Source organism: Nibrella saemangeumensis (assembly GCF_039541915.1).
In the GTDB taxonomy this organism is placed as follows: Bacteria; Bacteroidota; Bacteroidia; order Cytophagales; family Spirosomataceae; genus Nibrella; species Nibrella saemangeumensis.
In genome coordinates this window covers 1-115,343 of sequence record NZ_BAABHD010000032.1, presented here as the reverse complement: position 1 = coordinate 115,343, position 115,343 = coordinate 1, and the positions used below count along the sequence as shown (strand labels likewise).

Sequence of the window (115,343 nt, the reverse complement as noted above, 5' to 3'; positions counted from 1 at the left end):
GCCGGTTTTTCACTTCTTCGTAGATATTTTCCTGAACAATTAACCGGCGCGTGGTGGTACAGCGCTGACCGGCCGTACCCACAGCCCCAAAAACAATAGCCGGGATGGCCAGGTCCAGGTCGGCATGTTCGGTCACGATGATGGCGTTGTTGCCGCCCAGTTCGAGCAGCGAACGTCCCAGCCGTTCGGCCACATTAGCGGCAACGACCCGGCCCATGCGGGTAGAACCCGTAGCCGATACCAGCGCCACGCGGGGGTCACGGCTTAGCCATTCGCCTACGTCGCGGCCGCCGGTTACCAGGCACGATACCCCTTCCGGCACATCGTTGTTGCGCAGCACTTCGGAAATGATCTGCTGGCAGGCCAGGGCCGTCAACGGTGTTTTTTCGGAGGGCTTCCAGACGCAGACGTTGCCGCAAACCCAGGCAATCATGGCGTTCCAGGACCATACCGCCACCGGAAAGTTAAAGGCCGAGATTACCCCAACAACGCCCAGCGGATGCCACTGCTCGTACATACGGTGGCCCGGCCGCTCGGAGTGCATGGTCAGTCCGTATAGTTGCCGCGACAGGCCCAGGGCAAAATCGCAGATATCGATCATCTCCTGCACTTCGCCGAGGCCTTCCTGCAGCGATTTACCCATCTCGTAGCTGACCAGCGTACCCAGCTCCCGCTTGTACTGCCGGAACTGGTCGCCCATCTGACGGATGATGTCGCCCCGCTTCGGTGCGGGCAGCAATCGCCACTGATGAAAGGCCTCCTGCGCCGTATCAATTACCTTGTCGTAATCGGCGCGGGTGGAGAGGTATACCCTGGCAATAAGCTGACCGTCGACGGGTGAGTACGAATCCAGCGTTCGCTCGGTCGAATGCCAGAAGTGCTGCCCGGTACTGGTGCCGGGCTTTACGGGTTGTACGGGTAACGGAAGGATAGAGTGCATAGCTTGTTGAATTAACTCAATCGATCTTTATAACTGTCGTAGCCATAGCTGCGTACCAGCCGGAAGGTATCATTGGCCTGCCAGATGCCGATCGACGGCAGGTTCACGCCGTTAAACGTTGTCGTTTTCACCATGGTGTAATGAATCATGTCATCAAACACTACCCGATCACCCACCTGCAGCGGTTCATCGAAGGAATAGTCGCCGATGAAGTCGCCGGCCAGACAGGTCATGCCCCCCAGCCGGTAGGTATGCTTACCGGCAACCGGCTCCTGGTAAGCATTCAGGACCCGGGGTTTGTAAGGCATTTCCAGCGTATCAGGCATGTGGGCGGCAAAGGAGGTATCGAGAATAACCACATCGATACCCTGACTGTCGATGACGTCCAGCACGGTAGACACCAGCACACCCGTTTGCCACGCAATAGCCGAGCCAGGTTCCAGAATAACCTCAACATTGTACTTTTCCCGGAACGCCTTCAGCAAACCGACCAGGTGATCAGTGTTATAGCCCTGCCGGGTCATCAGGTGGCCGCCCCCCATATTCACCCATTTAGCCTGGTGCAGCAGATCGCCAAAGTGCTTTTCCAGCGCTTCCAGCGTCCGCTCCAGCGTGTAGGAATCATTCTCGCAAAGGGTATGAAAATGGATACCTTCCAGCCCCTCCGGCAACTGGTCGGGCAACTGATCCCGCGTCACGCCCAGCCTCGACCCCGGCACGCACGGATTATACATATCCGTAGCCACCTCCGAGTACTGGGGATTTACGCGGATACCGCAGGAAATGGTCGTGGAGTTTAGCGCATGGGGCGTGGGGCCAGGGGCATGGGGTGAAGGGGTATCGGCATCGTTTTCCCCCTGCCCCCTGGCCCCATGCGCCTTTACCCGATCCCTGAACCGCTCCCACTGGCTGAAGGAGTTGAAGGTAATGTGGCTGCTTCGGAGCAAAACCTCGTCGAACTCATCATCGCGGTAAGCCGGTATGTAGGTGTGAGCTTTGACGCCCATATAATCATTGACCAGCTTGATTTCGTTGAGGGAACTGGCCGTGGCACCCGACAGGTATTCTTTGACCAGCGGAAACACGCTGAACATCGAAAACGCTTTCAGGGCCAGGATAATCTGCACGCCGGCCTGCTCCTGTACCGAGCGTATAAGTTCTAAATTCCGGCGAAGTTTGGTTTCCTCCAGCACGTAACATGGTGAAGGAATCTGTGTATAATTCATCAATGGTTTTCGTCAAATACGGGGCAAAGGTACGTTACAAACTATCGTAATACTGCACCACCTGCGCCAGGTCATACTCGGATTTGAAATCCAGTTTCTTTTCGTCGATGAAGCGGGCCACGTCGGCCTTTTTGTCGCTTAACGCGTCCAGCACGGCTTTTTTGCTTTTTTTGAGTTTCACCAGGCTCTTGTCGGGCCGGAGCAGGTAGAAGGACACATCATCGGTGTAGGAATCGTAGCGGATGTCGGCCGAATAACCACCTTTGAAATCGGCTTTCTTGAAGAGTTTATTAACCCGCTTCAGCATCGCATTTTTCCCCTCATACAGCACCATGAAATAGCCTTCGCTGAGTTGTTTGTCGCCGGTGAGACCCGTGTAGCGCTTAAACAGGTAACCGTTCCCGTCGGCATCCATGATGGTAAACGCCTTGATCTGGTTCGGGTTTACGATGATGGAGTCGCGCATTTTTTCCCGCAGGATCAGCAGGCTTTGCCGGTGCGCATCAAACTTGAGCGGCACGTTGGTCTGGTGGGTCCCGTTGGTTAGATCCACCTGCCCCCTCGACCAGTTTGGTATAAAATAAGGCGTGCCCTGTAGCCCTTCGTACCGGGTGTCTACGGTCGGCATAATGTTGTTATCCGTAGAAAGCAGCATCATGTTCCGCACCCGAAAGGCTTCGGCGCTCTCTACCGGCTCCGGGTTTGTTTCTTTCTGTTTGTCGTCTTTGCCTTTCGGCGTAGTCTGGGCCCATACCGTCAGCACCATGAGCAGCAGCGATGCCGTAGTGATTACCTGTTTCATTGTCTATCCATGTTACCTTCAGCAAATAACGCCATTTTGTACTAAATCGGTAAAGCCCATCCTAAAAAGCTGACGTATAGCCTCCGACTTTCAACAGACGCTTTTTACACTTCACCCAACGAAGTTGCCGCTTGAACCTCATCAGCATTTGCCGCGGGCTGCCCATCGATCATCTTTGTAACCGAAACCACTGCCCGACAGTGACAACAAAACTAAGAACAGGAAGAGCCCGGCCATGTGCCGGCGAGCCAAATCAGGCCCCGGCCTACCAAGAGAAAAAACGCAGTTACGCCTACATTGAAAACCTTACACAACATATGGCCCCGCATCATTGGAATACCCGTTTCGGTATTGCTGCTGAACCTGTTATGGCTCGAAACCTACCAGCACCATTGGGGTATTTATGCCGCTACCAGTCTGGCAGCCATAGTAGTTCTCGTCCTGGTCAGTGAATTTGCATTACGTTCCCTGAAGGCTTACGGGGAACGCATCCGGGAAGATGAAGCCCTGAAGAAGGTCAGCCTCCAAAGCCAGTTCGACTGTCTGAAAACGCATATCAATCCGCATTTTCTGTTCAACAGCCTCAACTCGCTGTCGGTGCTGATTGCCGAGGATAAAACGAAGGCGGAGAATTTTCTGGACGAACTATCGACGGTATACCGGTATATGCTCCAGTCGCATGCCTGTGACCTGATGACGCTGCGCACCGAACTGACCTTTATCCGGGCTTATTTTTCGCTGATGAAAACCCGCTACGGCAACGCCATCGATTTTAGCATTGACGTAGACGACCGTCACCTGGATACCCTGCTGCCCCCGCTGACGCTGCATATCCTGGTGGAGAACGCCATCCGGCACAACATTATCCTGGCCGAACAGCCCCTGCTTATTACCATCAACGCCACCGCAGATGGTCAGTTGGTGGTTTGCAACAACATCCAGCGAAAACCGCTGAAAGCCAACACGCTTCAGGTAGGGCTCGACAATATTTCTTCCCGCTTCCGACTGCTTCACCTGCCCCAACCGGCCATCTCCGACAACGGGCAATCGTTTACCGTTCAGCTGCCTCTGTTGCAAAAATCCGGTACTATTTAGTATTTTTAAGGAACGGCAGCCAATCGGCAGGTATGAGCGTTTCAGCGGATGTAAAACTACGGACAATCGGACCGCTGGTCCTTTTTTTGTTCGGTACGATCTTCTTCAGAATAAATATTTACTTTGAACTGGAGTTACCCGACATCATCCTGTTCGATGTCATTGCCTTGCTGGCTGGTTTCATCTGCTGGCAGGTAGGCCGCTGGGCGGTCATGACCGTTCAAAAAAAGGTACCGGGGCTGCAGCGCACCCAAACCAGGCTGCTGATGCTGCTGCTGATCCTCCCCCTGCTGGTCAACTTCTCGGTATTTCTGCGCATTGGCCTACAGGCGGTTCTGCGTGACCAGCCCCTCTGGCCCGGCCTGCTGGATTACACGTACACTGCCGGCGTTATGCTTTTTTATAATTGTGTATACATCACCGTTTACGAGGGTATCTACCTCTTTCGGCAATGGCAGCAGACCTACGAGGAAAAGGAACAACTGTTGAAAACCCAGTGGCGGGCCCGCTTCGATACGCTGAAAAGCCAGGTGAACCCCCACTTTCTATTCAACAGCCTGAACACGCTGTCGGCGCTGATTGCGGAAAACCCCAGCCGCGCCGAAGAGTTTGTCGAAGAAATGAGCACGGTGTACCGCTACCTGCTGCAAACCAATGAGCGGGAGCTAACCACGCTGCGTACCGAGCTGGCGTTCACCCATTCCTACTTCAACCTGCTCAAAACCCGCTACGGCACCGGACTGGCCCTGGAAGTGGCCGTTCTGGAAGAGCACCAGGATACGATGCTCCCGCCCCTTACCCTGCAGATGCTGATCGAAAATGCCGTAAAACACAATGTTATTCTGACCGAACAACCGCTGCACATCTCGATCCGTTCCACAGCCGACGGGCGTCTGGTCATTAGCAACAACCTGCAGCGACGGTCGCTGCGTGTGGAGTCAAACCAGGTGGGGCTGTCGAATATCGCATCGAAATACCGGCTGCTGGCCCAGCCAAACCCGACCATTGAAGAAGTCGACGCTTATTTTTCGGTGACATTGCCCCTGATCCTTCCGCACAACGGATCGGTTCACCCGTGAGTTTTACCGGTTCAACGGCAGATTATCCGTTTCATGGCGGGTTTATGTCGGTTCACCGGCGAAATTGTTTGGCGGATCCCCCATCCGTCGCGATATTGTAACAACATTTAATAGTATCCGTTGTCATGAATGTATTGTTGATAGAAGATGAAGAACTGGCCGTCCGTAAACTGAGCAAGCTCCTGCAGGAGGTGGACGACAGTATCCATATTGTGGGAACGGCTGCCAGTGTCCGGGCTTCGGTATCGTGGCTGCAGTCCAATCCGGCACCCGACCTGATCCTGATGGATATTGAACTGGCTGATGGCCAAAGCTTTGAAATCTTCGAACAGACGACCGTTGAGTCTCCGGTTATCTTCACGACTTCCTACGACGAATATGCCCTGCGGGCTTTTAAGGTCAACAGCATCGATTACCTGCTGAAGCCTATCAAGCGAAACGAACTGGAGGCTAGTCTGGCCAAGCACCGCCGGCTGCAGAGCCAGCCCGACAGCGGCCCGGCCGAACCGGCTGAGCCAGGCCTGGACCGAATGGCCATCGATGCCCTGGTGCAGCAGCTCCGCCAGCAGGTACAGCCCACCGAATACCGCAAGCGGTTCCTGGTAAAGCACGTGCAGCAGTGGGTACCCGTTGAGGTGTCAGACATTGCCTACTTTTATTCAGAAGAGGGCGTCAGCCTGTTCAAGACCCGCAGTAACCAGAAGTTTCCGGTCGACTACACCCTCGACGAACTGGAGAAGATGCTCGACCCGGCGCAGTTCTTCCGCGCCAACCGGCAGTTCATCCTCGACATCCATTCCGTACAACAGATACACCCGTATTTTAATAACAAACTGAAGATCAGCGTCAAGCCATCTTCCGAAGAAGAAGTTATCGTCAGCCGCGAACGCGCCAGCGACTTCAAGCGGTGGATGGGAAAGTAATAAAGTTTGAAACAAAAAAGAAGGCTCTCTAACCGGGAGCCTTCTTTTTTTTGGTGAAAAGGTAAAAAGGCTGCAACGCTCATGTAACTGGTCGTGTCTTTACCCGGCATCCTTGTATGCGATGCGTAGTATGATTCAATTCCACTACAGTATGTCCTAACTTTTTACTAAACACCATTTTTTCATGAACGTCTTTTTACGAATGACGATGGGGGTTTGGCTGCTTACGCTCTCGTGGGTAGCCCAGGCTCAGGAAAGAACAGTGACCGGTCGGGTGACCAGTGCCGACGATGGCCAGGCCATCCCAGGCGCAAACGTTTCCATCAAAGGTACCACGCGGGGAACCTCCACCGACGCCGAGGGAACATACCGACTCGTGGTGCCGGAGGGTACCACGCTCGTTTTCAGTTTTGTGGGCATGTCGCCCCGCGAGGTTGCTGTAGGCAACCAGTCTTCCATCAATGTAGCCTTAAATAGTGACGCCAAACAGTTGGGCGAAGTGGTCGTCACTGCAGTGGGTATCGAACGGAGCAACCGGTCGCTGGGATACGCCGTTGAGCGGGTATCTTCCGACAAACTGGTTCAAAAGTCGGAACCCGATGTATTGCGAGCCATGCAGGGCAAAGTACCAGGCGTTCAGATTTCCGGTTCCGGCGGTATTGCCGGCAGTTCATCCCGCATTACCATTCGGGGAGCCAACTCGTTTCTGGGAGCTAACCAGCCTCTTTTCGTAGTCGACGGTATTCCATTCAGTAATGATCTGAACGAGACAGGTTCATTTAGGAACGCCAGCGGGGCGGTGGGTAGCCGGATAGCTGACCTGGACCCCAATAATATTGCCTCGATGACCGTCCTGAAGGGAGCCGCTGCTGCTGCACTGTATGGAACGCGGGCTGCCAACGGGGTAATCGTGATCACCACCAAATCAGGCAGCAGCCGCATGTCGAAGAAAGGCCTGGAGATAACGTACAACATGGGATATGCAACCGAGAATATCGCCAGCTATCCCGATTTCCAGAATAAATACGGGGCTGGTTCACAGCAGGTATACGCCAGTGCCAACGGTACGTGGGGTCCGGCGTTTGGGCAGGGCCGGACCTATGCCGCCAACGGAGGCTGGACGGCTAATACATCCGGCACAGATTCCATTCCCGTATGGCCGGGGCCGTTTGCCACATTCGCCAACCAGTACCCGACGGTGGCCGCTCAGTACGGCCTTCGTCCCGGCGGTAATGTAGCCTACCAGCCGTACCCCGACAATGTAAAGAACTTCTTCCGGCAGGGAAATGTGTGGGAGCACTCGCTTACCGTCAGCGGTGGCGGTCCCAAAGCCAGCATGACGGCGGTGTTGTCGCGTACCGACCAGAAAAGCTTCTTTCCCGGCTCCACCTTTGAGCGCACCAACATCAGTGTGGGTGGCAACAGCACGCTGGAAAACGGCCTGACTGTTGGGGCTAACGTAGCCTATACCCGCAGTGAGCAGGACAGCCCCCTGTTTGGTGCCGACGGTACATCGCCCCTGTCGCGGATGTTCCAGATGCCCCGCAACTGGCCCATTGGAGACCTGCCTTACGAAGATCCGGCCGGTAACCAGTTGTTTTTCTTCGGTTTCGGCCAGGCGGATAACCCGTACTGGTCGGTAGCCAACAGCACCGCCAACAGCAAGGTCAACCGCATTGCGGCCAGTGGAAATTTGTCGTACGACATTACGAACTGGCTGAACCTGACCTATAAGGGCGGTGTCAACACCTACAATGACAACCGGTTCCAGCGCATTTCAAGGGGATCGCTGATCGGCGCCCAGGGCATTGGCAGCCTCGACTTCGATGCCATTTCCTATTTGGAACACGATCATAACCTGCTGGCTAATATTACCCGCAATATCACCCCGGATCTGAATCTGCGGGCTATTGTAGGTGGGAACTTCAACCAGCGCGGCACGGAGCAAACAGCGGTTGATGGACTGGGCATCGTAACAAGAGGTATTGACCAGGTCAGCAATGTGGCCACCGTTACGCCCGACCTGGGTAATACGTCCATCGACAAACGGCGGCTATTTGGGGTATTTACCGACCTTACGCTGGGTTACAAGGATTATCTGTTCCTGAACCTGACCGGGCGGAATGACCGTTCGTCGACCCTGCCGGCCAACAACCGAAGCTATTTTTATTACTCCGGTAGTTTGTCGTTTCTGTTCCTGGATGCCCTCCAGGCTAAAACATCGGTGCTGACCAACGGTAAAATACGGATCGGCTACGCTCGTGTTGGACGCGATGCCGCGCCTTATTCGACCATCAACACCTTCCGCGTCAACCTTGGCGAGAGCTCTAACCAACAGGGCTCCACCCGGTACAACGATTATCCATTCAACGGACAACCGGGAGCTTCGGTAGCAGCAACGGCATTCGACCCCAACCTGAAGCCGGAGTTCACCAATGAATTTGAGGTCGGCACGAATCTGGAGTTTTTCAACGGCCGGGCCTCGCTCGACCTGACGTATTACAACCGATTAAGTACCGACATCATCGCCCGCCGGTCGCTGCCCCGCTCATCGGGCTACAGTTCGCTGCTGACCAACTTCGGCGAAATCAGCAACAAAGGCTTTGAGATCGGTTTAGCGCTAACGCCGGTTCAGCTGTCGAGTGGTTTTAAGTGGGATATCTATGCAGCCTTTACGCAGAACCGGAATATTGTGGAGAAACTGACAGAAGGCGTTGAAGAAGTAGTGCTGCGAGCCCTGTTTACGGGTGCTGGCCGCCCAACACCGGTTGCCCGGCCCGGCGAGTGGTTTGGCGCCCTGCGGGGTGGTGTAGCTGCCCGCGACGAAAACGGTAATCTGCTGATTGACCGTAATACGGGTTTGACTATTCCAGACCTGACGCAGCGGATAATCGGGAATCCGAACCCCCTCTTTAGCCTGGGCGTTACCAATACCTTCAGCTACAAAGGCATTCAACTCTCGGCCGTAGTTGACTACCGGCATGGCGGTCAGATCTTTTCAGAAACCAACCAGTTCCTGCTGGGCCGCGGGGTAACCAAAGCCACCGAAGACCGTGAAATTCCGAAGGTAGTACCGGGTGTACTTGGCGATCCGAATACGCTCAAGCCCCTCCTCGACGGCGAAGGCAAGGTAATTCCCAATACCGTTCAGGTGATGGAAAACAACCTGTGGTTCCAGGCGCAGGGCGGTGGCGCACTGGCCATTAATGCCCCGGCCGAATTTTCGATGTTCGACGCTACGGTTGTTCGGCTGCGGGAGGTGTCGCTGGGCTATTCCCTGCCGCGCAACTGGATCTCCAGAACACCGTTTGGAGGAATCGACGTCAGCATCACCGGCCGAAACCTGTGGTTTAAGGCTCCCTATTTCCCCAAATCGCACAACTTCGACCCGGAAGTCAACACCTTTGGTGCTGGCAACACACAGGGTATCGATTTTTTTGCGGCCCCATCCGTTCGTCGTCTCGGCGTTAACCTAAAACTGAGTTTCTAATTTCCCCTAAAGCAGATTCCACGCATGAAAAAGATAAAAGCTATCCAATTAGCGGCTTTGACAGTCTTTACCCTGATTGTCAGCAGTTGCTCACTGGACATCAACCGGGACCCGAATAACCCCACCCAGGTTAGCAGCGCCCAACTCCTTACCGCAGCCCAACTGGATATCGCTAACTCGCTCGGCTCCGGCCCTCCTGGTCTTTCCAATCCGGCGGGAGTATTTGTCCACCAGGTAACGCAGCGGAGCGAAAACGACGGGTATGGGATTACCGGCTCGGGCAATTTCGCCGTCACGCAGGCCTGGACAAACCTCTACCGGGCCATCCAGAACCTGAACATTATTGAAGAGCAGGGTACGGCTAACAACCAATTCTCGTACGTGGGCATCGCACAGATTCTGAGAGCATTAGCGTTCAGCTACATGGTTGACGTTTGGGGTGATATCCCGTTCTCCGAAGCCAGTACATCCACCAAAGTGCAGTTTCCGAAGTTTGACAAGGGACAGGACATCTACCCGCAGTTGTTCACGATGATCGACGAAGGCATTGCCAACTTGGCCAAAACCTCATCGGCCAATCCTACCACCGATGATCTGTTTTATGGCGGTAACGTGGTAACCTGGCGGAAGTTTGCCAAAACGCTGAAGCTGAAATTATACAATCAGGTTCGGCTGGTACAGAATGTCTCCGCTCCGGTCAACGCGCTGATTGCCGAAAACGATTTTATTGGTCCGACGCAGAGTTTCTCCCTTCGGTATGGCAGTACGGCCTCTCCGGATAACCGCCATCCGGCATTCCGGGAAGACTATAACATCACGACCAGCGGCCGGGATAATTACATAAGCCCGTACTTCCACGAGATCCTTTCCGGCACGAACACGTTCTTTAGCACGAATCCGTTATCCGGCATTCAGGACCCGCGCATTCCGTACTATTATTTCAATCAGCTCTCCAACGCCCGCCCGAACGCTCAGAATCCGGTTGAGTACCGGAACGGTAACTTCCTGTCGATCTACTTTTCTTCGCAGGGACCCAACCAGGGCTTCGACCAGTCGTTTTCATCAACAATTGTCGGCCTGTATTATGCCGGGGGTCGTTATGATGACGGTAACGGTGTAGGGACCACTGGCGTAAATGGCGCTTCTGCATCAGGCAACGGCTTACAGCGTATTCTGCCTTACTATAACCTGCTGTTCATCCGGGCTGAGCTGGCACAAGCCGGTATTACGCAGGAGGATCCCAAAAAGTTGTTTCAGGATGCTGTGACAGCCGCCTTCAACGAGGTCAATGCCGCAGCCGCTATTGGCGGTGCACCGGCTATCCCGGCCGCTGCGATTACCACCTACGTCAATGCAGTGACGGGCAAGTATGAGGCCGCCGATGCGACTGGTAAGCTGGAATTAATTATGACCGAAAAGTGGATCGCCAATTTCGGTTTTGCGCTGGAATCATACAACGATGTTCGCCGGACCGGCTTCCCCAGGCTATACGATCCGAACGCAGATACCATTCCGTTCACGTCCGTTAGCCGGGCGTTCCCTGTGTCCTTCCCGTATCCGCTGGCCGAGGAACTGAACCTGAATTCCAATGCGCCCGCCCAACGGGTGATCGCTACGGCCAAGGTATTCTGGCAGCCATAAAGAAGGACTATCTGATTTACAAACTATTGACGAAACAAAAAGCATGAGCCAATTTATAAAATCAATAGCAGCATCGGCTGTCATTATCCTTTCCGTGTGGGTAATGGCCTGTGGCAACTACGAAGACAAATTACCGACGCCCACCATTCAGAACGGCGCACACTTTGTAGCCCGTCCGGACCCGATGCCCACCGCCGTTACGGCGGCTAATATCACCACGCTCCCCATCGCCCTGACAACGGCACAGGGCGCAACGATGAGCTTTACGACGGAAAGCCTGAACGCAAACGAGATCGAAAAGGTGGATGCTTACGTCAGCCACGTACGCAGCACAACTGAAACACCGGCCGCAACCGCCCCCATTACGGGACGGACCCTGGTGAAGACGATAACCACGTTTGGCGGCAAAGAGCAGATTCCGGTTTCGGAGCTGATCGCCAAAAGCGGACGGACCACGGCTACTCTCCAGGCCAATGACCGGTTGCGTGTGCGATTTGTGGCGACGATGAAGGACGGGCGGGTCTTCTCCTGGCTGAACTCCGGTCCGGCTATCATCAATAATCCATTAGGCACGACGTTTACTCCTTTACTAGATGTAGTGCTGCAATAAACAAAAAAGAAGGGCCGCTCAGCGGCCCCTTCTTTTTTGTTAATACTCGTGTGGCAGCGGCACACCTACCTGCTCCTGCACGGGCAGGCCCTGTTTATTCATTTGCTCGATGAATGGGTCGGGGTCCATTTCTTCGCAGTTCCAGACGCCGGGTTTCATCCAGATACCTTTCAGCATCAGCATCGCGCCAATCATAGCCGGTACGCCGGTGGTGTAGCTGACTGCCTGACCGCGAACTTCTTTGTAGGTTTCAGCATGGTCGCAGTTGTTCCAGATGTAGTACGTCTGGTCCTGGCCGTCTTTGATACCCTTGATCTGGCAGCCGATGGAGGTCTGACCGGTGTAGTTCTCGCCCAGCGTGTCGGGGGCGGGTAGTACGGCCTTCAGAAACTCCAGCGGGACGATATCCATACCGTTGAACTTCACCGGGTCGATGCGGGTCATGCCCACGTTTTCCAGCACCCGCAGGTGGGTCAGGTACTCCTGCCCGAACGTCATCCAGAACCGCGCCCGCTTCAGGGTCGGGAAGTTCTTCACCAGCGATTCCAACTCTTCGTGGTACAGCACGTATGACTCCTTGGGGCCAATCTCCGGGTAATCGATGGGCTTGTGAATCGACATAGCCGGTATTTCAACCCACTCCCCATTCTCCCAATAGCGGCCGGGCTGGGTTATTTCGCGGATGTTGATTTCGGGATTGAAGTTAGTGGCAAATGCCTTGCCGTGGTTACCGGCGTTGCAGTCGATGATATCCAGGTAATGCATCTCATCGAAATGATGCTTGGCGGCATACGCGGTAAATACCTGCGTGGCACCGGGGTCGAAGCCGCAGCCCAGCAGGGCCATAATGCCGGCTTTTTCAAACCGCTCTTTGTAAGCCCACTGCCAGCTATACTCAAATTTTGCCACGTCTTTCGGCTCGTAATTGGCTGTGTCCAGGTAGTGAACACCCGTTTCCAGACAGGCATCCATAATAGGCAGGTCCTGGTATGGCAGGGCCACGTTGATGACCAGTTCCGGCCCGAACTGCTTGATGAGCATCACCATCTCGGCCACGACATCGGCATCGACCTGCGCCGTCCGGATAGAGACACCATGCATTTCCTGAATCTCAGCCGCTATTTTATCGCATTTGGCTTTGGTCCGGCTGGCCAGCATAATGTCCGTAAAGACGTCGCTGTTCATGGCGCACTTATGCGCGACAACACTGCCGACTCCCCCGGCCCCGATGATAAGCACTTTTGCCATAGGTTGTTTCGTTTGGTTGAGGTGTTAGTCAATAATGGCCGCAAAGATAGCCCTTCGGCCTGATTCTGCTTTATAAAATGTCCTCATTTCAAAACCTATAGCGGGGCTCTTAAGTTTGAAATAGGAAATAGAGCGCAGCCGAATGTCAGCCAAAGCGATACATTTGTGAGGCTCTATCCGTCATAATCTCCTTTACCAACATGCGTCTGGCCGGTTCACGTAGCTTTTTTGAGTTGAATGTGCTCGATTATGAATACCCGGCCAGCACGGCATATCGTACCGACCGCAATCTGCTGCTGATCGGTTTCCGGGCCGGCTGGCATAAAAACCAGACCGCCAAAACGGCTCCCCTGCTGCTGACCTGGGAGCTTGATGCACTCATCAACTGGCTCCGGCAACTCCGGGATACCGGCCGGATGGCACCGCGGCTGGCTTTCAGCGAACCCTGCCTCGCCTTCGAATGCCTCTCGGCCAGTGCCAACGAATTTCTGCTTCAGATCAAGATGGCGCAGGAAGCGACTCCCGACTGGCATCAAAATCCGCAACAGCCCTTCTGGCTACCCATAGTCGTGACAGCAGCCCAAATTTCCGATGCGATTCACCAACTAAAATCGCAGGCGGAAATATTTCCGGTCAGGCCTTGAAGTTACCGTTTGGTAACATGACAGTTTTTACCATATTTGTATCGTAAGGGCTTTTGGGCAATCCAGAAGCCCTGGTATATGCCGTCCTATTCTCCTAACCAATTATAATCTAACCTAATGAGACAAATTAAGCGTCGAAATCGAAACATGACCATGGAGCGCATTTTGCGGGCTATGGGGGAAGTAATGGCTGAGCGGGGCACCCAGAAAGCCGGCATTAATGCCGTAGCCGAACGGGCCGGCGTTAACAAAGTTCTGATATACCGATACTTCGGCGGATGGGAAGGGCTGCTGGAAGCCTATGTGCAGCGTGGCTTTTTCCTGTCGATGTTCAACGAAAAGTTCATGGAGTCTGTGCCCGATACCCTTAACCCCGATGTACGGGGGAAAGTCTGGTCGGAGTATGTAATTCAGCTGATGCGGGAATTTAAAAGCCGGAAACCCTCACAGGAGCTGATTCGCTGGGAGATGGCGCATGCCGATAGCGACCTGGCGCAACGGTTGGCGGCTTTTCGGGAAGAATCGTACCGGAAACTGATTAATAAACTGGCTCCCTATCCGGAGTACGACCCGGTAGCGATTGCCACCCTGATGATTTCGGGCATTACGCTGCTGGTCCTGATGAGCGAGCAGCGCGACCAGATTATGGACATTAACCTGAAATCGGAAGAAGGCTGGCAACGCATGGAAAAAGCCATCAAACGGATTTATTCCGGCCTGAACCTCGCCATGGAGGTTGAGAACCAAAAAAAGCACGAGGAACAACCCCAATCCTGATAACCAGGATCAGCGGGCGAAGTAAAACCCGCCCGCTGATTATTCTTTACCGGCTGTTCATTAACTCCTCAATCTCCTCCGCTTCGAGCGGAATTTTCGCCATCAGGTCTACATTGCCGGATTCGGTGATCAGAATATTATTCTCCAGCCGGATACCGAGCCCTTCCTCTCGTATATAAATACCCGGTTCGCAGGTAAAGACCATGCCAGGCTCAAACTTCCGGTACTTATTCCCAACATCGTGTACGTCCAGTCCCAGAAAGTGCGATGTCCCGTGCATGAAGTATTTCTTGTATAATGGCGCATCAGGGTCCTGCTTCGCTACCTCGCTGCGGTCCAGCAACCCCAGCCCGATCAGCTCCGACTCCATAACCTTGCCCACCTCTTTGTGATAGTCGTCCCACAGGTTACCGGGTACCAGCATCTTTTGGGCTTCTCTCATCACGCGCAGCACCGCATCGTACACCGCCCGCTGCCGCTGCGTAAAGCGGCCATTGACCGGCACACTCCGGGTCATATCGGCATTGTAGTTGGCGTACTCGGCCCCAATGTCCAGCAGCAGCACATCGCCGTCTTTGCATTGCTTGCTGTTTTCGATATAATGCAGCACACAGGCGCTGGCCCCCGATGCAATGATAGGCGTATAGGCCGGCCCTTTTGAGCGGTTGCGGATAAATTCGTGGTACATCTCTGCTTCGATCTCGTACTCCCACATGCCTGGTTTAATGAAACCCAACAGCCGCCGGAACATTTTGTCGGTAATGTCGATGGCGGTACGGATGAGCTCAACTTCCTGGGGTAGTTTGGTAGCCCGCAGGTAGTGCATGACCGGAGACAGCCGCTCCAGCCGGTGCAGCGGATAACGCTCCTTAAACTGGCGGATGAAGCGGGCATCGCGGGTCTCGACCTCTACCGTAGCGCGGGTATGCTCGTTGGTGTTCAGGTATACCTGCTCGGCTTCAAACACCATTTGGGTAAACACAAAGTCGAACTCGTGGGTCCAGTAGATTTGCTTCTGCGAAATACCCGACACCTGCTCGGCCTCCGCCTTGGTAAGTTTGTGGCCTTCCCATATTTCGATGAGTTCGCTGGTTTCGCGCAGAAACAGCACTTCGCGAAACTTCTCGTCGGGATGATCGGGAAACAGCACCAGAATAGTTTCCTCCTGATCGATGCCGGAGAGGTAAAAGAGATCGTTGTTTTGCCGGAAGCCCATGGTGCCGTCGGCGTTGGTGGGCATAATGTCGTTGGCGTTCAGGACCACCATCGATTTTGGCTTCAGCCGCTGGGCCAGTCGCTGGCGGTTCTGCACGAAAAGTTGGTTATCAATGGGCGAATAGCGCATAGAGCAAACAAGCGATTGTAGTCAGAAAATATCGGGTGCAAAGAAAGGCAAAGCAATCGGCATTTAGCAAAAACCTTTTGATTGGCCGGGGGTGTAATGGAACGTATTCCGTAAAAAATTGTAATTTTAACAACCGGCTTCTTAACCCCGGCCCAAAACTGCACCTATTGCGAATGAGAATTCTCCACATCCTGGCGTTCTGCCTTGTTACCCTGCTGGCTCAGGCCCAGCCCAAGTACTGGATCGTGCTGAAAGATAAAGATTTATCCCAACGACCATCCCTCTCTCCCATCACCCTCGAACGCCGGTCGGTGCAAGGCCTGCCCGTCGATGAAACCGACATCCCCCTTGCCGATGCGTACCTGCAGCAACTACAGCAGTCGGGTATTGCTCCCATCTGCAAATCCCGCTGGCTGAACGCCGTATCGGCCGCGCTGACACCGGAGCAGCAGCAGCAGGTGGCTGCCCTGCCGTTTGTGAAGGAAATTGTCCCCATTGACCGCAACATTATCATTCAGAGCACCCGCTTCGACATCGCAAAGCCCATGCTGGCCCCGGTGATGACGCAGATCCAGGCACCGGAGTTTGCGCGGGCAGGCCTGACCGGCCGGTTTGTACAGATCGGGGTTATTGATGCCGGCTTTTTCGGGGCAGACTCAGCCTCGGCGCTCAAACATATTTTTGAACGGAATGGTGTTCGCGCCGTTCGCGATTACGTGAATCCGCAGCGGACCCAGAACAACCTGTTCCGTACCCTCGAAACCATGTCGGATTTTCACGGCACCGAGGTATTGGCCGCCATTGCCGGTCACGATCCCGGCGAGAACGTTCAGTACGGCCTGGCCACTGATGCGGCCTTTTACCTGGCCCGCACCGACCAAGGCAACCGGGAGTACCGGGGCGAAGAAGATAACTGGGTGGCCGCAATGGAGTGGATGGACAGCCTCGGCGTGCGGTTGATCAACACCTCGCTGGGCTACGCCAAGGGATTCAGCGACCCGAAAGAAAATTACGAACCGAAGCAGATGGATGGGCGCACCAGCCTCATCAGCCGGGCCGCCCAGATGGCCGCTGATAAAAAAGGTATTCTGATCATCGTTTCCGCCGGTAATGAGGGCGACGATAAAACCTGGCGGATCATCTCCACGCCCGCCGATGCCGAGGGGGTACTGGCAGTGGGCGCTACCAACGCCCGGCTCTGGAACCGCATCGGCTACAGCAGCATCGGACCGGATTTTCTGCCTTACCTGAAACCCAATGTCTCGTGTTTCTCCCTGTATGGCACGTCCTTATCCGCTCCGGTCATTACCGGCTTTGCGGCCTGTCTGATGCAGGCGAATCCGAAACTGACCAACAAACAATTGATTGATATTATCCAGAAGTCGTCGCACCTCTACCCCTACGGCAACACGTTTGTGGGCTACGGCGTGCCGCAGGCTTCCCGGGCGCTGGCCCTGGCGAAGGGACAACCGCTGCCGGAGACGACCCGCACCGTTAAAGCTCAGGGAAAAACATGGTCACTGCCGGTTCAGCATACGGAAGCGGTTATTTCGGTTTACCACAAGAAAGACGCCTTACGGGTTATTAACCAGGAAGCCATAAAACCCTCCAACGGTAAAATCACCCTGAAGCGCTCCGGCGACGAGAAGTTCACGACAGTGGATCTGAAGAAGGAAGTGATTGAGGTAGTGTGGGAGTAATGAGTAGTGGGCAGTTTGCAGTAGGCAGATCAAGAGTAGTGTACGGGCGTCTTTCTGCCTACTGCAAACTGTGCCTATTACACCAAATCCCACTTCGGCCGGTACTCCCGGCCCAGGTATTCGTTAGCCTCGCGGTCTTTTCTGAACTTCTCTTTTTTGCTGTTCCAGGCCAGTTTGCGGCCGAGCCGGTAGGAGATCAGGCCCAGGTGCATCGGCATGGTCATCAGACGGGCATACTCCAGGTTTGATTCCGGCTGCGTCCGGCTCTTGACCGCGTCCACAAAATTCTGCTGGTGGCCCGGTGAGCGGGGTAGGGTCTTCGGCACTTCGGCCAGGTCCGAGACGGTTTCGCCGTTGATGGTGATTTCGCGGCTGCCGTAGTCGCAGAGCAGCGTACCTTTATCGCCTTCGAAGAAAGCGCCAATGCCGCGTTTGGCGGCTCCCAGTACGTTTGGTGGTTCGGAGGTCCAGTAGAGTTTCAGGTTCTCAAACTCGTAGTGGATGTCAATTCGTCTGGGAGCATCGGCAATTCCATCACCTGCTTCGCCCCTGGCGCTTACGCTCTTCAGGTTTTTGGGCTCGACAGACCACCAGACAATATCCGCGATATGACTCCAGAAGTCCTGGAATACGCCACCTGAATAATCCAGGAAATAACGGTAGCTAAAGTGACACCGCTGCGGAGTGTACAGCGACTGCGGTGCGGGGCCCTGCCACATATCCCAATCCAGCGTTGGCGGGGGAGTCTGGTACTGTGCCGGACCCAGATCGGGCGGCAAACCGGTTTTCCACAGCCGGACCGTATGCACATTCCCGATGGCACCCGAGCGGATAAGCTCCACTACCCGGTGGTAATTGTCGCCGGCATGAATCTGGGTACCTAACTGAAACACCCGTTTGTGCCGGTTCAGCGCCTTCAGCATCTGCTGGCCCTCCCGCACGTCGAACGACAGCGGCTTTTCCCCGTACACATCTTTGCCGGCCTGAAACGCCATGATGGCAATCTGGGCGTGCCAGTGGTCGGGGGTAGCACAGGTAATAGCATCGATGTCTTTGCGGTCCAGCACGCGCCGAAAATCCTTGTAGAGCGCAGCATTAGAGCCGGGCTGCAACTCTTTCAGTTTCGCCTGCGTGCTGTTCAGGTGGTTGTCATCGACATCGCATAAGGCAACAATTTCGACATCGGGCAGGGCAGCAAACCATTTCATATGGTTGTTGCCCATGCCGCCAAGACCAATGTGGGCAATGCGCAGCCGGTCGCTGGGAGCTACTTTCCGGATCAGGCCGGGAAAAAGGGCCAAACCGAGCGCGCCCGCACTGCTTTTCTGGAGAAAATCTCTTCGGGTTAGGGGGGAATTCATGGTATTGACAGTAAGGTTCAGGAAAATACAGCGTAAAATAAGCCAGCTTACCCGTAGAAGCAAGCTCACAAAAATTTCTCACTATCAAAGCCTTATCTTGTCAATAAACGAGTGCGGCTGCTTACAGGTACCTCCCCGGCAGCAGGTAATTCTGTACGTAGTCGGTGATGCCTTCTTCCAGGGTGCAGAAATGTTTGGTGTAGCCGATGGATCGCAGTTTTCCCATGTTGGCCTGGGTGTAGTACTGGTACTTGTCGCGAATGTCGGCGGGGGTATCCACAAAGGTAATGTGCGACTCCCGGTCCATAGCCCGGAAGGTATTGTTGGCCAGGTCTAAAAAGGTACGGGCCTTGCCGCTGCCCAGGTTGTAAATCCCGGAGTTGCGCCGGTGGTGCATCAGGAAGGTGCAGACATCGATCACGTCTTTCACGTATACAAAATCGCGCATCTGCTCGCCATCCTGAAAGTCAGGGTGGTGTGAGCGGAAGAGCCGCATCTGACCCGTCTGGCAAATCTGATTGTAGGCGTGAAAAATCACCGATGCCATGCGGGCTTTGTGGTATTCGTTCGGGCCGTATACGTTGAAGAACTTCAGGCCGGCCCAGAAGAACGGCTTCCGCTCCTGCTCCAGCGCCCAGATATCAAACTCATTCTTGGATTCACCGTAGGGGTTCAGCGGCTTCAGTTGCGGGATGATTGACTCATTATCGTCGTATCCCAGTTCGCCCAGCCCATAAGTGGCTGCCGACGATGCATACACCAGCGGTATCTGGTAATCGATGCACTTCTGCCAGATTCTCTTGGAATAATTCAGATTCAGGTGCTCAAACACCTGCCAGTCGAACTCGGTGGTATCGGTACGGGCTCCTATGTGGAAGAGAAATTCTACCTCGTGGTAATTCTGGTCCAGCCACCCAAAAAAGTCTTCCCGGTGTACCCGCTCCTGAATACGCTTGCCGGCCAGATTACGTTCTTTTTCGGGGGACGAGAAGTCATCAACGGCAATGATAAAATTGAAATTTTCCTGATTCAATTTGCTGATTAAACAGCTTCCGATAAAACCCGCAGCCCCCGTAACGATGATCATAGACGTAATTCGTAAACGTATTTATGGCAAATGGTATGAGAGAAAGGTAAGCCAGACACTAAAATTGGATGTAAAGGTAAATTTTTTATCTATTGCTATTTGTTGCCGATTTTAGGAATAAATATAACTTTTCCCATATTAGAATAATTTAATCCATTTATCCTCTCAAATTGCTGCCAGATACTGGTAAATCCGGCTCGTTTTCAGGCTGTATTTTTTCAAGAACGAAACGAACCGTAATTTTGTAGTTTGATTGGCTGGCCGTTACCGGAACAGCCTTACCCGTTATGGTGTACATTAGCAGAACCGAACATTTCAATGCGGCCCACCGGCTTTACAACCCGGCCTGGTCGGATGAGAAGAACAAAGAGGTATTTGGCCCCTGCGCCAATGTGAATTGGCACGGGCATAATTTTGAATTGATCGTTACCGTAAAAGGCGAACCCGACCCGGATACCGGTTTTGTTATTGACCTGAAAGTGCTTGGCGATATTATCAAAAAAGAGATTATCGAGAAGGTCGATCATAAAAACCTGAATCTCGATGTCGACTTCATGCATGGCAAAATGGCCAGTTGCGAGATTTTTATCATGGAAATCTGGAAAATCCTCGACCGCGCCCTCGAACCCATCACCGAAGCCCGTCTCCACCAGATTCGCCTGTACGAAACCCCGAAGAACTACGTAGATTATTACGGGGAATAGCCTACTGATGAACTACTACCTAATTGCCGGTGAGCGCTCCGGCGACCTGCACGGGGCTAATCTGATTCGGGCCATTCGCCGGCACGATCCGGAGGCCTGCTGCCGGGGCTATGGCGGAGAGCAGATGGAAGAAGCCGGCGCTACGCTGGTCCGCCATTACCGCGATATGGCGTTTATGGGTTTCTGGGAAGTGCTGCAAAACCTGCGCATCATTCGCCGGTATCTCCGCGAATGCCAGGAGGACTTACTGACCCACCGCCCCGATGTTCTGATCCTTATCGATTACGCGGGCTTTAACCTCCGTATGGCCCGCTTCGCCAAACAGCACGGTATTCGGGTATTCTATTACATTTCGCCGAAAGTCTGGGCCTGGAACCAGCGCCGGGCGCTGAAGATCAAAGCGACCGTCGACCGGCTCTTTGTGATCTTTCCCTTTGAAGTCGATTTCTTCGGCAAATACGACTATTCCGTCGATTACGTCGGTAATCCCCTGCTCGACGCTATTGCCGATTTCCGGCCCAATCAATCCTTTCGTCAGGAGCATCGATTAGGTGATATGCCAGTTATCGCCTTGCTGCCCGGCAGCCGGAAGCAGGAAGTCAGCGCCATGCTGGCGGTCATGCTGACCACGGTGCCGCAATTTTCGCAGTATCAGTTTGTTGTCGGCCGGGTCAGCAATTTACCGGAGTCACTGTACGCCGAAGCCCTCCGCACCTATCCCAACGTGCGTGTGGTAACGGATGCCGCTTATGATCTGCTTCACGTGGCCGACGCTGCGCTGGTTACATCCGGCACTGCCACCCTCGAAACCGCGCTCCTGAATATCCCGCAGGTCGTTTGTTACCAGACGACCTGGCTGTCGTACCAGATCGCCAGACGCGTCATTGCCGTGCCGTATATTTCACTGGTAAACCTGATTATGGAAAAGGAAGTAGTGAAAGAGCTGATTCAGGACGATCTGAACCATGCAAACCTGACGGGTGAACTGCGACGGTTACTGACGGGGGGAGATAAACGCGCCAGTCAACTGGCCGATTACGAAGCCCTGCGTCAGAAGATGGGATCACCCGGAGCCTCGGAGCGGGCCGGCTCGCTAATGGTCCGATACCTCCGCGAACCAGTCAACCAATCAACCAATTAACCAATCACCCCCGTCTCCTCATACTGCCGCAACCAGGTTTTATGCTTACCCTGAATCTGGCTGAAGAACTCGTAAATGTAGGTCATGTCTTTCTGGTAATCGCCCGTTACATAGAAGGGGGCACTCAGCACTGCTTGCTTACGGGGATAATCAAAGCCCACTAATATTAACGGAGCACCGGATTTCAACGCAATGTAGTAGAAGCCTGTTTTCAGTTTAACTACGTCACCGCGTGTCCCTTCGGGCGCAATGCAGATATGCAGCCGATCGTGGCTCTTGAGGATGTCGGCCATGGCGTCGACGAGATTATTAGCACGGCTACGATCCACGGGCATACCACCCAGCGCCTTAAAAAGCCAACCGGCATACCAGGTAAACAACTCCTTTTTAGCCAGGTAATGAATCCAGATCCGGGTAGCCGCCCGCGTACCCAGCCCAACCAGAAAATCCCAGTTTGAGTTGTGGGGAACCGCCACCCAAATACCTCTGGGGGCCTGAGCCAGACTCGGTCTCCAGCCCGTCAGCCGCCAGCCAGCCAGTTTAAAGCACCATCGCGCTAAAAGGGAATACATCTTTAGTGGGCCGTTCTGAGTTGGCAGCAGGCAGTGAGCAGAAGAGAGATCAGCAAGTTGTTTAACCCACGTCTGCCTACTGCACAGTGCCTACTGCCGGCTTTTAATAATTCCGCTCTTTGCGTTCCAGCCAGCGTCCGGCGACAAAAGCGGAGGCTAATAAAACTACGTAAAAAAGCAGCGTACCTATCGTTGAAAAATCCATGCTGATTCCGGTTTGTGTTTCAAGGTGCAAAATACGGCATTCGAGTCCGAAGTTTCAAGTTTCCTGTTCCAAGTTTCAGCCGGGCCGCCCGGCTGAAACATTACAAAACTCCCTTCGTACTCGGCAGCGTATCGAGTTCGTTGATGTCGCGTTGGACGGCCATCTTAATGGCTTTGGCAAAAGCTTTGAAGATCGCTTCGATCTTATGGTGTTCGTTGTAGCCTTCTACCTTGATGTTCAGATTACACAGGGCGGTATCGGAAAACGACTTGAAGAAGTGATAAAACATCTCCGTGGGCATCTCCCCGATCTTCTCCCGCTTGAACTCGGCATCCCACACCAACCACGGCCGCCCCGAGAAATCAATCGCGACCTGCGCCAGCGCTTCATCCATTGGCAGCAGAAAGCCGTAGCGGCTGATGCCACGCTTGTCGCCCAGCGCCCGCCGGTAAGCCTCACCCAATGCGAGGGCGGTATCTTCAATCGTGTGGTGCTCGTCGATGTGCAGGTCACCGTTGACGCGGATGGTCAGGTCGGCGCCTGAATGGCGGGCTACCTGATCGAGCATATGGTCGAAGAAGCCAAGGCCGGTGTGGATGTCGGAACGTCCGCGTCCGTCGAGGTTCAGTTCTATGCTGATTTGTGTTTCTTTGGTGTTGCGCTCCACGGTAGCGGTTCGGGCGGGCAGGCGGAGGAATTCATAAATTTCATCCCAGTTGCCGGTCGTAAGCACAATGGCTAAGCGCATGGTATCGGTCAGGCCCGACACATCGGCTGATTGAACGGATGCCAGTCCGCCCGGTGGCAGAAACAGAATGGCTTTGGCACCGAGGTTGACCGCCAGTTGCACATCAGTCAGGCGGTCGCCGATGACGTAGCTGTTCGCCAGGTCATAACTACCGTCGAGGTACCGGGTTAACATACCGGTGCCCGGCTTGCGGGTGGGCGCATTGTCACGCGGAAAGTGGCGATCGATATGCACGGCCGAAAAGGTAATACGCTCTGCCTCAAAGGCCTTCATCATTTTGTTATGCGCCGGCCAGAAAGTAGGCTCCGGAAAAGAATCGGTGCCGAGCCCGTCCTGGTTCGTCACCATCACCAAGTCATACTCCGTTTCTTCGGCAATCTTGCGAAGGCTTGAAAACACGTTTGGGATATATTCCAGCTTTTCGAGGGAGTCGACCTGCTGGTCGGGCTGGGGTTCAACAATTAACGTACCGTCGCGGTCGATAAACAAAACTTTTCGCATGTCAGCGTGGTTAATCCGTAAAGAGAGCAAAGATACCGTACGTCTTTTAATTACGGGGAAAATGATGCTAATTTTGCGGCCACTTTTACGTCAACTTCACGTTTAAATTGTCTCTAAAAAGAAGGAAATAGATTCGTTAGAAGCTCCCTCGCGCATTAAGACAGCTGCTTAGTATAAGCCATTTAGTGAAAGAACGTTACTTACAAAATACACTACTTCAATTTGTTTAAATGATGCCTAACCAAACAGGATTAACTCGTATCGGAGTTTTTTATGACGGAAACTACTTTTTACACGTAAGCAACTATTATAACTACTCCCATGAACGTCGCAGTCGTATCAGTATATCGGGGCTGCACGAATTTATTCGTCAACAGGTAGCCGCCGAAGAGAATACAGATGTACGGCTTTGCCAGATTGTAGATGCCCACTATTTCCGGGGCCGTTTAAGCGCTCACGAAGCGAACCAGCGGGGTAATCAGCTTTTTTACGACCGGCTGTTTGATGATATTCTGATGTCGGAAGGGGTGGTTACCCATTATCTACCGGTGAAAACATACCAGGGGTATCGCCAGGAAAAAGGCATTGATGTGTGGATGGCGCTGGAAGCCTATGAACTGGCCCTTTATAAGAAATTCAGCGTGCTGGTCCTGATCACCTCCGACGGTGACTATGTACCGCTCGTCCGCAAACTAAACACCCTCGGTACCCGCGTGATGGTGCTGAGCTGGGACTTTGAATACTACAACGACGAAGGCGAGAAGGTAGTAACGCGTACCTCGCAGGATCTGATCGGCGAAGTGTCGTATCCGGTTCCCATGCACGATGTGATCGAAAACCGGCTCCGCAAAAATGATGCGCTTATTCAGAACCTGTTTGTGAAGCAGCAGACCCGCGTACTCGTCCCCACGCCCGTAAACGGAAACGGTTATGACTACGAGCCCGGCAACAGTCTCGGGAACGGCCTTACGTACGACAGTGACATCGTCTACGACCCGAACGAGCGGAAGATCAGCACCATCCGGAGCCTGAAGACGGGGTACGGGTTTATTAATTTTCCGCCCAACAACCTGTTCTTCCACCATACCAGTCTGCTGGACGTAGATTTCAATGAGCTGCAGATTGATGATCAGGTTGAGTTCCGGATTGACAAAAACGCCGAAGGGAAAGACATTGCCATCGATGTACGGCTGATTGAAGAGTAATATGCAGGCCGTTCAGGCACAAACGTTTCGTATACAAGCTTCCGATGCGTGGCGGTGGCAGGCAGTAGCCTGGGCCGCCACGCATTTTGATTATGTGACGCTGTTCAACAACAACCATATCCCCTACCCGCACGGACCTTTCCCCAACCGGCTGGCGTTCGGTGCCCGGCGTATGGTGGCCTTCACAGGCACCGACGATCTCCAGACTCTGTACCGGGCTCACCAGGAGCAACCGTCCTGGCTGGTTGGCTATTTGGGATATGATCTCAAGAATCAACTGGAAGACCTGACCAGCCATCATAACGACCCGCTGGGCTTCCCGGAAATTTTCTTCTATGAACCCGAGTATCTGCTGGATTTTTCGGATGACGACGTAACGGTTTATGGCGATGATGCCGAAACCCTATACCAGCAGATAAGTCGTTTTGATATGCTATCGACCAATAAGCCGGCGAAGGCAATCACCATCCGCAGCCGGGTAGATCCGGAAAAGTATCTGGCTACGGTCAGGCAGATTCAGCAGCATATCATAGCCGGCGATGTGTACGAACTAAACTATTGCCAGGAATTCTTCGCAGAAGCAGCAACGCTTGACCCACTCACTACCTACCAGGCCCTGGACAAGCGCTCGCCCATGCCGTTTTCGGTATTTATGAAGCGGCACGATCAATACCTGATGTGCGCTTCGCCGGAACGATTCCTGAAGAAAACGGGCGACCAGTTGCTGTCGCAACCCATCAAAGGCACGATCCGGCGCGGGCACTCGCCCGAAGAAGATGAGCAGTTACGACAGGCTTTACTGCACAACGAAAAGGAACGGGCCGAAAACCTGATGATCGTCGATCTGGTCCGCAATGACCTTGCCCGCAGTGCCCGCACCGGCTCGGTACGGGTCGATGAGCTGTTTGGTATTTACACGTTCCGGCAGGTGCATCAGATGATTTCGACGGTATCGGCCACGCTGCACCCGGACATCAGCTTTACCGATGCCATCCGCCACGCGTTTCCGATGGGCAGCATGACGGGAGCGCCTAAAATCCGGGCGATGGAGCTGATCGACCACTACGAAGCCAGCCGTCGGGGCCTGTACTCCGGCGCAGTGGGCTATATTACGCCAGAGGGTGATTTCGATTTCAACGTGGTAATCCGTAGTTTGCTGTACAATGCCACCAGCGCGTATGCCTCCTTTTCGGTTGGCAGTGCCATTACTTACGATGCCGACCCGGAACAGGAATACCAGGAATGCCTGCTGAAAGCCAGGGCGCTTCGTGAGGTACTTACCGGTATTGTCTAACCGAAAACCGACTGGATATGCCATATTCTGATTCTTTACTCAGGAAAGTACAATTACTTTAATCAGCCCCTTGGTAATCTGGAATTATTTCCCTATTTTTGCATCAGTTTTCAAGCGACATCCGTTTCGTCTCTGGATAAAGGGTTTCTTCTCTTTTCACTTCTGTAACTAGTCTGACAGAGCCAGCACGGATGTACCAACGGTATCTGTGCGAGGGCTATCCCACTGGAACTTCCAGTCAGGGACATTGTGAGGGCTAATCGTTTCCTATCTGTTTGTCATCTTTCCCGCCGGGGTGCGGGCGCGAGTCAGGGGTTAATGTGCTCTTTCGAAGTCTGCTTTTTCAGGCAAATTCTCTAACAGTCATCGTCTTCGCTTGGTTAATCAACCATATATATTATTACTATGAATTCTGAAGTAACACCAATCGAAAGCCACGAGCAACCGACTGACACCACGCAGGCACAGGCAGTGGCCGCTCCGGTTTCCAACCAACTCACCTTCGCTAACCTTAACATCTCGGAAGACATCCTGCGGGCGGTGACCGATATGGGTTTTGAAAAGCCCTCTCCTATTCAGGCTGAAGCGATTCCGCCCATTCTGGAAGGTCGTGACGTAATCGGTCAGGCCCAGACAGGGACGGGTAAAACAGCCGCTTTCGGTATTCCGGCGCTCGAACTGATCGACCCGGCCGACAAACACGTACAGGTGCTGGTACTCTGCCCGACGCGCGAACTGGCGCTGCAGGTGTCCGACGAGGTAAAGAAACTGGCAAAATACAAGCGGGGCATTAAGGTAGAAGCTATTTACGGCGGTGATTCCATCGAGCGCCAGATTCGCGCCCTTAAAGGTGGCGTTCATATCGTGATCGGTACGCCCGGTCGCGTGATGGACCATATGGAGCGCAATACCCTGAAGCTCGACAACGTCAAGATGATGATCCTCGACGAAGCCGACGAAATGCTCGATATGGGCTTCCGCGAAGACATCGAAAGCATTCTGGAAGATATGCCCGAAGAGCGGCAGACCATTCTGTTCTCGGCCACCATGTCGAAGCCGATTATGACCATTACGCAGCGGTTCCAGAACGATCCGGTGCTGGTAAAGGTGGTTAAGAAAGAGCTGACTGCACAGAACATCGAGCAGGTTTATTTTGAAGTAAAACCAAAAGCGAAGGTTGAGGTAATGTCGCGTTTGATCGACATGTACGACCTGAAACTGCTGCTGGTGTTCTGTAACACAAAAAAGAAAGTAGACGAGATTGTCGAAGACCTGCAACTGCGCGGCTACCAGGCCGAGGGTCTGCACGGCGATCTGCGGCAGGCGCAGCGGAACAACGTGATGTCTAAGTTCCGCTCGGGCGTGACCAGCATTCTGGTGGCCACCGACGTAGCCGCCCGCGGTATCGACGTTGAAGACGTTGATGCGGTAATTAACTTCGATATTCCGCTCGACGAAGAATATTACGTACACAGGATTGGCCGGACGGGACGGGCTGGTAAGTCGGGCCGGGCGTTCTCGCTGGTGAGCCGCGACGAAAAGTACCGTTTCCGAGAAATCCAGAACTACACGAAGGTTAAGGTCGAAAAAGGCGTTATTCCGTCGTTCGAAGACATCGTTGGTCTGCGCAAAGCCCGGTTTATTGAGCAACTGCGCGAGATGATCGCCGGCAGCGAAGACCTGAACCTGTACGAAGACATGCTGACCACACTGCACCATGCCGGCTTTACCACCGAGCAGATTGTAGCGGCCCTGGTGAAACGCAGCATGGGTATCGAAAAGAACGAATTCTCGGATATGTCGCTGGGTCTGGAAGATGACCGCCGGAATGACCGCCGGGGTGATCGTTTTGATGACCGCAGAGGGGGCCGTAACGACGGACCGCGTTTCGGTGACCGTGACGGCGGACCCCGTGGTGGAGAGCGCCGGGGTGCCGGGCGTTTTGGCGAGCGCGACGATCGCCGGGGAGATCGCTTTGACGATCGTCGGGGTGGTCGTACGGACGGGCCGCGCTTTGGCGACCGCGATGCCAATCGGGCGCCCCGTGAGCGTGACGCCAACATGACCCGCCTGTACGTGAGCATCGGACGCCGGGATTACGTCCGGCCGGGTGACATTGTAGGGGCTATCGCCGGCGAAGCCGATATTCCGGGCGGCAGCATCGGCCACATCGATATCTACGACAAGTTTACCTACGTTGACGTTCCCCGCGAACATGTTAACCGCGTACTGGATGCCATGGAAGGCAACACCATCAAGGGCCGTCGGGTCAGTATTGAGATTGCGCGGTAAGTAGTCTTTAATGTGCAGTGGGCAGTTTGCAGCCTACGTCGAAAGCCCCTTCTATTGTGGAAGGGGCTTTTTGGTTAATGCAGTCTCAGGTGGTGGCAAAGAACAAACAGGTTAAACCAGCGGTTGACGTTTGCACCAGGGATAGTAAAACCATATCTGTCCCGGACGAACGTTATGAATTCAATTACAGAGAACACAGATAATACAGCTAAAAACGCGATTAACGCGGAAAATAAACTGATTATTCTGGCCGGTGGCACCGGCCAGCTTGGGCAGCATATTGCCGGTCATTTGTTGCAACGCGGAGCCCAGGTGCGAGCCCTCGTGCGTAAAGGCAGCGCAAGTCAGGCCGTTCCCTCGTTGCGTAAGCAAGGTGCTTCCATTGTCGAGGTTGATTATACCAATGTGGCGGAACTGACAGCTGCCTGTGCGGGTGGAGCCTGTGTGGTTTCCGCTTTATCCGGGTTACGGGACGTAATTGTCGATGCACAGACAAACCTGCTCACGGCCGCCGTCGAAGCCGGTGTTCCCCGCTTTATACCGTCGGATTACTGCATCGACTTCACCAAACTACCGGCGGGCTCCAACCGGAATCTCGACCTCCGCCGGGAGTTTTCTGAACGGCTTGACAAAGCTCCCATAAAGGCTACATCCATCCTCAACGGTATGTTTACGGACCTGCTGACCGATGAAGCGCCGGTCGTTCTGTTCAAAATCAAACGGGTTCTTTACTGGGGGAACGCTGATCAGCCTATGGATTTTACCACGCTCGACAATACGGCCGCGTTCACGGCCGCGGCCGCCCTGGACCCGGATACGCCCAGGTTCTTACGCGTTGCGGGCGAAGTAGCCAGCGTTCGGGAGTTAAGAAAAGCCGCGAGCGCAGCTACGGGAAAGCTATTCCATCTGTTCAGAGCGGGTGGTTTGGGGCTGCTTAAGGCCATGATAACGATTACCCGAAAGGTATTCCCCCAGAAAAAAGAAGTGTTTCCACCCTGGCAGGGCATGCAGTATCTGCATAATATGCTCAGCGGACTGCCAAAGCTGGAACCGCTCGACAACAACCGCTATCCGGATATCCGGTGGACGCCCGTGCGGGAGGTGCTGGCAACCCGATGATCCTAGGTATGGACGGTTGCCGCTCCGGCTGGATTGCCGCCTGTATAGATACTACCAATACACTGACGTTTGCGCTTTTTGCCACCCTGGAGCAGTGTGTACTGCTCCAAACGGCTACCCTTGCGCTGATCGACATGCCCATCGGCTTTGCCGGGCAGCAGCACCGCCTGTGCGATAGCCTGGCCCGCGACCTCCTGAAACCGTTCCGACAGTCCTCCATCTTTTTTACGCCCCACCGCGATGCCGTATTTGCCTCAACGTACGCCGAGGCCTGTCGGATCAATACTCTCAGAACCGGAAAAGCCATTTCCGTGCAAACCTGGAACATCTGCCGGAAAATCAGGGAAGTGGCGCAGTACACAGAAGCCAATCCCGATGTCCGGCTGCTGGAGTCTCATCCGGAGCTCTGTTTCTACGGCTTAGCGGGTCAGGTTTGCCGGTATCCCAAACGAACCCAGTCCGGCCTTTCCGAGCGGATCAGGATTATTGAGGAGAAAGCACCGGAGTACATCGACGCGATCGATCAGGCCATGCACTCCATCAGCCGATCAGACGCGAAGCCGGACGACATCCTGGACGCAGCCATACTGGCCATTATCGCCAAACGGGGTAACCTGATCACCCTACCCACCCCCGACAGCCCCGAATCAGCCACAAGCCGGATTACCTTTGGCAGGTAACGTAACGCCGACCGGCTTCGCAGCTACTTTCTGTGTTGCGTCAATACCCTGAAACTCTCTGCGGACACGCTTCTTCATGAATTGCCCAGCCACAACGACCGTAACGACGGACCGCATAAGAACTACCTTACGCTATACTCCTGCAAGTAGTCAAACCCTCGAATAAATTAAGCGACCATTTGGCTTGTTGAACCTGAAAAAAGAATAACTTACCCACAAGCAAAACGGCCTATAGCGGAAGGGGCTCTGCAAATAAGTACGACACACAAAGTACCAAACATTCTTTGAAAAGATCAAATAAATACAAAAAGTACGACAAAACTTTCGCATATTTATAAGTTAGGCGCAATATTTCTTAATGTTCTATCAGTATCAAACTATAAAGTTAACAAGAGACTTATATTCCGTGGTTACAACAGGAATGAAAGGAGTTATACTTGAAGTTTGGGACGCTGAAACATTTGAAGTTGAATTTTTAGATAAGAAAGGTTATAATTATGAATTTGATGGGCAGTTCACCTTTACAGTAAAATCAAGTTACATAACAGAATGCTTAATGACTTGACAACACAGCAGAGAAAACTTGCGGACTTTATGAGTGACTTGTCCGAGAAATGCTATTCCGCAGGTTGGTTAGAAAATTTAGAATATGTATTATGGGACGCATCAATTACAGGAGAACGAAAGTTTGGACAAGACATAGTATCTCAACAAGACATTGACCAATTAATGCAACTTTCTAACGACTGTAATTGCTGGATTTACTTTGACGACATAACAGAAGAAACTGCTATTGACCTTGCAGTATGGCGACAAAAGTTTGAGACAGCTATTTCTTTAAATCCTGACATTCTCAAAAGTTGACAATAAAGCGCCTAACATGGGGTTTTGTGCAAGCGGGGCACGACGCTGTAACTTCACCTATGTACATGCATCGACCACAGTTCCAGCACGACAAACAACATTCAGCAATAGAATAAACAATGAACTTTAATTTATAAATTAGGCAGTGGTTATGGGCAGACGGAATGCTATTTCCCCACCTGCACAAAGCCTTGTTCGTTGTGGTCATTTAAAGCCGAGCAAGATTTGGTGAATAGCTATATACAATATATAGGCTTACTTTCCGTAACTTTCCCTTGACAACTGAACTTTACTTATGAAGATTTCCGCAACCATCAAGAACGGATTTCAGGTGAATGACATTTCCGTGGCTAACGAAGGACGTCAAAAGAAAATTGTTGTGCCAGCGAAGGACGTCGGTTTCTGTTCATCGGTGAACGGCGGAGAACTCTTGTTCCTCTCACTTGCCACCTGCTTTTGTAATGACGTGTACAGAGAAGCCGACAAAAGGAATGTGAACATCACTTCAGTGGAAGTATCTGTATCGGGTGAATTCGGCAAAGAAGGAGAGCCGGCTTCAAATATAATTTACACAGTTCGTGTTCAGTCACCTACTCTTTCAGACAAAGAAATTACTGAACTAATTTCTCATGTAGATAAGATAGCAGAAGTGCACAATACGTTGAGAAAAGGCGTTTCTGTCACTTTACATACAGAGACCGCATAAGAATTGTTCTCAGTATTTGGCTTATTTTTAAAAAATCAACCCATTAAGGCATGATAAAGAATAATCTAAAAATCGCTGTCCGGATACTCTGGAAAAATAAACTTTTTTCATTGATCAATATACTGAGCTTGTCATTGAGTATGGCGGTTGGTATTATTCTGTTTACAGGCCTGAAAGCCACTTTTGATACAGACCATTTTCATCCAAAATTAAATCAACTCGTGCGGATTCTCACGCAGGAAACAAATGAGGGGGAACAAACCAAATGGGCAACAGCCCCTTTGCCCTTGGCGACTCAACTGGAAAGCGTGTCCTTTGTTGAAAAAACGGTAAGAGTGCGTCTGGCAGGAAAACATAACCTGCAAACCGACAAAGGTGATGTCCCCATTGATATAAAATTTTCAGAGCCTTCTTTTTTCGATGTTTTTGGCTTTAAACTGTTGTCAGGTAATGCACAAAGTCTTACCCATAATCCGAACAGCCTTTTTTTAACTGAAAAAACAGCAGAAAAAATATTTGGAAACGCTAATGCATTAGGACAAACGGTTGAATTTGAAAGTTTAGGTTCGTATACCGTTGAGGGGATTATCCAGGATCCGCCTTTAGAAACACACCTCCCCATTGAGGCAATGTTATCGCTTAATACGGCGGAAATACTTGAAAAAAAAGAGGCAATCAGTAGTATTTCACAAGATTGGGGAGGCTTCAAGAGTTCAGCAATTTATGCCCGTTTACAATCAGAAGGTAATTTAGAGCAACTTAATGCAACGCTCCAGAACTATAATCGAAAATTGGATAAGAGCAGTTTTCAATTTTTGGCACAACCCATAGAAGATATTACCCCTGGAAAAATTGCTATTAAAAATAACCCCAACGCGGGCGTTAGTTGGGAAGACGTAAAAACGCAGCTATTCATAATTCTATCGTTAACCCTTTTGGCTGCTTTCAATTATATCAGTTTGGCCTTGGCGCGTGCTTTCTCCCGGGCGCAGGAAGTAGGCGTTCGCAAAACCATAGGCGCAACAAGAGGACAAGTGATCGGTCAGTTTTTAATGGAATCGACCCTGGTTGCCCTGTTGGCTTTATTGTTTACAGTGCCGTGTGTTACTATGTTAGCCCACTATATACCCGATATGGATGATGTGACATTCTCCTGGGATATAGCGTTGGTATCAGGCTTGATAACCTACGCAGTTATCACAGGCTTAGTCGCAGGGGCATTTCCGTCATGGCTGTTGTCAGCGTTTCAGCCTATACAGGTTTTGCGTAAAATGAAGAATATAAAGCTGTTTCGGGGTGTTGCTGTTTACAAAGCGTTGATTGTGGTTCAATTTTCTGTGACCATCCTATTTATGATATTGGTGGTTATAGTAGCCGATTATGATCGAAAAAACAATGCAATCATCCGCTCAATCGTGCCATCCAATGTGCTGACACTGGATTTAAAAGGTGAAAAATATCAAAACCTGCAAAACGAAATAAGTCAGTTAAGTCAGGTAGAAACGACTTTGGCCACTAACTGGTACTATGAGCCCATTAAAATGGGTAAAGATTCTGTAACGCTAAACGATAAAACGCTGGCAATAAATTACGTAAGTATTGACCCACGAACAATTGAAACAGAAGGTATCAGCTTACTAGCCGGGCAAAATTTTCCTTCAACTATGCCCCAAAGTACGGAGCAATATGTGTTGGTGAATGAAGCTGCCGCAAAATTATTGGCATCTAAATCGGAGACCCTGGTGGGGCAAAATCTCTTGCTGGACTCTGGCTCTGTACAAGTCATTGGCATCATACCCAATGAGATTATTGGCCAACAACTCCCTTTAATCTATCGGTATTTGCCAAATGAAATAACCACCTTAACCATAAAAATAAAGCCAAATACAGCCTTGGAAGCGACCAGGGCCATTCAATCGGTATGGAAAGACCATTTTCCTGAGAAAACAGCAAATCTTTATAACTTAAAAGAGTATCGTTATTCAGGAGAAATCAGTGGAGGAATTAGTGGAGAAATGGAAATTTTTGGAGGCTCTGCCTTAATTGTCATGATAATCGCTGCTTTGGGCATTTTAGGCATAGCCAGTTACTCCGTAGAAACGCGCACTAAAGAACTGGGTATAAGAAAAATATTAGGAGCAAACAATATAAAATTGGTGTGGATAGTCACCAGGAATTTTGGCATTCTTATGCTAATTGCCGGGCTTATTGGGGTTCCGGCCGGCTTGTTTTGTGGTGATTTACTAAGAAAAGAAATGGGCAGTTATCTTGATTTGGGTCTTATAAATATAAGCATAGCCTTTGGTTCGGTTGCTATAGTCGGGCTACTGGTTGTCCTGTCCCAAACCATTCGAGCGGGGCAAATTGAACCGGTGAACGTTTTAAAAGCAGAGTAAAAGGGCATATGTTCCTAACAGAACGATACCCTCTTACTCCTTATGCCGACGCGATCGTCCCAGGAAAAAACCGCCCAGTAAGGCAAATGCCATACCCGCTCCTGCGTAGGGTAGAACAGCACGATGTGCCAGCATATTTTTGACGGTTTTTTCCCATAAGGTCTCGTTGCGCCAGCCGGGCGGCCTCAGGTTGTTTACATTCGGCCCGGCATAGACGAGCCTCAGCCCCCAATCCCGTTCATCCGGAAGCTCAGGCAATTTAATGATCCCTATTTTGCTGGAAGGTAAGACACCCTCGCCCACCGGCTGCCAGGTGCCCGTGCGTGGGTTAAACCACTGCGCCCGGTAGACGCTATTCAGCCGGGCACCACGCACTTCGGCCGGCGGGCATTTACGCTCGAAATAAAGCAGAAAATGGTTCTTATCCGGCGTACGGGCGCAGTAGGCCCAGCCTTCGTAACTGAGTGCATCCGGGGTTTTGTTGGGATACACCAGGTCCGTCAGCGGTTCAAGCGCCTGGTAGTGCCGGCCAATGGAAAAGGCAAACGTCCGGAGATGATTCATCTGGCCCCCCGATGGCCATAGAAAGGCATCCCACATATGGGTTGGGGCGGAAGGCTCGATATCGGCTCCCCAAATGCCCTCAGCTCCGTATACATGGCCGGCCAGCGCCCCGGAGAGAAAGCTGCCGTAGGCACAGGAGCGCACCAAGGCATTGTCGCGGTCGGTTCCGCCTTCGGCCCCCCGGCTGTAGTTGACGCCAATGGCCTCTCCCCGCGCATCTTTATAGCCGGCGTAATACGGTTCACCGTTCAGGGCGGGCCGGGGATGTCTGGCATTGTAGATTTCGGTCAGGTACCAGTAGTAGGCATGCTCTCGCTTGTTGCCGATCTGGTGCAGCGTCACCCACGAACTGTCGCCCCAGTTAACCAGGGTGGAGGGGTTGGCATTGGACGACAGCAGGTTTCCGAACGGCAGCGGTCCGTACTCTTTTTCCATTTCCTGAATGGCATGGGTATAATCGGCCGGACTGATGGTGCCATCGTAATAATCGAAGTGTACCGGGCTCAGCACCGTGTTGTAGGCCTGGTACCGGGCGTAGAAATACTGAAGATACCGGACATACGAACCCGGCCATTCGTAATACTGCGCCCAAAGTACACTGGCGTCCCGGCGGGAAGCCTCCATAAAAGGGATAAACCCGTGGGCGTTCAGGTAAGCGATCTTGCGGTCGAGGTACCGGAAATACGCGGGATTGATCCGGTCCATATCGGGAAAATAATTCTCGTAGCCGGGCACTTTGCCGGGAAAGAGAAAGGGTTTACCGCCTTCATTGTCCATATTTTTGGCGCTGCCCGTACCAAATTCCATCCAGGCCGAGCGCAGGGTGGTCCGCGCCGAATCGGGCAGACGCATATGGTACGAGCTATCGTCGGTTTTCCAGTTTGGAAAGGCCGCAATCACACTCACCCAGTTATAGCCCTGGGCCTTCCGCAGGCGAACGTAGTCCTTAAAACCGGCGTTTGGTCCAATGGGTCTTTTCAGGGTATCGTCGTACCACCGGAACCGGTTGGCACCGAGTGCATACCAGGTGTCGCCAACGGCAAAAAAAGGAGTGCCATCGGCGTATGTTAGGGCATGTTGGTTGGCGGTCGCTTTCAGGAAACCCCGCCGTACCGGATTGGCAACTTTCTCCGCGTCGGTCCAGGCTACGACCGTGACCGAACCAGCCTGACCACTCAGCCCGGCATCATTCGGGTTGGAGCCGCTTTTCCAGCGCCAGACACCCGGTTGCGTCGCTACCCACCGCACCCGAAAGGTACTGCCGCCATCCCAGAAACCGTACACGCGCTTGCTAAAGCCCGGTCCGGTCAGGTCGATCCAGCTATTGGCTTCCAGGTAGGGGTTCCGGTACGAATTTTTTGCGGTAAAAGTAAGCTCCTGCACCTCCCAGACGTGAATGGCCGGTGCGGCAGAGGCTGCCAAACGGAAAAGGATACCTATTAACGTACTTAACAACAGGCGGGAGAACTTCATGGACGTTTAAGGGAGGTTCGGGCGGGGAAATATAATCAATTCGAAAAAAGAATCCAGAGTCAGCATCAAACTGCCGTATCAAGCGAAATGGCCAGGTAGGCAGCGTGGCCTTTTCCACCCGTTACCCCTTATAATCTGCTAAGCCAGCCCGCTATATAATCAAACACCTGCTGTTTGTCTGGCTCGTTGTGCAGTTCATGGTAAAATCCCTCCCACAGCTTTAGCTCAATCAGCTGCGGATTGTTCCGGGCGAATGCGATGGTGCCTTCCGAAGAGGTCAGGCGGTCGGCCGTTCCGTGCATGGCCAGGGTCTTCACCTGTAATTCGCCGGCATGCTCAATCGGATACAGGCCGGCCGGGTGTACATTCACAAAAAATGCCGACGTGATCTTATCGTGTACCAGCCTATCCTGTTTATACGCATCAACAACAGCCGGGTCTCTGGAAATAGCGGCCTGTTCAAGACCCGTTGGCTGACTCAAGGCCGGCATCATGCCAGCAAATAGCTTTGCCACGGCGACCTTCCACGCTGGTGGCTCAAAAGCCAGCTTAAAATATGGATCGGTCAGGATGAGGCCTTTCAACGGAGGATTTCTTCTCAATACATAATTGGCGGCCAGGTTTCCCCCCATACTATGGCCGTATAAAACAACGGGCAGGCCAGGAAATACGTCATGAGTCTTTTTTAGCAGCCGGTCCATGTCATCCATAAGGTGATCAAACGAAGGCGTATGGCCCCGCTGCCCCTGCGATTTTCCGTGGCCGCGGTGATCCATGCCGACAGTAGCGTAGCCGATCGTCCTGAAAAATTCGGCTACATGGGTGTACCGGCCAAAATGCTCGCCCATGCCGTGGACCAGCGCAATTACGCCTTTGGGTTCTCCCACTGGTTCAACATAGGCTCCGGCTAATTGCAGACTGTCTGAGGTGGTTAGGGTGAATGTGTTTGACACAGCGATCAGGTTCATTGCTCAGGACCGGTAAACTATTAAAAATAATTCATTCTTTTCAATAATAGACACCTCTACCATACCAGCATGACTAAAAAGAGCACGGTAAATTCAGGGTTGAGCCGTAAAAGCCCATCACGATCTGACACCACCTTTTAAATTTCATGTCATTTCTATTGACATGAATAATTTAATGCCTATATTAGTGACATGAAAAAGGAGAAGCGCCCTTATTCCATGTCAACGCGGGCGGAATCGGCGACCCAAACCGAGCAGAGCATTATGCATGCCATGGTGGCACTGTGGATGGAAATACCATTAAGCCAGATAACCCTGGAAAAAATTGCCGAACGCGCTGGGGTGACCGTTCGCACCATCCTCCGAAAGTTTGGGTCAAAGGAGGATTTGCTGGAGGCCAGCCTTCAGCATGACGCCAGTACCATTGAACAGACCCGCAATAAGGTTCCGGTCGGCGATGTGGCCGAAGCCCTCAATGTCTTACTCACCGAATATGAGCAAATGGGCGAAGCTGTTGTGCGGACGATTGTGCTGGAGAATGAATTGCCCGGTGCCAGAAAGATCCTGGACCGTGGGCGGGCCTATCATCGCCAATGGTGCGCACTGGTTTTCGAACCGTACCTGCCGGATAGTGGATCAGACGCTTATGAGATAAAACTGGCTGCTTTTATTGCGGCTACGGAAATATACCTCTGGAAGCTACTACGAAAAGATTTACAGAAGAGCCATGACGAAACCCGTCAGGTATTTCGCCTGCTTGTGGAAGGACTTATCCGATCACCACATCCTTAAACGCTATTAACCCTATTGTCATGAAAACCTCATTGAACATCCTGATGGTGACCATTGACGGAGGTGGAAATGTTCCGCCTATGTTCGGTCTGGCAAAGCAACTGGCAAAGCGCGGACATACCATCCGGGTTTTGACCGAACCTTGTCTGGAATCTGCTGTGCGGACCAGCGGATTTGCGTTCATTGGGTTTCAGGACCATTTCACCCGAACCAACCGGAAAGAGGATATTATAAAAGACTGGAATACGTCGCCCTTCACAAATCCGGTCTTTGAAAACGTGATTCTGGGGCCGGCCAAAACACTGGTCCATCAAACGGTAGAAGCCATCCGTAAGTATCCAACAGACCTTGTGCTGGTGGATCTACTGCTAGTCCCAGCGCTGATTGCCGCTCAGGCTTTACAAATGCCGGGCGTCCTGGTGTTTCACATGCCGGAATACCTGCCCGGTACCAACCGCCCACCGGGTGGCATGGGCTTATTACCTGGTAAAGGATGGATAGGTAGAGCCAGGGATCGGTTTTTAGCCACTGTTTTTAACCGGGTGTTGAACAAATACCGCCCGTTGCTCAACGAAGTCCGGGCTCAGTATTCACTGGAAAAACTAGAGAATGTTTCCGACTTGATGCACCAGGCAGATTTACGATTAATCCAAACCATACGCAGCTTTGATATTCCGCTTGAGCCAGGTCCGGCCAATGTCCGGTATACCGGTCCCAATCTCACGGAACCGGACTGGGCAGCCCCCTGGTCTGATCCCTGGCCCGAAAATGACTCCCGGCCGCTGCTTGTCAGTTCGTTCTCCACCACATTCCAGAACCAGCATAGCGTTATTCAGAACGTCATTCATGCGTTAGGGGAACTCGATGTAAGAGGTCTGGCAACCCTTGGCCTGGCCATGGAACACGAAACCTTCGATGTTCCCGACAATGTAGTTGTTGTCGGATCGGCTCCGCACGCTCAGGTTTTTCCGGTTGCTGACCTGGTGATCACCCATGCAGGGCACGGAACCATCATGCGGGCCCTGGCCAACGGCTTACCCCTGATCTGCCTGCCGATGGGCCGCGACCAGAATGACAATGCCGCACTTGTCGTCCATCACGGTTGTGGTATAAAGCTAAGCCCGAAAGCCAGTCGCCGGCAAATCAGGCAGGCGATCGACCGCATATTGACAGACGAAAGTTTCCGACAGAATGCCGCCCGCTTCCAGAGCGAACTTTACAATCAAAAAGACGAAGAAGCCAGCCTGATTGAACTGGAGAAGTTAGCTGAGTCCGGCCTTAAAAAACGTAGCGAAATAGCATAAATGTTACCCACTTACTCCTCGTAGTAGTACCCGAAGATTATACCCATCTCATCCTCACTGGTGAGGCCGAAGCGGACCGCCTGACTGGTAGTATTGTTGTAAGTAATCTCGGAAGTAAGCCCTTCGCCTTTGTTCAGCGAAATAGGGGTTTTGTAGGTGATGGTCTCCGGGTGCTCCCAATCGGTCGATTCGTAGACGATTTCGTTGTTTCGGGCCCCACCCTTAATGCGGATGATGAACTTCTCCCCTAATTTATGCGTGTGCGAGGTCAGTACCAGGACCTTTACCGGCTTATCCACGGTAAAGGTTTTACTCAAGGTAACCTTACTCTTAGCGGGTATATTCAGGCTTGTATTGCCCCAGTCCAGCGTCTGCACCACCCGCTGTACTTTTGCCTTGTCAACGGTAAATAGGTTAAAGTACACCTCGCCTTTTATGGGTGCCGCTGTTTTATTAACGTAGTGGGAGTTCAGGTCGATAGTGGCATTGGCCGGAATACGCAGGGCCGTTCCTTCAGGAAAGGTATAGTCGGCGGTTGGTGTCTGGCTGCCCGCAAAGTATACGTGGTTTTGCATGGAAAGTACCGTAGCCAGATTCACGGAGTTATCCGGATTGCGCAGGTCACGAATTTCGTTCAGCGTTGGCAACAGCTGATTATTCCGGAAGTTATACGCCACAAAATGATGGCTGCTGTTGCGCATTTTCACCTGGAAACGATTTACAAATATTTCCTCGGTGTTACCCACCGGCTTCCGCACAAAGAGTTCCCGCTCAAAATTTGGCGCTACGTCAAACGGCGCTAAAGTCATTTGAAAACCCTGACCGGCCGTTGGAACCGGCAGCGGTTCAAAACTGGCCGATACGCTCGGCGTTTTGTCGTCGAGCAGCTTTTCGTCCACTACATTTCCCTCTCTCGGCGCACCGGCCTCAATCCAGCGCCGGACAAATTCAATCTGCCCGACCGATAGCGGATCGCGGCCCAGCGGCATTGGGCTCCCGTATGACTTACCACCGTGGTGGCTGTTGTCGAAATTCAGTTTATGGTAGAGCAGACTCTGCAGCGAATTAAAAGGCTTCACCCGCAGCAGGCCGTCTTCTTTTGCGCTGGTATTCCTGGGAGCTACCTCTATCAGGTTCTTATACGCCACACCCTCAGCTAATACCAGACCGTGCTGGCTGAACATATTGTCCTGTTCGGAAGCATGACAGCCGGTGGTGGCGCAGGATGGCGTCAGTACCCGTTTCTGAAGCAATTGGAAACTTGACAGTTCTGTCGGATCGGTAGCGTCGTCAACGGCCGGTTTCTGACAGGCCGTAAAAGCTACCGCCAGAAAGACTCCGCTGAGTATGCATTTTTGTATAATTGCGTTCATCCGTATCGTTGGTCAACATTCTGTATTATAACGAAAAAGCCGCTCAGGCGGTATGCTTTTCCGCCGGCCATCTACCATAAAATTACAGGAATTTCAGCGTGAAATGCTGCTTCGGCTGCTCCTGCCGGAAGAAAACCAGCCCCACGTAAAACAGATCGATGGTGACCGTTACGGCCGGATGTGCTTTGATCTCCGCCCAGGCCTGCTCCATCTCTGCCGACCAGTGAATATCATCAAAAACAAAGACAGAATTGTTATGGGCTTTGGGCAGACAAGCCGCAAAATACCGCAGGGTAGGCTCATAGCGGTGATTGGCGTCAAAGAAAACCAGGTCGAGCTGCTCCACAGCCGCAACCTGCCGGGTTAAGGTTTCGTCCAGATTGCCGACAACGAGATCGACGTTCCGGACACCCAGTTGCGCAAAATTATTGCTGGCTACAGCCGCCGTCTGCGGACAGCCTTCAAACGTAACAACCCGCCCGCCATGACCGGCAGCGGCCTTTGCCAGGTAAGCGGTAGTCAGCCCGAACGAAGTACCCAGATCAAAAACGGTCCGGGCCCCAAAGCGACGCACCAGCCGGTACAGTAGCCGCCCAAAGCGGGCTGGTTTCTCCGAATGGCGCACAATATCGCCAACGGCCCGGCGACGCGAGGCATTAACCCGAGACCCCGCCCCAAAATCGGTAATCTCAATGGTCTGGCGGCTCCGGCGCAGCTCCCGCCGGAGCCGTTGAACATCGGCAAAAACCGACGCGTCAGACTCTCCGGCACGGATTATCTGTGTGTATAATTCGAAAACGAACGGGGAATGCAGCGAGTGCTCATCACGAGCCCCGGCCATATACCGAAGAATTGCGCGAACCAATGGAATAGAAGAACAGGCGACGGATGTAAACCGCCTGCAAAATGCGAAATTAATGGGTAAGTCGTAAACTCAGCAGTGCAAACACCCTAGGCTTAATTCAGCTTGTACGGCACCACCATCATAAATTCCGGAATGGCAACCCGCACCCGCTTGCCGTCCATAACCCGCTCGATCAGGTAGGTACCGACCATTTTACCCATGCTGGAACGCAGGTTACAGCCGGATACATACTCGTGCACCTCGCCCGGCTCCAGCACCGGCTGCTGCCCTACTACGCCTTCGCCCTCTACCTCGCGCACAGAGCCATTGGAGTCATAGATAAGCCAATGCCGCCGAAGCAGCTGAATGGTATTTTCACTGGCATTTTCAATAGTAATCCGGTACGTAAACACATAATGTGCCTGCAACGGACTCGAGTACTCCGACTGGTACTCGGTTTTGACGCTCACTTTTATGCCTTCCGTAACTGCGGTAACCATAAATTTCTGCCGTTGTTAACAACCTTAGAACGAAAATTAGGTTGATTAGTTTACTTTCACAAATCTTGTTTACAAAAAAATTTGATGCACCGGCACCACCCGTTTACGTAATCGGGTGTCCGTTACTTTCTCCCTATACGTTCCATGAAAGTTGTTATCGCCGAATCCTGGCAGCAGCGGCTGCAACCTGAGTTTGAAAAACCGTATTTTCAGCAACTGGCCGAATTTGTCCGCCAGGAATACTCCACCCAGCGCGTGTATCCACCCGGTAAACTTATCTTCAACGCCTTCAATAAATGCAGTTTCGACGACACCAGAGTAGTCATCCTGGGCCAGGACCCCTACCACGGCGAAGGGCAGGCCAACGGACTGGCATTCTCGGTGAGCGATGGCATCGCCAAGCCACCTTCGCTGGTTAATATCTTTAAGGAAATTCAGGATGACCTTGGCAAGCCCATGCCCAAATCTGGCAATCTGGAACGCTGGGCTGAACAAGGCGTACTGCTGCTTAACGCGACACTGACCGTTCGGGCGGGGCAGCCCGGTTCGCACCAGGGGAAAGGCTGGGAAACCTTCACCGATACCGTTATCAGGCTGATCTCCGACGAAAAAGAGCAGCTGGTCTTTCTGCTCTGGGGCGCTTACGCCCAAAAAAAAGGGGCCGTGATCGACCCCCATAAACACTTGATTCTGAAAGCCAAACACCCCTCTCCCATGGCAGCCTCCTACGGCGGCTGGTTTGGCAACAAGCACTTCAGCCAGACCAACGCATATTTGGAGAGCAAAGGGTTAGCCCCGATTGACTGGTAGTTCTCAGTAGGCAGATTAACAAACCGGCATTTTCTGCTAACTGCCTACTGAGAACGGCAGACTACTCAATGATGCGGAACAGCCGGTTCCAGCGGATCTTGTTGAAGAAGCCATCAGGATTGGGGTCGATAGACATCCAGATGAAGACGGCCTTGCCGACAATATGATCTTCAGGTACGAAACCCCAGTAGCGGGAGTCGGCAGAGTTATGCCGGTTGTCACCCATCATGAAGTAATAATCCTGCTTAAAGGTATACGAGGTAATCGGCTGCCCATTGACTTTAACGGTTTTATCGGTCAGTTCTACCTTCTCGTTGCCTTCGTACTTCTGAATCACCGTGCCGTACTGAGCAATGTTCATTTCGTTCAACTGAACGGTGACTCCTTTTTTCGGAACGGTTACCGGACCGTAGTTGTCGCGGTTCCACTGCACCAGCGACGTTTGCGGGTAGAGATACGCTTCTTTCTGCCCTTTGGTGCTGGCGATCAGCTGCAGGTCCTGCACAAACGCCTGCTGCTTTAGCACGGCAGCGGTTTCGGGCGTGGTTTTGATCAGGTAGCCCTGGACGTCGTTGCCGGGAATGGTGTCGTTATAGGACTCGGTGTAGTTCTCAAAATCGGTAATGTCATACCGCCGGAACGTCCGCTCGTTTACGACCTCGTTGGTCTTCAGAAAATACTCGTTCTGCATCTTGGGCGGGTTCTCCATGGGTTTACCGTTCAGATACACCTGCAGGTCACGCACCTCAACCACATCGCCGGGAATACCAATACAACGCTTGATGTAATTGGTTCGCAGGTCGGTTGGGTACTGATCTTCGGGCGGGTAGTTGAAGACCACTACGTCGCCGTTTTTCACCGTAGTGAAGCCCGGCAGGCGGTACTGCGGCAACTGGATGGCATCACTGTACGACGGAATGTCGGTGCCCCAGATCTTCTGGTGGGTAAGCGGTACCTGCAAGGGCGTTTTAGGCGTACGGGTGCCGTAGTGTAGTTTACTGACAAACAAAAAGTCGCCGACCAGCAGGCTCTTTTCCATAGAGGGCGTCGGGATGGTGAAAGCCTCCATAAACAACCACCGGATAAGGGTGGCCGCCACAACCGCAAAAATGATGGAGTCGAACCACTCCCTGGTGGCCGATTTTTTCTGTTGTACTGCGTTGGCTTTGGTTTGGGTTTCCTGATTTGTAACAGCCATTTTGAGGGAATTAATACTGAATACTGAATAATCGATAATGAACACCGGTGCTACCCGCCCCATTATCAGCTACCAAGTATTCATTGTTCATTATTCATTCGTTAATAAATCATTCATGCCAAATACGCCAGTGCGGCCGGGCAGCCATTCGGCCGCGATGACCGCCCCCAGGGCAAACCCCTGACGACTGTGCGCAACGTGGGTAATCTCGATCCGGTCGACATCGGAGTCATACCGGACGGTATGCGTACCGGGTACGGTGCCTTCCCGCAGCGATTCGATAGCTACCTCATTATCAGCCGCTGTGGTCTGGTTTATCCAACGCGTTTTCTGGGACAGATGTTCCATGATGCCTTCGGCCAGGGTAATGGCCGTGCCGCTAGGTGCATCTTTCTTTTCGGTATGGTGAATTTCGGTCATCGACACGCGGTACGACGGATACTTTCGCATAAAGGAGGCCAGCACTTTGTTCAACTGAAAGAACAGGTTAACCCCAATGCTGTAATTAGACGCATAGAAGAATGCCCCGTTCTGCGTACGACAAAGTTCTTCAATCTCGTCGCGGTGGCTCAGCCAGCCGGTGGTACCGGACACGACCGGCCAGCCGCGTTTCAGGCTGTAGCGGATATTATCGACGGCCGCTTCGGGCGAGCTGAACTCAATCACCACATCAACCGCATCATCGGTCAGTTGGTCAAGGTCAGCGCGGTTGCTAATATCAATACGGCCGGCAATCTGGTGACCGCGCTCCAGCGCGATCTGCTCAATGGCTTTTCCCATTTTGCCGTAGCCAAGTAACAGTATATTCATGCAATAAAGATACGGGGGTTATTTTTTTAAATGAAATGTCAACTGCACGCCGGGTATAGCCCTGCTTCCCGGCATCCGCTGCATACCGGGCCGTACCCGCAGCGATAAATCATCGGACAAATCGAACGTTCGGAGGTGGGCCGCTACGTTGGCTTCTACCGCGTTGACGGCCCAGAACGCGACTGACAGAATGATGTTCAGGTCACGCCAGCGCCGATAGGTATCATAGCCCAGTTTAAGCTGCTGGACACTATACTCCCGCCCCCGGACAAAGGCGGTTTTGGTGCCGGTGCTGTTATAAGCCGTGCGGTAGCCCGTTTCGAATTCCTTAAAGCGCTGGTTGAAACTAACAATATTATACCCAAAAATGGCAAAACCACCGTATATGATGGGTATTTTCCAGTACTGGCGATTATAAGCCTGACCTAATCCGGGCAGGGCCAGGGAAAGAAGCGTGGCTTTTTTGGGGACGATCTTCTGAATTTTGGCCGTCTGGATCTTCGTCAGCCGGGTAGTATCAATTACGCCGGGCGCAATGGAGTCGCCCACGGAAATCAGTTGGGAGTTTCCCACCGGAATGGTATCCCGCTGGACGGTAGCAGCTGGCCGGACCGGGTTCCTGTCCGTCGGGACCCGGCTCCTAGTAGAATCGGGCTGCGTCTGTCCCGGCACCTGCCCGAACGCCCGCAACCCGATGATAATGCTAATACAAATAGTTATCCAAACGCTCCGTTTCAACGCATTAAGCCGTGTAATTCAGTACCTCCAGAATTTTGTTCAGCTCCTCCTGTGAAGTAAACGGAATTTTGATTTCACCCTTGTGTTTTTCGTCGGCTTTTATGGATACTTTGGTACCGAACATCGACGATAACTTAAACTGAAGGCTGCGAATCTCCTGTTTGGGCAGCGTGGTCTTCCGCATCACCGAATTATCCGATTCAGTACCCAGGTTGCGAACAGCCTCTTCCACCTTCCGGACCGACCAGTCTTCGTCGACAATCCGCCGGAAGATCTTTATCTGCACATCATGGTCCTCAATGGTAATCAGCGCCCGGGCGTGCCCCATGGAGATCTTATTGTCGCGCAGAGCGGCCTGAATAACAGGCGGCAGCTTCAGCAGCCGGATGTAGTTATTGACCGTAGTCCGGTTTTTACCGACGCGCTCGCCGAGTTCTTCCTGCTTCAGGTTACACTCATGGATAAGGCGCTGATAGCTCAGGGCAATTTCGATGGAGTTGAGATTTTCCCGCTGGATGTTTTCGATCAGGGCCATTTCCAGCATCTGCTGGTCGTTGGCGGTACGCACAAATGCCGGTATCTGGGTCATACCGATCAGCTTGGACGCCTGCAGACGCCGTTCGCCCGAGATGAGTTGGTATTGATCCTTACCAATCTGCCGGACAGTAATGGGCTGAATGATACCCTGGGCCTTTATGGAATCCGCCAGTTCCTGCAACGCTTCCTCATCAAAACGGGTCCGTGGCTGAAACGGGTTTGTTTCGATGAAGTTGACATTGATTTCGGTCATCGTGCTGATGGACTCAAACGGCGACGGTTTCCCCTGAGGGCGATTCACCGCGTCGCTATCCTGTAGCAGGGCACCTAATCCCCGACCCAATCCGATCATCTTCTTATTGTTGGGCGCTTTTGTGGTGTTCGTTGTATCCATGAGCAGATGGAATGTCTCTTAAGGGTTTTTAAACAGTCTGATCGTGCGGCATCATGCCATTCTTCGCCAGTATCTCGCGTGCCAGATTCAGATAGCTGATCGCTCCCTTGCTGTCGGCGTCCTGGGCCAGGGCCGGTACACCAAAACTGGGTGATTCGCTCAACCGTATATTTCTCGGAATGATCGTGTTGAAGACCATCTGCTGAAAATGGGCGGTTACTTCACCAACGACCTGGTTCGACAAGCGCACCCGCAGATCATACATCGTCAGCAAAATTCCCTCTATGGCCAGCCCGGTATTCAGCCGGGACTGAATGATCTTTATCGTATTCAGGAGCTTACCCAGCCCTTCCAGGGCGAAATACTCGCACTGCACCGGAATAATCACCGAGTCGGCCGCCGTGAGGCTGTTGATCGTAATCAGGCCGAGCGAGGGTGAGCAGTCGATCACGATAAAATCATAGTCAAACCGCACGTCTTCCAGTGCTTCCTTCATCTTCTCCTCCCGGCTCCGCAGATTAATCATTTCAATCTCTGCGCCAACCAGGTCGATATGCGACGGCAGCAGATCGAGGTTTGGAAAGTCAGTCTGAATGATGGCATCGCGGGGACGAACACCCTCGACCATACATTCGTAAATACTGTTCTCAATTTCTTTCGGATTGTATCCTAAGCCCGATGTCGAGTTGGCCTGTGGATCGGCATCGACAATGAGTGTTCGAAATTCAAGAGCGGCCAGACTGGCAGCCAGGTTTATTGTAGTGGTGGTTTTTCCGACGCCCCCCTTTTGGTTGGCAATGGCAATCACTTTACCCATGGGTCTGTACGTTGCAGATTCAAATATGCCGGTTGGTTTTTAATAAAGCAAGAAACGTTTCACGGAAATCCGAAATGTTTCACAGGAGCCGGAAAGTGTTGAGTGAATGAATGATTGAGTGATTGAGTGAAACGGGAGCAGTCTACCTGTGACGTAGAGCCACCTCTCAGTCTATTCTGTTGGTATTCACTCCATCACTCAATCATTCATTCACTCAATGTCTTACGCCCAAACCTTCGTCCCTTCCGTGCAGTTCCGGCACATCTCGATCTCGGAGCGGGAGCGGATCAGGGTTTGGCGGAAATCCTGGTAGGCGGGGCTGCGCCATACGTCTTGAAATGTTTGCGCCTGTAAGTCGCCCAGCCGGTGGTGGGCGTCTTTGTCGAAGCAGCAGGGAACGACCAGCCCGTCCCAGGTAATCACGCAGGAGTGCCACATTTTCCAGCAACTGTTGCCCAGCGCGTTCTTAATACGGTAGGTGCCGTCGCCATTGGGAGTATATCGGCTGTACTGGTCAAGCGTTGGGATAAGGTCGGAGCCGTTTTCGTAGTCGTAAATCTGGGCGGTTTTCAGGCCGACTTCGTCAACGCCGAGTTCTTTGGCTAACTGCTTCACCTCATTGATCTGGTGTTCGTTGGGTTTGACCACCAGGAACTGGAAGACAATATGTGGCGTGCGCGAACGCAGTTCCTTCTTCCAGCGAATGATGTTTTTAGTGCCTTCGAGCACCTTGTGCAGTTTACCCCCCACCCGGTACTGCTGGTACACTTCCTGCGTGGTACCGTCGATGGAGATAATGAGCCGGTCGAGCCCCGACTCTACCGTTTTGCGGGCGTTGGCGTCGGTCAGATAGTGGGCGTTGGTGGAGGTAGCGGTGTAGATGTTGCGGTCGGCGGCATAGCGCACCAGTTCCAGAAACTGCGGGTGCAGGTATGGCTCACCCTGGAAGTAGAAGATCAGGTAAAGCAGCGTTTCGTGGAGCTCGTCGATGGTGCGTTTGAAGAGATCTGCGCCCAGCATACCCGTTGGGCGGGTAAAGGAGCGCAGGCCGCTGGGGCACTCCGGGCAGCGCAGGTTGCAGGAGGTTGTCGGCTCAAAGGAGATAACCATCGGCAGCCCCCGGTGTACGGACTTCCCGGTCCATTTGGCTTCGTAATAGCTGGATAGAACCTTTAGGGCGTTGGCGGCCCGCTTCGGCGTCAGTTTGGAGAAGAAGTTTAACCCGTCGTTGAGGTTCCGGTTCATGCTGCAAAAGTACGATTGTTTATGACAACCGGTATACCCGGCAGCCCTCCCCGTCAAAGACAACCGAGTCATCCGGTATTTCCGCAATCCGTTCCGGCAGGGCACCGGTCATAGCGGCCGCAAAAGCATACTGCGGGGTTTCGGCCTGTGTCCAGGCAATGTACGATGTCTGAAGGGAGGGCGGCACGATCCATCTGGTCTGCTGACCGGCAATGGCAGGCCAGATCGTTTCGGCAAACTGACGCATGCGGGTGATGGCCGCAAACTGTCCGGCGTTTTGTCCCCAGCGGTAAGACCCGTGCGTTACCTTATCTTTCTCTTCATCGTCGGTGACCTGAAAGACGTACAGTTTGGTGTATTCCTCATTGGCGGCCCGCTGTTCGTGCTGATCCCGCACCTCAAACCCTAAGCCGACATAGCTCGGCATATCCGTCAGAAACAAGGCCACAAAATACCGGAACAGGTTACCGGTGCGGTAAAACAGGTCGAAACGCGGGTCATCCTTATCGGCCGTCATCACCGTGAAGTTGGGGGCCACCTGCCGGGTTTTCAGCCATCGGTAATAATCCCGGAACCGCTGCACAAACTCCGGTGAACCGACCACCGACGACTGCAGATCGCCCAGCGTCGAATCGGCTTCAATGGCTTCCAGGTGGTCGAGCTCATCGCCGTATCCCATCTCATTGGGAGGAGCCAGAAACGTTTCGGCAAAAAAGCCGAAGTAAGCCACACCTCGCTCCTGCACGTAGGCTTTTACCGCCCGCAGCGGATCATAGTAATCATCCGGGTCATCCGGAACGCCCTCAGACCGCATTTGTACGTGGGCCATATCGCCCCGCATAAAATCAAAACAGTACTGCTGCTGACACTCACAATATTTTCTGCAGAAGTACTCCCAGGCCGTTACGTTGGGCTGATTAAAATTCAGTTCCCAATGTCGGTTGTTGTCGTTGGAGAAATAGAACCGGTACCGGGTCAGGGGTCCAAATACCCGCGACATAGCCTGCGGTTTGTCGAATTCATACTGATACCAGATTTGCCCGTATTCATCGACCACAAACTCGTCGGGGTTGATATGGATGCCCCGGTACGGCGGGGCCATGGTCATCGGCAGTGTCTCAAACCCGTAGCTGACCAGGTGCTGGATAAGTTGAATCCGGCGCTGCAGCCGGCCACTGTAATCGCTGGGTTCGCCGAAGAGTACCCGGTGTCGCTGCTCGTCGGAGACAAACGGAATGGTAGGCGAAAAAAACATTTCTTTGGTGTACAGCACCGGACTGTTGTCGGCCGGCTCCCGGGTCAGGATAAATTCCCAGATGGCTTCCTCGACCAGCAGATACACTTTATCGGTATGGTCGACCAACCAGGGGCCTTCCCGCCGGACCCATTCAAAAAAAGACGGGTACGCCAGCACCATCTCCGAAAAGCGGTCGGTATGCGGAATCACATCCAGGCCTACCGTCCGCCCCATCGCATGCAACAGATTAACCACCACCTTCAACTGCTTCTCAACCGTATTCAGTGCCGGAATAAACTGGGTCAGTTCCTGGCTGTAGAACTCGGGGTTGATCTGCCAGCTTACCATGCCGTACAGACTACCCACCACGCCCGGCTCCCAGATCGGCAGCAGGTGAATACTATCGTGGCTGGCCGGCAGGGTGAGGACGTAATTGACCACGTTCCAGAATGAGCCGATGGTCCGAACATTCACGCCCACCATATTGCTCCGGTTCAACCAGGACGCATCCGGCTCTCTTCCCACCGGGCTGTCAATCGTCTCCTGCGGGTCCAGCGCCCGGCGAAGCAAGTTGTTGCCCAGCCGTTTGTGCAGGATGTCGAGTGTCTGGTGAACGGAGAACTGAACGGCCGTTTCGGGGAGCAGATTCGGAATGAACGACTGCTGCCCGGTTTGGTAGACATTAATATAGGTTGAGAAATTACGTTGCCAGTCGGCGATCAAATCGGTATAGGTGGTTGGCATGGAGCAAAGGTTTTTAGTACAACGGTTTTGTAAACAGTTTGTGCGGTGGTTTATCCAACGGGTTAGTACAACGGTTTTGTAAACAGTTTGTGGGGCGGCCTTCCGAGCGGGTTGGGGGTGCTGCGTAGAAACGGTTTGCAAAACCGTTGTACTAAAAACCGAACGGTTTACAAAACCGTTGTACAAATATGTATGATGTTATCGTAATCGGCGGAGGACTGGCCGGGCTGGTCAGTGCGCTGGAACTGACCCGGTCGGGCTGGTCGGTGGTGCTGGTGGAGCGAAAAACCTATCCGTTTCATAAGGTGTGCGGAGAGTACGTGTCCAACGAGGTGCGGCCGTACATAGAATCACTGGGTGTAGACCTGAATGGATTAGGCGCCGTCAACATCAACCGGTTTCAGTTTTCATCGCCCTCGGGCCGACTGCTGGAGGCTACGCTGGATCTGGGTGGCTTTGGCATCAGCCGGTATGCGCTCGATTATGCCTTGTACCAGTTAGCGCTCGAAGCGGGCGTTACATTCAGGCTGGGCCGGCAGGCCGAGTCGGTCACGTTTCAGGAAGATGGCTTCAGCGTGGCCCTGAACGATACGGAGACGCTGCACAGCCGGCTGGTGATCGGCGCGTTCGGCAAACGGTCGAAGCTCGACAGGCAAATGAACCGGGCGTTTATGCAGCAACCCTCACCGTATATTGGTGTCAAATACCACATCCGTGCCGGATTGCCGGACCACGGAATGCCGGACCACCGGGTGTCGGAGCGCGGTATGTTGGAGCACCCTTTCCCGACGGACGTTATTGCGCTGCACAACTTTCCGGATGGTTACTGCGGCATGTCGGCTATTGAAGACGATAAGTATTGCCTCTGCTACCTCACCACGCGTCGAAATTTGCGCCAGTTTGGCAACATAGCCGATATGGAGCGAGCTATTCTGTACCAGAATCCACACCTGAAGCGAGTCTTTGAAACCTACGAATTTCTGTACGACAAGCCGGAGGTTATCAACGAGATTTCTTTCGCCCCTAAAAAAGCGGTGGAAGACCACATCCTGATGGCCGGCGACTCGGCGGGTCTGATTACCCCGCTCTGCGGCAATGGCATGGCTATGGCCATTCACGGGGCGCGGCTGGTGAGTCAGGTCGCCAATTTGTTTCTGAACGGTCAGCTGAGCCGGCCCCAACTGGAAGCGCAGTACCAGACAGCGTGGTCAGGGTTGTTTGCCCGGCGACTGTGGGTAGGCCGCAACGTGCAGCGTTTGTTCGGCGATGCCTGGCTGTCTGAATGGGCCGTTACGCTGATCCGTACGTTTCCGCCCCTGTTGCAGACCATCATGCGGCAAACCCACGGCGAAGTGATTGCCGCTACACCGGTATCCCCATTGCCTTCCTGAGGTTAGAGTTCTACTTTGGCGTAGATATCGGTCAGCGAAACCGTACATTCGCCAATGCGCACGGGGCGCTCGGGCTCGTTGATGCTAGTGTAAATCCACTCGTCTGAGTCTGTCGTTCGGCGGTAGGTTTCAACCCGCTGCCGGTCCTGCCAGACCATGACGTACTGCCGTAGCGAAGTGATTTGCTGGTAGCTGGCCCACTTTTCCCGCTGATCATACTCCATCGTAGAATCGGAGTGTACTTCCACAATCACCCCCGGATTCAGCGTAGCCTGCATCTTCTGTTTGTACTGCAAAAACTCCGGTTTGCCGAATACCACCAGCGCATCAGCGTAGTAGAAGCCATTGGTGGCCGGCACGTGCAACAGCCGGTTGCTGGCGTATACCCGTGCATCGGTATCCAGAAAACAGTTTCCCAATAGTCGCACCAGATTAGCGACAATCAATTCGTGAGCTTCAGATGCGTATCCCATGGTTCGGATTTGACCGTCGAGGTACTCATGGCGTAATTCAGACCGGTGTTCCTGCTCCAGATATTCCGCTACACTTACCCAAGGTTTGGCAATGGTTTCCATGAGGTAACTTGTTACAACATAACTGACGAAAGATACACATTAACCAGCAGCCGGGCAAACCGGTTTGAAGACCTATACCGGTATCACCGTTGAGTTCTTGATTTCGTCCATTACAAAGAAACTGCTGATGTGGTAAATGCCGGGAATGACCGACAGCTTGTCCTGGTAAAAGCGGTTGTAGCTTTCCATATCCCGCACCACAATCTTGAGCATGTAGTCAAACGTGCCCGATACCAGGTTGCACTCCATGACTTCGGGCAGGCTGGTAATGGCTTTGTCGAACTCCACGAAGGTATCGCGAGTCTGCTTGTCAAGGGTGACGTTGCAATAAACGACCAGCAGATTGCCCAGCTTTTTTTTGTTAAGCAGGGTTACGTATTTTTCGATAATACCCTCCCGCTCCAGTCGCTTGATCCGCTCGTGAACGGGCGTTTTGGAGAGGTTGATGCGCTGCCCGATTTCCTGAATCGTCAGGTGGGCATCTTCCTGAAGCAGGGTCAGAATAGCCCGGTCAATTTTGTCCAATCTTTCCATAAACGAATTTTTTTCTACCAGAACAAACCTTCTTCTACCGGCTTAGAAAATTATCCTGAAAACAATAGAAAGGCTATTCATAATTCCTAATTTAAACGATCAATACAGCATTTTCTTTCTACTGCCGTATTTTTGTTCTACGAATCATTAAACGTCAACCCCTTCTAATCCAATGATCATTGGTGTTCCTAAGGAAATAAAGAATAATGAGAACCGCGTAGCGCTGACTCCGGCCGGTGTGGCTGAATTGCGTAAAACCGGGCATACAGTGTATGTACAGGCGAGTGCCGGTGAAGGCAGCGGTTTTACGGACGAAGAATACACCCGGGCCGGTGCTACCCTGCTCCCAACCATTGAGGAGGTGTACGGCATCGCCGAGATGATTGTTAAGGTAAAAGAACCGATTGCCCCCGAGTACAACCTGATCAAAGAAAACCAACTGCTATTTACTTACTTCCACTTTGCATCGTCGGAGGATCTGACCCGCGCCATGATCGAGCGAAAGGCTGTCTGTCTGGCGTACGAGACGGTGGAAAAAGCCGACCGGAGCCTGCCGCTGCTGGTGCCGATGTCGGAAGTAGCGGGCCGGATGGCGGTACAGCAGGGTGCCAAATACCTGGAAAAGCCCATGAAAGGCCGGGGCATTCTGTTGGGCGGTGTGCCGGGCGTGAAGCCGGCCAATGTCCTGATTCTGGGGGGCGGCATCGTCGGCACGCAGGCGGCCAAAATGGCGGCTGGTCTGGGCTCTCACGTTACCATCATGGATGTGAGCCTGCCGCGGCTGCGTTACCTGTCGGATATCATGCCGCCGAACGTAGTAACCGAAATGTCGAACGAATACAATATCCGGGAAGCGGTGAAAACGGCCGACCTGATTGTCGGCGCCGTGCTGATTCCGGGGGCGAAAGCACCTCACCTGATCACCCGTGATATGCTGAAAACCATGCGGCCGGGTACGGTGCTGGTCGACGTTGCCGTTGACCAGGGTGGATGTATCGAAACCTGCACCCCGACCACCCACGAAAACCCGACGTACATCATTGACGATGTGGTTCATTACTGCGTCGCCAACATGCCGGGTGCGGTACCGTATACCTCTACGCTGGCACTGACCAACGCTACGCTGCCCTACGCCATTCAACTGGCCAACAAAGGCTGGCAGCAGGCCTGCCGCGACAATAATGAACTCTTGCTGGGCCTAAACGTAGTAAACGGCAAAGTGGTCTACAAAGGCGTAGCTGATGCCTTTGGCCTNGCAGACTTCATTCAACAAACGTTAGGCGCGGAAGCTTTGCTTCCGCGCCCTTTTTATAGGTACTCCTCCAACAGCCCCTGCCACTCTTCTTCCAGGGATCCTGTAAACACGGGTGCTTTAGCCCGCCGGTACCAGTAGCCGGCGTTCCACTGGTCACCCTCCCTGCGGTGCAGGTAGGCATGCAGGCGGTCGTACGCCTGAACACCCTCTCGGCTCTGGGCAATTTCGTGGGCACCGTTCCAGTCGCCTTTGGCATCATGCCAGAGCGCTTTCAGAATGGGATGCAGGCCAGCGGGCGGCTGGGCCTCCGCCAGGGAGGCCTTGAATTGTTCGAGGGTCATGGGCGCAGACTTTGGTTCAGGTACGGCTCAAAGGCGGGTGTCACATGAATGGTATAGGTACGTAACCGCACCGTTCGGTAAGGCTGCTTCATGGGCATCTTTTCGGTGAGCTTCTGGAAATCATCGTTTGGAATAATGGCCAGGTCAGCCTCCTCCCAGTGATTACCGGTGGGCCAGATGTTGTAATGCTGATGAAAGAACGGGATCAGGTAATCAAACACATACACGTTTGACCGGGGTGGCAGCGCGGCCACCAGTCGCCGGATAACCGTCACGTCGGATTCGGGCAGCAACGGCAGTTTCACCGGATCGTACCGGTACGCAAACGCGTCGTGCAGCACCGTTGGAAAATGGAAGTCGGGACGGGCCAGGTGAACAATCGGCACCTGCACGAGAAACAAGACCCCGGTAACGCCCGCCACTACCCGACCCCTCGCCGGCCTCAGTCGGGGCCCAAACACCAGCAGCATACCCACGAGGTAGCAGACCGCCAGGGCATACATCAGCACAAAGCGGGGCGGCCAGGTCAGCGAAACCAGGTAATAGTACGGGTTGGTTCCGTAGTAGGTGGAAGCCTGCACCCAGTTCGACACCAGCACCAGCACCTGCGCGACGATGAATACCAGCACCAAGCTGCCCGCCTGCCGGAAGCCGGTCAGCCACAGGAAAAATACCAGCAGCAAAAAGCCCGGTACCAGCAGCAGAATCGTATGCACCAGTACCGTCAGGTTCCACCGGATGAACGCTTTCTGGCGAATACCCTGCGCAATGGCCGTCAGCGCCTGCTGCAGGCGTGGCTCCGGTTCCAGCGACCGGTTCTGGTATGACAACCACAGCATCCCCGCACAAAACACCAGCGCCCAGCCCACGGCTATCAGCCAGAATTGCCGGGTCGTAACAATCCCAAAAACAGACTTATTTGGATTACTCCGCAGGTATTGCAAACAGCGGTACGACAGGTGGAGGCACCCGCCCAGCAGGGCGCCATCTTCTTTGACCAGCACAATCAGGGCGGCCGTCAGCAGGAACCAGCCGGTATACCTCCGGTTCCGATGTACCCCATGCAAGGCCAGCAGGAACAGGATCGACAGCGGCAGATACATAAGCTCCGGATGCCAGCCGATACCCGGATGCTCGTTGAACCAGAACCAGACCGGGCCCAGCAGCATAACCGCCAGCAGTGTCCAGCTCACCCAGGCGGGCAGTTGACGGCTTAGCTGCCGGAACAACAGGCCATAACTCGTGAGAAAAAGCAGGAACTGGGCCAGAAAAGCTCCGTAGGCCCCCCAACTATAAATGAGTGGTCCCCACAGCAGCATGGCGTAATTGTTATGAATCCGATTGTCGTACCCCCAGATGTTTTCGTACAACAGCGGGCGACCGTCCATCCAGCTACTCGACGCCTGCAGAAAGATGTACATATCGTTGTAGGTGTAATAGAGGGCCTGGAAACGGATCACTTTAAACCCGAAAAATAAGAGCAGCAGGAGCGCCGAGACGGCGGTAAGAATAGCCCAAACCGAGCGGCCGCCGTTGGGACGCGGCTGGGTAGTTGTCATAAGGGGCGGATAAGAGCTTTGCACAAACGGGCACAAACAGTTGGTTGCGTGGCGCAAAAATAAAAAGATTAGCCTGCCTGGCGGCAAAATTTAGCGTAGGCATGATCGGGCGATGGCTTCGTAGGCGGGTGCGACGTACACCGTATAGGCCTTTAACGGGATTTGACGGTAGGTCTTCGGAAAGCCGGGAGCCGTCCGCAAGCCCTGCGGATCAGCGTTGGGGATAATGGCCATATCTGCAGGCTTCAGCTCATTACCTGTCGGCCAGATGCCATAATGCCTGTGGAAGTAAGGCACCAGGTAATCAAATGCCAGGACGCTGGAATGAGCCGGTAATTGCCCGGCCAGACACTGCACAACCGCCAGATCGTCGGGGTGCAGCCAGATGCTGTTCTTGTCGGTGCCAAACCGGCCCCGGAGCGTAGCCGCCCAGTCTTTCAGGGTCGGAAAATCGGGGCGGGTTCCATACAGGATCGGAATCTGAATCAGAAACAGAACCGCCATCACCAGCCAGGGGCTCTTCCCCTGATCCGGCTTCAGCAAAGGGGCAAACCCGGTGGCGAACAGAATCAGGAAAGCCACCGAAAATGCCCACAAAAGCACAAAGCGGGGCGGCCAGGTCAGCGCCACCAGGTGAAACAGGGGCTGCCCGTAATAGTGAGCACTCTGCACAAAATTAAGGGCCGTCAGAACCGCTATCCCGGCACCGTATAGCAGCCATACGTTTCCCTGTTTGCGAATACGGTTGACCCATTGCCAGTACAGCAGCAGCGCCGGTACGGGCACAAGCAACAAAGCGGTTTGTGCCATCAGCGTCAGCATCTGCTTCCAGAAGTTCCAGGTGGCAATGTGATCGGCAACCAGTTGGAGCGCCATCCGCAAACGCGGCTCAGCGAAATTGTTTTTAAACGAAATCCACCACATTCCCGCCAGAAACACCAGGCTCCAGCCCACCGCTATCAGCCAGAAAGACCGGCTGCCGAGCCACCAGAGCAGGCTCCGGGCGGGCTGCCGGCGCACGAACTGTATGCCCGAATAGGCCAGGTGTATCAGAGCCGCCAGCACCGCTCCATCTTCTTTCACCAGCACCACGGCCAGACCGCTCAGGAGTTTGGGCCATAAGCGGGTGCCGGTGAGCGCCAGGGCAAACAGGATGGCAGCCGGCAGGTAGGTCAGTTCGGTATGCCAGCCTATATTCGGGTGGTCGTTGAGCCAGAAAGAAACCGGGCCCAGCAACACAGCGACCAGCAGCCCATACCGGACCCAGGGGGGCACCTCCCGCGCCAGGCGCTCGTTCAGAACGGCGTAGCTGAGGCCAAGCAGCAAAGCCTGGACCAGAAAAAACCCGTACGCGCCGGCTACGTAACACAACGGCCCCCACAATAGCACCGTGTAGTAGTTATGAATCCGGTGGTGAAAGCCCCAGATGTTATCGTACATAAACGGCCGCCCGTCAAGCCAGCTATACGACATTTGCAGAAACGCGTACATGTCGTTGAACGTATACCCCAACGTAGTGAACCGCAACACTTTGAATAGCAGAAAGACAAGCGCAACAGCGCCAATCAGCGTGGTAGAACGATGCATAAAAAGCTTCCTGACGCCTAAGCCAGTACCCTGGTAAACGTAGAATTTACCATTTGATAAATATAAGCTACTTTCATTTTGTCATCAGTTTACAATATACTTTATTTTTATCAATTTCATATTACCATTCACATAGACCTTCATAAGAGAACCCATCGGTATGAACGTAACGTTAGATGTCTCGCAGAGACCTGACATCGGTTCAGGCAACGATCTTGCCCTGAACCGGCAGAAGTGGATCAAACGCAACCGCTACTACTATCGCTGCCTTATTGATTACCTACGACATTTTATCCCCGAAAACCAGTCTATCCTGGAGATCGGTTGCGGCACGGGTTACGTCTTACACCAACTGAAGCCCTCGGTTGGTGTCGGCATTGATAAGTTACCGGAGATGACGGCCTACGCCCGGGAAACCTACCCGGACCTTACCTTCTGCACCATGAACGCCAGCCAGTTGGACCTGGGCGATCAGACGTTCGACTACATCGTCATCAGCGATACCATCGGCTACTTCGACGATGTGCAGCAGGTATTTAGCCAGCTTCATGCCGTTTGCCACCCTAATACCCGCGTCATTATCACCTACACCAATTTTCTCTGGCTGCCGATTCTTAACCTGGCCGAAAAAATTGGCCTGAAAATGCCGCAGCAGCGCCAGAACTGGCTCGACAGCAGCGACATTACCAATCTGCTCGATCTGGCCGGTCTGGATGTCGTCCGAACCGGCCGTAAGATTCTGATGCCACGCTACCTGCCGCTGCTGTCGGCTTTTCTGAACCGGTATGCAGCTAACCTGCCGCTCCTTAATTACCTGGGCCTGTCTACGTATATTGTTGCCCGTAGCGCCTATCAGGCCAGACCGGCCGATGAGTATACCGTGAGCGTGATTGTGCCAGCCCGAAACGAGCTGGGCAATATCGAAGCCATTGTCAACCGGACGCCGGCGATGGGGCGTCACACAGAGATTATTTTTGTAGAGGGTAACTCCACCGACGCCACCTGGGACGAAATCCAGCGCGTATGTACCAAATATGCGGGGGTGCGCGACCTGAAATGTGTGCAGCAGGATGGCAAAGGAAAAGGCGACGCCGTCCGCAAAGGGTTCGGGATGGCAACCGGCGATATCCTGATGATTCTGGACGCCGACATGACGGTGCCGCCCGAAGATTTACCGAAATTCTACCACGCCATTGCCTCGGGCAAGGGTGAGTATATAAACGGTTCCCGGCTGGTGTACCCGATGGAAAAAGAAGCCATGCGGACCCTCAACCTGCTCGGCAACAAGTTTTTTTCGATCGCCTTCTCGTGGCTGCTCAACCAGCGCATCAAAGACACGCTCTGCGGCACCAAAGTGCTGTCGAAGGAAAATTACCAGCGGCTGATTGCCAACCGGGCGTACTTCGGTGATTTTGATCCATTTGGTGACTTCGACCTGATTTTCGGATCGGCCCGGCTGAACCTGAAGTTTGTGGAGGTACCTATCCGCTACCGGGCCCGGACGTATGGCGAAACCAATATTTCCCGCTTTAAGCACGGCTGGCTGCTGCTGAAGATGACGTTCTTTGCCCTGAACAAGATCAAGTTTGTATAGGCTGGCCAGGGCTGAAACCAAAACAGGCCGGGAGCGCTCCCGGCCTGTTTTGATTAGCCAAAAAACTGAGGGCTGAAGTTCATCAGGTACACCTCGTCGGTCGCCCGCGTCAGGGCCGTATACAGCCAGCGCACAAACTCGTTTTTGACCTGACCCTCCGGCAGAAAACCCTGATCGATAAAAACCGCACTCCACTGCCCCCCCTGTGCTTTATGACAGGTGAGCGCATACGCAAACTTCACCTGTAGGGCGTTCAGGTAGGGGTCACGCCGGATAGCTTCGGCGCGCTCCTTCTTGGACTTGATGTAAAAATAATCCTTCATCACGCTCTCGTACAGGGACCGGTGCTCATCGGAGTTCAGCGACGGCGAGGGGGAGTGCAGCGTGTTCAGGATGATCTTGGCCTCAAATTCCGGCTGCTCCTCATAGTCGATCAGCCGTAGGGTCACGGTGGCAAAGTTGAAGCCGTGCATTTCTTCTTTCTTCCTGATCTTCAGCACCTCGGCAAACTCGCCGTTGGCCAGAAAACCGGCGGGCGAGTCTTCTTCCAGCGTGGTGTAGTTGTTCCGCGCAATCATGAGCATATCACCGGCGTCGAGTTCTTCTTCACACTGGTTGATCATGCGCCGGACAAACTGGTTATACTGCACCGCCATCTTGTTGGACCGGCACAGAATGACGCTGTTTTCGCGGCCATACTTGTCATAAGCGTAGCGGATACCGTCTTCCAGCCGGGTCAGGGGCATTTTGTAGATGTCGCGGTACGTTCGCGTGTCAAGCCGGATGGCCAGCGCACCGGTCGGCTTCTGAGTTGGCTCGGCCACCAGGGCATCAAAACCCAGCAGGTCGGTCTGCGGTGGGCCCACCTCGTCGCCCAGCAGGCTGCGAAGGCTGGTAGCGTTCAGCAATATACCCGATTCTTCATCCTGCCGCATTACCTCGGTCAGTTCCTGCTCGTACACGGTCATGTCGAAGTTTCGGGCCAGAAATCCTTTGTCCAGCGCCGGACTGATGTCGCGGCCCACCGGGGGCAACTGCGCGGTATCGCCCACCAGCATCAGCTTATTGCCGGGGTTTTCAAAGATGAAGTCAATAAGGTCAGACAGCAGCCCCTGTGAGCCATGTTCGGCTTCGTCGGAGATCATGGAAGCCTCATCCACAATAAACAGCGTATCTTCGTGGTAGTTGCGCTGGCGCTGAAAGCTGAGGCTGCCTGATGCCGGATCGGCTACCTGCCGGTATATTTTCCGGTGGATAGTCTGCGCCGGCTTTTTGGCATAGTTCGCCATCACCTTAGCCGCCCGTCCCGTAGGGGCCAGCAGCACCGATTTATAGCCGAAGCGGGGCAGCACTTTGATGAGGGTACTGATGAGGGTGGTCTTACCGGTACCGGCATAACCACGTAACAGAAAGCAATCCCGGTAATGTTCGAAGTCTTCGCGGGTGATGAAGGTACCGATCTTCTCAAAAAACTGAAGCTGCCCGGTGGTCGGTTTATAGGGGAAACGTTTAGCCAGTAACTGGGCCGCCGTCTGCGTATCATTCATACCTCTAAATTACGAAAAAATCACCGTTTTACCAATCAGACTGCCGGTGGTTGTTCTGGTCACTAAATACGGCTGATTGCCCGGCAAGTAACCCTTATTTCGGGTAACCCCGACTAAGCGGGAGCCATCCAGAGTCAGGCCTTTCACGCTTGGGACATCGGCCGATGCCCGGTGGTAACGGATCGAATTAGCGGTTGTATTACTTAAGCTTCGGTAGAACCTGCTTCAATAAAAAACACTCGGGGACAGCCTCAAGATTAATGATTACCTGGTCATGTAAGACAATAGCCGGGCGAACCAGGGAGCCACCAAATGTATGGTCATGGACCGTTCTGACAATGACCATGTCGCCAACCTTGTACTGCTGATTGAAGGCGTAGGCTGCCTTATAGTCATGACTGGCAAGCCCCAGATCATTCATGTTGGTGTAGTTGAGTATTATTAACTTAACTCATTGGTAATGAAAAAGTTATTTAAAAATTGAAAATATAAACGGTAAATAGTAATTCCCGCAATGACAAAAATCATTTTGACGTTGTAACCGTCAGCTCTGGTTAAAGAACTAACGTCCTCACTACAAGAATGTTTAATCTTTCATTTTATCTCATATGAGTACTATGTCTAGATCAAACTGATGACGCTGCTGCGCTCTGGTTATTTTACCTATGTGGCTAACTCACTATATTGCTGCTTTTAATACCCGGCTATACCTTTATCTACCGTGATGTCTACCGAATTTAAAGCCCGCTGGAAATTCGCCGATGGAGCCGAACACGCCAACGATGGCGTGTTTTTACAAGACCTCTGCGATTTAGAGCTGGCTACACTCACAGCGCTTGCCTGCTGCGGCAAACGAAGGAGGGTAACTATGGGGGTAAGAGAACGCATTTTAAAACGTAAATTGGCCATCTGCCCTGGTAAGGCTTGACTATTGATATCTCCGATAGCAAGTCGGAGATAAACCGCTTGAAGATAACAACCTGATAACTCATGTTTTTAGAGAAGATTAAATCGGCCGAGTCGGGCGTGCTGCTGTACGGCATCACCCCACCCAAAGCCAATACCGAACCGGAACGCATTGCCGAGATTGCCCGGAAAACCATGGAACGACTCGCTAACCTGGATATCGATGCCCTGGTCGTGTATGATGTGCAGGATGAGTCGGCCCGTACCGCCGACGAACGGCCCTTTCCGTTTTTAACGGCACTCGATCCGCTGGTTTTTGCTTCCGGCTACCTGGAGAGTTTACCCCTCCCTAAAATCATCTATCGGCCCGCCGGTAAATTTTCGGCCGACGAGCTGGCCGACTGGCTGGAGACCCTCCATGAGCATACCTTCTACCCTGTTTTTGTGGGTGTACCGGTACCGGATTATCCGGTAAAGACCAGCCTGCCGGACGCCTACCAGATATGGAGCAAACACCGGGATACCTCCGTGATCGGTGCGGTAACCATCCCCGAACGGCATCATCTGCTGAACGATGAGGATGTCAGGATACTGGATAAGATGAGCTGCGGGGTATCGTACTTTATTTCCCAGTGTGTGTTCAATCTGGACTATGCCAGGCAGGTGATCGACGATCTGGCGCTCCGCTGCAACCGGCAGCAGACCGCCCCACCCACGATCATTTTCACGCTTACCGCCTGCGGATCGGTAAAAACGCTTCAGTTTATGGAGTGGTTGGGTATTCACGTACCCGATACCTTAAAAGAAGAGCTGAAACGCTCAGAGGATATGCTTGACAAATCGGTCAGGTTATGCCTCGACATTGCCTCCGCGCTGATCACATACTGTACAGAACGCTCCATTCCGTTCGGCTTTAATATTGAAAGCGTGGCCATTCGAAAAGCTGAGATCGAAGCGTCCATCGAACTGGCCAACAGAATCGGTCAGATGCTCCGGGAGAAAGGGGTAAGAAAGTCACTACAGGAAAAGAGGTATGCTGCGTAGGTTTTCAAAGCCATTAGTTCATCAGGGCAGGGTACAGGATGGAAAGCGGCACAAAAATGAGTTCTACGATGATAAAGATCGCTATCCATAGCTTAGCGCGTCGGCTCAGTGGTGGGGCCTGCTTTAACACACGGATACCCAACGGAATCAGCGCGATGCACAACCCGATCAGGCCTATCGACCGGATTTCGGTGCCTTTAAGCGTTCCGAAAGGAACAATAACCATCAGGCCCAGCGCGATGGCCATAGGCAGGCTAAGAATCCGGGCCCGGTACGTGGCGATGGCCACGCAAAGCCAGCCCATCATAATATAGCCGTTCAGGTACCGGAAAATGTGAAACACCTTGTAGGAATCAGATACTGCTTTGGTGGCTGAGTCTAGGCTCTGAACCTGAACCAGCTGCAGAGCCATATGATCGATACCCGCGTGGAAAGTCCGGGTAAAAAGGCCGGTCAGGACCAGCATTCCCGCCCAAAAGGCCCAAACCCGATCCCATTGCCTGATCAGGGCCACCAGGTACAGAATGCCAAAGCAAAGGACAACATTACCCAGCGCATAAACACTATAGGCGGCCGTGATCAGGGCGGGGTGGCTTTCAAAGGCCGCTAACTGTTGTGGGAAAAAAAAATGAAACTGGATGCGGAGCAAGGCCCCGGTAAGAAGGAGAAGCGGCCCAAGGATTAGGCTTGTACCACCAATCCAGGGACCGGGAAAGGCGGCCCGGTCATTCAACTGAATGGCATGGTCACGATCAAACGAGGCAGAAAGCGGCTGGTCGAGGGTCATAAGTAATGGGTTGCTGTCTGATAAAGATAGTTCGGGCTTGTTTTGGCCGGTAAAATTTAGGATGAATGGATCAAAAAACCTGTAACTGGTTCCGGTCACTAAAAGCCGCCATAAAGTTGCCATAACCGGCGGTTTCTTCGTACCTTCATTGCCGTTTTTACCACCAATTGCCGATACCGTTGAATTACGACAACTGGCGCTTTATCTTCCTGGGCATGATCATGGCCATGCTGCTGTACAACAGTGTGCAGTGGTATCTGTACCGCGAACGGATCTACGGACTTTACACGGCCTATATGCTGGTCTGGGTAAGCTATTTCTGGCTGCGGTCGCCGGGCGTTATCAGCCAGCTAACCTATCCGGGCTGGCACTTCATCCGCGTAACCGGCCCCATGGTGGCCTATTTTATTTACTACGATTTTGCCAACGCCTTTCTGAACCTGCGCGAAACCAGGCCTAACCTGCTGCGCCTGTTCCGGTACATGCAGGCCGGGCTGATCGTGTATGCTCTGACGGAGGTCGTCTTCTGCTTTTTTACCGATTACTGGCGGCAACCCATTCACGAACTGCTGCACACGGTGGTGCGGGTCATGCTGGCCGTCTTGTCGGTTTACATCATTGCCAGAATCTACCAGCGCCGGGAGCCGGTAACCCGGTACTTTATTTCCGGTTCGGCTTTTCTGGTCGTTGGGGGATTAGTAGCCATGGCGCTTACCCTTCTCAGCGATGATTACAACAAGGTCTCTAACGTCTGGCAGGTTCCCCTCGCCTACCTGCAACTGGGCATTATTCTGGAACTGGTCTGCTTTTCGCTGGGCCTGACCTACCGCCACCGCCGGGAAGCCGTGAAGAAAGCCGTTTTTGAACAGGCCCTGGCCCGCGAACGCGAACAGCGGCAGCGCGAGCAACTGGAAGCCGAACTGGCGGTGCATCGACTGAAACAGGAAATGACCGAAATGCAGATGCGGGCGCTGCAGGCCCAGATCAGCCCGCACTTTCTGTTCAACAGCCTCAACTCCCTGTCCTCGCTGATCACCGACGACCCCGACAAGGCCGAGCAGTTTGTCGATGAGATGTCGAGCGTATACCGCTACCTGCTCCAGGCCAACGAGCGGGAATTAACAACGGTTGGTACGGAGATCGGCTTTATCAACTCCTATTACCACCTGCTGAAAACCCGTTACGGCCAGGGTATTCACCTCGACATTGCGATCAGCGATACCGTCCGCGAACGACTGCTGCCCCCCCTGACACTCCAGCTGCTGGTCGAAAACGCGGTGAAACACAACATTGTCTCGGCCGACCAGCCGCTACGCATCCGGATTGTTACGGACAAAGCCGAATCACTTACCGTCAGCAACAACCTGCAGCGCAAGCCCAACAGCAAACTGAACTCGACCCAAAAAGGATTGCTGAATATTGCGGAGAAATATAAGCTGCTGAACCAGCCCGACATTGCCATTCAGGAGACCGGCGACACCTTCCGCGTGGTGGTGCCGCTGATCGCCCGAAAATTTTCCAGTACCGAGTAGACCATGAACAGCAAAAAGATAGTCCTTCTGCTGGTAGCCCTGCTGGGGTTATGCAGCGCCTTCACCCGCAAGCCGCTTACCTGGGTAGCCATCGGCGACTCCATCACCTATCTGAATGAGCACCCCAACGAAACAAAAAACCGGATTACCAAAGGGTACATGACCCGGGTGACCGAAAAGCTGCCCAATATCCAATACACGAATCAGGGGCATAACGGCTGGACGGCCGGCCGCATCGCCCAGTCCATTGAGCAGCTAAGTTTGACCAAAGCGGATATTTACACCGTGTTTCTGGGTACCAACGACTGGTGGGCGGGTCGGCCCCTGGGACGGCTGGCCGATTACCAGGCCAATGCCGGTAACAGCACCGTTTATGGCTCCTTCCGTATCATTATCAACAAACTTCGCAGCCTGAATCCGCAGGCCCGGCTCGTTCTGATTACCCCCATGCAGCGGTCAGACTTCGTCTACCTGTTTAACTTTAAAAACAATGCGTTTGGCTCCTATCAGCCCAAGAACGGTCAGCCGCTCGAAGCCTTTGCCAATGCTATTGATTCCATTGGCCGGCTGGAGCGGATTCCCGTAGTAGACCTGTACCACACGCGGGCATTACGGCTGGAGAAGCTGGTTAAGTACAAGCGCCTGAAGAACCCCCAGACCGGTGTTTACCACAACTACCCGTATCCTGAATACACCAAAATCCCCTTCAATCCCGAAACGGATGAATACCCCTATCCCGACGGTGCTGTAGACCAGACGTACGACGGCCTGCACCCCTCCGACGCAGGTTATGCCATAATCAGCCGTAAGCTGGTCAGGCTACTCAGAAAATACTGATCAGACACAGCGAACTAACTGAAGTAGCCGGGGTGTTTATCAGGTATCTCCTATCGTGGATACGTTTTAAAACAAAGAATTGTTGATGATTACCCATATGTTGAAAACCCCGCTTGGACGCTTTCGGCTCATTGCTTTACTGGAAGGTATCTCGTATCTGGTGCTGCTTGGCATTGCCATGCCGCTGAAATACTGGGCCGGCATTCCGGAAGTGGTCAAGGTGGTAGGCTGGGCGCATGGTGTCCTGTTTGTAGCCTATCTGGTTACGCTGCTGGGGGCGGCCATAGACCGGCGCTGGAGCTTCGGGCGCGTTGTTTTTGCCTTTATTGCTTCGCTGGTACCCTTTGGTACCTTCTACCTCGACAAGCAGTTAAAACGGGAAGAGCAGGCGGTCAAGAAAACAAACCCTGCTCCGGTCAATTCCTGAACGGCGTACAGTCAGGGCGAACCGGCGGCTACGGTCTCCGTCACCCGGCGTATATCCTCACTGATTTTCTCGATATAGCGTACCTGTTCGGTAAGCACCCGATCCTCTTCGCGGAGCGTCTCTACCGGCTCGTTCGCCAATACCTCGGCGCTATCGGCGCCCGGTAGTTCGGCTGTGGGTTCGAGGGCCAGGAGCGCCCGTTGCACCAGCGCCATCGCCTGCTTTACCGGTTTTACGACCTCCGCCGGGTACGCATAATGCTGCCGGTGAATGAGATCGGAAGCGATGGTGGCAATGTTGGAGGATACGATATGGTTCAGCACCACAAATTCGAGCAGCTCGCTCTGGTGGCGCTGCTTGCTGCGGGGCTCCGACAGCATCCGCTGAAAAGCCGCCGACAGGTTGGCCGAGCTGACATAAACCTCTTTTCGGGCCAGTTTATACTCCGGCAGCCGTACCTCTTTACCGGCCAGCGTCTGCGCCAACTGCACCAGATAATGCCCGTTGGCCTTCAGCACTGCAGCCATATACCGGGTCACCTGCTCCGATTCCCAGTTCGGAAAAATCAGGTAACCGGCCGCGAAGGCAATGCCGCAGCCGATCAGCGTATCCAGCACGCGCTCTCCGGCAATTCCCAGTAAGCCCAGGCCCATGATGTTGAAGAGAATCAGCACAAAGGGCGTCACACACACCACCATGACGATGTAGTTCTTGCGCTGAAAACTGTACAGACCTATCATAAAGATCAGCAGGAACACAAATTTCACCGTCTGGCTCTGAACAAATACCAGAATCAGCACCCCAATAACCCCGCCGGCCAGGGTTCCCACGATCCGTTCGTAGTTCCGCTGCCGGGTCAGACTGAAAGCGGGTTTCAGAATGGCGGTGATCGTCAGCAGCACCCAGTAACTATGCTGGCCGTATGCCAGCAGGTTGATCACCACAAAACCGGTCAGACAAGCCAGCGCCGTCCGCAGCGAGTGCCGGAACACCGACGACTCTAACGTGAGGTTAGTGAAAAACCCGGCGGGCTCAATCCGCTGGCTGGTCACGAACCGGGTATAGTCGGGGCTGATCCAGCGGCCTTCCTGACTGGCGGCCCGGCTCACCAGCAGTTGCCGGATATCGTTGATACGCCGGTACAGGTTGCGGAAGTTGACCAGTATCTTTTTCAGCACCAGGTTGCTTTCGGTTTCGCCTACCTGGTCAATGCGGGCTTTCAGCTGCTCCAGCCGGCTGTCGAAATCGGTGTTGGATGCGGCCGACTGGTTAGATTGGATCGCCAGACCCAGCTCGTCCAGTTCATCGACCAGGTGGCTGATCAGCGCGGAGATCATGTCCAGTACCCCCGTATGCCCAAACCGCTTCCGCAGCGCGGCATAGTCGTAGTACATGGCTGAAATCTGCTCGTACAGGTCGACGGTATCCACAAAAATCAGTACGAGCCTCCGGCCGATGTCGGTGGGCTCTTCTACCATCTGGCGGCTTTTGAACAGGATTTCCCGAACCACCTCCTGCTTTTCGCTCACTACCACCTGCTGCGTGACCAGCTGCTGGTAGCCTTCCTTAAGATTACTGTTTGTATTGTAGAACCGGGCCTTCACGGCGAGGAATCGGGCAATCTCGTGTACGCACTCGCCCAGTGCCTGCTGCGCCAGCCGGTACGGCCTGATGCGAAAAAACAGCAAACTGACGCCCATGTACCACAGGCCACCAACCAGAATCAGCGCACTGTGCACCAGCACCCCAGCAGGCTGGAGCGGGCGGTCCATCATCAGAATCAGGGCCAGCAGCGCGGCCGAACCGACGGCCGCAGCCCGGTTGCCATACACCACAAACATGGAAAAGAAAAAGCTGAACAGCAGGATCTCCAGCCCAAGTGCATACGTATTCAGCCGGGCAAATCCGGTAATGAGGGCGACCACCCAGGCAAAAAGCGCGCAGGCCAGCATACCGTTGCGCTTATGCTGCCAGGGCCCCGGTATGTCGGTAATGCTCACACAGAGGGCACCCAGCGAGAGCATCAGACCGGTATCGAACGTGTGAAGCTGGCCAACAACGAGCGCCGGAAGCAGAATGGCCAGGGTCGTACGCAACCCATCGGAGAAGTACTGACTAAAAAAGAAGTATTGAATGCTGCGAAGCTGTTTTCTCATTCCTACAGGTTGGTGAACAGCCGCATAAAGCTGATTCGTCCTTGTAGTAACGGCTGACGGCGGGCTGTGGTTCAGTCACCCCAGCCGCCATACGTAGTAGGCCGCGCAGGTCCTGGTCTTTTACCGAAAAGAATTCCTATTTTGCGCGTTCAATACCCCCGAAAACCCATGACCGAATCCTTACCCAACCGCCGTCAGCTGTTAACCACCCTGGCCGCTACGGCCGGAGCCGCCCTGCTGCCCCGCGTCAGCGAGGCCCAGCCGAAGCCTAAAGCAGCGGCTCCCGCTTTTATCCACTGCCTCAACATGAGTACCATCCGGGGGCAGAAACTGGGCTTTGTCAAGGAACTTGAAATAGCCTCGAAAGCCGGGTTCCGCTCCGTCGAAATCTGGATCAATACCTTGCAGGACTTTCTGAACAGTGGCGGTACCCTGGCCGAAGCCAGAAAGCGACTGGACGATCTGGGCATAAAAGCCGAACAGGCCATCGGGTTCGCCCAGTGGATTGTTGATGACGAGGCCACCCGCGCCAAAGGGCTGGAGCAGATGAAGCGGGAAATGGACCAACTGGCCCAGATTGGCTGCCGGCGCATTGCCTCCCCTCCGATGGGTGCTACCCAGACGCCGGGCCTGGATCTGCGCAAGGCGGCAGAGCGCTACCGCGCCATTCTCGAACTGGGCGACCAGTCGGGCGTGGTGCCCCACCTGGAACTCTGGGGCTTCTCGGCCAACCTGAACCGGCTGAGCGATGTCATGTACGTGGCCGTTGAGAGCGGTCACCCCTCCGCCCGGCTGCTGCTGGATGTATACCACCTCTACAAAGGCAAATCGAGCCTGGACAGCCTGCCGCTGGTCGGTAAGCCGGGTATCGAAATCTTCCACGTCAACGACTACCCGTCTACGCTGTCGCCGGAGGTAATTACCGATGCCGACCGCGTATTTCCCGGCGATGGGGTCGCCCCCATCCGGCGGATTCTGCAAACGATCCGCAACCCGGAGCGGCCCATTGTGCTGTCGCTGGAGGTATTTAACAAGAATTACTATGCCCAGCCGGCCGAACAGGTAGTTCAGACCGCTATGGCGAAGATGAAAGCCATGACCGGCGGCATCTGATGAGTACGGGCCAACTGCCTTCATAGACGTTTTCGCGGGAAAATGGTTATTGCAGAAACAGCATTCACCCCCATCTTTTCATCTATGAAGGCAGTTGTAATTAACCAGAACGGCGACAGCAGCGTTCTGCAACTTCAGGAGGTACCCCAACCGGTGCCCGACCACCACGATGTCCTGATCCGCGTCTACGCCACCAGCATCAACCCGCTCGACTGGAAACTGCGCGAAGGAATCTCCAAAATTTTGCCGGGCAAGTTTCCTAAAATTCTGGGAGCCGAGTGCGCCGGCGAAGTGGCGGCCGTCGGGCTGATGGTAACCGACTTTCAACCCGGCGATCGCGTGGTCGCCGAAATGGGTGCCGACGGGGGCGGTTACGCCGAATACGCCCTGGTCAACGAGAAGAACGTCGTAAAACTGCCCGACGACATTGACTTTGTGCCGGCGGCTGCGATCCCGGTTGCGGGTCTGACGGCCCTGCAGGCCCTGCGGGATCTGGGTCACCTGCGGCCCGGTGACCCGGTGCTGATCAACGGCGCTGCGGGTGGCGTGGGTACGTTTGCTGTTCAGATTGCGGGTATTCTGGGCGGACGCGTTACGGCCGTGTGCAGCGAAAGCCATGCCGAACTGGTCCGCCGGTTAGGAGCCAACCGCGTGATCGACTACCAGAAAACCGACTTTACGCTGCAGCCCGACCGGTACAGGATCATCTTCGACACGGTGAGCAAACGCTCCTTCACCGACTGCAAAAAGGCACTGACCGACGATGGGGTTTACATTGCCGCGGTGCCGTCGGCCAGCCAGATTTTTCAGGATGTGGTCACTACCTTTACCACCCAGAAAGCCGAAACGGTAGCGATGAAGTTCAGCAAGGAAGATATGCAGTGGCTGCTGACGCTGGTAGCCGCCGGCCGGCTGGAGCCGGTAATCGAGCATGTGTATCTGCTGCGCGAAATTGCGAAAGCCCACCAGCACAGCGAAAGCGGCCACGCAACCGGCAAACTGGTGGTGGCCATCAACCATACCGATGAAGAAAAGTAGGTTATTATTATTCCGGTACGCAGCAGGAACATTTACATACTAAAGCCCGAATTATCTGATAAGTAGCATACCGGTATGCTATTCACTCCCCTACGCTGTAGAGGAACGAGTAGCCGTTTCGGACTTATTACGTGCATCGGCCAGCGCCTGGCGGGTTTCTGCCAGCTCCTGTCTGGTGCGCCGTAGCTCGAAGTGGGTGGTTACCAGTTTAGCCAACGCCTTCAGTGACAGAAGCTGGTTTTCGGTCAGGGTGCGGGGGCGGCTGTCGATTACGCAGAGCGAACCTAACGCGAAGCCATCCTGATCGACAAGCGGCACACCCGCGTAAAAGACCACATTGGGATAGCCGGTCACCAGGGGGTTATCGGCAAACCGCTCGTCTTTCCGGGCGTCCGGCACGATAAAAAGCTGCTCGGGATTCAGGAGGACATGGGCGCAAAACGACACCTCACGCGACGTTTCGGTCACCTTCAGGCGCTGCCGGGATTTGCACCATTGCCGGTTCTTATCAATCAGGCTGACCAGCGAAATGGGCGTCCGGCAGATTTCGGTAGCCATACGGGTTATGCTGTCGTATTCTTCCTCGGGTAAGGTATCAAGGATACCATACGACGATAACGCGTTCAGGCGGACTTCTTCGTTAGCAGGTATGGAAGCAGCTTTCATAATAGAGTTCTGGTGAGCACTTTATCTGCCTACAAAATTCCATACTTTACCGATGCCGCTGATTAAACTACTATTAAATTACAACGCCAACTACGCTCCTGTAACTCAACACTATATACGCAGTTGCACCTGTTCTAACGCATGATAAATCCAACGATAATTATTGGAGCCGGACCGGCCGGGCTCGCCATTGCCGGTCAGCTGGCTCACCATAAAGTACCTTTTACCGTATTGGAGGCCAGCGAATACATTGGCTATGCCTGGCGGCAGCATTACGACCGGCTGCACCTGCATACGGTGAAAGAACACTCGGCCCTCCCCCACCTGCCCTTCCCCGATCACTACCCCCGCTACGTGTCGCGCCTGCAACTGGTGGAGTACATGGAGCGTTACGCCGAACATTTCGGCATCAAACCTCTTTTCAATCAGCAGGTGACCGGCATTCGTCGCGACCCCAACGGCCACTGGCTGGTCGATACCCGGACCGATCAGTTCACGGCTCCGCAGGTGGTGGTGGCTACCGGCTATAACCGCATTCCCTATCAGCCTGAGCTGCCGGGGCAGCGTAATTTCCGGGGTATCATCTGGCACAGCCGCGACTACCGCAACGGAGCACCCTTCGCCGGCGAGCAGGTGCTGGTGGTGGGTATGGGCAACACCGGGGCCGAAATTGCCCTGGATCTGTACGAATACAAGGCAAAGCCCTTTATTTCTGTGCGTGGCCCGGTCAACGTCGTGAAGCGTGATATGTTCGGGCGACCGACACAGCCCACGGCCATCTTTCTTAACAAATTTCCGAACTGGTTTTATGACCTGATGGCGGGCCTGTCGCAGCGGCTGACGGTCGGCAATTTATCGGCCTACGGGCTGCAAAAGCCACCCTACCCACCCTCTTACCAGATCCGGAAGCTCGGCCGGATTCCGGTAATCGACCTGGGTACGCTGGACCAGATCAAAGCCGGCCACATCACCGTGGTACCCGGTATCCAGCAGGTTAATGCGAAAAGCGTTACGTTTACCGACAATCGCGAGATACCCTTCGATGCGATCATTATGGCCACGGGCTACCGGCCTGGTTTGGCTCCGATACTGGGTCCGCTGGCCGACCGCATCCTGGATGAAAAAGGGTATCCCCGGCGCATGTGGTTTACCCAGCCTGAACTGGCTGGATTATACTTTCTGGGCTTCACCACGCCCCTCACCGGTATCCTTCGGAGCATTCATATGGACTCGGAGCGGGTGCTGCAGCACCTGCTGAAACATCAACCTATGGATGGGTAAACATTTTTACGTATTATTGGTTATGTATGTAGTAATCACGTAACAGGATTGCACTCCGCATAGAGACTCTCCTGATCTGATATTTTCTGAGGTTGTGATGTAAGAAGGCCGGGGCGATTGCTCCGGCTTTTTTACTGCCTTAGTTTCGCTCCTCAAACCGCCTGCGTAACGCGTTAGCAATTAATCCCGGCTACTTGTAAAATCAACTCCAATATCGACCGCCAACAATTTTATCTTCTGATAGTTATATATTCATCAACTAACTAATTATAGAGCGTTATGAACAGAGACAATGATTTTAATCGCGACAATCTGGCCGCCGACGGCGCTGAGGACCGTGTAAAAGGAGGCTGGAACGAATTCAAAGGTAAAATGAAGCAGGCCTGGGCCGATCTGACCGACGACGATTTTGATTATGCCGACGGTAAGAAAGACGAAATGTATGGCCGTCTGCAGCAGAAAACCGGTAAAACAAAGCAGGAATTACACGATATGATGAACTACCGGGACGATTACCGGGATTAAGTTTCTGATAAATGAATTGATAAGGAAAGCCGGGGCAACTGCTCCGGCTTTTTTTGTCCCTTGCCTTTACTCCCCACTCTTTATTGAGCTATATAGCCGCTCATACCTGATTCCTTGACATTCGTGACTTGTTTCGGTAACTACGAGATTTATTGAATAACCTTTGTCAGGCCTATCACTCAAACCTTTTTCTTTATGTTCGTACGCCTACGAAAAACCCGCTGGCTACCGATTGTAGCCGCGTGGATGCTCTGTACCTCGCAACTACTGGCCCAAGCCCTTCCCGAAGGTATTACCAAAGTCACCTCGGTAGAAGGCATCACGGAGTATCAGCTCAAAAACGGGCTGAAGGTACTTTTGTTCCCGGATCAGTCGAAGCCGACCATTACCGTTAACATTACGTATCTCGTCGGCTCCCGGCATGAAGGCCTGGGCGAAGCCGGGATGGCCCACCTGCTGGAGCATATGGTATTTAAAGGCACACCCAAACACCCCAACATTCCGCAGGAGCTGACCGCCCACGGGGCCCGCCCGAACGGCACCACCTGGCTCGACCGCACCAACTACTTCGAAACGTTTGCCGCTACGGACGAGAACCTGAAGTGGGCACTCGACCTGGAAGCTGATCGGATGATTAACTCGTACATCGCCAAAAAAGACCTCGATACCGAGTTTTCCGTAGTGCGGAACGAGTTCGAGATGGGCGAGAACTCACCCCAGTCGGTATTGAACGAGCGCGTGATGTCGGCCGCGTACCTGTGGCATAACTACGGCAAATCGACCATCGGAAACCGGTCTGATCTGGAGCGGGTACCCATCGAAAACCTGCAGGCATTTTACAGGAAATACTATCAGCCCGATAACGCCGTGCTGCTGGTAGCCGGCAAAATTGACGAAGCCAAAACCCTCGCGCTGATCAAAGAGTACTTTGGTTCCATCCCGCGCCCGACGCGCCAATTGCAGGATACGCATACGATTGAACCCATTCAGGATGGTGAGCGCAATGTAGTACTGCGCCGGGTAGGTGACACGCAGGTGGTCTCGGCCGGTTACCACATCATGCCGGGTTCGCATCCCGATTTTCCGGGCTTGGATGTGCTGGTGGAAGTACTGACCATGGAACCGTCCGGCCGCCTGTATAAAAAGCTGATCGACACCAAGAAAGCGTCCCAGCAGTACGGCTACCTCATGTACCTGAAGGAACCGGGTTACGCGTATTTTGCCGCCGAATTGCTGAAAGACAAATCCATTGAGGATGCCAGAAAAACCCTGCTGAATACGCTTGACTCGGCAGCCATTGTCGCCCCAACCAAAGAAGAAGTTGACCGGGCGAAGGCCAAGCTGCTGAAAGACTTTGAACTGGCGTTTAAAAGCACCGAGAGACTGGGCATTCAGCTCAGCGAATTTATTGCAACCGGAGACTGGCGGCTGGGCTTCCTGTACCGCGACCAGCTGGAGAAGGTAACGCCCCAGGATGTACAGCGCATTGCCAAATACTACCTGAAACCGTCGAACCGGACGGTAGGTATGTTCATTCCGGACCCCAACCCCGACCGTACCGAAGTACCGGAGTCGGTAGACGTAGCCGCCCTGCTAAAAGACTATAAAGGCCGGGCCGCTATTGCGCAGGGTGAAGCCTTCGATCCGTCACCGGCCAACATCGACGGCCGTACCAAACGCTTTGAACAACCAAATACCATCGAGTTTGCGCTGCTGCCAAAGACCACCCGTGGCAACGAAGTGAACGCCCGGATGACCCTGCGGGTTGGCGATCAGAAAAGCCTGATGAACAAAGCCACCATTGCGTCGTTTACGGCCGCCATGCTGGACAAGGGTACCACCAACCGCACCCGGCAGCAGATCAAAGACGAACTCGACAAACTGAAAGCGCAGGTATCTGTCGGCGGTGGCAGCAACAATGTGAACGTTAACATCAAAACCACAAAGGAGAACCTGCCGGCGGTAGTCAGGCTGGTGAGCGATATGCTGAAGAACCCGGTATTTGACGCCAGCGAGTTTGAAAAGCTGAAGCAGGAAGAATTGGCCGGTATTGAGTCGCAGCGGTCGGAGCCGCAGGCTATTGCCTTTAATACTTTCCAGCGTACTATGTCGCCGTACCAGAAAGAAGACATTCGTTATGTAAAAACGTTTGACGAAGAAGTTGAAGCGGTTAAGGCCCTCAAACTGGATGACCTGAAGAAGTTTCACAAGGACTTCTACGGGGCTTCTGCCGCCACCGTAGCCGTGGTGGGCGATTTTGACGAGCCGCTGGTGCGGAAGGTGATCACCGACGAGCTGGGTACCTGGAAGTCGAAGATGCCGTTCAGCCGCATTGCAGCCGAATACAGGGACATCAAACCAACACCCCAGAACCTGCAAACGCCCGACAAAGCCAACGCCATGTTTGTGGCCGGTCTGACGCTGCCGCTGCGCGACGATGACCCGGATTACCCGGCGCTAATGATGGGTAACTACATGCTGGGTGGTGGCTTCCTGAACTCGCGGCTGGCTACCCGCATCCGCCAGAAAGAAGGGATCAGCTACGGCGTAGGTTCCGGTATCTCGGCGCACCCGCTTGACAAATCCGGCACGTTTACGGCCTACGCGATCTATAACCCCGAGAATGCCGAGAAATTGCAGAAGGCATTCCTGGAGGAGTTGGATAAGATGCGGACCGAAGGCTTTACGGCGGAGGAGGTAAAAGCGGCTAAATCTGGCTTTTTGCAGTCGCGGCAGGTAACACGGGCGCAGGATCCCTCGCTGTCGACTACGCTGAACAATTACCTGTACCTGAACCGGACGATGGCATGGGACGCTGATCTGGAAAAGAAGATTGAGGCTCTGACGCCTGAGCAGATCAATGCCGCCATGAAGAAACACATCGACCCGGCCCGCCTGACCATCATCCAGGCTGGTGACTTCGAGAAAGCCGCCAAAAAGATTGCCGAGAAGCAACCGGCGGCAACGGTGGGTGAAGGGAAGAAAAACTAACCTGGAGCCGGCCCGCCAGGATACGGAAAAGAGACCTTTGGGGGTCTCTTTTCTTTTTGACGATTGGCAGGCTCACACTTACGGCTGCGTTGGTCCCGGCTGGTTCATGGGATCTGCGGGGTCCGACGGATTCGCTGATGTACCAGTGGAGGTACCAGGAGCATTACTGGGATAAGACGTACCTACCCGGGTTGTGGGTGTTGGAGTGGTTGTCGGCCCCGACTGCGGGTTGCGAACATAGCGGTTGACGATGTCGGCGGCCCAGTCGCGGGCACCAAAGCCGAAGGCAATGGCCAGCGCCAGACAGAAGGCTCCCAGCACCAGCGTGACTACTGAGGTAATAATATCTTCGGCAATACGCAGTTGCGAAAGCGCAATGGCAAAGACCAGGAAGATGACCAGCGCCCGAACGGCCAGCCCAATCAGATCAGCCTGGGCGATGTTGGCATTGCGCAGGGCCGCCACCACCAGACCGCGCACAAAATCGGCCAGATACATACCGATCACCAGGATGACGATAGCGACAATAATGTTCGGTACGTACAGAATAATATCGTTCAGCAGACCGGATATGATTTCGAGTCCCAGGCTGTTGAAGAAAGCCTCGAACACGATCAGCATCAGTATCCAGTAGATCATTGTCGCAAACAGGTGGCTGGACGAATGCTGAATACCGCCTTTACGCAGGAAGGTATCAATGCCTACCTTGGCCGTCAGGTTGTCAAACCGGATTGCCTTCAACAGTTTCTCGACACCCCAGCGAACCGCCCGGGCAATAAGCCAGCCGATGAGCAGCAGCAGCAAGGCACCGATCAGGCGCGGGAAGAACGCAACAAACTGCCGGGAAAACGTGATCCCGGTGCTTTCAATATCATCGTAAGGTTCCATAGAAATAATGGATAGTTGTGGTCTGGACATCGTCTAAACAGACGAGTCGTACAGGCGCAACTCTCTTGCTGTCAAAATGTTGCGGTATCTTCCTGAACGGTCTATCATTTGAGGGATGGTTGAAGTAACTTAGTTGCAGATTAGAAGTTGAACTTCTAATCTGCAATTTTATACCTTTATGCTATCCACTCCGTTATATAACTAAACACTTCGTTATCGATGAAATTCCTCTCCTTTCTCGTACTGCTGTGCAGTCTGGTCCTGAATGGCTATAGCCAAAGCCGGGTGGTGCTGTTACGCGATACCGCCAGCCTGCAGATTTATCCCTCGCAGTTAGCGGGAAAGTATCCGTCGGCATTTGGAAATAAGCAGGGAGAAGGTATTTTTAGTCGTGGTGGCAAAGCGGAAGTGGTCCTGGACACTATGGCCAGTTATCGCAGGCAGTTTAACCAGTTTATTCAGGTGAACCAAAAGCGGATGCCCGTAAAAGGTGTGCTGCTGCAAACTGAAGAATTTATCCGCTCCGATGGCTCCTATGAGTGGGTTATCTGTAGCTTTCCCCAATCGAAACTTACCCCTGACCAGGAAGCAGGTTTACTGGACCTGCTCAGAGACTGGTACGAACAGCATCCCTTTCCGCTAAAGACCCAAACCGGCTTCCATCGAAGTGGTATGCAAACGATGGGAATGGTATTCCCCCCGCGCACCACCCGCAAAGGTCCCGGCATTATTACGACCCTCGAAGCCGCTAAAGCTACCAACCGGCCCGATACCGTAAAAGCCCTGCTGTTGAACCAGCTTGAATTGACAGACATTCCGGAAGAAGTGTACCGGTTCCCGAATCTGGAGGAGCTCGACCTGTCGAGAAACAGAATCAAAGCCATACCCGAGCGGCTTACCCGCAACATACCCAACCTGAAACGGCTGAGTGTGATGTTCAATGGGCTGGTGGCCGATAGCCTCTCGTTTGTGAAGAACCGCCACCTGTTGGCCCTGAACATTCAGGGGAACAGCTTTACCGACATTCCGCGCTCGATCCGGCAGAATCGGAAACTGGAAAGCCTATGGCTGGGCAATAATAAATTAAAAACGCTTGACATTCGCCGGCTCCGGTCCCTCCGCCGGCTCAATGACCTGAATCTGTATAATGTTGGCCTGACTACCTTACCGCGCCAGATCAAAAAACTTAGGCGCCTGAACGTGCTGGACCTGTACTACAATAACTTGACAGAACTACCCCGGTCGGTGGGGCGGCTGCGGAGATTGGAGCAACTGGCCATTTCACATAATCAGCTCAGGAAGTTACCCGAGTCGGTCGCGAAGATGCACCAGCTGCAAATTCTGTACGCCCACCACAACCAGCTTAGTGCGTTACCCGCCCGCCTGGATCAGCTGAAATATCTGCGCATCGTCGATATTGGCTACAACTGGTTCAACACCGTTCCGGCTACGCTGTTGGCCCTGCCCTCGCTGGAAGAACTGGACCTGAGCAGCAATAACCTGCAGGAGCTCCCCGGCTCCCTGGCAAACCTGCGGCAGCTGAAAAAACTGTACCTCCGGCAGAATCCGGTTACCCGCAAAACGACCGGTGAAAGTCCGCACACCCTGCTGATCGACCAGTTGAAAACCAACCAGACCGAGGTTTATTATTAGCAGGCAGTACCGTTCAATAACTCATCCTGAGAGAATTTCTAAATCACCTTTGATAAATCATATATTGACAGCATCTCCGGAAAATATTTTGGCTTTAGTCGGAGAAAAATACCAATTTTGATTGTTGACTTCGAATAGTCGACAATCTGGCCATGCAATCTCTTACTACCCCCGTCGCGACCCCAAACCACCGCGTTACGCTCATCCTGGCGCTGACGTCGGTGTATATTCTGTGGGGCTCTACTTACCTGTTCATTCATTTCATGACCGAGCGGATGCCGCCTTTATACATGGCCTCCATGCGGTTTCTGGCAGCGGGGAGTATTCTGTACCTCTACGGCCGGATGACGGGCTCGCCCATGCCTACCCGCAAACAGTGGATGGCGGCCGGCACCATTGGTATACTGTTGCTTGGGATTGCCAACGGCTGCCTGACCATTGCCTTACAATACATTCCGACGGGCATTGCCGCGCTGCTGGCGGGTATGCTGCCGGTTTTTCTCTTGTCTCTGAACTGGCTCTCCTTTAATAAAGTGCGGCCGTCCAACCTGGCCATTGCCGGACTGCTGCTCGGGCTGGTGGGCGTTTATTTTCTGATTAAACCAGATAAACTGCACAACGCAGGCGGCATGCAGGCCAACCTGATCGGTGCCGGGCTGATCACCATTGGGAACCTGGCCTGGGCGGTGGGTACGCTGCTGTCGGGGCGGTTGTCGCTGCCGGGGCAGGTCATTTCCAGCGGCATGCAAATGCTGGTGGGTGGTCTGGGCCTGCTGACGGTGAGTATGCTGACGGAACCTGTTACGCTCTTTACCCTGGTACAGGCTCCGCCTAAGGCGCTAGGTTCTATGCTGTATCTGGTCGTATTCGGGTCAATTATCGGCTTCTCGTCATACGCCTGGCTGGCCCGTAATGCGCCCCCGCAGCTGGTTGCCACTTACGCTTACGTCAACCCGGTGGTAGCCCTGTTACTGGGTTCATTGTTCGCGGGAGAAACTATTACCGGCCAGTCGCTCATTGGTGCCGCCATTATCATTTCGGGGGTTGTCCTGATTACGCTGGGACGGAAATAGTTTTTAAATTGATTCAAGTTTCATGTCGTTTTGGCGTCAGTTAACTTGAAACGGCACCGCTTCGGTGGTCCGACGGCCGCTCGGCTGAAACCTGGAACTTGAATCATCTATGAGAGACGTCGCGATCTTCCTGTTCAACGAAATTGAAGTGCTGGATTTTGCCGGGCCGTTTGAAGTCTTCGGGGTAGCCGGTCTGCGCAGCGGGGGCGAGCCGCCCTTCAACGTGTTTACGGTAGCCGAGAAGAGCCCAGTGATTGCCCGCAACGGCCTGACCATTACCCCAACCTATGGCCTCGACGAGCATCCCCAACCCGACATTCTGCTAATCCCCGGCGGGGGCGGCTACCATGCCAATGGTACACCGTTCGGCAGCCGGCGCGAAATGCACAATCCAGTGGTGCTGGACTGGATTCGCCGGTACGCCGACCCGGCCGAACTGATTTTGTCGGTCTGCACCGGTTCACTCATATTGGCGCGCACCGGCCTGCTCGATAAGCTGGCGGCTACCACCCACTTTATGGCGATGGATGCCCTCAGAGAGGCATCCCCCACCACAAGCGTCCGGCCCGACGACCGTTATGTGGACAACGGTAAAGTAATTACCTCAGCCGGAGTGTCGGCGGGTATTGATATGTCCCTGTACGTGGTCAGTCGGCTGTTGGGTCCCGATGCTGCCGACGAAACAGCCTGGTACATGCAATATGACTACTGGCGACGCTCCTGAGCCGTCAGCGACGACACCGACAGGGGCGAAGGGTCCGGCTTCAGCGGTTTAGACTGAAGCAGGCCGGCCGGTACGGTCAGTTCGCCCGTGTGCGGATCAATCAGGCCATTGCGCTCATCTTCAATATTAGTGGCCTGCGTGTATACATCACCGGCAATATCGCGTTCCCGCAACTCCCGCTTAAACTGCCGGATGCGCTCGGTACGCTCCTCCGCTTCGGCCGGTCCGCCATAATCGGCAAAGCCAAAACCACCCCATTCGCTGACGATTAGCGGCACCTGCCGACGGTAAAAGAACGGATCACCTACCACGAGCGGATAAGCGGCTACGCCCTCCATCTGCCCCTCCACCAGCCGGTCGAGCAGGTCGCTCCATCGCTCCGGATCCGGGGTGTACAGATGGGCAGTCAGCAGGTCCGACTTGAGCCGGCCCTCGCAGGAGATGTGATGCCAGCCATCGTTGTCGACCACCAGAAACTGCGGGTGATGAATCTGCATGAAATGGTACATCTCGATAATGTATTTCCGGGTCTCGGGGTTGATGGCAATATCCTGAGCCCCCCAATCCTCATTATACAGGCTCCAGATCACCACCGACGGATGCGTTTCAATCAGGCTGAGCATCCGGAGCAATTCGGCGCGGTGGTTAGCCCGGCTCAACTGGTTGGAACTGTGCGGGCTGGGCACCTCCACCCAGAGCAACATTCCCATTTCGTCGGCCAGATTATAAATGCGGGGGTCTACCCCGGCAATGTGTACCCGCACTAGGTTACAGCCCAGTTCTTTCATCGCCCGCATATGCAGGCGCATCTCGTCAAACGTTGCCGTACCGGGCTGGTACAAAATACCATCCAGGTAGATAGAGGTATTGTTCAGGTAAACGTAGCGCCCTCTGGACTCTATCTTCCGCAGGCCGAACGTTGACTCGATCTGGGCCGGGTACCCCTCATGGTCAATAAGTTGCGCCACCAACCGGTATAGGTTAGGGGACTCCGGAGACCACAGCTTTGCCTGCGGCACCTCCATGACTACGCGCTGCTGCTTCTGGCCGGCCTCCAGTTTAAGTGGAAAGTCGGAGGTAGCCAGCGGCTGCGACGATTTTTGCCCCCGTTCATACACCTTCAACCGCAGAATATAATCCCCGGGATCGTGAATTCGGGTGGTGAGATTAAAACGCACCAGCTGGTCCTCTACTATGCTGACCACACCTACCCGCGACCGCAGCCGATTCCGTTCCACCGTTTCGAGCCACACACTCCGTACGGCACCGGTATATGTCTGGTACCAGATCCCCCCCCGTTTATACACGTGCGACTCCTGTTTGCCCCTCGGAATATCAGCATCCATGGTGTCGGCAATCCGCACTGTCAGCCGGTTCACGGGCTTTAGACTCTCCTCCGATAATTCAAACGAAAACGAAGTATACTCCCCATAATGAGCCTCCTCCCCTTCAACGGTAGTTAGCGGATGCCCATTCAGCCAGACACGGGTTTCGTAGCCACAGGCCCCGAAGGTGATTTGGAACATGGCCCGCTCCGGCGACTCCGACCGCTCCGGCTTGGGAAAGTCCCGCTCATACCAGACAACCACCTTATCGCGCCAGAACGTTGTCTGATGCTCCTCTTTGGCCTTTGCCATATGATCTTCCACGGAGCCGGGCCAGTGGGCCATATGGTCATACTGGTGGCCCAAATACCAGTTATCGGTCATGCCCCGGTCGTTGTGGTCAATGGCAAACCGCCACTCGCCATCCAGCAGCATATGGTTGTTCGGGCGAAGTACCGCACGGGGTAAAGGATTGACAAATTCTGTCTCTTCAAGGAGAACGTCTTCTTCTCGGCTGGCGGCAAAGCCATAATTGGGATGTTCCGGATTCATAGGGTTTTATTGTGTAGGCGATGGTATCGCCCGGTTGACTATGCTGATAAACTCACGGGCTATCCTGCCGGTTTCAGAAAGGTTAGGCTACGGGTGACCACGACCCAACCAAAAAGGCCGGAACACTGCCCGGCCTTTGTCGTATTAGCAAATGAAATGATTAACGATGATAGTTTAGCAGGTAAAAGATACCAACCTGTGCCCCGTTATTCCGGGTATAGGTAGTGGCTGTGCCTTTGTTGATATTGGTCAGGCCGAATACCCAGCGGGCATCAACGCCCAGACCAGTGGCTCCTACATAACTAAGGCCGGTAGCCAGACCGGCATCGATCGGGTTGTAGTTCTGGGTAACATTGGACGTGTTACCTTCCCGGATCATTTTTGCGCTGGTCAAAAAACCAATCTGCGGACCCGCCTGAACGCGAAACCCATCACCAAACATAAACTGGGCCAGAATCGGTACGTTGATATAGTTGGTATTCCACCGGGTCTCAACGCCCGACACGGTTTGCCGGCCACCCTGGCCGGAATACATCAGCTCCGGTTGCACCGCCCAGCGCGGTGACAAATGAATGTGCGCCAAACCTCCCACATGGAAACCCGGCTTATAATCAACAGCCGCCAGTTTACCACCCGTATTGCGGTCGGCAACCACGGTATTGTATGCGTTAACACCTGCTTTCAGTCCCAGGTGAACATCCTGCGCCAGCACCTGACTGGTCAGCAGCAGCCCCAGGGCCATTCCCATCAAATTTACCTTTTTCATAACGTTGTATTTGTGTTTACCAGACGAGCTCAAGGTAGCCATGAGCTTGTTTAATCCTTTAAACAAAGGTTGTTTTAAAACGTCCCGCATTTTTTACGGAGCGGAACACCAGCCGCGGCTGGAAAAAACCCGGAGCCGGTGGGTCACCACCGGCTGCCGGAACGATAACCCAGCGTTAATCAGGATCTACGACTTTATCCGCTTTCTTGGTGCGGGTCTTGGCCTGCGCCTTCATATCCTTGGCATCACTCTTCATTTGCTTCTTCCGGGCTTTCTCAACCTTTTTTTCCGCCTTTTCGAGTTTGGTTTTATCGTCAGTCAGGCTGATTCCCCGGTCAGTTTTGGCGTTCATTACCTTCTTCTCGGCCTTATCAAGCTTTTTCTCGGCCTTCATTTCCTTCTTGGCTTCCTTAGCCTCCTGAACGGCCTGAGCGCTGGCCGACTGGACGAGCAGGAATGCGGCACAAAAAGCCGCTACAATTACCTTTTTCATTTTCGTTGAGTCATTTTGTTTACCTGGTACCTGCCTGTCTGGCAGGCATTCCGGTTTTATTAACATATATGTTTTTAGAATTGTTTGAATGCCGGTTTGACCCTGCCTGTTTTGCCCAGACTAAAAAAAGGGGTTCGGATTGTTAGCCCGAACCCCTTTTTCCCTGATTCTCCACCCATTAGGCCCCGCTCCCAGATTCAGACAGGCATTGGACATCCACACCATTTTTTCTGTCGACGAAGGTAGTCACTCATCCGTTCCGGCTACGCTACGGGTGGGGGGCTGACGGCCGTCCACCCGCCATCGACAATCAGGCTCTGCCCCGTAATGTGCCGCGACTGCGGAGATACCAGAAACAGGGCGGCATTAGCAATATCATCCACCGTAGCCGGCCGGCCCATAGGCGTAATGCGTGACCAGATCGGTATGTACGTGGGGTCGTCAGTGGTCCGCTCGGTCAGGGTGGCTCCCGGCGCTACGGCATTGATGGAGATGCCATGCGGGGAGAGGTCTAGCACCAGGTTTTTGGCCAGCATCTCCAGCGCAGCCTTGGTCATGCTGTAAGCCGCCAGACCGGGATGCGCCTGATGCCCGACCACCGACGACATCAGCAAAATACTGCCCCCGCTCCCCTGGCTGCGCATTTGCCGGGCGGCTGCCTGGGTCAGGAAAAAACTACCGCGCAGGTTCAGGCCCATTACCCGCTCAAAATCCTCCGGATTGTAATCGAAAAAGTCGCCGAAGATGGTGATACCGGCATTAGCAATCACAATGGTTAATTTGCCGAAAGCTGCAATCGCCGTTTGCACCATATCGGCAATAAATGTAACGTCCGAGGCATCACCGGGGTAGGCCAGGCAGGTACCTCCCTCCTGTCGAATGGTTTCGGCGGCCTGTTTAGCCAGGGTGTGGTCGAGGTCGTTGAGCAAAACAGCGGCTCCCTGTCTGGCGAGTTCGCGGGCGATAGCAAACCCAATACCCTGACCGGCACCGGTTACCAGGGCTACTTGATGTTGATACGTATTAGATTGAGGCATTGTCAGGAATAGACTCAAGGTATTCGGATAGACGCCCAATTTGCGGCCAAACTTTCGCTATTCCAAATGGAGGGGCTGTCGGTAGCAGCAGGCAACTGAAAAACGAACCAAAAGGCTACCTGGATAGTTATTACAGTGTATATACATTAATTGTCATTACAATTCAATTTTTTAGTTATGATCTCCAATGCTACCTATATAAAAGAAGCAAAGACGCAGTATCCGGTTGCCGACTTTATTCGAAACCGCTGGAGCCCCCGTGCGTTTTCCAGCGAGGCCATTCCGCAGGATGCGCTGAATACCTTATTTGAAGCGGCCTCGTGGGCATCGAGTGCCATGAACGAGCAACCCTGGCTGTTTGTGTACGCGCACCGGGGCGACGAAGCTTTTCAGAAGTTTGCAGATGCGTTACTACCCGGCAACCAGGTCTGGGCGAAGCATGCTGCCGTACTGGTGCTGACGTTGGCACATAAGAACTATACCGCCAATGGTAACCCCAACAAATACTACCTGCACGACACCGGGGCTGCCACGGCTAATCTGATGCTGCAGGCCGCTAACCTGGACATTTACGGCCACATCATGGGCGGTTTCGACCGGCAGAAAACCATTGAGAGCTTCAATTTACCGGAGCATATCGAGCCGGTCACGTTTATCGCGCTGGGCTATCTGGGTGATCCGGACGAACTGACGGAGCCATTTAAGTCCCGCGAACATACACCCCGGCACCGTAAAGATTTGTCGGAGTTCGTGTTTAAACACGAACTTGCGCTGTAAAACGCACGTCAGCCCACAGTTTTCCGTGGGCTGATGGTTATTTTTTGCCTTTCAGAATCAGCTTAATACATTGCTCTATCTCCTTATCCTGATTCAATAGAATATCAGCCGTATAATAGGTAATTAGGTAATCAGGAATGACACCATGCCCAACCGGGACATCCTGTGAAACCGCCATTTCGTACTTACCTAACGGGATAGCCAGCCTAACCTTAGAGTTTGGCAGGGTAAGAAATGGCGTAGCCAGGCTACTGTTTCCGTAATACCCACCGCCGGTCTCCTGACCAATGAATACAGCCCGCTGATGCGTCCGGGCTATTGCAGCAAATTCAGCCGCCGACGAAAACGTTCCCCCGTTGATGAGTACATACACCTGACCTTTAAATCTATTTTGCTGCGGCTGTTGAATAGCCAGATTGGGGTGGGCGGTATAGGTATACATCCCATCCTTTTTGGAAATGGCCGACAAATAATCAGGCAGCGCCTTTGGCAGTGGTACGTTATCAAAGGACAAACGGCTTAACACGGCAGGATCTGTTGAGCCCACTGAAATACGGTTGTAGTATCGGAACGGTTCATCGGCTAAATATGTGTATAACAAGGCTCCGTAATCATCCCGCCCACCCTGATTATTCCGCAGATCAATAATTAGCGTGCCAATATGCTCATCCGCAATCGTCCTGAAGGTCTTTTCCAGAAAAGCAGGAAAGTCCTGGCGGGTGGAAAAGGAGGGTATGGTCAGGACAAGTGTACGCAGCGAGTCAATGACGCTGGCCGTTGCGTACTCGTCGTTTGTCTGTTTCCTGGTAAGCGGCTGGCCGGCCAGCCGTATCGTCCTGACCTGCCGACTTACCATATCCCTGACTTTTACCTCGAAGGTATCAGCCGTTTGGATATGGCGGGCAAACAAAACCGGAAACTCGTGCTGCATTCGATACGCTTTATAGCTTTGATTATACCCATCAGACGGTATGTTGGCCGATATCCTGCTTGTTATCTCCGCCATGTTACGATCATTAATGGATAAAATAGTTGAACCCCTGGCGATACCCTGGTATTCGCGGAGGACAACGGCGCTGTCACCATTGATCCATATATCAACAGGAAATACGTTGGCCTGCTGAGCCAGATACTCCTGGGTCGTCAACGACGGGTACAGCCCGATATGCCCGCAATGAATTTGTTCGATCAGAGGGCTAAGCAACCATAGAAAGTCTGCTTCGCTATTTGTCCTGGCCAGTTTGCTTCGTATCAGGCTGAAGCCTCTGGCGAGGCTGTCTTTTGTCGTGTACCAAGTCAGTCCGGGGTGAACTTTCTCCAGCGTCTCCTCTAAATAATCAACGTCCTGACTCAACTGACGATCGGTATAGACGCTGCCGACCAGGCGTTTTTCAGCGACTTGCTTTTGGGTCTCCTCTTCCCATTGCTGGTTCCGGAGCCTGAGTTGCCGAGCCAGTTGGGCAAAGGATGTATCCGGGGCTATGAAGTTTAAACCATTCCAGTCGGTTATTTTTGTTTCATCGTACTGCTCATACTCCTTTTTTATGAAGTTCTGCAACGTGGGCAGGCTACCAACGGCTGCAATGTTGGTCTCCTCCTCCCGACCTGCTCCGGGTGTGGTATCGATCCTGGTGACAATCCGCTCCGAGTGAAGTTTCAATGAGTTTTTATGAGCCTGTACGATCCCCAGAAAAGCCAGGGTTGCCGAAAAGTCGGTGTCGATTACCAGACTGTTCAAATACCACTTATTACCGAATTGTCGGTACGTTGTCACCCAGCGGTCCTGCTGAACCACAACTCGTTTTGGTGCTTTACTGACCGTCAGCCCACCCCAGGTCTCGTGGGGCCGGAGAAAGGATAAGCCACGTGGACTCACCTCCTGCTCAAGCCTGATAATGGCATCCGATTCCGCATCGATATACAAAGTACCTTTTAACAAGGCTTTCCGCACGTTCTTCTTCTGATCAAAGTCAATCACGTAGACGTCTCTGCTATCCAGGGTATTCATTCCCCTGAACCTAAACTCATAATACCGGGCCAAATCCTGGTAGTTTTTCAGATCAACACCCAGAAAGGTCCTCTGATTTGGCGATTCAATGCCCGACACTGTCGTCCAGCCAAACGTATAAAATCCTCCTCTCGACGGATTCCAGAAGGGGGCTTTTTCTCTCTTGTCCTCCAGGTACCTGGCATCGAGAACGGTCGTCGATTGAGCCGCTCCCAATCCCTGGGTCCGGAAAGCCGCTTCAAGCAGTTGAATAACCTGGCGGTCGGCGGTAATGTACTCCCGCTGAAAACCCTCCGCCGTATAGGGGGTTGAGGCATAGTTTCGGGAAAACTTTTCGATGCTCCGGTACAGAATGGGTATTGGATCAGTGGGCCGGACAACCACCTCCGTCAGGCTAACGGATATGGGTTCCAAGGCAATGGCAAGCCGGTTCTGAGCACCCGTTTGCCAGGTTACCTCAACCGATGTATACCCCAGATAGGAAACGACCATTACCTGACTGGGTGGATTTGCCGGAATCCTGAAAACGAATGCACCAGCCTGGTTTGTGGTGGTGCCAAGGCTGGTGCCGGCCAGACGAATGGTAGCGTAGGGCAAGGCTTTACCCGTGGCCTTATCCGTAACGGTTCCTGATAGGGAAAGTGGCGTTTGGGCCAACACAGCGCGAAACACCAGCAACATGAATATTGAGCAAAGCAGCCTCACGACATGTATAGCATTAGTTAAGATAGACCACTAATTTCATTTGAAATTAGGATACACGGATTAAACGCCGTATCTTTATAGAAATTCTAGAAAATACAAGTAATGCAAACAGGAACAGTTAAGTTTTTCAATGACCTTAAAGGCTTTGGATTCATCACACCATCAGATTCAGACAAAGACATTTTCGTTCACGTCTCTGGTTTAATTGACGAGGTTCGTCAGAACGACAAAGTTAAGTTTGAGGTTGAAGAAGGCCGCAAAGGTCTGAACGCCATCAATGTAGAGCTTATTTAATCGAGAGATATAAGAATACTGCAAGACGAGAATCCCCGCCATCACTGGCGGGGATTTTTTGTTTAGTGCGAATCCCGTTTGACGACCGGTCCGGAAGCACCCCGCAGAAAATCAAAGTCGGCTCCCTCATGCGCCTGGGTTACGTGGCGGATAAACATGTTGACGTAACCACGATCGTAGCCCAGTTCCGGCAACTGCCACTTGACCAGCCGCTGGGCCAGTTCTTCGTCGGAGACGTGCAGGTGCAGCAGCCGCTGCTCCACATCGAGGGTAATCATATCGCCATTCTGCACCAGCGCGAGGTTACCACCAATGGCCGCTTCGGGTGATACATGCAGCACCACCGTGCCGTAGCCGGTACCACTCATGCGGCCGTCGGAGATCCGGACCATATCGTGTACGCCCTGCGCCAGAATCTTGGCTGGCAACTGCATATTACCGACCTCCGGCATACCCGGATACCCTTTTGGTCCAACGTTTTTCAGCACCAGCACGCACGACGGGTCAACGTCCAGATCCGGATCATCAATGCGGGCTTTGTAGTCGTCGATGTTCTCGAAGACCACCGCCCGGCCGGTATGCTGCATCAGTTCGGGCGTGGCCGCCGAGGGTTTGAGTACCGCACCATTTTTGCACAGATTACCCCGTAGTACCGCAATTCCTGACTCCGGTTTAAAAGGTTCTTCTACAGTAGCAATGACGTTGCGGTCAAAGCACTGGGCCTCTACGCAGTTGTCGCCGATAGGGCGGCCGTTGATGGTCATGGCATCGTTGTGCAGGAAGTCTTTCAGTTCCCGGATCACCGCTGGCAAACCACCTGCGTAAAACAAATCTTCTACGAAGTGTTCACCCGACGGCTGCACATTGGCCACCAGTGGAATCTTCGCCGATAGCCGGTCGAAATCTTCCAGCGTTAACTCTACGCCAATCCGGCCGGCGATGGCCATCAGGTGGATGATAAAGTTGGTAGAACCGCCCAGGGCTGCATTTACCATGATAGCGTTCTCAAACGCCTGCCGCGTCAGAATATCAGACGGCCGCACGTTTTCTTTCACTAATTCCACCGCCCGGATACCGGCCATATGGGCCAGCACTTTTCGGCGGGAGTCGGCGGCCGGAATGGTCGCATTATCCGGCAGGGCCAGACCGAGCGATTCCACCATGGCTGCCATGGTAGAGGCCGTTCCCATGGGGGCGCAGTGGCCGATGGAGCGGGCCATACAAGCCTCGGCCGTCACAAACTCCGCCTGCGACATCTTGCCCGTTTTGAAGTCCTCGGCAAACCGCCACAGGTCGCTGGTACCGATTTTCCGGCCCTGGAAACGACCCGCCAGCATCGGCCCACCCGACACGACCAGTGTGGGAATATTCACGCTGCACGCCCCCATCACCAGCGAGGGGGTCGTTTTATCGCAGCCACACATCAGGATTACCCCATCAATGGAGTTACCCCGGATCGACTCCTCCACATCCATACTGGCGAGGTTACGGAACAGCATGGCTGTGGGCTTGATCTGACACTCGCCCAGCGACATCACCGGAAACTCCAGCGGAAAGCCGCCGGCTTCCCATACGCCCCGCTTCACGGCCTCAGCCAGGTCGCGGAAGTGGGCGTTACACGGGGTCAGTTCCGACCAGGTATTGCAAATGCCGATAACCGGCTTTTTCTCGAACAGGTGGTGGGGTAAGCCCTGGTTTTTCATCCAGGCCCGATATATAAAGCCGTCTTTACCGGTGCGGCCGAACCATTCTTGGGAGCGCAGGTCCATTCTTTCCTAGTACGTTTGTGGTTTGAAGGTTTATGGTTTGAAGTTAAAACCTTATCAGCAAAAGTTATAATCAGCCGGGTTTTACTAAGCAAGTCAGGAAATCCTCCAACAAAAAAGCCACCCGAAGGCGGCTTTTTTGTTGGAGAACCAGATCAGTTCTTCTTTTCTTTAACCGGAGCGCCCCCAACCGACGCCGGCGGGCTGGTTGTTCTTTCGGTCGCGGCCTCGGCCGTAGTCAGCGGGTTGCCGTTCTTATCCAGTTCCACAACATCATAGCCCAGGCGGCTCAGGCCGGGTTTCACCAGCGCCTTGTCACCCACAACGGTAATCACCATTTTGTCGACGGGCAGGAGCTTTTTGGCCAGGGCGTCGGCTTCTGCTTTCGTCAGTTTGTTCAGGATCGCCGTCTGCTTCTCCACAAAATCACGCGGTAGGTTGTACTCAATGATGTTGCTCAGGAAAGCCGCCTTCTGGAAAGCCGTTTCGTAGCGCAACGCATCACGCTGACCAACGGAACTCTTCAGGAATACCAGCTCGGCATCGGTGATACCCGTTCTGGTGTAATTGGTAATCTCCTTAACGAACTCCACCACCGAACTATCGGTAGCCGTAGCTTTTACGCCCGCCTGGGCCGTGAACGGACCCGGTGTCTGTGTGCTGGAGAAGCCTGAGCGGGCACCATAGGTCCAGCCTTTATCTTCGCGCAGGTTCAGGTTAATCCGGCTGTTGAAGGCCCCACCCAGAATGTAGTTGACCAGACCGGCGCGGTAGTAGTCACCCGTGGCATCATACGGCATGTTGGTCAGATAACCCACCCGGATCTCCGATTGAGCCGCTTTCTCTTTATCTACCAGGAAAACGGTTGTTTTATTGCCCGCCTTAGCCGGAGCTGCCGTCGGGATGGTTACGTTCTTCGCGGCCCATTTGTTCAGGAAAGCCAGCTTCGGCATCACCACCGACTGCTCGACATCCCCCACAACGACCAGATTGGTTACCGAAGGCGACAGGTAGTTGCGATAAAAAGCCTTTACATCGTCCAGGGTAATGCGCTGCACCGTTTCAGGCGTACCAATCACCGGCACCGCCCGGATATTTTTATCGCCGTACAGCAGCTTGTTATACACGTTGTTGGCAATAGCGACCGGCTGGGTACTCTGGTTATTGATAAACTCCAGCTGCTGTTTTTTCAACCGGTTGAAATCTTCCTCCGCAAACCGGGGATGCAACAGCTTCTCTTCCAGCAGCGCCAGCGTAGCGTCAAGATTCTTCGTCAGGGACTGAACCGATACCGTAATCTCTTCTGTACCGGCATTAAACGAGATACTGCTTCCAAGTTTCTCCAACTGGTTGCTAACCTCTTCTGCCGAATACTTCTCCGTGCCTTCGTTCAGCAGGGCGGCCGTTAGTTGCGCTACTCCGGCTTTGGATGGGTCATTAGCCGACAGCAAATGTCCGCCTTTGATGGCAAAACGCATGGTCACGGTCGGTATTTCGTCATTCTTTGTCCCAATGACTTTAATGCCTTTACCCACTTTGTCGGTCCAGTACGGCGGCACTTTCACGACCGGATTGGTGCCGGATGCCGGCTTTTTAGCCCGGTCAAACGAGTCCTTTGCTTTGTTGTACGCCAACCCCTTATACCCGTAATCAGGGGCCTTGTAGTTGGTTGAGTCCACCTTATAGTTATCAGCAGCCGCTACCAGTTCGGGTTTGCCTTTGGGATACACACTCAGTACCACGCCCTTTTTACCCTTGACGTATTGATTATACACCCGCATGACATCCGCTTTGGTTACGTCCTGGTAGCGCTTGAGCTCTTTCGGCAGGTAATTCGGATTACCCAGGAAGGTCTGATACTGAGCCAGTTGCGATACTTTACCGGAGACACTCGACAGCCCCTGGATAATGTCGGCTTCGCGTCCGGCTTTGGCTCTTGCCAGATCATCGTCCATAACACCGCGCGCATCAAATTCGGCGATGGTCCGGCGCATAATAGCTTCCAGCGTATCGGGCCGGACACCCGGATAGGCCAAGGCGGTAAAGGTAAATTCCCCGGCCAGTTCAAAAGCCGGATGACTCGCATTGGCCTGAACGGCTTTCTGACTCTTCACGAGGTTTTTGTAGAACAGCGAGTTTTTACCGCCACCCAGAATTTCGGCCAGCACATCGAGCGGAGCCTCATCGGGATGGTAGTTAGGTACGGTGGGATACGTCATCCGCACCATCGGGAACCGGATGTTGTCTTCGTACGAGACATAGCGGTCTTTTTCCACGACGGGGGTTGGCACTACCGTTTTGGTCACCTCCGGCCCTTTCGGAATAGAGCCGAAATATTTCTCTACAAGCTTTACCACCTGCTTGCTATCTACGTCGCCCCCGATTGTCACCACTGCATTGTTGGGACCGTACCAGCGCAGGAAGAAATTCTTCAGGTCATTGACATCGACCCGGTTCAGGTCTTCTACATACCCAATGGTCAGCCAGGAGTATGGGTGCCCATAGGCATACAGATTTTTAGCCGACACCTCACCTATCAGACCATATGGACGGTTGTCATAGTTCTGGCCGCGCTCGTTTTTCACGGTAGCCCGTTGAATCTCGAATTTCTTCTGGGTCACGGCATCCAGCAGAAAACCCATGCGGTCGGCTTCCAGCCAGAGCGCCCGCTCCAACTGGTTGCTGGGCAGGGTTTCGTAGTAATTGGTACGGTCGCGATTGGTGGAGCCGTTGAGGGTACCGCCCGACTCGGTTACGATCTTGAAGTGTTCTTCGTCGGCTACGTGGTCGGAGCCCTGGAACATCATGTGCTCAAAGAAGTGCGCAAAACCCGACTTGCCGATTTCTTCCCGCGCCGAGCCCACATGGTAGGTCACATCGACGTGAACAATGGGATCGGAGCGGTCTTCGTGAACCACCAGCGTCAGGCCGTTGGGCAGCACGTACTTCTCGTAGGGGATGACAAGCTCATTGCCTTTCCGGGTTACTTTTTCTACCAGTCTGGCCTGCGAAAAAGCCGCTGATGAAGTAAGCAGGCAGAGTAACCCGATTACTGGTAAGACATTTTTTTTCATGAAAGAATGAGTAAGTTTATAGGACCAGCCCGAAAACTGTCAATAGCTTAGCAAATTACAAAAAGACTGTCGCTCAGACAAGCACATTTTGATAAAGGGTAAAACGCCACTAGAGCGGCTCCGGCGGGCTGCTTATTTTATAAGAATTAGCAGCCGGTTGCCCGCCCGCACTGTTCGCCCGCGATTGTATCGCGTGGCGGTCGAGGTTCGCCGGTCCGCCGGTGCGGTTTGTAACGCGATAAGAAAATAGTTAACCTTTACACTCGCGTTACAAACGCGAACCTCGCCCGTCCCTCGACACAGTCGAGGACGAGCAACCGGCAAAACACCACAAGAGCGGCTCCGGCGGGATACCAATGACCTTCCCTAAGGAACCGCTAACATATCTGGCCCATTGCGGGTTTTCAAGCAGGTTACCCACCACTGCTACTGTATGGCCCTAACAAATACGCCTGCCTCTTCCGAACCCGTTTCCATCTGGACAGCCTTTCAGACGCCAGTCTTCCGGGCGATCTGGCTGGCGGCCTTCGTGTCGAACATCGGCACCTGGATGCAGAATATGGCGGGGGTATGGCTGCTGACAACCTTGTCCCAATCACAGGTCCTGGTCGCACTCATGCAAACAGCCACCAGTCTGCCTATTTTTATGCTGAGCATTCCGGCCGGTGCCCTGGCCGACTTGCTGGACCGCCGGCGGCTACTGTTGACTACCCAGCTCTTTATGGCGGGGGTAGCCGGTCTGCTGGGCGTGCTGACGCTCACCGGTAGCATATCGCCCTACACAATCTTATCCTTCACGTTTCTGCTGGGCATCGGGGCCGCCCTGAATACGCCGGCCTGGCAGTCCATTGCGCCGGAACTGGTACCCCGCCCGGTACTACCGGCCGCGCTGATTCTCAACGGGGTCAGTATCAACTTATCGCGGGCGATTGGTCCGGCACTGGGCGGGCTGATTATCGCGCACTACTCGCCCGGCTACGTGTTTCTGCTGAATGGGGTATCGTTTCTGGCTACCTGTGCAGTGCTATACCGCTGGAAACGCAAACCGATGGAAATGAATGTGCCGGTCGAGGATTTCTTCTCCGCCTTACGCGCCGGTCTCCGCTACGTCCGTTTTTCTCCCGCTATCCACGCTATTCTGATCCGGGGCATCACCTTTACCTTTGGGACCAGCGCGATGTGGGCACTCCTGTCGCTGGTAGTGGCCCGCCGACTGCAGCTGGATGCGGGTGTATACAGCTCCATGCTGACCTCGATTGGGGCCGGGGCCGTAACGGGTGCGTTGGTTCTCAGCCGGATAGCCCAGCGTCTGCATATCGAATGGCGCATGATTGCCACTACCCTCACCTTTGCCGGCGTAAACCTGGCGCTGGCAACGGTTACCACTGCCTACTGGTTATACCCTGTTATGTTCCTGGCGGGTATTGCCTGGCTGCTGACCCTGACCAGCCTGAACGTAACCATTCAGTTGAATCTGCCGAAGTGGGTGCAGGCCAGGGTGCTCAGTATTTACATGCTGGCGTTTCAGGGCGGTCTGGCGCTGGGCAGTCTTGTCTGGGGGAACGTAGCCGACCAGTACGGCTTATCGACGGCCCTGCTGCTGGCCGCCGGCTGGCTCGTACTGGTCACCCTGCTCCCTTTATTTTTCCGACTCCCTTACGGGCAGACACCCGACATGACGCCCGCCGAAGGCTGGCCCGACCCGCCGGTAACGCAGCCGATCCGCCCGGAGCAGGGCCCGGTCGTTGTCATGATCGAGTACCGGATCAATCCATCGGAACTGGCGGATTTTTTAAAAGCCATGGAGCCCCTGAAGCGCCTGCGCTTACGGGATGGTGCCTTGCGGGCGGGCGTCTTTTCCGACATCACCGATCCTACCCGCCAGGTGGAGTTTTACACGGTAGCCTCCTGGGGTGAACACCTGCGGCAGCACCACCGCTTTACCCGCGAAGACACCCGCATTGAGCAGCAGGTACACCGCTTCCATACCGGCCCTGACAGGCCCGTAGTCTCTCACTTTGTGACGCAGCCGGGTGTCGAGCAACCGCCGTTTATCGCCGGTATGGATACGATGAGTGGCTGAATTGTCCTCCACCCGAATCTGCAACACCCCCGCCACCTGCTCAATCGCCAGTTCCCCCGACTCGCCTGAGCGTGTTTGACTACATTGTGCTTGGTAGTTTTTGGAATATGTTTCTACCAGACCACCTTCAAACCCTCGCTGGTGTATTTCTGTATTATTTCGTCTTTGCTGATTAGCGTAAAATCAGCTTGCAGCGCCTGCCAAATCAGCATACGGTCAAACGGGTCCCGATGGTAGGTAGCGGTAAGTTTATGATACGAAGCTGCGGTAGAACCATCTAAATCCAGCAGTTGAAATCCTGTAGCTACAGCAGCCTGCTCAAAATCCTCAGGAGTTAATTTGTCTAACCGGAGTTTCTGGATAGAATGTTTGAGTGAAATTTCCCAAAAACTGATGGCACTAACCAGAATAACCTGTCCGGAATCTTCAAGAATATTTCTAACGGGAGTCGATAATTTCTGAGGTTCTGTAACTGCCCAAATTAGCGTATGTGTATCCAGGAGGTAGTTCATAGACCCAGGAATTCCTCCTCTGTAATTTTAAAATCGTCGGTAAATAGGACGTTCCCTTTATCTTTCAATAATCCCAACTGTCGCTTTGCAGGCTTTCGAGTCGATTTCGGAACCAGATAAGCGACAATTTCCTTCTTTTTGCCAAAGGTAACGGCAATCTCCTCTCCTGCTTTCACCTCCTGAATAACTTCCGAAAATCGGGCTTTCAAATCCCCAACCGTCATTGTTTTCATCGCTTCTGTCTTTATTACCAAAGCTACCTCTTTCCTGACAACTTGTCAAGAAAAAAAGGAATAAAGGAGGAGCGTAATCATGTCCACCCTTTATTCCTTTCCTCCTCTACTCCCTCCCTACCAGCTCGGCCTCTTTCAGACATGCGAATACCTCCCGGTAGAAATCCGGATGCGACTGCCAGGTCTGGGCCGTTACCATGTTTCCGTCGCGGACAGCCTGCTGGGTAGAATAGGTCCCCCCGCCCATCTCGATCTCGGCGCGGACATGCTCGTAGGCGGTAACCGTGCGATTATTGGCCAGGCCGGCCGTTACCAGAATCTGGATACCGTGGCAGATGGCAAAAACCCACTTGCCCTGGCGGTCAAACTCACGCACCACTTCCAGCAGAACGGTATGGTTGCGCAGGTACTCGGGCGCGCGACCGCCGAGCAGCAAAATGGCATCGTATTCATCTACCACCACATCCTGAATGGTCAGGTCGGAGGCCAGGCAATAGCCGGGGCGCTCGATGTAGGTATCCCAGCCGGGCTCAAAATCGTGCATGACCAGGTTGAGCCGGCGCTTGCTGGGGGCAGCAATTACGGCCGTATCGCCCTCTTCCTGAAAGCGGTGTACAGCGTATAAGGTTTCGTAGCTTTCGCCACCATCGCCGGTGACGACCAGTATTTTGCGATTCATGGGAATAAGCGATTAGGGTTTCGGGCGGAAATATAGCCATTTTACCAGACAACATTCAGTCCCTCACTGGTATACTTCTTCATCATCTAACGCAACACAGCATCAACCGGAGTTTGATTTTCAGCCGTTCAACGGCGTACCGGTATGCCATTGAATAGCTGAATAAAACGTGTACATTAGGTCAACGATGTCTGTTAAACTGGGTCTATGAACGGAATCAACATCCTGCTGCTGTGTGTTGCTCTGCTTGGCTTTCTGCCGCTGGCTATTTTTATCTATAAAAAGAATTTAGCAAAGCGGATCTTGACAACCGGCCGGGCTACCAGGGCAAGTGTTTATCATATCACTACCAATAGAAAATCAAACACGACGGTAGTGTACTACTTTTTCATTGCCTCGAACGGCAGACAGTACAAGGGTAACCTCACCACCCGGCCGGGTGAGTACCGGATAAACGGGACGGTTGATGTGTTTTATTTGCCGGATAACCCACATCACAATACGGTCAAAGGAGCCTGGAACGACAACTGGTTTCTGCTATTTGTCGTTGCTATAGCCCTCGCCATTGTATATATGATGTATAAACTTTATTTGATGTTGAATTTGGAAACGTTATGAACAGCCTGTTTGCCGATAAATATTTATAAAAGCTATGCGACTGGTATTCCTTCTGCTTCTTAATCCGACTTTGCTGTTTTCCCAATATTCCACCAAAAAAGTTATTATGGAAGGGAAAGGCGCGCCTGTTGTTTTACTGGCAGGTGGCCGTTGGGATATGAAATCCTTTTCCGAGCCCGCTGCGGTATTAAGCATTGATCACCGGGTCATCCGCATGGAGCACTTCAACGTGCAATACGCTAACGAAGGCCTGCCACTGCCACCCGGATACTCGTTGAAACAGGAAAGTGAGGCCATTGGAAGAACACTTGACGCTTTAGGAGTTAAGGAGCCTGTAACACTTATCGGATGGTCCTTTGGCGCTTTATTAGCCATGGACTTTGCGCTAAATCATCCGGAGCGTATCCGAAAGCTGGTGCTTTATGAACCACCGGCCTTTTGGGTAGCAAAAGCTAAAGGGGAATCACCCGAGGGAATGCAGCAAATGATCCAACTCTCAAAATCCTTTACCCCTTCATCAACAATAACGGAAGGACAACTGGCGCAATTTAGGTGTATACTCGACCACTGCGATACAACTCAACTCCGCAGGCATCCACAGTGGCCGGTGTGGGTGAAACAAAAAGACAGATTGCGGGGGCTGTCTGTTGTTGCCAATCATACCGACTCCATTACTCGTTTGCACGCTTTTAAACAGCCGGTGTTACTACTTACGGGAAAAGGAACTGTGGCTTTTCACAGGCGTATTAATCAGTTACTGGCCGAAGAATTTCCACGGGTAACGGCAAAAGAAATTGCCGGTGGTCATTCAGCCCCACAGGCAGCCGTTCAGGAGTTTATCAATGCTATTCAGGAATTTATTAAATAAAGTAATTACAACCAACTAGGCTATGATTAAGCCCAATCAGGTATTCAACTTTTTTCTCTATGTAATTATTCTGGTGGAGCAACCCACCCCGCCAGCTCCTGCCAGGAAATCAGCGCGATAGCCAGAACGGCCAGGGCTAAACCGATCTTGTTGGCGATTGATAGCTTTTCGTGAAAGAACAAGCCTGCGGTGAGGGCTGCTACCAGAATGACGCCGATGTTGTAGAGCGGATACACAAACGCACCATTGCCGCCGAAAGCTGAGAGCGCCAGCAGCAGGGTGTAAAAGCTCAGGAAGTTGGGTACACCCAGCGTAACGGCCGCTACCAGACTACGGACTTCCAGTTTTTCCCTGCCCTGCACCAGCCGCACCGCCAGCATCAGCATCCCGGCGATAACGGCCCCCAGCACCATCACCAGGGTTACCAATACGGTCTGGTCGGTGGATGGAATGTAGTGGATGTTCATGTAGTTGATCAGCGTGTTGGTAGCTCCGTACATCAGAAAAACCGCCACCGGCAGCAACACGTTTATACCAACCGTCCGGCGCTGGGCTTTCTCTTCTTTCTTAACCGTACTCAGGCCCACCGCCACCAGCGCCAGCACCAGACCGAAGTAATTCCAGCCATCGAAGGTTTTGCCGCCCACCCGGAACACAAACAGGCTGAAACAGACCGGTATCACCAGCGACAGGTTATTGGCCAGCGACGTTACCGTAATGCCCATCCGCTGCGTGGAAGCCCCCGACAGCATAAAGGTGATAATAAAGCCCACGCCTAAGCCCAGGGCGAGCCAAGTCCAGGTTTGCGAAAGGTCCACGGTAAACGTCTGTCCGGCCGGCATCAGTAAATAACCGGTCAGGAAACAGACGGGGTAGTTAAAGACAATGGCCTGAAAGGTATTGACCTGGAACCGGGGAAATACCCGGAAATTAAGCAGCAATACTACCGATAACAGTACGCTGAGTATCAGATAGAGCATAATCGTTACGAATGGGTAGTCCGTAGGCGTACGAACGAAAGTTGACCCAAAATTGCAACGATTTATGAAGCGATGTATGCCGGATGAACCATATTTTCAAACGAATAGATCTCATCCCATTTGGCCTGGGTAATCAGCTGACGCTCCACCACTACCAGCTGATGCACTGATTTACCCGTCGCGAGCGCTTCTTTGGCAATGGCGGCCGATGTCTCGTAACCCAGAATGGGGTTGAGGGCCGTGACGATGCCGATGCTGTTCATCACCATATTCCGGCACACATCCACGTTGGCCGTAATGCCGTCTACGCATTTGGTCCAGAGGGTATTCACAGCGTTGGTCATGTAGTTGAGTGCCGTAAACAGGCTGAACGCAATCACCGGTTCCATCACGTTCAATTGCAACTGTCCGGCTTCAGCGGCCATGGTAATGGTCATATCGGCTCCCACCACATAAAAAGCTGTTTGGTTTACCACCTCCGGAATTACCGGATTTACCTTTCCCGGCATAATGGAAGACCCCGGCTGCAGGGGCGGCAGCCTGATCTCGTTCAGGCCGGTGCGGGGTCCCGACGACAATAGCCGCAAGTCATTACAGATCTTTGAGAGCTTAATGGCGCTGCGTTTCAGCGAGCCCGACACCTGCACGTAGGTACCCATGTCGGAGGTGGCTTCAATCAGGTCCGGGGCCAGGTGCATGGGCAGGCCGGAGACCTCGGCCAGGTACTTCACGCATAGTTCCGGATAGCCTTCGGGCGCGTTGATGCGGGTGCCGATGGCCGTAGCTCCCATATTGCATTCGAGCAGCTTGTGCTGGGCCTCGCGCATGTGCCGGATATCGTCGCCAATGGTGGTCGCAAAGGCATGAAACTCCTGCCCCAGCGTCATGGGGACGGCATCCTGCAGCTGGGTCCGGCCCATTTTCAGCACGTCACTGAACGCATCTGCTTTCCGGGAAAACGACTGCCGCAAGGCCGCCAGCGCATCCAGGTAGGCTTCTACCTTCCGGTTCAGGGCCATCATGAGCGCTGTCGGGTAGGCATCGTTGGTCGACTGTGAGCAGTTGACGTGGTTGTTGGGGTGCAGGTGCTGGTACTCGCCTTTGTGGTAGCCGAGGTATTCGAGGCCGATGTTGGCGATTACCTCGTTCACGTTCATATTGACCGACGTACCGGCACCACCCTGAATCAGGTCCGTTAGAAACTGGTCCTGGTATTCACCGGCAATCAGCCTGTCGCAGGCAAACACAATGGCTTCCGCGAGTTGGGTGTCCAGTACGCCCAGATCCCGGTTGGCCAGGGCAGCCGCTTTTTTCACGTAGGCAAACGCCTGGATAAAGTAGGGTTCGGTGGCGTTGGTGATGCCGGTTATGGTAAAGTTCTCCAGCGCCCGCAGGGTTTGAATCCCGTAGTAGGCGGTATTGGGGATCTGTTTTTCGCCAAGAAAATCGTGCTCAACGCGGTATGTTATGTCATCCATCGGAAAATGCAGGATTATGCTTCGGTAGCAGGCCGGCGTTTACCGCTGCTCCTAGTACATACCACCTGCACGTAAAAAAGTTAAGAAGCTTTTTTACCCGCCCAAGCGGTTTTCCCGGTGCAACATTGGTTGCTGAAACAGGAACATTTTCCTACCTTACACCCATTCCTGCCACCATACCCACCGTATTATGCTCACCGGCCTCTTTTCAAACACTATAAAAACCTGTAAACTGCTCCTAGCTACGTTCGCTTTACTTACGTTGTCTATTGCCTGTGCGCAGATCCCCCCGAAAAAGCACCCCAAAACCAGCGGCAAAGGCTGGACCAACCTGTTCAAGGCTGATCTGTCTAACGCTACCTATCCCAAAGGTGTCTGGAGCCTGACAAACGGCGAACTGACCGCTACCGAAGACAAATCGATCTGGACCAGACGGCCGTACAATGATTTTATCCTGGACCTGGAATTCAAGACCGCACCGGGCACCAACAGTGGTGTTATTGTTTACGCCAGCGATACCGTCAACTGGATACCCAATTCGGTGGAGATTCAGATTGCCGATGATTACAGCGAGGAATGGAGAAAATCGCCAGCGTACTACCAGTGTGCCGCTATATTCGGGCACAAGGCGGCTACGAAGCAAAACGTGGTGAAGCAGCCGGGTGCGTGGAACCGCTACACCATCACCTGCCAGGGCAAAAAGATCTGGGTGGTATTAAACAACCAGTTGGTCAATACCATCGATCTGAGCGAGTACACCTCCGCCAAAAAGAACCCCGACGGCACCGACATTCCTAATTGGCTCAGCAAACCACTCTCCTCCCTGCCCACGCAGGGCTATATTGGCTTTCAGGGCAAGCATGCCGGCGCCCCTATCTGGTTCCGCAACATCCGGGTTCAGGAACTGTAACCTCAGTATGTCAACAACCGGAACTGGCGACGGACATCGGCTAATGCGGAAACCCGGACAATATAAAGCCCCTTCATACAGCCCATCCGTCATCCTTACCTCCATGCCGTGCGCCCGCTGGCCTACCACCCGCACGCGAGCAATGAGTATCTGCGGTTTGCCGTATACCCCCTGAACCACGTCCATAAACGCCCCCCCCATCCATGCAGGAACAGGCGCCGGCGGTTGTCACACCCAGCATGGCCAGCAGGCAAAAAAGTATGAGTTGTTTCATCAGCCTAGTCTTTGCCGAAAAGACCCATTTTTTACCAGGATGGTTGAAGGCAAACGGAAAAAGACACTGACTATTGGACACCACACACGCCCTGGACATCAAATCTAACGTCCAGTGTCCAGCCTCCTCAATGCACCCGTATCTGTCTTTGAAACTCCCTGATCAGCCGGGTGTTGCCGGCCAGCCAGATCACATCGCCGAGCAGAAAGAGCGTAGTGGAGTCGGGATTGAGCAGGCGCCTGCCTTCCCGCTCGATGCCCACGATCAGGCCCTGCGTTTTTTCGTTGATCTGAGACTCCCAGATACTTTGTCCAACAAACGGAAATGCTTCATCAACGGTGATTCGCTCCAGCGAGACTTCATGAACCGGCGTAGTTATCGGAGTCCCATCCTCTTCTACCAGCGTCCGGAACTGCTCCAGTTGCGAGTCTGTGCCAATAACAGCCAGTTTATCTCCCGGAAAGAGCCGGTCGTACCGGTTCGGTACCAGCCTGGTGATCCGCCCCCGCTCAATAGAAATAATGTTGACACCATATCGCTCCCGGATTGCCAGTTCTTCCAGGGTCTTACCCACGCACGCCGACTCCGGGATGACCTCCACATAAGCCAGGTGCGCATCCCAGGGCAGCAGGTTACGGCCGGGCCGGTTTTTTTGGTGTTGCTGTCGTCCGTGAAAGTTCACCAGAAAATGCTTTTCAATGCGGTCGTACAAAAACGGAATCCGCTTACCCATCAGCCACCAGATTAGCCCAATCAGCAGCATGGCCAGTATCATCAGGGTAAACGAAAAGTGCTGATTCAGGTAAAACAGAATCAACCCTAAGGCCAGCACAACCCGAACGCTGTTGAGCACGACCAGCGGCCCTTGATAGGCCTGTTTATCGGCCCAGATGCGATTGTAGGTAGCCGGGTAAACGGGTCGTAAGGCCAGGGCCCAAAGGAACGGCACCATCAGCACCAGCGAACCCAGGCCAGTTAGGAGTTTCGCCCAGGCCTGGCTCATATTCCCGTTTACCAGAGCCGGCAAAAGCACCCGGGAGGTTAACAGGACGATACCGGCAATGACAATGGTATTGATCAGCATGGTCTGCAGGTAGGCCCGGATCAGCAGCCGCCAGTCGCTTACGCTGCCGATGCTCCGGGCTCCGGCGCTGTAGTTTCGCAGCATGATCCGGGTACGTTTACTGAACCGGTTCTCCAGCCAGCCGTATACCGGTTCAGCCGCCCGCATCAGATACGGCGTGGTGAAGGCGGTAATTCCCGACACTGCCACGGCAATCGGGTACAAAAAATTCTCGGTTACCCGCAGACTTAACCCCAGACTGGCAATGATGAACGAAAATTCGCCGATCTGCGTGAGGCTCATGCCGGTCTGGATAGCCCCCTTCAGCGGCTGCCCGGCAATGAGGGAGCCTAGTGTCACGTACACGGCCTTACCAACAATCACCGCCACGGTAATCAACGCAATGGGACCGGCATACTGCACCAGCACCGTCATATCAATCAGCATTCCCACCGACACGAAAAACACCGCGCCGAACAAATCCCGGATCGGCTTGAGCAGGTGTTCAATGCGTTCACCATACACCGTTTCGGCCAGAATAGAACCCATGATGAACGCGCCTAAGGCAGACGAAAAGCCGACACTGGTTACCAGCATGACCATGCCCAGACACAAGGCCAGCGAGATCACCAGCAGGGTTTCGTCGTTGATGAATCTACGGCTGGCCCGCAGCAGCGAGGGAATCAGGAAAATGCCCCCCAGAAACCAGATTACCAGAAAGAAGACAAGTTTTAGTACCGCCGTCAGCATCTCGGTACTGAACAACTGATTGGTAGCGGCCAGGGTAGACAGCAGCACCATGAGCAGAATGGCAACCAGATCTTCAATGATCAGCACCCCAAATACCACGCCGGCAAACTGCTGGGTTTTAATCCCCAGCTCTTCAAAGGCGCGAAAGATGATGGTCGTAGACGAGATGGCGATGATCCCGCCCAGAAAGATACTGTTCATGGTTGACCACCCCAGCGCCTGCCCCGTCAGATAGCCCAGCACCAGCATCCCCGAAATCTCGAAAATGCCGGTTATAACGGCCGTTCCTCCTACCTGAGCCAGTTTTTTGATGCTAAACTCCAGCCCGAGGTTGAACAGCAGGATAATGACGCCGATGTCGGCCCAGATCCGGATCGTCTCCGGATCGGTAATGGTCGGGAAAAGCGGAAAATTAGGGCCTATCAGCAGCCCCGCCAGGATATAGCCCAGCACCAGGGGCTGTTTAAGCCGTTTAAAGAGCAGGGTCGTAACGGCCGCTGCACCCAAAATTAAAGCCAGGTCACGGATCAGATAGGGCAAGTGGGTCATAAATAATTCCTGTTCGGAATCCTGCTTTCCGGCAGGAGTTCTCTCCATAAACCGACGTATAGCGGTTTAGGCAGCCCCCGCAACATTTTTTTATTTACGACCACCCTCTTTCGTAATTCGCTCCAGCTACGAATCTCTAGGGATAGCTGGATTTTCTGAGTGCGTTTTGGAATGTTTCTGAAAGCGCTTAATCAGTTTGGTGTTTCCCGCCAGCCAGAGTACATCACCCGCCAGAAAGATGGTGGTGGAGTCGGGATTGAGCAGGCGCCTGCCTTCCCGCTCGATACCCACGATCAACCCCTGGGTGGCTTCCCGGATACCCGATTCCCGTATCGACCGGCCAACGAACGGAAACGAGGTATCTACCGTAAGTTTTTGCAGCGACACCTCCTGCACCACCGTATCCAGCGACGTATCTTCTGTCTCCCCTGACTCCAGCAAATGCCTGAATTGTTCCAGTTGCTGATCGGTACCGATGACTGCCAGTTTATCGTTGGGGTATAGCTGATCTGTCCGGTTCGGTACCAGTTTGGTGATGCGGCCCCGCTCAATAGACACGATGTTGATGCCGAACCGTTCGCGTAAGGCCAGAGCCTGCAGCGGCTTACCGATCAGCGAGGACTCCGGCGCTACGTCGACATAGGCCAGATGGGCATCCCAGGGCCGCAGGTTCCAGCCGGGCCGGGCATGCTGCTGGTGCTGATGAGCGTGTAGATTCAACAAAAACTGCCTTTCCATCAAATCATAGATCAGCGGGACATGATCTACCATCAAGCCAGCCAGTAAGGCCAGCAACAGCAGCACCATAACCACCACGGCCAGGGAGAAAAGCTGACTAAGGTAAAACAGGACTAAACCAACCGCCACCACGACCCGGCCGACAGTTAAAACAAGCAGCGGCCCCCGGAACGACTTTTTGGCTGCCCACCCCTGCACGTTAACCGAGCTGTTGACGGGCCGGAAGGCCAGTGCCCACAGAAACGGGATCATCAGCGACAGCGCGATCAGCCCGGTCAGCAACTGCGCCCAGACGGGTTGCATCCCATGCGACAGCCAGTATGGAGACAACACCCGCGTGGCCAGCAGAATAATGCCTACCACCACAATACCGTTCACCACCATCGTCTGAACGTACGACCGCATCAGCACCCGCCAGTTGCTTACGCTCCCGATGGTCTGCGCGCCGGCGCTGTAGCTGCTCAGCACCATCCGGGTCCGCTTACTCAGCCGCCCCTCCAGCCAATCGTACACCGGCCCGGCGGCCCGAATCAGATACGGTGTTGTAAAAGCAGTCAGCGCCGATACCCCGACGGCAATGGGATACAAAAAATCACTGGTTACCCGCAGGCTCAACCCCAGCGTGGCAATAATAAAGGAAAATTCGCCGATCTGCGTGAGGCTCATGCCGGTCTGGATGGCCCCCTTCAGCGGCTGACCTGCCACCAGGGCACCCACGGTTACATGAAACGCCTTACCGGCAATAACCACCACGGTAATCAGCGCAATGGGACCGGCATACTGAACCAGCACCGCCGGATCAATCAACATACCGACCGACACAAAAAACACCGCGCCGAACAAATCCCGGATCGGCTTGAGCAGGTGTTCGATGCGCTCTACAAACAGCGTTTCGGCCAGAATAGAGCCCATGATAAAAGCACCCAAAGCGGACGAAAAGCCCACACTGGTCACCAGCATAACCATGCCCAGACAGAGGGCCAGCGAGATCACCAGCAGGGTTTCGTCATTGATGAATTTACGGCTGGCCCGCAGCAGCGAAGGAATGAGCAGAATACCACCCAGAAACCAGATTACCAGGAAGAAACCAAGCTTCAGCACCGCCGTCAACATCTCGGTACTGAACAGCTGATTGGTGGCCGCCAGCGTCGATAAAAGTACCAGCAGCAGAATGGCAACCAGGTCTTCAATGATGAGGATACCGAATACCAGACTGGCAAACTGCTGGGTTTTCACCCCCAGCTCTTCAAAGGCGCGGAAGATGATGGTGGTCGATGAAATAGCAACCATACCCCCCAGAAAGATGCAGTCCATGGTCGACCAACCCAGCACCTGCCCCGTCAGGTAGCCCAGTCCCAGCATCCCGCCGATCTCAATCAGACCAGTCAGCCCAGCGGTTCCTCCTACCTGAGCCAGTTTCTTGAAACTAAACTCCAGCCCAAGGTTAAACAGCAGGATAATCACGCCAATGTCGGCCCAGATCCGGATTGTCTCCGGATCGGCGATGGTTGGAAAAAGCGGAAGATTAGGCCCTACCAGCAACCCGGCCAGAATATAACCCAGCACCAATGGCTGCTTCAGGCGCTTGAAAAGCAGGGTCGTGACGGCCGCTGCGCCTAAGATCAGCGCCAGATCACGGATCAGATTTGGTAAGTGGACCATACAGACAAACGGGTTGAGGGTAACAAGTCTACAGAACAAGGCCTGTCAACGCAAGTTCAAGACCTGGCGGGAGATCCCGATAACGGCGAAGCGGCAGCGACTCCTGCCGCGCAAAAGCCCGGCACAGGGCCGTTGGCAGGACCGGCAGGAAGCCCGGCGATGGAAACTCATGCGTGTTCGTCCGGACGCTGAACAAAGTCGCGTCGGAAAAGCAGTTGGATTTGTGCCCTGACGGGGCGGAATGCCTGCCTTTCCGCTCGGCTATCGGCTCCGCCTTAACCAAAACTATCGGCAACAGCACAAGAAGGAAGGCCGCCAGCCATCCGGCCCGTTTGGTGCCTTCCCTGTCGTATGTGCAGCGGGTCTCCTTTCATGCCTCTAAACAAACTTAGCGTTTTCTGTCAAGACTACCAAGCCCGTACCCCAGTCTGGCAGTGACGCTACATGCAGCAGGACCAGGCGTTCCCCTGTTCAACAATTCGGCTTATTTCCTTATCTTGCCAGATAATTTTATTTAATCCGGCACCGTTACCATATCCCGCATGACTCGCCTGCTAATCCAGTTTGCACATCCGGCCCTGGAGAAATCCCGCGTCAATCGGTTGATTCTGTCGATGCTCAAAACACTCGACTTTGTCACCATTAATGATCTCTACGAAAACTACCCTGATTTTGATATTGATATTGACCGGGAGCAGCAGTTGTTGCTGGACCACGAGTACGTTATTCTGCAGCACCCGTTTTACTGGTATAGTTCCCCGGCCATTATCAAACAATGGGAGGATCTTGTGCTGGAGCATGGATGGGCCTACGGCCGGGAGGGCGTAGCCCTTACCGGCAAGAAAATGATGAATGCCGTCACGGTCGGCGGCCGCCACGAAGCGTACCGGGAAGGCAGCTTTAACCGCTTTACCATCCGCCAGTTTCTGGCCCCGTTTGACCAGACTGCCAACCTGTGCAAAATGACCTACCTTCCGCCGTTTATCATCTCCGGTACACACCGGCTGACTGACGAAATGATCCGGCACCACGTAAGCCGGTATCAGCAGTTTCTGGAAATGCTGGCCAGTGGCCAGTTCGATATTAACGCCGTGAAAAATCTGGAAAATCTCAACGACCTTATCCCACTTAATCAGCCGTTATGAGCCGCACCGTTCTAATTCAGGCCATTATTTACCTGGCCTCAGGCGTACTCTTTGTTCCCCTGGCCAAACGACTGGGACTCGGCTCCGTGCTGGGATACCTGCTGGCGGGGGTGGCTATCGGTCCGGCCGTACTGGGGCTGGTTGGGGCCGAAGGCCAGGATATTATGCACTTTGCCGAATTTGGCGTGGTCATTATGCTGTTCCTGATCGGTCTTGAACTGGAACCTGAACTGCTCTGGAAATTACGGATACCTATTCTCGGTCTGGGCGGCCTGCAGGTTCTGCTCACCGCCCTGCTGATCGGCGGATTAGGTATCCTGGCCGGTCTGGCCTGGCAACCGGCACTGGCGCTAGGGATGATTCTGTCCATGTCCTCGACGGCGATTGTGCTGCAGACCATGAACGAAAAAGGCCTGATGCAAACCTCAACCGGGCAGAGTACGTTTTCGGTATTGCTGTTTCAGGATATCGCCGTGATTCCTATTCTGGCCCTGCTGCCACTGCTGGCAACGTTCCCGGTCAGTACGATTGCCGGTGATCACGGGCACGATTCGCTGGTTGGGGGACTGCCGGGCTGGCTGCGGATGCTGGTGGTGCTGGCTGCGGTGCTGGCGGTGGTATTTCTGGGACGTGTAGTTATGCGCCCCGTCTTTCAGATCATTGCCCGCACCGGCTTGCGGGAAGTATTTATCGCCACGGCCCTGCTGCTGGTGGTGGGTGTAGCACTGCTGATGGAGACGGTAGGCCTTAGTCCGGCCCTCGGCTCGTTTGTGGCCGGGGTCGTACTGGCAAACAGCGAATACAAACACGAACTGGAGAGCGACATTGACCCGTTTAAAGGACTGCTGCTCGGATTGTTCTTTATATCTGTCGGCGCTTCCATCAACTTCGACCTGATTCTCTCAAATCCGGGGCTCATTGCCGCTATCGTTGGCGGTATGATGCTGGCAAAAGCCACGATACTGGCTATTCTGGGAAAACGATTCAAACTCAGCACCGACCAGAACCTCACCTTTGCCCTGGCCCTCTGCCAGGTGGGCGAGTTTGCCTTTGTTCTGTTGTCTTTCGCCCTGCAAAACGGCATTCTGCCCGCTGAACTGGTTAGCCTTATGACAGCCGCCGTAGCCATCAGTATGGCGCTGACTCCGCTGGCTTTTCTGTTGAACGAGAAGGTGCTGCTACCCCGGATCGGGACCAAAGAAACACCCCGGAAGCAGGCAGATCATATAGACGAACACCACCCTGTCATTATTGCAGGCTTCGGGCGGTTTGGTAACATTGTCGGTCGCTTTCTGCGGGCCAACAAGATTGGTACCACGGTACTCGATTTTGACTCCGACCGGGTTGATGTGCTGCGGAAGATTGGGCTTAAAGTCTACTATGGCGATGCCTCCCGGTACGATCTGCTGCGTTCGGCCGGGGCCGAACACGCCAAGCTCATTATCATTGCCCTTGGTTCGCCGGAAAAATCAAAGGCCCTCGTCGAAACCGTACAGAAACACTTTCCGCACCTCAAGATTCTGGTCCGGGCTTATGACCGCGACGATGCTTATGATTTTATGGAGTCAGGCGTTGAGCATATTTATCGCGAAACGATTGACACCTCCCTGCGCCTGGGCGTCGATGCCATGAAACTGCTGGGCATGCGGGCGTATCACTCCCAGCGGGCGGCCCGGCTCTTTCTTAAGCACGACGACAAAGCCCTGACTGAACTGGCGGCCGTCCGACACGACCGCAAGCAGTACTTCTCGACGGCCCGCCGGCGTATTCAGGAACTCGAACAACTCATCGGCTCAGACGAAGCGAACCGGTGGCTCAAAGAAGTTGACGAAGGCTGGGACCCGGACAGTCTGCGCGAAGAGGCTAACCGTGGTATGTTTATACGACCAGAGAACGGAACCACTGGTCCGGTTAACGCTTAATGTCAACAGATCCGGTTCCTGTGTTTATTCATCTGCTACGGCAGCAATACCCGGTCGATTACATGAATCACCCCGTTGGTAGCCATCATATCAGGCTGCGTTACATTTGCGGCTGACGTCCCGTTGCCACTACCCAGGATAGTGACGGCATTGCCACTGACTGTAACGGCGGCCGTTCCTCCCTGCAGGGTTGTTACCCTCCCGGTTGTGTAGAAAGGCGAAAATACCCGGCCGTTCACCACATGATACGTCAGTATGTTTTGTAAGGTTGCCGCATCGGCCCGGTTAATCGCCGTTGTATCAGCATAGCCGGCCGCCTGAAACGCGGCATTGGTCGGCGCAAAAACTGTGAGCGGGTTAGCCGATGTCGACAGCGCATTCAGTACCGCAGCCCCTCCCCGTCTGACAGCCGCTACCAGTAAACTCAGGTTTGGATTAGTCTGCGCCACCTGGAGCAGATTGCCGGCCGGTGGCATAAGCAACCGGTCGATCAGATACAGAGTTCCTCCGTTGCTGAGCAGCTGTGTCTCCAGGAGTTGCGCATTATTGATATATACCCGGTTGGTAGCCGTGTTCCGGTTGATGTACGCCATGGCATTGCCTGCCGTTGTTACGGTTGCCGTACCCGACGTTTCGAACACCGACGGGGGTACGTTAGTCCGCAGCATATGGTACCGGAGTACCTGCTGCAACGTAGCAATAGGTGCCGCATTAATGGCATTGACATCAGCATACCCAGCCCGGCGGAAGGCCGCATCGGAAGGCACAAACAAGGTTATATTGTTTCTCCGGATCGAGTCGGTAAGGCCCGCCCGGCTTAGTGAAGCGCTGAATAGAGAGTAGTTTCCCGCCGTCGTATTGGTGCTGGCGTCAAACCAGTCGGCTGCGGTTTGATACTGCGGACTTATATTGGCATCGTCATCAGTAGTATTTTCGCAACTGGTCAGCGCCAGACTGCCCGCAATCAGCGTAGCCAGCCATAGGCCCGTCGTGACCTGGAAAAACAATCGGTTTATCATATCAATTTACAATTCGTGAACGTAAGTATCCACTGGCGGCTGCCCAATCCGGCGGCACCTGTAAGTACCAACCCCTCAGGTAAAGTATTGTTGCCTTTTACGAGTGTGGGACCAAGCCATATACTCAGTTCATAACAATATTGGTAAGCACATCCCCCGGCAAAGTTGTTTACCATTACAGATTATACAACCTTTGTCGACATAATCCATTACAGTCCATGCAAATCTCAAAACACAAAGTAGCCGGCATCAACTACACGCTTCGCGATAATGACGGCAACGTACTCGACTCCAGTGAGGGGCGCGATCCGCTCTACTATCTGCACGGAGAAGGCAATCTGATTCCGGGCATGGAAGAAGGCCTCGAAGGCAAAACAGAAGGCGATAAGTTTGAATTGAAAGTATCTCCCGATAAAGGCTACGGTGAACGTGATCCCGAGCTGGTGCAGGAGGTTCCCCGCAGCGCCTTTGGCACGCAGGACGTCCGTCCCGGCATGCAGTTTCAGGCCAATCATGGCCAGATTGTCACCGTCACCCAGGTCGGCGGTGAGCAGGTCACTATCGATGCCAACCACCCGCTGGCTGGTCAGGAACTGAATTTTGACGTTGAAATCATAGAAGTTCGCGACGCCACGGCGGAAGAAATCGCCCACGGCCACGTACACGGACCCGGCGGTCATCAACATTAACGCTTAATTGCAAAAAGGCCGTTCACGCGGCCTTTTTTGTTGGCGGCAGTAACTTCGCCAAACGACCAATGGTATTAGCCAGCTTAATTGCCATACAGATTCCGGGCAATAAATTCATTGCGAAGCTTGCCCTTAGGATCGTATTGCTTAGCCAGCTGTTTAAAGTCGTGGAGCTTTTCATAGAGCGACTGAAGTTTGGCCGGCGCCATAGTAAAAAGCTTTCCCCAATGCGGCCGGGCCTGGTAGGCTGCCAGCTCTTTTTCAATCAGAGGCAACACCTTGCTAACGGATGGCCAATCCTGCTTCCAGGTAAAATGCAGCGCAATGCTCGGTTGTTTATAACACGGACTCATCCAAAGCTCATCGGCGGCAATGCTGCGTACCTCCGAAATCATCAGATGCGGACTCACCTGGTTACGCAGCCGCTCTACCGCCAGAATAGCCTCGACGGCGTGCTGCCGGGGCACAAAATATTCGGACTGCAACTCTTTACCGCTGCTGGGGGTGAACCCCATTCGGAAGTGCGGCAGCCGCTCATACCACGGTCCAGTCACCCCCATCTGTTCGGTGCAGTTCTCAGCCGATAGTTCAGCGATGGGATGCAGGTTCTTTGTCGCATGCATCGCTCCATAAAAGTCAGCATTTGGCTGGAAGGCAGAACTGGCTTCCAGCCGGCTTTTAATCCAGACTTCGTTGATCCGCTGCTTCTGCCAGTCGGTAAAGAGGCTGACGCTGTAGCCACTCGCCATTATAGCGTTAAAATGCTCCTTTAGCTGACTAAGCGGTAAGTTCTCGTATACATACTGCTTCATCATATACGTCGGCTGCAGGTCAAGGGTAACCTTAGTGACTACTCCCAGCGTACCCAGGCCGACTACGGCTCCCCGGAACGTGTCGCCGTCTTTCTTCCGGGAGAGTCTTACCACGTCGCCACCTGCCGTTATCATCTCCAGTGCCGATACCGCCGTAGCCAGATTTCCGTTTTTCATACCTGACCCGTGCGTTGCCGTGGCACAGGCACCGGCGATGGAGATATGCGGCAGCGAAGCCAGGTTGTGCAGGGCAAACCCGTTCTTGTGCAGATAGGGAGCCAGTTGTCCGTACTTTAATCCGGCATCAACGGTCACTGTACGGGCCGGGGCGTCTATGGCAATAGCCGCTTCCATCGGTATTGGCGAGACGAGGTTCTGCGTGCTGTCGGCAATACCATTGAAGCAATGACGGGTGCCCAATACCCGAAGGCTGTCCAACTTCTTAACCAGCGCCTGCACCTGAGCTGCGGAGGAGGGCCGATGCAAACAATCGGTGCTATACGTATAATTTCCCGCCCAGTTCTTTAGCTTTGTTTCGCCTGCCCAGGTCAGCAGGGGTGAAAGCACCGGGCTAGCGATCACCGCTGAGGATAGTTTGATAAACGTTCTCTTTTTCATGGTTGAGGGTGAAGAGGTAAAGATAAAACGTAAAGTGTACTCCTGCTCCTGAATAGGCTAAAGTTTCTGCCCCCGCCAAGGAGTTCGTAAACGGTTGCCCGATTACTGACCTGACTGTCTATCTTTACAGGCAAGAAGCAACTCTATTAACCAGATAGTATGAAAAAATTAATTTATTTCGCCTTAACCTTATGTTTGAGCCTGCCGGCTTTGGCCCAGACAGATGATGGTGTGAACACTTTTGCGGTAAAAGTAAACGGCAAGGAATGGAAAGGCAAAGCTCAACGGCTAGTACTGCCTTTAGGCTTAAACTATATCGCCATTGCCGGCATGTCGGTTAATCCAGACATCCAGACCTGGGTTCGTTTTGTATATACCGATAATCTGAAACCCGGTACTTACCAGATTGTCCGTGAGGCTGATATGGAGAGTAAACTTCGGTCGACCGGCATGGTCGCCCTGGTCGACTACACCGAAGAAACCGGTAAACTAGGTATGGGTTTTCACGACGGTGAGTCAAATGAAGGAACGGTAACCATCACCAAAGTTACCGATACCTCAATTGAAGGCACTTTCGAAGCTAAGCTAAAAGGCGTTTACTACCAGAAGCGGGCCTCGGCCGTATTGACGGGATTGGGTATTCAGAATAACCTCGAAGAAAAAGCGATTACGGCCGCCGGCGGTGGTATGTTGGTCAAAGGCGATCCACACGAACACGACAACTGCAAAAAGACCAATAAAACGGATGAGATTACGCTGACCGGAGGTACATTTAAAGTCAGTTGGAATGGCAACCAGGCCCAGAAGAAGAGTAAATAGGCATCAGCCGTTCTCAGTAGGCCGACACTGGTACCGGGAGTGGTTCATCAGAAAATAGAAAACTTCAATAAGAAGCCTGCAAAAGCGGGCTTCTTATTTTATTACAAACCGGCCTATACATCCTGTATGCTTTCTGCCTGCAGAGAACTGCCAACTTACTAAACTATGTCTTTACCCACTCATCCAGATCTGGCTCCAATCACCCGTCACTTGCGGGCTATGTACAGTTCTCGTTTACTCATTGCCGCCGTTCACCACCTCTATGTATTTGAAGAGTTGGCCACTAGTCCGCTTTCCATAGAAGACTTACAAACACGACTTGGATTGAAGGAGCGGCCAGCCATGGTTCTTTTCCCGGCACTTTGCGCAATGGGTATGCTAGCGTTCAACAGAGCCAACCAGTTGCAACTAACGGATCTGGGAACCTGTTTAACCTATCGTGCAAATCCTAACCTGGCTGCGTATGTCGGCCTTGAAAAGAGTGATCCTGCTGTGCTGGAAATGGTAGAGCGGTTAAAAAATGATGGTCCGCTTAAAACGCCAACAGGTATTGCATACATAAAAGAAGGGGAAGGTCCATCACCTATGGATGATCCGGAAACCTCCCGAAGCCTGACACTTGCTTTAGCCGGTCGAGCCCAGCTTTTAGCACCTATTGTTGCCCATAAACTACCAAGGCACAATGGCCACCTGCTGGACATCGCTGGTGGCTCAGGCTTTTTCACGTACGAGTGGCTATTAGCAAATCCCGAAGCCACCGCCACGGTATTGGATCGTCCACAGGTGTTAACAGTCGCGGCAGAGTGCCTTGATACGTTCTCGCGCAGCAATCGCTCCGGAGCAGACACCGTTCCAGGGCGCGTTACTCTGCTTCCCGGCGATATGCTGACCGACGAACTTCCAGAAGCGAACCTGATTCTGGCAGCCAGTCTTTTTCACGACTGGCCAACTGAAACCTGCCGACTCCTGGCCCAGCGCTTTGCTAATACCTTGAAACCCGGGGGAGAACTATGGGTACACGATGCTTTTCTGAACGATGCGCTGGATGGACCACAGGCAGTTACAGACTATTCCGCTCAACTATTCTGGGTTACCAAAGGTAGGGCGTACAGCCGGAGGGAGTATAGGCAATGGTTTACAGAAGCGGGTCTTGTTGCTACAACAGAAAATATCTCTACGCAGTTGGACTATGGATTAATCCGGGCACTTAAACCATAGAAACCTTATTTGAAAGCAGTATCCTCTCACTATAGACCGGCTAAAAACAGCAAGAGCCGATCGGTGAGGATCGGCTCTTGGTTGTAAATAGATGAGGTGGCAGCTACCTACTCTCCCACCGGTGAAGGCAGTACCATCGG

The 115,343-nt window shown here is 53.5% G+C and carries 96 protein-coding genes and 1 pseudogene (1 of these 97 running past the window's edge); 49 read left to right on the top strand and 48 right to left on the bottom strand.

Translation table 11 applies throughout. The annotated features are described in order from the left end of the window. The 3 genes in view from amaB to ABD949_RS17120 are tightly spaced (at most 34 nt apart) and all read right to left on the bottom strand, a layout consistent with a single transcriptional unit that may run on beyond the window. Positions 1-940, bottom strand: the 5' portion of a protein-coding gene (gene amaB / locus ABD949_RS17130) for an L-piperidine-6-carboxylate dehydrogenase (RefSeq protein WP_345245141.1). The gene continues 584 nt to the left of window position 1, outside the view; 940 of the gene's 1,524 nt are visible here — the first part of the coding sequence; the start codon lies at positions 938-940; the stop codon falls past the left edge of the window. A gap of 11 nt (positions 941-951) precedes the next feature. Then, positions 952-2,166 (bottom strand): carboxynorspermidine decarboxylase, encoded by a 1,215-nt coding sequence (nspC, locus tag ABD949_RS17125; RefSeq protein WP_345245139.1) that lies wholly within the window; start codon positions 2,164-2,166, stop codon positions 952-954. 34 nt (positions 2,167-2,200) lie between these two features. Continuing rightward, on the bottom strand, positions 2,201-2,968 hold the full coding sequence (locus ABD949_RS17120) for a hypothetical protein (RefSeq protein WP_345245137.1): 768 nt from the start codon (positions 2,966-2,968) through the stop codon (positions 2,201-2,203). Positions 2,969-3,265: 297 nt separating this feature from the next. Here ABD949_RS17120 and ABD949_RS17115 point away from each other — a divergent pair, with 297 nt between their 5' ends. From ABD949_RS17115 to ABD949_RS17090, 6 genes are all read left to right on the top strand, one after another. Next, a complete protein-coding gene (locus ABD949_RS17115) occupies positions 3,266-4,063 on the top strand; it encodes a sensor histidine kinase (protein ID WP_345245135.1) in 798 nt (265 codons plus the stop codon). A gap of 32 nt (positions 4,064-4,095) precedes the next feature. Further along, positions 4,096-5,142, top strand: coding sequence for a sensor histidine kinase (locus tag ABD949_RS17110; protein ID WP_345245133.1), 1,047 nt, complete (start codon positions 4,096-4,098; stop codon positions 5,140-5,142). 125 nt (positions 5,143-5,267) lie between these two features. Continuing rightward, positions 5,268-6,065 (top strand): LytR/AlgR family response regulator transcription factor, encoded by a 798-nt coding sequence (locus ABD949_RS17105; protein ID WP_345245131.1) that lies wholly within the window; start codon positions 5,268-5,270, stop codon positions 6,063-6,065. A 184-nt stretch (positions 6,066-6,249) separates the two neighbouring features. Beyond that, on the top strand, positions 6,250-9,555 hold the full coding sequence (locus ABD949_RS17100) for a SusC/RagA family TonB-linked outer membrane protein (protein ID WP_345245128.1): 3,306 nt from the start codon (positions 6,250-6,252) through the stop codon (positions 9,553-9,555). 24 nt (positions 9,556-9,579) lie between these two features. Beyond that, positions 9,580-11,196 carry a SusD/RagB family nutrient-binding outer membrane lipoprotein gene (locus ABD949_RS17095; RefSeq protein WP_345245126.1) on the top strand — a complete coding sequence of 539 codons (1,617 nt, stop codon included), beginning with the start codon at positions 9,580-9,582 and terminating at the stop codon, positions 11,194-11,196. A gap of 43 nt (positions 11,197-11,239) precedes the next feature. Then, a complete protein-coding gene (locus ABD949_RS17090; RefSeq protein WP_345245124.1) occupies positions 11,240-11,806 on the top strand; it encodes a hypothetical protein in 567 nt (188 codons plus the stop codon). A 39-nt stretch (positions 11,807-11,845) separates the two neighbouring features. Here ABD949_RS17090 and ABD949_RS17085 read toward each other — a convergent pair whose 3' ends face one another. Continuing rightward, the gene (locus ABD949_RS17085) at positions 11,846-13,054 is read right to left on the bottom strand and encodes a saccharopine dehydrogenase family protein (protein ID WP_345245122.1); all 1,209 of its coding nucleotides are present in this window, start codon (positions 13,052-13,054) and stop codon (positions 11,846-11,848) included. Positions 13,055-13,254: 200 nt separating this feature from the next. On the opposite strand from ABD949_RS17085, the gene ABD949_RS17080 reads away from it, so the two are divergent. Further along, positions 13,255-13,698, top strand: coding sequence for a WapI family immunity protein (locus tag ABD949_RS17080; RefSeq protein WP_345245120.1), 444 nt, complete (start codon positions 13,255-13,257; stop codon positions 13,696-13,698). A gap of 117 nt (positions 13,699-13,815) precedes the next feature. Next, positions 13,816-14,475 (top strand): TetR/AcrR family transcriptional regulator, encoded by a 660-nt coding sequence (locus ABD949_RS17075; protein WP_345245118.1) that lies wholly within the window; start codon positions 13,816-13,818, stop codon positions 14,473-14,475. 46 nt (positions 14,476-14,521) lie between these two features. Here ABD949_RS17075 and ABD949_RS17070 read toward each other — a convergent pair whose 3' ends face one another. Next, positions 14,522-15,820 carry an aminopeptidase P N-terminal domain-containing protein gene (locus ABD949_RS17070; protein ID WP_345245116.1) on the bottom strand — a complete coding sequence of 433 codons (1,299 nt, stop codon included), beginning with the start codon at positions 15,818-15,820 and terminating at the stop codon, positions 14,522-14,524. 173 nt (positions 15,821-15,993) lie between these two features. Here ABD949_RS17070 and ABD949_RS17065 point away from each other — a divergent pair, with 173 nt between their 5' ends. Beyond that, positions 15,994-17,520: a S8 family serine peptidase gene (locus tag ABD949_RS17065; RefSeq protein WP_345245114.1), complete on the top strand. Its 1,527-nt coding sequence runs from the start codon at positions 15,994-15,996 to the stop codon at positions 17,518-17,520. Between the two features lie 77 nt (positions 17,521-17,597). Here the strand turns inward: ABD949_RS17065 and ABD949_RS17060 are convergent, their stop codons facing one another. Both ABD949_RS17060 and rfaD read right to left on the bottom strand, forming a co-directional pair. Continuing rightward, on the bottom strand, positions 17,598-18,881 hold the full coding sequence (locus ABD949_RS17060) for a Gfo/Idh/MocA family oxidoreductase (RefSeq protein WP_345245111.1): 1,284 nt from the start codon (positions 18,879-18,881) through the stop codon (positions 17,598-17,600). Between the two features lie 121 nt (positions 18,882-19,002). After that, positions 19,003-19,968: an ADP-glyceromanno-heptose 6-epimerase gene (rfaD, locus tag ABD949_RS17055; protein WP_345245109.1), complete on the bottom strand. Its 966-nt coding sequence runs from the start codon at positions 19,966-19,968 to the stop codon at positions 19,003-19,005. A 287-nt stretch (positions 19,969-20,255) separates the two neighbouring features. Here rfaD and ABD949_RS17050 point away from each other — a divergent pair, with 287 nt between their 5' ends. Then, a complete protein-coding gene (locus tag ABD949_RS17050) occupies positions 20,256-20,672 on the top strand; it encodes a 6-pyruvoyl trahydropterin synthase family protein (protein ID WP_345245107.1) in 417 nt (138 codons plus the stop codon). Between the two features lie 7 nt (positions 20,673-20,679). Then, on the top strand, positions 20,680-21,813 hold the full coding sequence (gene lpxB, locus ABD949_RS17045) for a lipid-A-disaccharide synthase (RefSeq protein ID WP_345245105.1): 1,134 nt from the start codon (positions 20,680-20,682) through the stop codon (positions 21,811-21,813). Here lpxB and ABD949_RS17040 read toward each other — a convergent pair. Both ABD949_RS17040 and hisB read right to left on the bottom strand, forming a co-directional pair. Then, positions 21,810-22,385, bottom strand: coding sequence for a 1-acyl-sn-glycerol-3-phosphate acyltransferase (locus ABD949_RS17040; RefSeq protein WP_345245103.1), 576 nt, complete (start codon positions 22,383-22,385; stop codon positions 21,810-21,812). The two genes, lpxB and ABD949_RS17040, sit on opposite strands and share 4 nt — an antisense overlap. A 305-nt stretch (positions 22,386-22,690) precedes the next feature. After that, positions 22,691-23,839 (bottom strand): bifunctional histidinol-phosphatase/imidazoleglycerol-phosphate dehydratase HisB, encoded by a 1,149-nt coding sequence (gene hisB, locus ABD949_RS17035; RefSeq protein WP_345245101.1) that lies wholly within the window; start codon positions 23,837-23,839, stop codon positions 22,691-22,693. Between the two features lie 233 nt (positions 23,840-24,072). Between hisB and ABD949_RS17030 the strand changes: the two genes are divergently transcribed. The 8 genes from ABD949_RS17030 (at position 24,073) to ABD949_RS16995 (ending at position 34,395) form a co-directional block, all read left to right on the top strand. After that, positions 24,073-25,044, top strand: a complete 972-nt coding sequence (locus ABD949_RS17030) for an NYN domain-containing protein (RefSeq protein ID WP_345245099.1) — start codon at positions 24,073-24,075, stop codon at positions 25,042-25,044. A gap of 1 nt (position 25,045) precedes the next feature. After that, positions 25,046-26,338 (top strand): aminodeoxychorismate synthase component I, encoded by a 1,293-nt coding sequence (gene pabB / locus ABD949_RS17025; RefSeq protein ID WP_345245097.1) that lies wholly within the window; start codon positions 25,046-25,048, stop codon positions 26,336-26,338. Positions 26,339-26,743: 405 nt separating this feature from the next. Further along, the gene (locus ABD949_RS17020; RefSeq protein WP_425576766.1) at positions 26,744-28,630 is read left to right on the top strand and encodes a DEAD/DEAH box helicase; all 1,887 of its coding nucleotides are present in this window, start codon (positions 26,744-26,746) and stop codon (positions 28,628-28,630) included. A 174-nt stretch (positions 28,631-28,804) separates the two neighbouring features. Beyond that, positions 28,805-29,749 carry an NmrA family NAD(P)-binding protein gene (locus ABD949_RS17015; RefSeq protein WP_345245095.1) on the top strand — a complete coding sequence of 315 codons (945 nt, stop codon included), beginning with the start codon at positions 28,805-28,807 and terminating at the stop codon, positions 29,747-29,749. Next, positions 29,746-30,429, top strand: coding sequence for a DUF429 domain-containing protein (locus ABD949_RS17010; RefSeq protein WP_345245093.1), 684 nt, complete (start codon positions 29,746-29,748; stop codon positions 30,427-30,429). Before ABD949_RS17015 ends, ABD949_RS17010 begins: the two co-directional genes overlap by 4 nt. Before the next feature lie 594 nt (positions 30,430-31,023). Continuing rightward, the gene (locus tag ABD949_RS17005; protein WP_345245091.1) at positions 31,024-31,293 is read left to right on the top strand and encodes a hypothetical protein; all 270 of its coding nucleotides are present in this window, start codon (positions 31,024-31,026) and stop codon (positions 31,291-31,293) included. A 295-nt stretch (positions 31,294-31,588) separates the two neighbouring features. Further along, positions 31,589-31,999, top strand: coding sequence for an OsmC family protein (locus ABD949_RS17000; RefSeq protein ID WP_345245089.1), 411 nt, complete (start codon positions 31,589-31,591; stop codon positions 31,997-31,999). 50 nt (positions 32,000-32,049) lie between these two features. Next, complete coding sequence (locus ABD949_RS16995; RefSeq protein ID WP_345245087.1) at positions 32,050-34,395, top strand: ABC transporter permease; 2,346 nt, start codon at positions 32,050-32,052, stop codon at positions 34,393-34,395. 33 nt (positions 34,396-34,428) lie between these two features. Here ABD949_RS16995 and ABD949_RS16990 read toward each other — a convergent pair whose 3' ends face one another. Together ABD949_RS16990 and ABD949_RS16985 are read right to left on the bottom strand one after the other, a co-directional pair. Continuing rightward, positions 34,429-36,432, bottom strand: a complete 2,004-nt coding sequence (locus ABD949_RS16990) for a glycoside hydrolase family 140 protein (RefSeq protein WP_345245085.1) — start codon at positions 36,430-36,432, stop codon at positions 34,429-34,431. A gap of 128 nt (positions 36,433-36,560) precedes the next feature. Beyond that, the gene (locus ABD949_RS16985; RefSeq protein WP_345245083.1) at positions 36,561-37,400 is read right to left on the bottom strand and encodes an alpha/beta hydrolase; all 840 of its coding nucleotides are present in this window, start codon (positions 37,398-37,400) and stop codon (positions 36,561-36,563) included. Between the two features lie 192 nt (positions 37,401-37,592). Between ABD949_RS16985 and ABD949_RS16980 the strand changes: the two genes are divergently transcribed. Both ABD949_RS16980 and ABD949_RS16975 read left to right on the top strand, forming a co-directional pair. Then, positions 37,593-38,192, top strand: coding sequence for a TetR/AcrR family transcriptional regulator (locus tag ABD949_RS16980; protein ID WP_345245081.1), 600 nt, complete (start codon positions 37,593-37,595; stop codon positions 38,190-38,192). 20 nt (positions 38,193-38,212) lie between these two features. Then, positions 38,213-39,496, top strand: coding sequence for a glycosyltransferase (locus ABD949_RS16975; protein ID WP_345245079.1), 1,284 nt, complete (start codon positions 38,213-38,215; stop codon positions 39,494-39,496). Between the two features lie 11 nt (positions 39,497-39,507). On the opposite strand, the gene ABD949_RS16970 is transcribed toward ABD949_RS16975, so the two are convergent. The 3 genes from ABD949_RS16970 to apaG all read right to left on the bottom strand — a co-directional run bounded on the left by ABD949_RS16970 (position 39,508) and on the right by apaG (position 42,213). After that, entirely contained in the window at positions 39,508-40,869 is a 1,362-nt protein-coding gene (locus ABD949_RS16970) for a monooxygenase (protein ID WP_345245077.1), read from the bottom strand. An 82-nt stretch (positions 40,870-40,951) separates the two neighbouring features. After that, on the bottom strand, positions 40,952-41,734 hold the full coding sequence (locus tag ABD949_RS16965) for an O-methyltransferase (protein WP_345245075.1): 783 nt from the start codon (positions 41,732-41,734) through the stop codon (positions 40,952-40,954). A 92-nt stretch (positions 41,735-41,826) separates the two neighbouring features. After that, a complete protein-coding gene (gene apaG / locus ABD949_RS16960; RefSeq protein WP_345245073.1) occupies positions 41,827-42,213 on the bottom strand; it encodes a Co2+/Mg2+ efflux protein ApaG in 387 nt (128 codons plus the stop codon). A 144-nt stretch (positions 42,214-42,357) separates the two neighbouring features. Between apaG and ung the strand changes: the two genes are divergently transcribed. Beyond that, complete coding sequence (gene ung, locus ABD949_RS16955; protein WP_345245071.1) at positions 42,358-43,023, top strand: uracil-DNA glycosylase; 666 nt, start codon at positions 42,358-42,360, stop codon at positions 43,021-43,023. A 61-nt stretch (positions 43,024-43,084) separates the two neighbouring features. Here the strand turns inward: ung and lepB are convergent, their stop codons facing one another. The 7 genes from lepB to ABD949_RS16920 form a co-directional block, all read right to left on the bottom strand. Then, complete coding sequence (gene lepB, locus ABD949_RS16950; protein WP_345245069.1) at positions 43,085-44,221, bottom strand: signal peptidase I; 1,137 nt, start codon at positions 44,219-44,221, stop codon at positions 43,085-43,087. Positions 44,222-44,311: 90 nt separating this feature from the next. Further along, positions 44,312-45,031, bottom strand: coding sequence for a 4-hydroxy-tetrahydrodipicolinate reductase (dapB, locus tag ABD949_RS16945; RefSeq protein WP_345245067.1), 720 nt, complete (start codon positions 45,029-45,031; stop codon positions 44,312-44,314). Positions 45,032-45,049: 18 nt separating this feature from the next. Beyond that, entirely contained in the window at positions 45,050-45,769 is a 720-nt protein-coding gene (locus ABD949_RS16940; protein ID WP_345245065.1) for a DUF5683 domain-containing protein, read from the bottom strand. 4 nt (positions 45,770-45,773) lie between these two features. Beyond that, positions 45,774-46,700, bottom strand: coding sequence for a ParB/RepB/Spo0J family partition protein (locus tag ABD949_RS16935; RefSeq protein WP_345245063.1), 927 nt, complete (start codon positions 46,698-46,700; stop codon positions 45,774-45,776). A 28-nt stretch (positions 46,701-46,728) separates the two neighbouring features. Continuing rightward, a complete protein-coding gene (locus ABD949_RS16930; protein ID WP_345245061.1) occupies positions 46,729-47,517 on the bottom strand; it encodes a ParA family protein in 789 nt (262 codons plus the stop codon). A gap of 222 nt (positions 47,518-47,739) precedes the next feature. Then, a complete protein-coding gene (locus ABD949_RS16925; protein WP_345245059.1) occupies positions 47,740-48,762 on the bottom strand; it encodes an SPASM domain-containing protein in 1,023 nt (340 codons plus the stop codon). 19 nt (positions 48,763-48,781) lie between these two features. Next, positions 48,782-50,743: a hypothetical protein gene (locus tag ABD949_RS16920; protein WP_345245057.1), complete on the bottom strand. Its 1,962-nt coding sequence runs from the start codon at positions 50,741-50,743 to the stop codon at positions 48,782-48,784. 188 nt (positions 50,744-50,931) lie between these two features. On the opposite strand from ABD949_RS16920, the gene ABD949_RS16915 reads away from it, so the two are divergent. Further along, the gene (locus ABD949_RS16915) at positions 50,932-52,134 is read left to right on the top strand and encodes an NAD(P)/FAD-dependent oxidoreductase (RefSeq protein WP_345245055.1); all 1,203 of its coding nucleotides are present in this window, start codon (positions 50,932-50,934) and stop codon (positions 52,132-52,134) included. Positions 52,135-52,136: 2 nt separating this feature from the next. Here ABD949_RS16915 and ABD949_RS16910 read toward each other — a convergent pair whose 3' ends face one another. Continuing rightward, positions 52,137-52,709, bottom strand: coding sequence for a Uma2 family endonuclease (locus ABD949_RS16910; protein ID WP_345245053.1), 573 nt, complete (start codon positions 52,707-52,709; stop codon positions 52,137-52,139). Between the two features lie 72 nt (positions 52,710-52,781). Then, a complete protein-coding gene (locus tag ABD949_RS16905) occupies positions 52,782-53,243 on the bottom strand; it encodes an Lrp/AsnC family transcriptional regulator (protein ID WP_345245051.1) in 462 nt (153 codons plus the stop codon). Positions 53,244-53,415: 172 nt separating this feature from the next. On the opposite strand from ABD949_RS16905, the pseudogene ald reads away from it, so the two are divergent. Next, positions 53,416-54,495, top strand: a pseudogene (gene ald, locus ABD949_RS16900) (alanine dehydrogenase); the annotation flags it as partial. Between the two features lie 56 nt (positions 54,496-54,551). On the opposite strand, the gene ABD949_RS16895 reads toward ald, so the two are convergent. The 3 genes from ABD949_RS16895 to ABD949_RS16885 form a co-directional block, all read right to left on the bottom strand. After that, positions 54,552-54,839, bottom strand: coding sequence for a hypothetical protein (locus ABD949_RS16895; protein WP_345245047.1), 288 nt, complete (start codon positions 54,837-54,839; stop codon positions 54,552-54,554). After that, positions 54,836-56,398 carry a glycosyltransferase family protein gene (locus ABD949_RS16890; protein WP_345245044.1) on the bottom strand — a complete coding sequence of 521 codons (1,563 nt, stop codon included), beginning with the start codon at positions 56,396-56,398 and terminating at the stop codon, positions 54,836-54,838. The genes ABD949_RS16895 and ABD949_RS16890 overlap by 4 nt, the downstream gene beginning before the upstream one ends. A 90-nt stretch (positions 56,399-56,488) precedes the next feature. Continuing rightward, positions 56,489-57,985, bottom strand: a complete 1,497-nt coding sequence (locus ABD949_RS16885; RefSeq protein ID WP_345245042.1) for a glycosyltransferase family protein — start codon at positions 57,983-57,985, stop codon at positions 56,489-56,491. 160 nt (positions 57,986-58,145) lie between these two features. Here ABD949_RS16885 and ABD949_RS16880 point away from each other — a divergent pair, with 160 nt between their 5' ends. Further along, complete coding sequence (locus ABD949_RS16880; RefSeq protein ID WP_345245040.1) at positions 58,146-59,579, top strand: glycosyltransferase; 1,434 nt, start codon at positions 58,146-58,148, stop codon at positions 59,577-59,579. A gap of 53 nt (positions 59,580-59,632) precedes the next feature. On the opposite strand, the gene ABD949_RS16875 is transcribed toward ABD949_RS16880, so the two are convergent. Both ABD949_RS16875 and ABD949_RS16870 read right to left on the bottom strand, forming a co-directional pair. Beyond that, the gene (locus ABD949_RS16875; protein ID WP_345245038.1) at positions 59,633-61,126 is read right to left on the bottom strand and encodes an ATP-dependent DNA helicase; all 1,494 of its coding nucleotides are present in this window, start codon (positions 61,124-61,126) and stop codon (positions 59,633-59,635) included. Between the two features lie 199 nt (positions 61,127-61,325). Continuing rightward, positions 61,326-61,547 (bottom strand): hypothetical protein, encoded by a 222-nt coding sequence (locus ABD949_RS16870; RefSeq protein WP_345245036.1) that lies wholly within the window; start codon positions 61,545-61,547, stop codon positions 61,326-61,328. Positions 61,548-62,116: 569 nt separating this feature from the next. Between ABD949_RS16870 and ABD949_RS16865 the strand changes: the two genes are divergently transcribed. Further along, complete coding sequence (locus ABD949_RS16865; RefSeq protein WP_345245034.1) at positions 62,117-63,076, top strand: methylenetetrahydrofolate reductase; 960 nt, start codon at positions 62,117-62,119, stop codon at positions 63,074-63,076. 13 nt (positions 63,077-63,089) lie between these two features. Here the strand turns inward: ABD949_RS16865 and ABD949_RS16860 are convergent, their stop codons facing one another. Continuing rightward, on the bottom strand, positions 63,090-63,863 hold the full coding sequence (locus tag ABD949_RS16860) for a hypothetical protein (protein ID WP_345245032.1): 774 nt from the start codon (positions 63,861-63,863) through the stop codon (positions 63,090-63,092). Between the two features lie 179 nt (positions 63,864-64,042). On the opposite strand from ABD949_RS16860, the gene ABD949_RS16855 reads away from it, so the two are divergent. The 3 genes from ABD949_RS16855 (at position 64,043) to ABD949_RS16845 (ending at position 66,659) form a co-directional block, all read left to right on the top strand. Further along, positions 64,043-65,395 carry a sensor histidine kinase gene (locus tag ABD949_RS16855; RefSeq protein WP_345245030.1) on the top strand — a complete coding sequence of 451 codons (1,353 nt, stop codon included), beginning with the start codon at positions 64,043-64,045 and terminating at the stop codon, positions 65,393-65,395. Positions 65,396-65,398: 3 nt separating this feature from the next. After that, entirely contained in the window at positions 65,399-66,232 is an 834-nt protein-coding gene (locus tag ABD949_RS16850; RefSeq protein WP_345245029.1) for a GDSL-type esterase/lipase family protein, read from the top strand. 97 nt (positions 66,233-66,329) lie between these two features. Then, positions 66,330-66,659: a DUF3817 domain-containing protein gene (locus ABD949_RS16845; RefSeq protein WP_345245028.1), complete on the top strand. Its 330-nt coding sequence runs from the start codon at positions 66,330-66,332 to the stop codon at positions 66,657-66,659. Between the two features lie 11 nt (positions 66,660-66,670). Here ABD949_RS16845 and ABD949_RS16840 read toward each other — a convergent pair whose 3' ends face one another. Continuing rightward, positions 66,671-68,815, bottom strand: coding sequence for an FUSC family protein (locus ABD949_RS16840; RefSeq protein WP_345245027.1), 2,145 nt, complete (start codon positions 68,813-68,815; stop codon positions 66,671-66,673). 168 nt (positions 68,816-68,983) lie between these two features. On the opposite strand from ABD949_RS16840, the gene ABD949_RS16835 reads away from it, so the two are divergent. Beyond that, positions 68,984-69,928 (top strand): sugar phosphate isomerase/epimerase family protein, encoded by a 945-nt coding sequence (locus tag ABD949_RS16835; protein WP_345245026.1) that lies wholly within the window; start codon positions 68,984-68,986, stop codon positions 69,926-69,928. An 84-nt stretch (positions 69,929-70,012) separates the two neighbouring features. After that, positions 70,013-70,966, top strand: a complete 954-nt coding sequence (locus ABD949_RS16830) for an NAD(P)-dependent alcohol dehydrogenase (RefSeq protein ID WP_345245025.1) — start codon at positions 70,013-70,015, stop codon at positions 70,964-70,966. A gap of 90 nt (positions 70,967-71,056) precedes the next feature. On the opposite strand, the gene ABD949_RS16825 is transcribed toward ABD949_RS16830, so the two are convergent. Continuing rightward, positions 71,057-71,632 carry a GAF domain-containing protein gene (locus ABD949_RS16825; protein WP_345245024.1) on the bottom strand — a complete coding sequence of 192 codons (576 nt, stop codon included), beginning with the start codon at positions 71,630-71,632 and terminating at the stop codon, positions 71,057-71,059. A 141-nt stretch (positions 71,633-71,773) separates the two neighbouring features. Between ABD949_RS16825 and ABD949_RS16820 the strand changes: the two genes are divergently transcribed. The 3 genes from ABD949_RS16820 to ABD949_RS16810 all read left to right on the top strand — a co-directional run bounded on the left by ABD949_RS16820 (position 71,774) and on the right by ABD949_RS16810 (position 76,429). Further along, the gene (locus tag ABD949_RS16820; RefSeq protein ID WP_345245023.1) at positions 71,774-72,913 is read left to right on the top strand and encodes a flavin-containing monooxygenase; all 1,140 of its coding nucleotides are present in this window, start codon (positions 71,774-71,776) and stop codon (positions 72,911-72,913) included. A 279-nt stretch (positions 72,914-73,192) separates the two neighbouring features. Next, positions 73,193-73,438: a CsbD family protein gene (locus ABD949_RS16815; RefSeq protein ID WP_345245022.1), complete on the top strand. Its 246-nt coding sequence runs from the start codon at positions 73,193-73,195 to the stop codon at positions 73,436-73,438. Between the two features lie 195 nt (positions 73,439-73,633). Then, positions 73,634-76,429 (top strand): M16 family metallopeptidase, encoded by a 2,796-nt coding sequence (locus ABD949_RS16810; RefSeq protein WP_425576765.1) that lies wholly within the window; start codon positions 73,634-73,636, stop codon positions 76,427-76,429. A gap of 78 nt (positions 76,430-76,507) precedes the next feature. Here the strand turns inward: ABD949_RS16810 and ABD949_RS16805 are convergent, their stop codons facing one another. Further along, complete coding sequence (locus ABD949_RS16805; protein ID WP_345245021.1) at positions 76,508-77,317, bottom strand: mechanosensitive ion channel family protein; 810 nt, start codon at positions 77,315-77,317, stop codon at positions 76,508-76,510. A gap of 219 nt (positions 77,318-77,536) precedes the next feature. On the opposite strand from ABD949_RS16805, the gene ABD949_RS16800 reads away from it, so the two are divergent. From ABD949_RS16800 to ABD949_RS16790, 3 genes are all read left to right on the top strand, one after another. Further along, complete coding sequence (locus tag ABD949_RS16800) at positions 77,537-78,970, top strand: leucine-rich repeat domain-containing protein (RefSeq protein ID WP_345245020.1); 1,434 nt, start codon at positions 77,537-77,539, stop codon at positions 78,968-78,970. 152 nt (positions 78,971-79,122) lie between these two features. After that, a complete protein-coding gene (locus ABD949_RS16795; RefSeq protein WP_345245019.1) occupies positions 79,123-80,043 on the top strand; it encodes an EamA family transporter in 921 nt (306 codons plus the stop codon). 109 nt (positions 80,044-80,152) lie between these two features. Further along, positions 80,153-80,767, top strand: coding sequence for a DJ-1/PfpI family protein (locus ABD949_RS16790; protein ID WP_345245018.1), 615 nt, complete (start codon positions 80,153-80,155; stop codon positions 80,765-80,767). Here the strand turns inward: ABD949_RS16790 and ABD949_RS16785 are convergent. The 4 genes from ABD949_RS16785 to ABD949_RS16770 form a co-directional block, all read right to left on the bottom strand. After that, positions 80,749-82,644: a glycoside hydrolase family 2 protein gene (locus ABD949_RS16785; protein ID WP_345245017.1), complete on the bottom strand. Its 1,896-nt coding sequence runs from the start codon at positions 82,642-82,644 to the stop codon at positions 80,749-80,751. The two genes, ABD949_RS16790 and ABD949_RS16785, sit on opposite strands and share 19 nt — an antisense overlap. Positions 82,645-82,804: 160 nt before the next feature. Next, a complete protein-coding gene (locus ABD949_RS16780; protein ID WP_345245016.1) occupies positions 82,805-83,410 on the bottom strand; it encodes a porin family protein in 606 nt (201 codons plus the stop codon). Positions 83,411-83,585: 175 nt separating this feature from the next. Then, complete coding sequence (locus ABD949_RS16775) at positions 83,586-83,903, bottom strand: hypothetical protein (protein ID WP_345245015.1); 318 nt, start codon at positions 83,901-83,903, stop codon at positions 83,586-83,588. A gap of 263 nt (positions 83,904-84,166) precedes the next feature. Further along, positions 84,167-84,940, bottom strand: coding sequence for an SDR family NAD(P)-dependent oxidoreductase (locus tag ABD949_RS16770; protein WP_345245014.1), 774 nt, complete (start codon positions 84,938-84,940; stop codon positions 84,167-84,169). 177 nt (positions 84,941-85,117) lie between these two features. Between ABD949_RS16770 and ABD949_RS16765 the strand changes: the two genes are divergently transcribed. Further along, the gene (locus ABD949_RS16765; RefSeq protein ID WP_345245013.1) at positions 85,118-85,717 is read left to right on the top strand and encodes a nitroreductase family protein; all 600 of its coding nucleotides are present in this window, start codon (positions 85,118-85,120) and stop codon (positions 85,715-85,717) included. 37 nt (positions 85,718-85,754) lie between these two features. On the opposite strand, the gene ABD949_RS16760 is transcribed toward ABD949_RS16765, so the two are convergent. After that, entirely contained in the window at positions 85,755-88,406 is a 2,652-nt protein-coding gene (locus ABD949_RS16760; RefSeq protein ID WP_345245012.1) for a S41 family peptidase, read from the bottom strand. 126 nt (positions 88,407-88,532) lie between these two features. Here ABD949_RS16760 and ABD949_RS16755 point away from each other — a divergent pair, with 126 nt between their 5' ends. Continuing rightward, positions 88,533-88,724 (top strand): cold-shock protein, encoded by a 192-nt coding sequence (locus tag ABD949_RS16755; protein ID WP_345245011.1) that lies wholly within the window; start codon positions 88,533-88,535, stop codon positions 88,722-88,724. A gap of 62 nt (positions 88,725-88,786) precedes the next feature. On the opposite strand, the gene ABD949_RS16750 is transcribed toward ABD949_RS16755, so the two are convergent. After that, a complete protein-coding gene (locus ABD949_RS16750; RefSeq protein ID WP_345245010.1) occupies positions 88,787-90,493 on the bottom strand; it encodes an IlvD/Edd family dehydratase in 1,707 nt (568 codons plus the stop codon). 152 nt (positions 90,494-90,645) lie between these two features. Further along, positions 90,646-93,564 carry a M16 family metallopeptidase gene (locus tag ABD949_RS16745; protein ID WP_345245009.1) on the bottom strand — a complete coding sequence of 973 codons (2,919 nt, stop codon included), beginning with the start codon at positions 93,562-93,564 and terminating at the stop codon, positions 90,646-90,648. A 433-nt stretch (positions 93,565-93,997) separates the two neighbouring features. Between ABD949_RS16745 and ABD949_RS16740 the strand changes: the two genes are divergently transcribed. Continuing rightward, on the top strand, positions 93,998-95,647 hold the full coding sequence (locus ABD949_RS16740) for an MFS transporter (RefSeq protein ID WP_345245008.1): 1,650 nt from the start codon (positions 93,998-94,000) through the stop codon (positions 95,645-95,647). A 113-nt stretch (positions 95,648-95,760) separates the two neighbouring features. Here the strand turns inward: ABD949_RS16740 and ABD949_RS16735 are convergent, their stop codons facing one another. From ABD949_RS16735 to ABD949_RS16725, 3 genes are all read right to left on the bottom strand, one after another. Continuing rightward, positions 95,761-96,159: a type II toxin-antitoxin system VapC family toxin gene (locus ABD949_RS16735; protein ID WP_345245007.1), complete on the bottom strand. Its 399-nt coding sequence runs from the start codon at positions 96,157-96,159 to the stop codon at positions 95,761-95,763. Further along, the gene (locus tag ABD949_RS16730) at positions 96,156-96,392 is read right to left on the bottom strand and encodes a type II toxin-antitoxin system Phd/YefM family antitoxin (RefSeq protein ID WP_345245006.1); all 237 of its coding nucleotides are present in this window, start codon (positions 96,390-96,392) and stop codon (positions 96,156-96,158) included. Before ABD949_RS16730 ends, ABD949_RS16735 begins: the two co-directional genes overlap by 4 nt. A gap of 106 nt (positions 96,393-96,498) precedes the next feature. After that, positions 96,499-97,071, bottom strand: a complete 573-nt coding sequence (locus tag ABD949_RS16725; protein WP_345245005.1) for a DJ-1/PfpI family protein — start codon at positions 97,069-97,071, stop codon at positions 96,499-96,501. Positions 97,072-97,278: 207 nt separating this feature from the next. Here ABD949_RS16725 and ABD949_RS16720 point away from each other — a divergent pair, with 207 nt between their 5' ends. Both ABD949_RS16720 and ABD949_RS16715 read left to right on the top strand, forming a co-directional pair. Further along, the gene (locus tag ABD949_RS16720) at positions 97,279-97,689 is read left to right on the top strand and encodes a DUF3592 domain-containing protein (protein ID WP_345245004.1); all 411 of its coding nucleotides are present in this window, start codon (positions 97,279-97,281) and stop codon (positions 97,687-97,689) included. A 34-nt stretch (positions 97,690-97,723) separates the two neighbouring features. Next, a complete protein-coding gene (locus ABD949_RS16715) occupies positions 97,724-98,557 on the top strand; it encodes an alpha/beta fold hydrolase (RefSeq protein ID WP_345245003.1) in 834 nt (277 codons plus the stop codon). A gap of 65 nt (positions 98,558-98,622) precedes the next feature. On the opposite strand, the gene ABD949_RS16710 is transcribed toward ABD949_RS16715, so the two are convergent. Together ABD949_RS16710 and aspA are read right to left on the bottom strand one after the other, a co-directional pair. Then, positions 98,623-99,537, bottom strand: coding sequence for an EamA/RhaT family transporter (locus ABD949_RS16710; RefSeq protein ID WP_345245002.1), 915 nt, complete (start codon positions 99,535-99,537; stop codon positions 98,623-98,625). A 62-nt stretch (positions 99,538-99,599) separates the two neighbouring features. Continuing rightward, complete coding sequence (gene aspA / locus ABD949_RS16705; RefSeq protein ID WP_345245001.1) at positions 99,600-101,015, bottom strand: aspartate ammonia-lyase; 1,416 nt, start codon at positions 101,013-101,015, stop codon at positions 99,600-99,602. 190 nt (positions 101,016-101,205) lie between these two features. On the opposite strand from aspA, the gene ABD949_RS16700 reads away from it, so the two are divergent. Continuing rightward, positions 101,206-101,925, top strand: a complete 720-nt coding sequence (locus ABD949_RS16700; protein ID WP_345245000.1) for a 3-keto-disaccharide hydrolase — start codon at positions 101,206-101,208, stop codon at positions 101,923-101,925. Positions 101,926-102,326: 401 nt separating this feature from the next. Here the strand turns inward: ABD949_RS16700 and ABD949_RS16695 are convergent, their stop codons facing one another. Both ABD949_RS16695 and ABD949_RS16690 read right to left on the bottom strand, forming a co-directional pair. Then, positions 102,327-104,609 carry a cation:proton antiporter domain-containing protein gene (locus ABD949_RS16695; RefSeq protein WP_345244999.1) on the bottom strand — a complete coding sequence of 761 codons (2,283 nt, stop codon included), beginning with the start codon at positions 104,607-104,609 and terminating at the stop codon, positions 102,327-102,329. Positions 104,610-104,687: 78 nt separating this feature from the next. Continuing rightward, a complete protein-coding gene (locus ABD949_RS16690) occupies positions 104,688-106,961 on the bottom strand; it encodes a cation:proton antiporter domain-containing protein (RefSeq protein WP_345244998.1) in 2,274 nt (757 codons plus the stop codon). Positions 106,962-106,974: 13 nt separating this feature from the next. Between ABD949_RS16690 and ABD949_RS16685 the strand changes: the two genes are divergently transcribed. The 3 genes from ABD949_RS16685 to ABD949_RS16675 all read left to right on the top strand — a co-directional run bounded on the left by ABD949_RS16685 (position 106,975) and on the right by ABD949_RS16675 (position 110,028). Then, positions 106,975-107,193 (top strand): hypothetical protein, encoded by a 219-nt coding sequence (locus tag ABD949_RS16685; protein ID WP_345244997.1) that lies wholly within the window; start codon positions 106,975-106,977, stop codon positions 107,191-107,193. Positions 107,194-107,503: 310 nt separating this feature from the next. Continuing rightward, the gene (locus ABD949_RS16680) at positions 107,504-108,106 is read left to right on the top strand and encodes an NAD(P)H-dependent oxidoreductase (RefSeq protein WP_345244996.1); all 603 of its coding nucleotides are present in this window, start codon (positions 107,504-107,506) and stop codon (positions 108,104-108,106) included. Continuing rightward, the gene (locus ABD949_RS16675; RefSeq protein ID WP_345244995.1) at positions 108,103-110,028 is read left to right on the top strand and encodes a monovalent cation:proton antiporter-2 (CPA2) family protein; all 1,926 of its coding nucleotides are present in this window, start codon (positions 108,103-108,105) and stop codon (positions 110,026-110,028) included. The genes ABD949_RS16680 and ABD949_RS16675 overlap by 4 nt, the downstream gene beginning before the upstream one ends. Positions 110,029-110,063: 35 nt before the next feature. Here the strand turns inward: ABD949_RS16675 and ABD949_RS16670 are convergent, their stop codons facing one another. After that, positions 110,064-111,047 carry a fasciclin domain-containing protein gene (locus tag ABD949_RS16670; RefSeq protein ID WP_345244994.1) on the bottom strand — a complete coding sequence of 328 codons (984 nt, stop codon included), beginning with the start codon at positions 111,045-111,047 and terminating at the stop codon, positions 110,064-110,066. A gap of 218 nt (positions 111,048-111,265) precedes the next feature. On the opposite strand from ABD949_RS16670, the gene ABD949_RS16665 reads away from it, so the two are divergent. Next, positions 111,266-111,736: an FKBP-type peptidyl-prolyl cis-trans isomerase gene (locus ABD949_RS16665; RefSeq protein ID WP_345244993.1), complete on the top strand. Its 471-nt coding sequence runs from the start codon at positions 111,266-111,268 to the stop codon at positions 111,734-111,736. Between the two features lie 83 nt (positions 111,737-111,819). Here the strand turns inward: ABD949_RS16665 and ABD949_RS16660 are convergent, their stop codons facing one another. Beyond that, positions 111,820-113,166, bottom strand: a complete 1,347-nt coding sequence (locus ABD949_RS16660) for a D-arabinono-1,4-lactone oxidase (protein WP_345244992.1) — start codon at positions 113,164-113,166, stop codon at positions 111,820-111,822. A gap of 159 nt (positions 113,167-113,325) precedes the next feature. Between ABD949_RS16660 and ABD949_RS16655 the strand changes: the two genes are divergently transcribed. After that, a complete protein-coding gene (locus tag ABD949_RS16655; protein ID WP_345244991.1) occupies positions 113,326-113,985 on the top strand; it encodes a hypothetical protein in 660 nt (219 codons plus the stop codon). A 165-nt stretch (positions 113,986-114,150) separates the two neighbouring features. Continuing rightward, on the top strand, positions 114,151-115,203 hold the full coding sequence (locus tag ABD949_RS16650; protein WP_345244990.1) for a methyltransferase: 1,053 nt from the start codon (positions 114,151-114,153) through the stop codon (positions 115,201-115,203). Positions 115,204-115,343: the final 140 nt, after the last annotated feature.

Coding starts and splice junctions, on each gene's coding strand:
- nspC (WP_345245139.1), bottom strand. CDS start 2,166: ATGAATTATACACAGATTCCTTCACCATGTTACGTGCTGGAGGAAACC.
- ABD949_RS17120 (WP_345245137.1), bottom strand. CDS start 2,968: ATGAAACAGGTAATCACTACGGCATCGCTGCTGCTCATGGTGCTGACG.
- ABD949_RS17110 (WP_345245133.1), top strand. CDS start 4,096: ATGAGCGTTTCAGCGGATGTAAAACTACGGACAATCGGACCGCTGGTC.
- ABD949_RS17105 (WP_345245131.1), top strand. CDS start 5,268: ATGAATGTATTGTTGATAGAAGATGAAGAACTGGCCGTCCGTAAACTG.
- ABD949_RS17100 (WP_345245128.1), top strand. CDS start 6,250: ATGAACGTCTTTTTACGAATGACGATGGGGGTTTGGCTGCTTACGCTC.
- ABD949_RS17095 (WP_345245126.1), top strand. CDS start 9,580: ATGAAAAAGATAAAAGCTATCCAATTAGCGGCTTTGACAGTCTTTACC.
- ABD949_RS17090 (WP_345245124.1), top strand. CDS start 11,240: ATGAGCCAATTTATAAAATCAATAGCAGCATCGGCTGTCATTATCCTT.
- ABD949_RS17085 (WP_345245122.1), bottom strand. CDS start 13,054: ATGGCAAAAGTGCTTATCATCGGGGCCGGGGGAGTCGGCAGTGTTGTC.
- ABD949_RS17080 (WP_345245120.1), top strand. CDS start 13,255: ATGCGTCTGGCCGGTTCACGTAGCTTTTTTGAGTTGAATGTGCTCGAT.
- ABD949_RS17075 (WP_345245118.1), top strand. CDS start 13,816: ATGAGACAAATTAAGCGTCGAAATCGAAACATGACCATGGAGCGCATT.
- ABD949_RS17070 (WP_345245116.1), bottom strand. CDS start 15,820: ATGCGCTATTCGCCCATTGATAACCAACTTTTCGTGCAGAACCGCCAG.
- ABD949_RS17065 (WP_345245114.1), top strand. CDS start 15,994: ATGAGAATTCTCCACATCCTGGCGTTCTGCCTTGTTACCCTGCTGGCT.
- ABD949_RS17060 (WP_345245111.1), bottom strand. CDS start 18,881: ATGAATTCCCCCCTAACCCGAAGAGATTTTCTCCAGAAAAGCAGTGCG.
- rfaD (WP_345245109.1), bottom strand. CDS start 19,968: ATGATCATCGTTACGGGGGCTGCGGGTTTTATCGGAAGCTGTTTAATC.
- ABD949_RS17050 (WP_345245107.1), top strand. CDS start 20,256: ATGGTGTACATTAGCAGAACCGAACATTTCAATGCGGCCCACCGGCTT.
- lpxB (WP_345245105.1), top strand. CDS start 20,680: ATGAACTACTACCTAATTGCCGGTGAGCGCTCCGGCGACCTGCACGGG.
- ABD949_RS17040 (WP_345245103.1), bottom strand. CDS start 22,385: ATGTATTCCCTTTTAGCGCGATGGTGCTTTAAACTGGCTGGCTGGCGG.
- hisB (WP_345245101.1), bottom strand. CDS start 23,839: ATGCGAAAAGTTTTGTTTATCGACCGCGACGGTACGTTAATTGTTGAA.
- ABD949_RS17030 (WP_345245099.1), top strand. CDS start 24,073: ATGCCTAACCAAACAGGATTAACTCGTATCGGAGTTTTTTATGACGGA.
- pabB (WP_345245097.1), top strand. CDS start 25,046: ATGCAGGCCGTTCAGGCACAAACGTTTCGTATACAAGCTTCCGATGCG.
- ABD949_RS17020 (WP_425576766.1), top strand. CDS start 26,744: ATGAATTCTGAAGTAACACCAATCGAAAGCCACGAGCAACCGACTGAC.
- ABD949_RS17015 (WP_345245095.1), top strand. CDS start 28,805: ATGAATTCAATTACAGAGAACACAGATAATACAGCTAAAAACGCGATT.
- ABD949_RS17010 (WP_345245093.1), top strand. CDS start 29,746: ATGATCCTAGGTATGGACGGTTGCCGCTCCGGCTGGATTGCCGCCTGT.
- ABD949_RS17005 (WP_345245091.1), top strand. CDS start 31,024: ATGAGTGACTTGTCCGAGAAATGCTATTCCGCAGGTTGGTTAGAAAAT.
- ABD949_RS17000 (WP_345245089.1), top strand. CDS start 31,589: ATGAAGATTTCCGCAACCATCAAGAACGGATTTCAGGTGAATGACATT.
- ABD949_RS16995 (WP_345245087.1), top strand. CDS start 32,050: ATGATAAAGAATAATCTAAAAATCGCTGTCCGGATACTCTGGAAAAAT.
- ABD949_RS16990 (WP_345245085.1), bottom strand. CDS start 36,432: ATGAAGTTCTCCCGCCTGTTGTTAAGTACGTTAATAGGTATCCTTTTC.
- ABD949_RS16985 (WP_345245083.1), bottom strand. CDS start 37,400: ATGAACCTGATCGCTGTGTCAAACACATTCACCCTAACCACCTCAGAC.
- ABD949_RS16980 (WP_345245081.1), top strand. CDS start 37,593: ATGAAAAAGGAGAAGCGCCCTTATTCCATGTCAACGCGGGCGGAATCG.
- ABD949_RS16975 (WP_345245079.1), top strand. CDS start 38,213: ATGAAAACCTCATTGAACATCCTGATGGTGACCATTGACGGAGGTGGA.
- ABD949_RS16970 (WP_345245077.1), bottom strand. CDS start 40,869: ATGAACGCAATTATACAAAAATGCATACTCAGCGGAGTCTTTCTGGCG.
- apaG (WP_345245073.1), bottom strand. CDS start 42,213: ATGGTTACCGCAGTTACGGAAGGCATAAAAGTGAGCGTCAAAACCGAG.
- ung (WP_345245071.1), top strand. CDS start 42,358: ATGAAAGTTGTTATCGCCGAATCCTGGCAGCAGCGGCTGCAACCTGAG.
- lepB (WP_345245069.1), bottom strand. CDS start 44,221: ATGGCTGTTACAAATCAGGAAACCCAAACCAAAGCCAACGCAGTACAA.
- dapB (WP_345245067.1), bottom strand. CDS start 45,031: ATGAATATACTGTTACTTGGCTACGGCAAAATGGGAAAAGCCATTGAG.
- ABD949_RS16935 (WP_345245063.1), bottom strand. CDS start 46,700: ATGGATACAACGAACACCACAAAAGCGCCCAACAATAAGAAGATGATC.
- ABD949_RS16930 (WP_345245061.1), bottom strand. CDS start 47,517: ATGGGTAAAGTGATTGCCATTGCCAACCAAAAGGGGGGCGTCGGAAAA.
- ABD949_RS16925 (WP_345245059.1), bottom strand. CDS start 48,762: ATGAACCGGAACCTCAACGACGGGTTAAACTTCTTCTCCAAACTGACG.
- ABD949_RS16920 (WP_345245057.1), bottom strand. CDS start 50,743: ATGCCAACCACCTATACCGATTTGATCGCCGACTGGCAACGTAATTTC.
- ABD949_RS16915 (WP_345245055.1), top strand. CDS start 50,932: ATGTATGATGTTATCGTAATCGGCGGAGGACTGGCCGGGCTGGTCAGT.
- ABD949_RS16910 (WP_345245053.1), bottom strand. CDS start 52,709: ATGGAAACCATTGCCAAACCTTGGGTAAGTGTAGCGGAATATCTGGAG.
- ABD949_RS16905 (WP_345245051.1), bottom strand. CDS start 53,243: ATGGAAAGATTGGACAAAATTGACCGGGCTATTCTGACCCTGCTTCAG.
- ABD949_RS16895 (WP_345245047.1), bottom strand. CDS start 54,839: ATGACCCTCGAACAATTCAAGGCCTCCCTGGCGGAGGCCCAGCCGCCC.
- ABD949_RS16890 (WP_345245044.1), bottom strand. CDS start 56,398: ATGACAACTACCCAGCCGCGTCCCAACGGCGGCCGCTCGGTTTGGGCT.
- ABD949_RS16885 (WP_345245042.1), bottom strand. CDS start 57,985: ATGCATCGTTCTACCACGCTGATTGGCGCTGTTGCGCTTGTCTTTCTG.
- ABD949_RS16880 (WP_345245040.1), top strand. CDS start 58,146: ATGAACGTAACGTTAGATGTCTCGCAGAGACCTGACATCGGTTCAGGC.
- ABD949_RS16875 (WP_345245038.1), bottom strand. CDS start 61,126: ATGAATGATACGCAGACGGCGGCCCAGTTACTGGCTAAACGTTTCCCC.
- ABD949_RS16870 (WP_345245036.1), bottom strand. CDS start 61,547: ATGAATGATCTGGGGCTTGCCAGTCATGACTATAAGGCAGCCTACGCC.
- ABD949_RS16865 (WP_345245034.1), top strand. CDS start 62,117: ATGTTTTTAGAGAAGATTAAATCGGCCGAGTCGGGCGTGCTGCTGTAC.
- ABD949_RS16860 (WP_345245032.1), bottom strand. CDS start 63,863: ATGACCCTCGACCAGCCGCTTTCTGCCTCGTTTGATCGTGACCATGCC.
- ABD949_RS16850 (WP_345245029.1), top strand. CDS start 65,399: ATGAACAGCAAAAAGATAGTCCTTCTGCTGGTAGCCCTGCTGGGGTTA.
- ABD949_RS16845 (WP_345245028.1), top strand. CDS start 66,330: ATGTTGAAAACCCCGCTTGGACGCTTTCGGCTCATTGCTTTACTGGAA.
- ABD949_RS16840 (WP_345245027.1), bottom strand. CDS start 68,815: ATGAGAAAACAGCTTCGCAGCATTCAATACTTCTTTTTTAGTCAGTAC.
- ABD949_RS16835 (WP_345245026.1), top strand. CDS start 68,984: ATGACCGAATCCTTACCCAACCGCCGTCAGCTGTTAACCACCCTGGCC.
- ABD949_RS16830 (WP_345245025.1), top strand. CDS start 70,013: ATGAAGGCAGTTGTAATTAACCAGAACGGCGACAGCAGCGTTCTGCAA.
- ABD949_RS16825 (WP_345245024.1), bottom strand. CDS start 71,632: ATGAAAGCTGCTTCCATACCTGCTAACGAAGAAGTCCGCCTGAACGCG.
- ABD949_RS16820 (WP_345245023.1), top strand. CDS start 71,774: ATGATAAATCCAACGATAATTATTGGAGCCGGACCGGCCGGGCTCGCC.
- ABD949_RS16815 (WP_345245022.1), top strand. CDS start 73,193: ATGAACAGAGACAATGATTTTAATCGCGACAATCTGGCCGCCGACGGC.
- ABD949_RS16810 (WP_425576765.1), top strand. CDS start 73,634: ATGTTCGTACGCCTACGAAAAACCCGCTGGCTACCGATTGTAGCCGCG.
- ABD949_RS16805 (WP_345245021.1), bottom strand. CDS start 77,317: ATGGAACCTTACGATGATATTGAAAGCACCGGGATCACGTTTTCCCGG.
- ABD949_RS16800 (WP_345245020.1), top strand. CDS start 77,537: ATGAAATTCCTCTCCTTTCTCGTACTGCTGTGCAGTCTGGTCCTGAAT.
- ABD949_RS16795 (WP_345245019.1), top strand. CDS start 79,123: ATGCAATCTCTTACTACCCCCGTCGCGACCCCAAACCACCGCGTTACG.
- ABD949_RS16790 (WP_345245018.1), top strand. CDS start 80,153: ATGAGAGACGTCGCGATCTTCCTGTTCAACGAAATTGAAGTGCTGGAT.
- ABD949_RS16785 (WP_345245017.1), bottom strand. CDS start 82,644: ATGAATCCGGAACATCCCAATTATGGCTTTGCCGCCAGCCGAGAAGAA.
- ABD949_RS16780 (WP_345245016.1), bottom strand. CDS start 83,410: ATGAAAAAGGTAAATTTGATGGGAATGGCCCTGGGGCTGCTGCTGACC.
- ABD949_RS16775 (WP_345245015.1), bottom strand. CDS start 83,903: ATGAAAAAGGTAATTGTAGCGGCTTTTTGTGCCGCATTCCTGCTCGTC.
- ABD949_RS16770 (WP_345245014.1), bottom strand. CDS start 84,940: ATGCCTCAATCTAATACGTATCAACATCAAGTAGCCCTGGTAACCGGT.
- ABD949_RS16765 (WP_345245013.1), top strand. CDS start 85,118: ATGATCTCCAATGCTACCTATATAAAAGAAGCAAAGACGCAGTATCCG.
- ABD949_RS16760 (WP_345245012.1), bottom strand. CDS start 88,406: ATGTTGCTGGTGTTTCGCGCTGTGTTGGCCCAAACGCCACTTTCCCTA.
- ABD949_RS16755 (WP_345245011.1), top strand. CDS start 88,533: ATGCAAACAGGAACAGTTAAGTTTTTCAATGACCTTAAAGGCTTTGGA.
- ABD949_RS16750 (WP_345245010.1), bottom strand. CDS start 90,493: ATGGACCTGCGCTCCCAAGAATGGTTCGGCCGCACCGGTAAAGACGGC.
- ABD949_RS16745 (WP_345245009.1), bottom strand. CDS start 93,564: ATGAAAAAAAATGTCTTACCAGTAATCGGGTTACTCTGCCTGCTTACT.
- ABD949_RS16740 (WP_345245008.1), top strand. CDS start 93,998: ATGGCCCTAACAAATACGCCTGCCTCTTCCGAACCCGTTTCCATCTGG.
- ABD949_RS16735 (WP_345245007.1), bottom strand. CDS start 96,159: ATGAACTACCTCCTGGATACACATACGCTAATTTGGGCAGTTACAGAA.
- ABD949_RS16730 (WP_345245006.1), bottom strand. CDS start 96,392: ATGAAAACAATGACGGTTGGGGATTTGAAAGCCCGATTTTCGGAAGTT.
- ABD949_RS16725 (WP_345245005.1), bottom strand. CDS start 97,071: ATGAATCGCAAAATACTGGTCGTCACCGGCGATGGTGGCGAAAGCTAC.
- ABD949_RS16720 (WP_345245004.1), top strand. CDS start 97,279: ATGAACGGAATCAACATCCTGCTGCTGTGTGTTGCTCTGCTTGGCTTT.
- ABD949_RS16715 (WP_345245003.1), top strand. CDS start 97,724: ATGCGACTGGTATTCCTTCTGCTTCTTAATCCGACTTTGCTGTTTTCC.
- ABD949_RS16710 (WP_345245002.1), bottom strand. CDS start 99,537: ATGCTCTATCTGATACTCAGCGTACTGTTATCGGTAGTATTGCTGCTT.
- aspA (WP_345245001.1), bottom strand. CDS start 101,015: ATGGATGACATAACATACCGCGTTGAGCACGATTTTCTTGGCGAAAAA.
- ABD949_RS16700 (WP_345245000.1), top strand. CDS start 101,206: ATGCTCACCGGCCTCTTTTCAAACACTATAAAAACCTGTAAACTGCTC.
- ABD949_RS16695 (WP_345244999.1), bottom strand. CDS start 104,609: ATGGAGAGAACTCCTGCCGGAAAGCAGGATTCCGAACAGGAATTATTT.
- ABD949_RS16690 (WP_345244998.1), bottom strand. CDS start 106,961: ATGGTCCACTTACCAAATCTGATCCGTGATCTGGCGCTGATCTTAGGC.
- ABD949_RS16680 (WP_345244996.1), top strand. CDS start 107,504: ATGACTCGCCTGCTAATCCAGTTTGCACATCCGGCCCTGGAGAAATCC.
- ABD949_RS16675 (WP_345244995.1), top strand. CDS start 108,103: ATGAGCCGCACCGTTCTAATTCAGGCCATTATTTACCTGGCCTCAGGC.
- ABD949_RS16670 (WP_345244994.1), bottom strand. CDS start 111,047: ATGATAAACCGATTGTTTTTCCAGGTCACGACGGGCCTATGGCTGGCT.
- ABD949_RS16665 (WP_345244993.1), top strand. CDS start 111,266: ATGCAAATCTCAAAACACAAAGTAGCCGGCATCAACTACACGCTTCGC.
- ABD949_RS16660 (WP_345244992.1), bottom strand. CDS start 113,166: ATGAAAAAGAGAACGTTTATCAAACTATCCTCAGCGGTGATCGCTAGC.
- ABD949_RS16655 (WP_345244991.1), top strand. CDS start 113,326: ATGAAAAAATTAATTTATTTCGCCTTAACCTTATGTTTGAGCCTGCCG.
- ABD949_RS16650 (WP_345244990.1), top strand. CDS start 114,151: ATGTCTTTACCCACTCATCCAGATCTGGCTCCAATCACCCGTCACTTG.